Here is a 115,343-nt window from a genome sequence, read left to right as displayed (position 1 = left end):
CGCCGCGCGGCGGCGGTTCTGATCGCCGTGGGCTGCCTGCTGGCGGGCATCGATGCGGGGTCGGCGCTGGAGATCTCGCACCGCGGCCTCAGCCTCGGACCGAACGATCTCTGGCGGGTCGTCACCTATGTCTGCGGGACCACGGCGACGGTCGGCGTTCCCTATCCCTGTTCCGACGTCACGCCGGCGACCGACCGCGAACCGGGCCGGGCGACGCTGGTGGTCGGCTCGGGCCACGTCCTCACGGTACCGTTGCGGCGGATGGTCGGCATCGAGGCGCCGGCGTTTCTGGCGCCGGAGAGCGCGGCCTACTGGCAGGCGGCGTGGCACGCCCGCGATCTGGTCGCGGCCGATGCCGGCCGGCCGCTCGACCGCAGCGAGGTGGCGCTGGCGGTCAATTCGAAGATGGGGCGCAGCCAGAATCAGCTGCACATTCACACCGCTTGCGTGAGGCCCGAGGTGGTCGCGGCGATCGAGGCCGATCGCGACCGCATCGGCGACGACTGGGTCGTGCTGCGCCGACCGATCGAGGGCGTGCTCTTCTCGGCGCGGCGGGTGACGACGCCGGATCTGGCGACGGTCAACGTCGCCGCGCTGCTGCCCGAGTCGATTCGTCGCGCGCCGGCGGCGATGGCGCGCCAGACCCTGGTGGTGGTGGGAGCGAAGTTCGACCACGGCCGGGACGGGTTCTGGGTGCTCAACGTGCAGGCCTCGTCGCGCTTCCAGGCGCACGGCGAGTCGCTGCTCGATTTCGACTGTGGCCGGCGACCGTGAGGCGGGCGGGCGCTCCGCCGGGCTGCGACAGTCCGGCCCGCCGTGTGTGGCATTGAAGTTCTGAACAGAATTAGTTTTGTCCCTATGTTCTTTTACATGGACAATTTTCGCGGATGTGCGCTGATTGACGATCATGACTGATTTGCATCTGATGTAATCGAATCCGGTCCAGTCACGAATCGCAAGAAGGCGCTGACATCTCTGGTGGCGTTGACGAATTCTCGGCTCCGCCGGAGTGAAATTACATGTATTCTTGCGCCCCCTGCCGCGACGTCTCCTCGTCTTCGCGATTCGTTCGGGCCGACCGGCGCTCCCGCGTCGCCGTGTTGCTGAGCAGTTGCGCGACCGTCGCCCTGCGGATCGCCCCGGTGGTGATGACCATGGGCATCCTGCTGCCGAGTGCCGCGCAGGCCCAGGCGACGAACATTCCGCCGAGCAGCACCGTGGTCGATCTCACCTACCTGGGTGTCGGCAACAATTTCATCGTCGACACCGCGACGATCCTCAGCGGCGGCCCCGCAATCACCGGCGATGCGAGCCAAGTCTGGACCGTGACCAACCTCGGCACGATCACCAGCGCCGGCGTCGGGATCAATTTCGACGGCGGCGGCACGATCACCAATGTGACGACGACGGCATCGATCAGCGGCAACGCCTACGGCGTCTACGTCAGGAACGGGGATCTCCACCTCACCAATTCCGGGACGATCAGCAGCCCCTTCGGTACCGGCGTGGCCGTCTGGTATGCCGGCGGCACCGTCACCAATGCCGCGAGCGGGCTGATCACCGGCGTCACCGGGGTGTCGTTCGGCTCGACCGGCGGCGCCGAAGCCACGGTGACCAACGACGGCAACATCGTCGGCACGGGTGCCTTCGGTGTGAACATCGACCACGGTTCGGTCTTCAACCACGTCGGGGGCACGATCACCGGCGTCGGCGGCGTCCAGTTGGGGACCGGCACCGCCTCGCTCTTCAACAGCGGCACGATCGTCGCGACCGGAACCGACGTCAACAACGTCAACGATACGGGCGTCCGCTCGAACACCAATGCCAGCGTGATCACCAACACCCCGAGCGGGACGATCTCCGGCATCGGGTCGGGCGTCTACTTGGCTAACGGCGGCATGCTGACCAACGACGGTTCGATCTCGGCCTCGGACGCGACCGGCACGGCCATTCGGGCATCGCGGGAATTCGCCAACATCGACAACACCGGCAGCATTCTGGGCGGCAGTTCGGCCGGCGTCGGCGTGGAGTTGACCGCCGGCGGCAGGGTGTACAACGGCACGACCGGAGCCTCGATCTATGGGGCGACCGGTGTTCGGATCACCGGTGGCACCGGCACGGTGACCAACTACGGAACGATCGCCGGAACCGGCTTCGGCCCGGACGCCGGGGTGGAGTTGGGCGGCGGTGGCGCGATCTACAACTACGGCAGCGGCAGTTCGATCTCGGGCACTCGGATAGGCATCATCGCCCGCGCGCCCACCGTCCTGATCAACCACGGCACCGTCAGCGCCGCCTACGGCGCGGCCGCCTGGTTCACCGCGGGCGGCGCCGTCGCCACGATCTACAATTACGGGACGATTTCGAGCAGCGCCCAACAGGGCCTCTACATGCAGAGCGGCGGCCGGTTGACCAACAAGGTCGGCGCGACGGTGTCCGGCAAGACGATCGGCGCCTATGTCCTCAACGCCTATGGTGCCGGCGCGACGGTCACCAATTCCGGCACGATCGTCGGCACCGACACGGCCAGCGGCATCGGCGTCCGGGTCAATCTCCTCGGCTACACCAACACTCTGGTCAATTCCGGCACGATCACCGGCGCCGGCGGCACCGCGGTGCTGTTCGACCGCACCAGCGACGACATCGTGCGGGTGATGCCGGGAGGCGTGTTCAACGGCATCGTCGATGCCGGGGCGGGCACCGACAAGCTGCAGTTCGGCGGCTCGGCGACCGCCACGTTCACCGGCATCGGGGGCACGAACTTCGTCGGTTTCGAATCGTTCGAAGTGATGAACGGTGCGAAATGGAGCTTCGACGGGACCAATACCGTCGCTTCGCCGCTGTCGATGACCAACAACGGCACGATGACCGTGGCGAGCGGCACCACCTTCACCAATGCCGGGACTTTCTCCAATCTCGGTGCACTGACGGTTGCGGGGAGCTTCGCCAACAGCGGCAAGATGACCGACAGCGGCAGCCTCGGCATCGACACGAACGGGACCTTCACCAACACCGGCATCTTCGGCCATACGGGCACGGTCACCAATGATGGCCAGCTGACGCTGTCCTCGGGCAGCTTCACCGATTCCGGCCAGCTGACCAATCGTGGCACGATCAGCGGCAGGGTATCCCTGAACGGGACCGGCGCGGTGACCAACGCGGTCGGCGCCCACATCACCGGCAACCTCGCGGCGATCGCCGGCCAGGGTGCGGCGGTGACCAATTCCGGCACGATCCTCGCCGTCTCGGCTTCGGGCGTCGCGGTCGATCTGACGGCCACCGCGGTGGTCACCAACATCGGCGTCGCGTCGCAGATCGGCGGCGGCCGTGACGGCGTGAGCCTCGGCGGCGGCGGTACGCTGACCAACGCCGGGACCATCACCGGGACGCGCGGCGCCGGCGTGGTGTTCGCCGGCATGGCCAGCACCGGGACCATCGACAACACCGGCACGATCACCGGCGCCACGGCCGGGATCCGGGTCGACGACGGCGACGTGACGATCACCAACCACGGCACGATCTCCGGCACCGGCCTCACGGGGGTTGGGGTGCTGTTCACCGGCGGTCAGGGCGTCATCGACAATTTCGGGGTGATCTCCGGCGCCGGCGCCACGGCGGTGAAGTTCGCGGGCGGCACCAACACCCTGATCCTGGAAGCCGGCAGCACGCTGAGCGGCATCGCCGACGGCGGATCCGGCGACAACACGCTGGTCGTTCGCGACAGCGCCGCGCTCACCGGGGTCTCGGTGTTCGGGTTCAAGTCCGTCGCCTTCTCCGATGCCACCCAGGTGGTCGACGCCGCTTCGGCGATCGACAATGCCGCGGTGGTCAGCGGCACGCTGACCAATCAGGGCACGCTCACCGGCAGCCTGTCGGTCGGCTTCGGGGCCCATCTCGTGAACGGCGGCACGGTGTGGATCGGCGCGGATTCGACCAATGCCGGTACCATCGAGACCAGCAGCACCTTCGGAAATTACGCCGTCCTGACCAATACCGGCACGCTGACCAATACCGGCACGGCGGCCAACTCCGGCACGATCGACAACCAGGGCAAACTCACCAACACCGCGTCGCTGACCAACAGCGGGGTGCTGAACAACACCGGGACGATCGACAATTCCGGCACGCTGACCTCGACCGGGACCCTGACCAACACGGGCACGCTCCACAACAGCGGCATGGTGACCGGTGCCGTCGACGGCGTCGAGGGCGCCGGCACGATCGTCAACAGCGGCAGCATCGTCGGGATGAACGGCAGCGGCGTCGTTCTCGGCGGCGGCGGGTCGCTGACCAACACGATCACCGGAACCATCCAGGGCGGCAGCTACGGCCTCAGGGCCGGAAAAGGCAGCACGGTGGTCAACGCCGGCACGATCCTCGACGACGGCGTCGCCGGCGTCACGGTGGCGAGCGACGTGACCCTGACCAACACCGGCACGATCGCCGGCCTCGTCGGCCTGCGCTTCGACGGCACCGGGGCGACCGTCACCAACAGCGGCACCATCCGCGGCACGGGCGGGATCGCCGTCGAATTCGGCGCGGGCCTCAACGACCTCACGCTCACCACCGGCTCGGTCCTCGACGGCTCGGTCGAAGGCGGCACCGGCGCCGGCCGGATCACGCTGGCCGGGACGGGCACGCTCGCGTCCGATCTGGTGCACTTCGGCGTCGGCAGTCTCCTGACGGTCGGCAGCGGCGCGACCTGGACGGCCTCGGGCCATTGGACGATCGCTTCGGTCACCAATGCCGGCACGCTCCAGCCGGGAGCGGCGGGCGGCACGCTGACCATCGCCGGCGCCTTCGCCCAGACCGCAGGCGGCACGCTGCAGGTGGCCGTCGATGCCACCGGCGCGAGTTCGCAGTTGGTGGTGGGCGGCGCGGCGACGCTCGACGGGGCGCTGACGGTGAAGGCCGCGGTCGGCACCTATGCCTTGTCGACCGCCTATACGATCCTGCGCGCGACGACGGTGACCGGTCGATTCGCCTCGACCTCCACCGACCTCGCCTTCCTCACGCCGACGCTCACCTATGGCGCCGACACGGTGTCGTTGACGCTGATCAACACCGGCATCCGCTTCTCCACTCTGGCTCTGACCCCCAATCAGGCCGCCGCCGCCAACGCGGTCGAGGCCGGCGGGGCGAATTCGGCGCTCTATCAGGCGGTGATCCGCCAGACCGCCGCCGGCGCCCGCACCGCCTTCGAGCGGCTGTCGGCCGAGCCCTACGCCGGCGTGACCACCGCCGTGCACAGCGACGGCGCGGCGGTGGCGCAGGCCCTGTTCGGCCGCCTGCGCCAGTCGGCGCACGGCGACTCCGGCACGCTGGCGGCACTCGCCGTCGGTGGACCGGCGGTGCTCGGCTATGCCGACGGCGACGACGGCGCCTGGGCGCGGCCCGGCGCGGCGCTCGGCGGACGGCGCGCGCCCGTCTCGCCGCTGACCGCCTGGAGCGAAGCCTTCGGCGGCTGGGGCCAGATCGGCGGCAACGGCAATGCCGCGACGGTCGGCCACGATCGCTCGGGCATCGTCTCGGGACTCGACGTGCGTACCGACGACGATTGGCGCCTCGGCCTGGCCGGCGGCTACATCAATTCCCGCCTGTCGACGGCGGGACGCGGCAGTTCGGCCACGATCGACGGCTACACCCTCGGCCTCTACGGCGGTCGCACCTTCGGCGCCTTCGATGTGCGGCTGGGTGCCTCCTACGGCTGGAGCGACGTGCACATGACCCGCGCGGTGGTGTTCCCGGGCTTCGCCGATTCGCTGCGGTCGAACCATCGCGCCGAGACCGGACAGGTGTTCGGCGAGATCGGCTACGGCTTCGCCTGGCGCGACCTGGCGCTGGAGCCCTTCGTCGGGCTGGCCTATGCGCATGTCACCGACGGGGCGGTGCGCGAGAGCGGCGGCGCCGCGGCGCTCGACGTGCGGCGCTCGACCTCGGACATCGCGACCTCGACGGTCGGTCTGCGGCTCGGCACCCGCTGGGCGATGAGCGACACCGTGGCCCTGCTGCCGCACCTCTCGGCGGCGTGGCAGTATGCCGGCGGTGATCTGACTCCGACGGTCGCGGCGACCTTCAAGGCCACCGGCATCGGCTTCGGTTCGTCCGGCGTGGCGATCTCCCGCAACGCCGCGTTGTTCGAAGTCGGCAGCGATCTGACCATCGGCAGCCACGGCAAGCTCGGTCTCTCCTATCGCGGCACCGCGTCGGACACCGTGCGAGAGAACGCCGTGGCGGCCAAATTCTCCTGGTCGTTCTGACCAGCTCCCCCCGCCGCCTGCGCGGCGGGGGGAGGAACGATCGGGACCATCGTCGTATGAGCGTTTCGCCCACCCTCTCTTGCGCCTGCGGCAGCGGACTGCGGCCCGAGCGCTGCTGCCAACTCGATTTCCGGACCCTGGGGCCGGCCTCCGCCAGCCGCCACCTGTTGCCGCTGGTCGATCGGGCGATCGCCGACCACGCCCGCGGCGAACGGAGCGAAGCCGAGCGGCTGTGCCTCGAAGTGCTCGAACTGGCGCCGGGGCAGGGCGGGGCGTTGGCCGTGCTCTATCAGATCCGCAAGGCGGAAGGCGCGACGGCGGCGGCCGAGGCACTGGTGCGCCGGCTGGTCGGGCTCGACCCGAACAATCTGTGGGCGACCCAAGAGCTCGCGCTGCTGCTGTTCGGCAAGGGCGACCTCGCCGAGGCCGAGGCCTATGCCCGCAATTCGGTGCGCATCGGGCCGACCGATCCGCAGTCGCACAATCTGATGGGCATGATTCTGACGGACGCCCATCGGCCGCAGATCGGCGAATTCCACTACCGCCGGGCGCTCGAACTGCTCGGCCGGCGCCAGCCGATCCTGCTCGCCAACCTCGCCTGGAACCTCAAGAATCAGGGCAAGATGGCCGAGGCCCGCGCCCTCTACGAGGAATCGGTTTCGCTCGCGCCGGCGGTGCTGCAAACCCTGTCGGGCTGGGCGCGGCTCGAGGAGACCGACCGCGACTTCGCCCACGCCGATGTCCTGCTCGACCGGGCGGAAGAGCTGGCGCCGGGCCATCCGAGCCTGCTGCTGCATCGGGCGATCCTGCGCGGCCGCACCAAGGACTACGCCGCCGCCCTGGAGATCCTCGACCGGATCGAGCGGCAGAGCGAGGCCGGGGGGCTGGGCTCCAACGAACTCCTGGAAAAGGGCCGGCTGCTCGACAAGATGGGTCGGTGGGACGAGGCCTTCGCGGCCTTCGCCGCCGGCAAGCGCAAAATCGTCGAGGAGAGCGGCGTCGTCTACGACGAGCGGCAGGTCGCGCACCTGTTCGATCGGCTGAAGGCCTATTTCACCGCCGAGCGGCTGCAGATCGTGCCGCGCGCGGCGCGGGTCGAGCGCGGACCGCGGCCGCTGTTCATCCTGGGGTTTCCGCGTTCGGGCACGACCATGGTCGAGCAGACCCTGTCGGCGCATCCGAAGGTCTCGGCCGGCGACGAACTGCCGTTCGTCAACGACCTCACCAACCTGATGCCGCGCCTGCTCGAAAGTCCGCTGCCCTATCCGGAGGCGCTCGCCGATCTGTGGATGGGCGACCATCGGGACGGGCTCGACGAGCTGCGCGACCATTATCTCCGCCGCGTCGCGCAACAGGTGCCGATCGAGCCGGGCACGCGGTTCGTCACCGACAAGATGCCGCTCAACGAGACCCATCTCGGATTGATCTCGTTGATCTTCCCGGCCGCGCCGCTGCTGCACGTGCTGCGCCACCCGCTCGACGTGGTGCTGTCGGTCTATTCCAACCATCTCACCCACGGCTACCATTGCGCCAATGCGCTGGAGACCATCGCCCAGCATTACGTCTGGGTGAGCGATCTGGTCGAACACTATCGGCGCGAGATGGATCTGAACTATCTGGCGGTGCGCTACGAGGACATCGTCGACGATCAGGAGGCGCAGGTGCGGCGGATCCTCGACTTCGTCGGTCTGCCCTTCGACAAGCATTGCCTGAAGTTCCACGAGAACAGGCGCTATGCCCGTACCGCCAGCTACGCCCAGGTCACCGAAAAGCTCTACGACGATTCCCGCTATCGCTACCGCCACTATCTCGGCCATCTGGCACCGGTGATCCCGATCCTGGCGCCGGTGATCGCGCGGGCGGGCTACCAGATCGAAGGCTGAGCGGGCGATCGGGCGCGGACGGCGACGCGGCTTCGGCGCGCGCCGACGCGCGGCCCGTCCCATCGGTACGTTTCCGGACGGTGAGTTTGCGCTTTTCCGCGGCGCGAAATAATCCTTCTATCGTCGGCTCATGGATCGACGGAGAGAGGAGTCGGCGCGATGGTCGATGATCGCGCGGGACCTCTTCGTGGCAGGATGGAAGCAGAGATGTCGACGATTGCGATCACCGCGGATTTTGCGGCCCGCCCGGCCGTTTCGGCGCCGCGGCGGACGATCCCTCAACACAAGGCGACGGAGGTGCGGTCATGATCCCGCCGGTCGACATCGCGCGCCTGTCGGCGCGGCTCGCGGCGCTCGGCCGAGTCGGAGCGCTGGACGGCGGCGGCGTGTCGCGGCTGGCCCTGACCGCCGCCGACGGCGCCGGCCGGGCGCTGGTGGTCGAATGGATGCGGGCGGCCGAGCTGGAGGTGGTGGTCGATCCGATCGGCAACATCTTCGCCACCCGGCCGGGGATCGAGCCGGGGCCGTCGGTGATGATCGGTTCGCACATCGACACGGTGGCGACCGGCGGTCTCTACGACGGCAATCTCGGGGTGCTGGCCGGGCTCGAAGTGCTGGCGGCGCTCGACGATGGGGCGATCGCCACGCGGCGGCCGGTGACCGTCGCGGTGTTCACCAACGAAGAGGGCGCGCGCTTCCAGCCCGACATGCTCGGCAGTCTGGTCCACGTCGGCGGGCTCGATCTCGCCGCCGCCCTCGAGGTGCGCAGCATCGACGGCACCCGGCTCGGCGACGATCTCGAGAGAATCGGCTTCGCCGGTACCGCGCCGCTCGGCGGGGTGACCGCCGCGGCCTATCTCGAACTGCACATCGAACAGGGGCCGGTGCTCGAGGCCGAGGGCGTCGAGATCGGCGTGGTCGAAGGCGTCCAGGGCATCTCCTGGACCGAGGTCACCCTCGGCGGGCGCTCGTCGCATGCCGGCTGCACGCCGATGCGGCTTCGCCACGACGCGGGTCTGGCGGCGGCGCGAATCGCCGCCGGGGTCGGCGAGATCGCTCGGGCGATCGGCGGCGACATGGTCGGGACGGTCGGATCGCTGCGGCTGAAGCCGGATCTGGTCAACGTCATCGCCCAGACCGCGGTGATGACCGTCGACCTGCGCCACCCCGACGAGGCGACGCTGGTCGAGGCCGAGGGCCGGCTCGCGGGACTCGTCGCCCGGGTCGCGGCGGAAGAGCGGGTGGACGCGGCGACCCGCAGCCTCGCCCGCTTCGCGCCGGTGGCCTTCGATCCGGCGCTGGTGGCGCGCGTCGAAGCGACCGCGGCGCGCCTCGGCCACAGCCATCGCCGGATGCCGTCGGGGGCCGGCCACGACGCCCAGATGCTCGCTCGGGTCTGCCCGGCGGCGATGATCTTCGTGCCGTCGGTCGACGGGCTCAGCCACAACGTGCGCGAACACACCGACCCGGCCGATCTCGCCCGCGGCCTCGGCGTCCTGGCGACGCTGGCGCTGGAGCTCGCCGGCCCGGTCGACGCTCCGAAACCCGAGGAGATCTGAGGCATGCGGAGGAACATCGCGGTCGCCCTGGCTTCGACGCCGCACGACGAGCCGGTCACTCCCGACGGCGATCTCGACCGCTGCACGGCGATCCGTGCGACCATCTTCCGTTTCGCCGAGCCTCGGCGACCGGAGATGTCTCCGTTCCTCTCGGCCGAGAAGGCGTGAGCGATGTCCGACCTGTTCCCCGTGCCCTTCGCGACGCTGGTCGACCGGATGATCCGCGAACTCGCGGTGAAGAAGGCGGTCTATGATCTCAGGCGCTGGAACTTCTTCCAGGCCGATCCGGCGGTCGATCTGTCGCTCGACATCCACGGTCGGCGGGCGGCGACGCCGTTCGGTCCGGCCGCCGGTCCCCACACCCAGCTCGCTCCGAACATCGTGCTCGCCTGGCTCGCCGGCGCCCGGGTGATCGAGCTGAAGACGGTGCAGGTGATCGACGATCTCGACATCGCCCGGCCGTGCATCGACATGGGCGGCGGCGCGGTCGGTTGGAACATCGAGTGGTCGCAGGAGCTCGGGCTGGTGCAATCGCTCGAGGAATACGTCAAGGCGGCGATGCTGATCGAGATCGCCCGGGCCGAGGGGCTGGCGCCGGGCCTCGACGCGACGGTGTTCGACATGAGCGTCGGCTACGACCTCGCCGGCATCCGCTCGCCCGCGGTCCGGGCCTTCCTCGACGGGATGAAGGATGCGCGGGCGATCGTCGAGAAACTGCGCGCCGAAATTCCGGACGCCCACGCCCGGCTGCGCGACCTCGCCTTCCCGACGGCGCTGGCGTCGTCGGTGACGCTGTCGACCTTCCACGGCTGTCCGCCGCAGGAGATCGAGGCGATCGCCGCGCATCTGATGACCGAGGTCGGGCTCGACGTGGTGGTCAAGCTCAACCCGACCCTGCTCGGCAAGACCGATCTGGAGGCGATCCTCCACGATCGGCTCGGGTTCACCGACGTCGAGGTGCCGCCGGAGACCTTCGAGACCGACGCGACCTGGGCCGAGGTCACCGGCATCGTCGAACGGCTCGGGGCGCTAGCGGAGCGCGCGGGGCGACGATTCGGCGTCAAGTTCACCAATACGCTGCTGGTGCGCAATGTCCGCGACTTCTTCCCGGCCGGCACTCCGGTCGCCTATCTCTCCGGGCGGCCGCTGCACGTGTTGGCGATCGAACTGGTGCGGCGCTTCCGCGATCAGTTCGGCGATCGCTTTCCGGTGTCCTTCTCGGCCGGCATCGATGCTGAGAACTTCGCCGATGCGGTGGCGTTGGGGCTGAAGCCGGTCAGCGTCTGTTCCGATCTTCTGATCGGCAACGGCTATGCCAAGGGCGCCGATTATCTCGCGGCCCTCGTCGCGCGGATGAAGGGGCTCGGCGCCGACGATCTCGAGGTCTTCGCACTGAAGGCCTTCGGGGCGGCGGACGAGGCGCTGGCCGGTCTCGATCTCGCCCCCGAGCGGGCTGCGGCCTGTCGCGCGGCGCTCGCCGGCGGCGATCCGCGGGCGGCGGCCGGCGCGGCCTTCGGCGCCTGGGTTTCGGCGGCGTTGATCCTCAATTCCCGCCGCCATGCCGACCGGGTGCTCGACGATCCGCGCTATCGGCGTGACGCGACGGTGGTGCCGATCGAATCGAGCGGCGCGACGCTCGGGCTCCTCGACTGCGAGATGTGCGGCCATTGCGTCACCGTCTGCCCCAACGCCGCGGTGTTCCGCTTCGACCTTCCCCCCGAGGCCATCCCGCTCGATCGACTGGTGTCGGGGCGCTATGCCGTCCACATCGAACGGGTCGGCGAGCTCGCGGTGGCGCGGCGCCAGCAGATCGGCATCTTCGCCGATCTGTGCAACGCCTGCGGCAACTGCACCGTCGCCTGTCCGGAGATCGGCGCGCCGCATGAGGTCAAGCCGGTGTTCTTCGGCGGCCGCGCCGCCTGGGACGGCCAACCGAATCGCGACGGGCTGCTGATCGAACGGATCCCCGAGGGCCTGCGCATCCTCGGCCGAACGGCCGGCGACGCGGTGACCGTCGAGCGCCGCGACGACGGCTCGCTGCGCTATGCCGGCGAGGGCTTCGATCTGACCTTCCCGTCGATCGACGGGCTGTTGGACGCCTCCGGCTCGACCATCGGTCCGGTCGATCTCGGGCGGATGCGGCAGATGCTGGCGCTCACCGACGCGGTCACCGCGCCCAAGTCCCTGAACTGGGTCTCCGTGGCCCTCTCCTGACGCGCGCCCAAGCGGCCCGTCGAAATTCCTGCGCTCGAGGCGACGACCCATGACGACGATCTCCTTTCAGCTGAACGGCACCGAGCGCCGGGTGGCGGTGGCGCCCGGCCAGTCGCTGCTGGAGGTGTTGCGCGAGACGCTGTCCGTCACTTCGGTCAAGGACGGCTGTTCCGGCCAGAGCCAGTGCGGCGCCTGTCTGGCGCTGGTCGACGGGCGGCCGCGCAAGACCTGCGCGGTCGAGGCGTCCTCGATCGCCGGGCGGCGGATCACCACCCTCGAGGGGGTCGCCGAGGCCGAGCGTCGGCTCTATGCCGCGGCCTTCCAGGCGGCGGCCGGGGTCCAGTGCGGGTTCTGCACGCCGGGCATCGTGCTGCGGATCAAGTCCCTGACCGATCAGGCGGACCGGCCGAGCCGCGACGAGATCGCGGCGGCCCTCGACGGCCATCTCTGCCGCTGTACCGGCTACGTCAAGGTGATCGACGCGGTCGAGGCGATCTTCGAGGCCAAGCACGGCGGGTCGCTGCCGCCGCCGGTCCCGGCGGGCGGGGTCGGCGTGTCGGTCGATCGCTGGCGGGGCGGCGAGATGGCGCTCGGCGCGCGGGCCTTCGTCGCCGACATCGCCGTGCCGGGGCTGCTCCACGGCGTGCTGGTGCTGTCGCCCCATGCCCGGGCCAAGGTCCGGCGGATCGACACCGCGGCGGCGCGGGCGCTGCCGGGGGTGGTGGCGGTGGCGACCGCGGCGGATGTGCCGGGCGATCGCTGGGTCGGCCAGATCTTCCGCGACTGGCCGGTGTTCGTCGCCGAGGGCGAGGAGGTGCGCTACGTTGGCGACGTGGTCGCGGCGGTGGCGGCCGAGACCTCGCGGGCGGCGCGCGCCGCGGCCGAGCTCGTCGCCGTCGACTGGGAGCCGCTGCCGCCGACGCTGAGCCCGGAAGAGGCGCTCGCCCCGGACGCCCGGCCGATCAATCCGCGCCACGCCAATCGCCTGTCGGACACCCGCATCGATCGCGGCGACGTCGCGGCGGCGCTGGCGGCGTCGGCCCATGTGGTCACCGGCACCTGGCACACCCAGCGCATCGAGCACCTGTTCCTGGAGCCGGAGGCGGCGCTCGCCGTGCCGCTGCCCGACGGGCGGCTGCATCTCTACACCCAGGGTCAGGGCATCTTCGAAGACCGCAAGGCGGTGGCCGCGGTGCTCGGGGAGCCCGAGAGCGCCATCCACGTCGAGCTGGTGCCGACCGGCGGCGCCTTCGGCGGCAAGGAGGACATGACCGTCCAGGCCCAGACCGCGCTGCTGGCGCGGATGACCGGGCGGCCGGTGCGGGTGGTGCTGTCGCGCGAGCAGTCGATCCGGCTGCATCCCAAGCGCCATCCGATGACCATGACCTATACCGTCGGCTGCGACGCGGAGGGTCGAATCACCGCCGCGGAGATCGATCTTCTCGGCGATTCCGGGGCCTATGCCTCGGTCGGCGACAAGGTGCTGGAGCGGGCGGCGGGGCATGCCTGCGGGCCCTACCGGGTGCCGACGCTGAAGATCCGCTCGGTCGCCGCCTATACCAACAATCCGCCGTGCGGGGCGATGCGCGGCTTCGGCGTCAACCAGACCAGCTTCGCCATGGAGGGCTGTCTCGACCAACTGGCGGCCAAGGTCGGCATCGACGGCTGGGAAATGCGGGCGCGCAACGTCGTGCGGGTGGGCGACGTGTTCTCGTCGGGGCAGATCCTGGAGAAGTCGGTCGGGCTCGAGCAGACGCTGTTCGCAGTCAAGGACGCCTATTACGCGGCCAAGGCCGCCGGCCGGGCGGTCGGCGTCGCCTGCGCGGTCAAGAACAGCGGCATCGGCAACGGCGCGCTGGAATGGGGCAAGTGCCGGCTTGCGGTCGAATCCGACGGCACGGTGTCGCTGCACGTCGGCTTCACCGAGATGGGCCAGGGCCTGTTGACGGTGATGGCCCAGAGTGCTTCGGAAGTGACCGGCCTGCCGTCGTCGCTGTTCCGGCCCAAGGTCGACAGCCGTTTCGAGGTCGGCGTCGGCCAGACCACCGGCTCGCGGGCGACGCTGCTCGGCGGCCGCGCGACGATCGAAGCGGCGAAGGCGCTGCGGGTCGATCTCGACGCCGGGCGGACGCTCGCCGATCTCGCAGGCCGGGTCTATGTCGGCGACATCCTGATCGACGACACCACCGCGCCGGGGCAATTGAAGAACGGCAAGATCAAGACCCACACCGCCTTCGGCTGGGCGACGCAGGTGGCGATCCTCGACGGCGACGGCCGGGTCGACCGAATCATCGCCGCCCACGACGTCGGTCGGGCGATCAACCCCAAGCTCTGCGAAGGCCAGATCGAAGGCGCCGTGCACATGGGGCTCGGCTACGCGCTGACCGAGCAGTTGCCGTGCCGGGACGGCATGCCGGTGTCCTTCGGCCTGCGCGACATCGGCGTACTCAGGGCCAGCGACATGCCGAAGGTCGAGGTGATCCTGGTCGAGGATCCCGAGCCGGAGGGGCCGTTCGGCGCCAAGGGTATCGGCGAGATCGGCCTGGTGCCGACCGCCGGCGCGGTGGCGGCGGCACTCGAGGCCTTCGATGGGCTGCGGCGCACCCGCCTGCCGATGATCGACAGTCCCGCCGCCCGCGGCCTCGGCGTCGGATTGACGGCGAGCGCGGCCGAGCGGGAGGACTGGCATTGATGGGATCGCTGACCCTCGGGCCGGATCGCAGCGGCCGGGTGGTCGCCATCGTCGACGGCCACATCGCCGCGACGCCGGCGCCGGGGGCGGCGGTGATCGCCTGTGCGGACGGGACGATCGAGGCCGGGGCGGTGTGCGCCCATACCCATCTCTACAGCGGTCTCGCGGCGCTGGGCATGCCGTCGCCCCGACCGGCGCCGACCACCTTCGTCGAGATCCTCGAGCGGGTGTGGTGGCGGCTCGACCGGGCGCTCGACGCCGACAGTCTCGCCGCCGCGGCTCGGCTCTCTGTCGCCGAGGCGCTGCTCGCCGGCACCACGACGCTGATCGACCACCACGAATCGCCGGCCCTGATCGAAGGCTCGCTCGCCGTTCTCGCCGGGGCCTGCGACGATCTCGGCGTCCGCGCGCTGCTGTGCTACGGGGCGACCGAGCGCAATGGCGGCCGCGACGAAGCGCGGCGCGGCCTCGCCGAATGTGCGCGGGTGCCGACGTCGCCGCTGATCCGGCCGCTGGTCGGGCTGCATGCCAGTTTCACCGTTTCGGACGAAACGATCCGCGAGGCCGGCGACCGCGCCCGCGACCTCGGCACCGTCCTCCATGTTCATCTCGCCGAGGCGCAAGCCGACGTCGCCGATGCCGAGGCGCGGGGCTACGCCGGTCCGCTCGCCCGGCTCGTGGCCTGCGATGCGGTGGTGCCCGGCTCGATCTTCGCCCATGGCGTCCATCTGACCGCCGCGGACGTCGACGAGATCGACGCGCGCGGCTGCTGGCTGGTCCAGAACCCGCGCTCCAACGAGGGCAACGGCGTCGGCTATCCGGCGATGCTGGCGCGTTCCGACCGGGTGGCGCTCGGTACCGACGGTTGGCCGGCCGACATGGCGGTCGAAGCGCAGGCGCTCGCCCGGCTCGCCGCGGCCCATGGCGATGCCCATGCGGGCGGGCGGCTGGCGGCCGGGGCGGCGCTGGTCGCCGAACGCTTCGGGGTCGTCGCGACCGGGCTCGCGCCGGGGGCGCTCGGCGACGTGGTGGTGCGCGACGGCGGGGCGATCCGCCAGGTGGTGGTCGGCGGGCGCTGGGTGGTGCGCGACGGACGACTGGTCGGCGCCGACCTCGACGACATCCGCCGCACCGCCGAGCGCGAGAGCCGACGGCTGTGGGCGCGGATGGCGGCGCTGTGACCGGCGTCGGCGATGACGAGACGATGCGGACCGCGTGAAGCGAGGGGCGAGACATGCGTGCAATGGTCTACGAGGCCTTCGGGGTGACCCCCGAGATTCGAATGGTCGCCGATCCGACCCCGACGCCGGACGGCGTGGTGGTCAAGGTCGAAGCGACCGGCCTGTGCCGCAGCGACTGGCACGGCTGGATGGGCCACGATCCCGACATCCGCCTGCCCCATGTGCCGGGTCACGAACTGGCCGGGGTGGTGGTGGCGCTCGGCGCGGCGGTGCGCCACTTCCGGCTCGGCCAGCGGGTCACCGTGCCCTTCGTCGCCGGCTGCGGTCATTGCGCCGAATGCCGCTCGGGCAATCAGCAGGTCTGCGAGGACCAGTTCCAGCCGGGCTTCACCCATTGGGGGTCGTTTGCCGAGTATGTGGCGATCGAGCGGGCCGACCACAATCTGGTGGCCTTGCCCGAGGCGATCGACTTCGCCACCGCTGCGAGCCTCGGCTGCCGCTATGCCACCTCGTTCCGCGCGGTCGTCGACCAGGGGCGGGTGAAGGGCGGCGAATGGGTGGCGGTGCACGGCTGCGGCGGTGTCGGCCTGTCGGCGATCCAGATCGCCGCGGCGCTGGGGGCCAATCCGATCGCCATCGACATCGCCGACGACAAGCTCGCCTTCGCCCGCTCGATCGGTGCCGTGGCGACGATCGACGCCCGCACCACGCCGGACGTCGCCGAGGCGGTGCGCGCGATCACCGGCGGTGGTGCCCATGTCTCGATCGACGCGCTGGGTTCGGCCAAGACCTGTTTCGATTCGATCGCCAACCTGCGCCGCCGCGGCCGCCACGTCCAGGTCGGGCTGATGCTGGCGGGGGAGGCCGAGCCGAAGATCCCGATGGGCCGGGTGATCGCCCATGAGCTCGAGATCACCGGCAGCCACGGCATGCAGGCCTGGCGCTACGAGGCGATGCTGGCGATGATCGCCGCGGGCAAGCTGGCGCCGGAGCGGCTGATCGGCCGGCGGATGAGCCTCGACGAGGCGGTGCCGGCGCTGGTCGGGCTCGATCGCGCCACCGACATCGGCATCGGCGTCATCACGCGGTTCTGACCCTGAGGCCGGCGCTCAGCCGCGCTCGGCGGGCGTCGCGGCGGCGACGAGGCCGCGCAGGGCGTCGTTGATCCGGTCCTGCCAGCCCGGGCCGTCGGCCTGGAAATGATCGAGCACGGCGCGATCGAGGCGCAGCGTCACGGCTTCGCGGACGTTGGGCAGGGACGGCGGCCGCGGCGCCTCGAGCGGCGCTTCGACCGGCTTGGCGGTGGCCGAACGGAACGCCGCTTCGGCGGCGTCGCGCGGCGTGGTGCCGCTGCGCCGGATGGGGGGTCTCGACATCGATGTCTCCTCGGGTCGGGGTCGCGCCGATGTCGCGCGTCCGGTGCGGGGCTTCCCGGGGGGCGACCGCGGCCCTCCGCGGGCGATTCGGCCGGCCCGGGCCGCGGCGCGATCATAGTCGCTCCGGACCCCGGCGTCGCGGGGGCGATGGCCGCGACGGCCGCGGCCCGGACCGGCGATCCGGCGGCGGCGCGGGTGCCGCGATCGAAGGACCGCCGCGGCGCCCGTCCCCCAGGATTTTTACTTAGTTTCCCCGAGGTTCACCTTGACCCGCCGGCGAAAGATCGATCGCCGCGCGGTTCAATGCGGTCGATCGGATCTCGCGTGACGCGCGTTCCTCGCCTTCGATCGCCGTATATTTCTGCGGTACTACGACGGCGCATCAAGGAACGACTGCCGAACGGCCACTGTCATGCCTGCTCAATGCGAGTCCGTCACAGTTGGACCGCCGGATCGAACTTGGGCGAAAACGTGTTCGACATGGTCGTCCGCAATGGATTCTATGAAAATTTTACGGGTTCAAATCAAGGACTTATCGAATCGCTTGCGAAGCGGTTCGAATTGTGCGATATACGACTTTCGTTCAACAGCGCGAGATTCGCCACCATGAACAGTTTCCACTCCCAGGGCCCGAACTGGGTCCAGATGGACGCCGGCGTGTGGGTCAAGCCGGCCCGCTCGGGTCACGTCGAGATCAACTTCGCCTCGGCCGGCGACGGGTCGCCCTGCTACGACGTGATCGCCTACGATTCGCTCGGCCGGCGCTCCGACACGCATACCCCGTCGGAGGTCTTCAACGACTTCCGGATCGCCCGCGAGATCGGCGACCGCATCACCGCCGAACACATCGCGGCGACCCGCCGGGACTTCACGATCAACTGACCGACCCGGACCGTCTGGTTCCGGGCCGATCGGCCGACCCTCCCGCCGGGCGCGGGACCGGTCGATGGGCACCCTGCGGGGCGCCGATGCCGGCGGGGCGCCTTTGCTGATCCCCGCCCGCCCACGCCCGATCCTTCCGACACCTCTCCTCGTCCGATTCGCCGCTCTCCCGACTCCGGGGGCGACCGCGACGCGTTTCGCCGCGTCGTGGTCGCTGCGCGTCGGTGCCCGCCCATCGCGGTGCGCACGGCACAGCGCTGCCTCGAAATCCGAGGGAACTCACAACCTGAAACTGTGTCTCGGGCACCGGAAAACGCATTCCGGGGGCCTGCGACGCCATGTCGCGACTTTCGTCGTGCGCAGGCCTCCGGATGGCGGGGCCTCCGGCCTTTTGTGTAGAGTTCCGGACTGCTGCGGAGATCCGTCGGTCGTTCTGGTCGCGATCACGACACCGACGGCGAAGGTCCGGGTCGGAGACGGCGCGGACGCGGACGGCTGAAATCCGGACGGAAGCCGCAGCGCCTCGCTCGAAGACGAGTTCGGCCCGGTTCTTGCGTCCGACGGGGGGAACGGCCGTCGGGACAACCGACGGCATCGACAAGCGTCAGGGGGGAGGCTCGGGATGAGTGCCGACTTGGAAACGTTCTACGAAGTGATCCGCCGGCAGGGCATCACCCGCCGCAGCTTCACCAAATTCTGCTCCCTGACGGCGGCGAGCCTCGGGCTCGGGGCGGGCGCGGCGACCGAGATGGCGCAGGCGCTGGAGACCAAGCCGCGGGTGCCGGTGATCTGGATGCACGGGCTCGAATGCACCTGCTGCTCGGAGAGCTTCATCCGCTCGGCCCATCCGCTGGTCAAGGACGTCATCCTGTCGATGATCTCGCTCGACTACGACGACACGATCATGGCGGCGGCCGGCCATCAGGCCGAGGCGATCCTCCAGGAGACCCGCGAGAAGTACAAGGGCAAGTACATCCTGGCGGTCGAGGGCAATCCGCCCCTGAACGAAGGCGGCATGTTCTGCATCGACGGCGGACGTCCCTTCGTCGAGAAGCTCAAGGAGATGGCCGAGGACGCCTTCGCGGTGATCGCCTGGGGGGCCTGCGCCTCGTGGGGCTGCGTCCAGGCGGCCAAGCCCAACCCGACCCAGGCGACGCCGATCGACAAGGTGATCAAGAACAAGCCGATCATCAAGGTGCCCGGCTGCCCGCCGATCGCCGAGGTGATGACCGGCGTCGTCACCTATGTGACGACCTTCGGCAAGCTGCCCGAGCTCGATCGCCAGGGCCGGCCGAAGATGTTCTATTCCCAGCGCATCCACGACAAGTGCTACCGCCGGCCGCATTTCGACGCCGGCCAGTTCGTCGAGGAATGGGACGACGAGGGCGCCAAGAAGGGCCACTGCCTCTACAAGATGGGCTGCAAGGGCCCGACCACCTACAACGCCTGTTCGACGGTGCGGTGGAACGGCGGCGTGTCCTTCCCGATCCAGTCGGGCCACGGCTGCATCGGCTGTTCGGAAGAGGGCTTCTGGGACAAGGGCTCGTTCTACGACCGGCTGACCGGCATCAACGTCTTCGGCATCGAAGCCAACGCCGACAAGGTCGGCGCGACGGTGGCCGGCGTGGTGGCGGCCGGTGTGGCGGCGCATGCCGCGGTGACGGCGGTGAAGCGGATCGTCAAGAAGCCGGAAAACGTCGGCTGACCCTCTCCGCTCGCCCTTCCTGACCCTTCCAGTTTCCGAGGACCGCCGCCATGGGCATCCAGACTCCGAACGGTTTCAATCTCGACAATTCCGGCAAGCGCATCGTCGTCGATCCGGTGACCCGCATCGAAGGTCACATGCGCGTCGAAGTGAACGTCGACAAGGACAACGTCATCCGCAACGCGGTGTCGACCGGCACCATGTGGCGCGGCATCGAGGTGATCCTCAAGGGTCGCGATCCGCGCGACGCCTGGGCCTTCACCGAGCGGATCTGCGGCGTGTGCACCGGCACCCATGCGCTGACCTCGGTGCGCGCGGTGGAGAACGCGCTGGACATCAAGATCCCGGAGAACGCCAACACCATCCGCAACATCATGCAGCTGACGCTGCAGGTGCACGACCACGTCGTCCATTTCTACCATCTGCACGCCCTCGACTGGGTCGACGTGGTGTCGGCGCTGTCGGCCGACCCCAAGGCGACGTCGGCCTTGGCGCAGTCGATCTCGTCGTGGCCGCTGTCGAGCCCCGGCTACTTCAAGGACCTGCAGACCCGGCTGAAGAAATTCGTCGAGAGCGGCCAGCTCGGGCCGTTCAAGAACGGCTATTGGGGCCATCCGGCCTACAAGCTGCCGCCGGAAGCCAATCTGATGGCGGTCGCCCATTATCTGGAAGCGCTCGACTTCCAGAAGGACATGGTCAAGATCCACACCATCTACGGCGGCAAGAACCCCCATCCCAACTGGCTGGTCGGCGGCGTGCCCTGCTCGATCAACGTCGACGGGGTCGGCGCGGTCGGCGCGATCAACATGGAGCGGCTGAACCTGGTCTCGTCGATCATCGATCGGATGGTCGAGTTCACCGAGCAGGTCTATCTGCCGGATCTCCAGGCGATCGCCTCGTTCTACAAGGACTGGCTCTACGGCGGCGGGTTGTCGTCGAAGTCGGTGATGTCCTACGGCGACATTCCCGAACACGCCAACGACTACACCGCGGCGTCGCTGAAGATGCCGCGCGGGGTGATCCTCAACGGCAATCTCGCCGAGGTGCTGCCGATCGATCTCGCCGATCCGAATCAGGTCCAGGAGTTCGTCACCCACTCCTGGTACAAGTACCCGGACGAGACCAAGGGCCTGCACCCCTGGGACGGCGTCACCGAGCCGAACTACGTGCTGGGACCCAAGGCCAAGGGCACCAAGACCAACATCGAAGCGCTCGACGAAGAAGCCAAGTACTCCTGGATCAAGTCGCCGCGCTGGAAGGGCAACGCCGTCGAGGTCGGGCCGCTCGCCCGCTACATCATCGGCTATGCCCAGAAGAAGCCCGAGTTCAAGGAGCCGGTCGACAAGCTGCTGACCGATCTCGGGGTGCCGGTCACCGCGCTGTTCTCGACGCTCGGCCGCACCGCGGCCCGCGCCCTGGAGTGCCAGTGGGCGGCGCGGCAGCTCAGATACTTCCAGGACAAGCTGATGGCCTCGATCAAGGCCGGCGACACCGCGACCGCCAACGTCGACAAGTGGAAGCCGGAGACCTGGCCGAAGGAGGTCAAGGGCGTCGGCTTCACCGAGGCGCCGCGCGGCGCGCTCGGCCACTGGATCAAGATCAAGGACGGCAAGATCGACAACTATCAGGCGGTGGTGCCGACCACCTGGAACGGTAGCCCTCGCGATCCCAAGGGCGGGATCGGGGCCTTCGAGGCGTCGCTGCTCGACACGCCGATGGCCGATCCGAACCAGCCGCTGGAGATCATCCGCACCTTGCACTCCTTCGATCCCTGCCTCGCGTGCTCGACCCACGTGATAAGCGAGGACGGCCAGGAGATGGCCAAGGTGACGGTCCGCTGAACGATCCCCGGACGGCGGCCCGGCCGCCGTCCCGTCCCCAGTGACGGCGGATCGCCGCCGTCGATCTCTCCGTGACGGCGGATCCCGCCGTCCTCGCGTGCAACTCGAAGTCAGGGACGATCGTCGCGCGTCGAACACCCGGAAAGCGGGGGCCGCGGCGATCACCGGGAGGGGATCCATGACGCAGATCGCGCAGGTACAGGGCGTGCTCGACGCCTCCGGCGAACGCGCCCGCTCGTTGCAGACCATCTATGTCTACGAAGCCCCGGTGCGCCTGTGGCACTGGGTCAATGCGCTGGCCATCACGGCGCTGTGCGTGACCGGCTATTTCATCGGCTCGCCGCTGCCGTCGCTGCCGGGCGAAGCCTCGCAGCATTTCCTGATGGGCTACATCCGCTTCACCCATTTCGCGGCGGGGCAGACGCTGATCGTGTTCTTCCTGCTGCGGCTCTACTGGGCCTTCGTCGGCAACAAGTTCTCGCGCCAGCTGTCCTATCTGCCGGTGTGGAACAAGACCTGGCTGTGGGGCATCTTCTACGAATTCAAGTGGTACATGTTCCTGGTCAAGGACCCGAAGAAGTACATCGGCCACAACCCGCTGGCGCACGTGGCGATGTTCTCGTTCATGTTGTTCCTGCTGTTCATGATGGCGAGCGGCATGGCGCTCTATTCGGAAGGGCTGGGCATCGACAGCTGGCAGCATCGGCTGTTCGGCTTCATGTTCACGCTGTTCCCGAACAGCCAGGATCTCCACACGTGGCATCACCTCGGCATGTGGGCGATCGTCGTGTTCGTGATCGTCCACGTCTACGCGGCGGTGCGCGAGGACATCCTCAGCCGCCAGAGCATGATCTCGTCGATGGTGTCGGGCGAACGCCTGTTCCGCGACGACCTGCCGGATTGAGGCGATGGCGGATCCGATCCCTTCCACCGACGGCGACGCGGGGGCCGGTCCCGGTCCCCGCGTGCTGATCCTCGGCATCGGCAACATCCTGTGGGCGGACGAGGGCTTCGGGGTGCGGGCGGTGGAGGAATTCCACCGCCGTTATCAGGTCCCCGGCGGCGTCACCGTGCTCGACGGCGGTACTCAGGGCCTCTATCTCGTCAACTTCCTCCAGGAATGCGACCGTCTGCTGGTGTTCGACGCCATCGACTACGGGTTGGAGCCGGGCACGCTGAAGGTGATCCGCGACGACGAGGTGCCGAAGTTCACCGGCGCCAAGAAGATGAGCCTGCACCAGACCGGCTTCCAGGAAGTGCTGTCGGCGGCCGATCTGCTCGGAGCGGCGCCGCAGGCCCAGGTGCTGATCGGCTGTCAGCCGCTCGACCTCGAGGACTGGGGCGGGCCGCTGACCGCTCCGGCGCGGGCGGCGCTCGAACCGGCGCTGGCCGCGGCGCTCGGGGTGCTCGCCGAATGGGGTGTGACGGTCACGCCGCGCGCGGCCGACGAGACGCCGACGGCGCTGCTCGACGCGGCGATCGACTTCGCCGCCTACGAGCGGCGCCCCCTTCCCGGCCTCTGAGGCCGATCGCGAGGAACCGCGCGCATGTGTCTGGGCATCCCGATGGTGGTCGAAGAGGGCGACGACATGAGCGCGTCGTGCCGGCGGCGCGACGAGGTGCGGCGGGTCTCGACGATGCTGATCGGCGCGCAGCCGCCGGGCACGCGGGTGCTGGTGCACATCGACACGGCGGTGCGGGTGCTGGAGGCGGAAGAAGCCGACCGCATCGACGACGCCCTCGACGGGCTGGCGGCGGCGCTGGACGGGCGCGCCTTCGATCACCTGTTCGCCGATCTCGTCGACCGCGAACCGGAGCTGCCGGAGTTCCTGCGCGGGCAGGTCCCCTGACCGACGGCGGGGCCCGTGCGAGGTCCGCAAGTCCGATTGATTTTCATCGGCCGAACGAGAGATGCTGATCCTTCGCCGCCCGGACCCCGGGCGGGGAACGGGTCGGTGCCACGCAACGAGACACCGCGGGCAGGACGCCGGCGGCACGCGAGGGGGAATCGATGACGTCACCATGGATCGAGGCGTTGGGCACGCGCCACGGCTTGCCGACCGTCGATGCGACGACGATCGACGCCTTTCTGACGCCGGCGCAAGGCGAGGCGGCGCATGCGCTGTTGTTCTTCACCGGCGATCCGGCGCAGCGCTCCGAGACCACCGACGTGGCGGTGGTGCTGCCCGAGCTGCTCGCGGCCTTCGCCGGACGGCTGCGGGCGGCGGTGGTGGCGCGCGACGCGGAAGCCGCGCTGGCGCCGCGCTTCCGGGTGGTGATCCATCCGAGCCTGGTGGTGGTGCGCGACGGCCGGCCGATCGCGGTGATGCCGAAGATCCGCGACTGGTCCGACTATCTCGCGACGATCGCCGCGGCGCTCGATCCTGAGGCCCCGGCGCTCGCCGAAGAGGCCCCGCCGCGCGTGGAATTCACCCGGTCGCACAAGGGGAGCGAGGCATGAAGGCGGGATTCTGGGTCGCCCCGGAGGGCGAGGAGGGACCGGTGGCGATGTTGCCGATCGGTGCGGAAGCCCCGGCGATCGGCGGTTCGGGCCTGACCGGCGCCGGCACCATCTCCTATCTCGCCACCGCCAGCGCCGAGGAGGCGATCGCCCGCTGCCCGAAGGTGGCGGCGCTGTTGCCGGTGCTCGCCGATGCGCTCGACGCCCAGGAGGCGGCGGCACCGGGGCGGCTGTTCGACCTCGCCGAGCTCGACGACGAGGAGCGCGAGCTGATGGGCCAGGTGCTGGGCACCGGCGAGGTCTCGGCGACGGTGGCGCTGCCCGACGGCGTGGTCGCCCAGATCCGTGAATCGGTGATGGCCGGCCTGTGGCGGGTGCGCTTCGAGGATCGCGACGGGCGGCCGCTCGCCGACTACGTCGAGGTGGCGGCGATTCCCGCGGCGGTCGAACGGGCGGCGACGATGACCCGCACCCTCGACACCATCCCGCCGCCGCCCGAGGGCGCGATGAACGTGCTGCCGATCCTGACCGAGATCCGCGACCGCGCGGCGCGCCATCGCCCGGGGGACGCCAACCACACCCTGACCTTCACGCTGCTGCCGATGTCGGAGGCCGACATGGCCCATCTCCAGACGACCCTCGGGCCGGGGCCGGTGCAGATCCTGTCGCGCGGCTACGGCACCTGTCGGATCGTCGCCACCGGCGTGCGCGACGTGTGGTCGGTGCAGTATTTCAACGCGATGGACACGATCGTGCTCGACACGCTGGAGATCGGCGGCGTACCGACCACCGCCAAGGCGGCGGTCGAGGACTTCCGGGATTCGGCCGAACGCCTGCGCGAGATCGAGGAGGCCTATTTCCGATGACCGCCTTCGACGGCGACGAGACCGCCCGACAGTGGCCGCGCGACAGCCGCATGGAATGCGGCATCTGCTGGACGGTCTACGATCCGGCGGTCGGCGACGACGTGTGGCAGATTCCGGCGGGCACCGCTTTCGCCGACCTGCCGGAGGACTGGCGCTGCCCGACCTGCGACGCGCCGCGCTCCAAGTTCATGCTGCTGGGCACGGGAGACGGTGGTGGGCGAGGCTGATGCGGCATCGGGACCCGCCGCCGCGGCGGTGAGCGCGACGATCGAGCGGCTCTTTCGCGCGATCGCCGACGGTCCGATGCGCGATCTGCCGATCGCCCATCCGGGGCTCCGCGTCGAGACGGTCGGGTTCCGCATCGACGACGGCCGGGCGGTCGGTATCGTGGTGACGCCGTGGTGCCTCAATCTGGTCTTCGCCGCGGTGCCGGGCGGGCCGCCCTTGCCCCTCGCGCCGGTCGGCGCGACGGTGGTCCATGCGCTCGGCGACGGCGCCTACGAGGCGGTGGTCGGGGACCTCGCCGGTTTCGGCCGGCTGGATGCGGTGTCGCTGTTCTCGCCGATGGACGTGTTCGCCGACGCCGACAGCGCCCGGGCGACCGCCGAGGCGGCGCTCGAAGCAATCTTCGCAGCCGATCCGGTGCCCCAGCCCGAACCGCCGGCGCGGCCTTCGGCGCTCGATCGGCGGGCGTTGCTGTTCGGTCGGCGCGCGGCTCCGGGAGGAGAGGCGCCATGTCCCTGACCTCGCCGCCCTTCGCCGTCGGCGGTCTGACGCTGACGCTCGATCTGCCCTCCGGCGGTGCGGCGCGGCCGCGCCGGGTGGCGATCGAATCGACGCGGCCGGTGGCCTTCTCCGGCACGGTGTTCGTCGGCCGGGCGGCCGGCGAAGTGCCGGCCCTGGCGGCGCGGCTGCATGCCTTGTGCGGACGGGCCCACGGCACGGCGGCGGCGACGGCGATCGAAGCGGCGCGCAGTGGTGCGTCGGCCGTCGAAGACGCGCCGGGCGGGCTCGAGGCCTTGGCCGCGGAACGGCTCGGCGAACATCTGCGCTCGGTGTTCACCAGCCGCGGGCTGGGAGCGGCGCTCGAGACCATCGACGACGAGACGCTGGCCGATCTGCGCGGAGTGCTCGGATCGGCGCGGTCGTTCGACGCCGCCGAACCCGATCCCGAACGCCGCGCCGCGGCGGCGGCGCCGATCGTCGCCGGGCTCGAGCGGCTCGGCCTGTCGATCGAACCGGGCGGGCGGTTCCGTGCCGCGCCGGGGTCGTGGGCGACTTCGGTGTTGGAGCGGATCGGGCCGGCCAACGGCGACGTGTTTCTCGGCGTCGATGCCCTGCGTCCGGCCGACGACGACGCGGTGGTGACGGCGCTGGCCGCCGATCCGGCCGGTTATTCGGCCCATCCGACGCTCGCCGGGCGGCGACCGGAGACCGGGCCGCTCGCTCGGGTGGCGACCCTGCGCGGGGTGCGCGACGGGCGGGCACGGCTGACCGCGCGGCTCGCCGAGATCGCCGAAGCGGCCAATCTCCTGGTGGCGCCGGCGGCCGAGCGGGCCGCGGCGATGGCCGGCTGGGTGACCGGTGGCCGGCTCGAATCGGCGACCGGCTGGGCGGCGGTGGAGAGCCCGCGCGGGCGGCTGCATCATCTCGTCCGCCTCGACGGCGACGGCCGCGTCGCCGCCTATGCGGTCTTGGCGCCGACCGAGTGGAACTTCCACGCCGAGGGACCGCTCGCCGCCACCCTGCTCGCCAACCGCTTCGACGGCGGCGAGGCCGGGTACGCCCGGGTGGTGCGCATCGCCGCGCTGTTCGACCCTTGCGTCGGTTTCGACGTGGCGATCCGAGACGCCGCCGATGCATGAAATGGCGCTGATGGAGAGCGTCCTCGAGATCGTCGAGGACGAGGCGCGTCGGGCCGGGGCAACCCGGGTGACGGTGGTGCGGCTGGCGGTCGGGGTGCTGTCGCACGTCGACCCCGAGGCGTTGCGCTTCTGTTTCGAGGCGGTTACCAACGGGACGACGGCCGCCGGCGCGCGGCTGGAGATCGATCGGGTGGCGGGCGCCGGCTGGTGCCTCGACTGTTCGACGACGGTGGCGCTCGACGAACGCTTCGGCGACTGCCCGCAGTGCGGCGGTCGCCGGGTCCAGATGACGGCGGGCGACGACCTCCGGGTCGCCGAGTTGGAGGTGGTGTGATGTGCACGGTGTGCGGCTGCGGAACGGCGACGGTCGAGGGCGGCGCGGTAGGTCACGGCCACGATCACTCGCACGATCACGGCCATTCCCACGACCATGATCACGGGCACGCCCACGGCCACACTCACGACCATGGCCATGACCACGACCACGACCATGCCAACGCGCCCGTCGCGGCCGCGGCGCACGTCTCCCGCGGCGAAGGGGCGATCGACTACGGCGGCGGGCTCGCCGGGGTCCATGTCCCGGGCCTGTCGCAGGAGCGCATCGTGCGGATCGAGCGCGACATCCTCGGCAAGAACGCCACGCTGGCGCGCGCCAATCGGCGCCGGCTCGCCGCCCGCGGCATCCTGGCGCTCAATCTCGTGTCGTCGCCCGGCTCGGGCAAGACCACGCTGCTGGTGGCGACGATCGAGGCGCTGAAGGCGCGGCTGCCGATCACCGTGGTCGAGGGCGACCAGCAGACCTCCAACGACGCCGAGCGGATCCGCGCGACCGGAGTGAAGGCGCTGCAGGTCAACACCGGCAAGGGCTGCCACCTCGACGCCCACATGGTCGAACACGCGATCGACGCCCTCGATCCGCCGGAGAATTCGCTGCTGTTCATCGAGAACGTCGGCAATCTGGTCTGCCCGGCCGCCTTCGATCTCGGCGAGGCCCACAAGGTGGTGGTCCTGTCGGTCACCGAGGGCGAAGACAAGCCCCTGAAATATCCCGACATGTTCGCTGCCGCCGATCTCATGCTGCTGACCAAGTCGGACCTCCTGCCGCATCTCGACTTCGACGTCGCCGCCTGCCTCGCCGCCGCCCGGCGGGTCAATCCGCGCCTGGAGATCCTGGTCCTGTCGGCGCGCAGCGGCGACGGGCTCGGCGAATTCGTCGCCTGGATCGAGCGTCGCGCGGCGCTCGCCCGTCGGCCCGTCGCCGCGACCGCGGACTGAGGGGCGATGGCCGAAGACCCCGCCCCGGCGGCGCCGTCGCCGGTCGGCCGCCCCGTCGAACGGTTGCGGATCCGGGTGCGCGGCGCGGTCCAGGGGGTCGGCATGCGGCCCTTCGTGCATCGGCTGGCGACCGAGCTCGGGCTCGCCGGCCACGTGCTCAACGACGGCGACGGCGTGGCGATCGAGGTCGAGGGGAGCGATCTCGCGGCCTTTCTCGCCCGCCTGGAGCGGGAGGCGCCGCCGCTCGCCCGGCTGGAGAGCGTCGTCGCGGAAGCCCTGGCGTCGACCGGGGCGAGGGATTTTCGCATCGACGAGAGCGTCGGCGGGCGGGTCACCACCCGGGTGCCGCCGGACGCCGCCACCTGCCCGGCCTGCCTCGGCGATCTGTTCGATCCGACGAGCCGATTCCACCGCTACCCCTTCGTCAACTGCACCCATTGCGGTCCGCGCTTCACCATCACCGCGCGCCTGCCCTACGACCGGCCGCAGACGGCGATGGCGGGCTTTGCGATGTGCCCCGCCTGCGCCCGCGACTATCGCGATCCGACCGACCGGCGCTTCCATGCCGAACCGATCGCCTGTCCGGCCTGCGGGCCGCGGCTGACCCGGCCGGTCGCCGACATCGTCGCGGCGCTGAAGGCCGGCCGCATCGTCGCGGTCAAGGGGCTCGGCGGTTTTCATCTGATGTGCGACGCCGGCGACGAGGCGGTGGTGGCGGAGCTGCGCCGGCGCAAGAACCGCGACGCCAAGCCCTTCGCGGTGATGGTCGCCGATGCCGGTTCGCTCGACCGGGTGGCGCGGCCTAGCGCCGCCGAACGGGCGCTGTTTGCGTCCACCGCGGCGCCGATCGTGGTGATGGCGGCGGTTCCCGGCGCGGTGGCGCCGTCGGTGGCGCCACGGCTCGGGCGGATCGGGGTGATGGCGGCGCATACGCCTTTGCATCACCTGATCTTCCGCGAGGCGGCCGGCGGGCCGTTCGATCGCGCCGCGCCGGACGGGCCCAATCCCTTCGTCGTCGTGGCGACCAGCGCCAATCCCGGCGGCGAACCGCTGGTGGTCGACGATACGGAAGCCGAGCGACGGCTCGCCGGCATCGCCGATCTGATCGTCGGCCACGATCGGCCGATCGTCATCCGCGCCGACGACAGCGTCGCCGGCGTGATCGACGGCGCGCCGGCGTTTCTGCGCCGCTCGCGCGGCTTCGTGCCCGAGCCGATCGATCTCGGCGCCGACGGCCCGCCGGTGCTGGCGACCGGGGCGTATCTCAAGACCACGGTGACGGTGACCCGCGGCCGCGAGGCCTTCGTGTCGCAGCACGTCGGCGATCTCGACACGGTCGAGACCCTGCGCTTCCACCGCGAGACCGCGGCGCATCTCCTGGCCCTGCTCGACGTGCGGCCGGCGGTGGTCGCCTGCGATCTCCACCCCGATTTCGCCTCGTCGCGCTTCGCCGGCGAGTTCGACGTGCCGGTGGTGGCGGTGCAGCACCATGCCGCCCATGTCGCGGCGATCGCCGCCGAACACCGCGTCGCCGGGCCGATCTTCGGTCTGGCGCTCGACGGCATCGGCCACGGCGACGACGGCGGCGCCTGGGGCGGCGAAGCGCTGCGGCTCGACGGCGGGCGCTGGACGCGGCTCGGCCATCTCGCACCGCTGGCGCTGCCGGGCGGCGATCGGGCGGCGCGCGAGCCGTGGCGGATGGCGCTGGCGGCGCTGGCCCATGTCGGCGCCCTCGACCGCTGGCCGGCGCTGCTTTCGGGCGTGCCGGCGGCGGGCGCGGTGGCGAAACGCCTCGAAGCGGGGCGCGAGGCGACCACCACCTCGGCCGGGCGGCTGTTCGACGCCGCGGCGGCGCTGCTCGGGGTGCGGCTGACCCAGGACCACGAGGCGCAGGCGGCGATGGAGCTCGAAGCGCTGGTGACGGCACCGGTGCTGGGCTCGGGGCTCCACACCATCACCGACGGCGTCCTCGACTTCGCGCCGTTGATCGAACGGCTGGCCCGCGGCGATCTCGATGCCGCCGCCGGCGCCGATCTGTTCCACGGGGCGCTGATCGACGGGCTCGCGGATTGGAGCGCGGGTTGGACGCGGCCGGGCGACGCAATCGCGCTGGGCGGCGGCTGCCTGATGAACCGGGTGCTGGCGGAAGGGCTCTGCGGGGCGCTGCGGGACGCCGGGCGGGTGCCGCTGCTGGCGCGGGCCGTGCCGGCCAACGACGGCGGCCTGTCGCTGGGGCAGGCGGCGATGGCGCGGGCGATCGCCATCCGGGTCGAAACGCATGGCCGCGACGGCCCCGGTGCGGTATCTCTGGAAGACCGCGGCAGCGTGCCGCAGATCGATTGAACCGAGGAACGCTTCGCCATGTGTCTCGCCATTCCGGCGCAGGTCCGCGAAATTCTGCCCGACGGGATGGCCCGGGTCGGCCTCGACGGCGTCGTCAAGGAGATCTCCACGGCGCTGGTCGGAGACCTCGCGGTCGGCGACTACGTGATCGTCCATGTCGGCTTCGCGCTGTCCAAGATCGACGCGGTGGAGGCGGAGCGCACCCTGGCGCTGCTCGCCGAAGCGGCGGGGGCGCCGGCGGAGGCGATGGCATGAAGCACGTCGACGAATACCGCGACGGCAAATTGGCGCGCGCCATCGCCGCGACCATCGCCGCCGAGGCGGATCCGACGCGCGACTATGCCTTCATGGAATTCTGCGGCGGCCATACCCACGCGATCTCGCGCTACGGCCTCGAGGACCTGTTGCCGGCCAACGTGCGGATGATCCACGGGCCGGGCTGTCCGGTCTGCGTGCTGCCGATCGGTCGCGTCGACGAGGCGATCGAGCTCGCCAAGAATCCGGACGTGACGCTGGCCACCTATGCCGATCTGATGCGGGTGCCGGGCTCGCGCGGCGCGAGCCTGATCAAGGCCAAGGCGGCGGGCGCCGACATCCGCATGGTCTATTCGACCCTCGACGCGATCCGCATCGCCGAGGAGCGGCCGGACCGTCAGGTGGTGTTCTTCGCCATCGGCTTCGAGACCACCACCCCGCCGAGCGCCATGGCGGTGAAGCTCGCGGAAGCCCGGGGGCTCACCAATTTCTCGATCTTCTGCAACCACGTGCTGACCCCTTCGGCGATCCGGGCGATCCTCGAGGCGCCGAAGACCGGCGGGCTGCCGCCGGTGCGGATCCAGGGGTTCCTCGGCCCCAGCCATGTCTCGGCGATCATCGGCACCAAGCCCTACGACACCTTCGTCGCGGAGTTCGCCCAGCGCATCGTGGTCTCGGGCTTCGAACCGCTCGACGTGATGCAGTCGATCCTGATGCTGCTGCGTCAGGTCAACGAAGGCCGCACCGCTGTGGAGAACCAGTACATCCGCGCGGTCACGCCCGAAGGCAATCGCGCCGCCCAGGCGCTGGTCGACGAGGTGTTCGAATTGCGCGACAGTTTCGAATGGCGCGGCCTCGGGGCGATCCCGCACTCGGCGCTGCGGCTGCGCGAGCGTTACGCGACCTTCGACGCCGAACGGCGTTTCGCCATGACGCCGATCGTCGCCTCCGACAATCCGGCCTGCGAGTGCGGGACGATCCTGATCGGCGCCAAGCAGCCCGCCGACTGCCGGCTGTTCGGCACGGTGTGCACGCCGGAGACGCCGATGGGCAGTTGCATGGTGTCGTCGGAGGGCGCCTGCGCGGCGCATTGGACCTACGGCCGCTTCCGCGATCGGGCGCGGGCGAGCGCCGGGAGGGCCGCGTCGTGAGCGAGACCCGCGAACCGCGGCTGCGTCGGCGCCGCATGGACGTGAAGAGCGGCCGCGTCGATCTCTCGCACGGGGCCGGCGGACGGGCCTCGGCGCAGTTGATCGACGAGATCTTCCGCGACGCCTTTTCCAATGCCTGGCTCGACCAGGGCAACGATCAGGCGGCCTTCGACGTGCCGCTGGTCCCCGGCGGCCGGATGGTGATGGCCACCGACGCCCATGTGATCACGCCGCTGTTCTTCCCCGGTGGCGACATCGGCTCGCTCGCCGTGCACGGCACGATCAACGACGTCGCGGTCGGCGGGGCGGTGCCACTGCATCTGGCGGTCAGCTTCATCGTCGAGGAGGGCTTCCCGCTCGCCGACCTCAAGCGCATCGCCGACAGCATGGGCCGGGCGAGCCGCGAGGCCGGGGTGCCGATCGTCACCGGCGACACCAAGGTGGTCGAGCGCGGTAAGGCCGACGGGGTGTTCATCACCACCACCGGCATCGGCGTGCTGGCGCCGGGGGTGGAGCTCTCGGGCGACCGCGCACGGCCGGGCGACGTGGTGCTGCTGTCCGGGTCGATCGGCGACCACGGCGTGGCGATCATGGCGAGCCGCGAGAATCTCGGCTTCGAAACGGCGATCGTCTCGGATTCGGCGGCGCTGCACCGGCTGACCGCGGCGATGGTGGCGGCCGGCGGAACCGGTCTCAAGCTGATGCGCGATCCGACCCGCGGTGGGCTGGCCGCGACCCTCAACGAGATCGCCACCCAGTCGCGGGTCGGCATCCGCATCGCCGAAGAGGCGCTGCCGATCAAGGCCCAGGTGGTGGCGGCCTGCGAGCTGCTCGGGCTCGATCCGCTCAACGTCGCCAACGAGGGCAAGCTGGTGGCGGTGGTCGAGGCGGGCGCCGCGGAGGCGGTGCTGGCGGCGATGCGTGCCGATCCGCTCGGCCGCGAGGCGGTGGCGATCGGCGAAGTGATCGAGGACGATCGCAGCTTCGTGCAGATGACCACGTCCTTCGGCGGCGGCCGCATCGTCGACTGGCTGACCGGCGAGCAACTGCCGCGGATCTGCTGAACGGGGCGGCGGCGCCCGCCCGCGGGCGACGTGCCGCACCCGGCCTCCTTGACAGTCGTATCACAAGCCTTTCCGATGGCGTCGCGACACCTCGGGGGAGTATCGGCGATGCGGGATGCGATCGTGGTCGGCGGCGGCCACAACGGCCTGGTGACGGCGGCCTATCTGGCGGCGGCGGGGCTGAAGGTGACGGTGCTGGAGCGCCGGTCGGTGGTCGGCGGCGCGGCGGTCACCGAGGAGTTCCACCCCGGCTTCCGCAATTCGGTCGCCGCCTACACGGTGTCGCTGCTCAACCCGAAAGTGATCGCCGATCTCGACCTCGCCGGCCACGGCCTCCGGGTGGTCGAGCGGCGGATGTCGAACTTCCTGCCCTTGCCCGACGGGCGGGCGCTGGAGGTCGGACCGGGGCGGACCCAGGCCTCGCTCGCCCAGTTCTCGACGCGTGACGCCGAGCGGCTCGACGCCTATGGCGCGCGGCTCGATCGCATGGCCGACGTGATCCGCGACGTGGTGCTGGAGACGCCGCCCAACGTGGTGACCGGGCGCGGCGTCCTGGCGCTGCTGCCGCAGCTGATCTCGGCCGGGCGGCTGGGAAATCGCTTCCGCAAGCTCGACCTTGAGGGCCAGCGCGATCTCCTGGAGATCTTCACCCGCTCGGCCGGCGACTATCTCGACCAGTGGTTCGAGAGCGATCCGATCAAGGCGATCTACGGCTTCGACGGGGTGGTCGGCAACTATGCCAGCCCCTATGCCGCGGGATCGGCCTATGTGCTGCTCCACCACTGTTTCGGCGAGGTCAACGGCCGGCGCGGCGTGTGGGGCCATGCGATCGGCGGCATGGGGGCGATCTCGCAGGCGATGGCCCGGTCGGCGGCGGCGCGCGGCGCCGAGATCCGGGTCTCGACCGGCGTCGCCGAGATCCTGGTCGAGAAGGGCCGGGCGGTCGGGGTGGTCACGGACACCGGCGAAGTGATCCGGGCGCGGACGGTGGTGTCCGGGGTCCATCCGAAGCTCCTGTTCGAGCGGATGCTCGATCCGACGACCCTGCCGGCGGATTTCCGCGCGCGGATCGCTTCGTGGCGCTCGGGCTCGGGCACCTTCCGGATGAATCTGGCGCTGAGCGAGCTGCCGAGCTTCACCTGCCGCCCCGGCCGCGAGGTCGGCGACCATCACAGCGCCGGCATCGTCGTGGCGCCGAGCCTCGCCTACATGGAAAAGGCCTATTTCGACGCCCGCCTCCACGGCTGGTCGGCGCAACCGATCGTCGAGATGCTGATCCCCTCGACCCTCGACGACGGCCTCGCGCCGAAGGGCTGCCACGTCGCCAGCCTGTTCTGCCAGCACGTCGCCCCGACCCTGCCCGACGGGCGGTCGTGGGACGCGGTCCGCGACACCGTCGCCGACGTGATGATCGCCACCGTCGACGCCCAGGCGCCGGGGTTCAAGGCCTCGGTGATCGCCCGCCAGATCCTCTCGCCGCTCGATCTCGAACGCGATTTCGGCCTCGTCGGCGGCGACATCTTCCACGGGGCGCTCGGACTCGACCAGATGTTCTCGGCCCGGCCGGCGCTGGGACATGCCGATTATCGGGCGCCGATCGCCGGGCTCTACATGTGCGGCTCGGGGACGCACCCCGGCGGCGGCGTCACCGGGGCCCCGGGACACAACGCGGCGCGGGAAATCCTCCGCGACCTGCGGCGCGGACGCGTGCCCAAGACCTGAGCAGGCGGCGAGACGAGAAAATCCTTCCGACATTTTCTGTGCAGGTCAGGGTTTTTTCCCGGTTCCCAAAGGCGAATTCGGCGTTAACATGACGCCCACGAACCCGGCGCCCGCCGGGCTCGACACAGCCTTTCGCCATAAGAGGCCCACTTCCATGAGATTCTCGTCGAAGACCCGTTACGGCGTCGCCCTGGCCGCATTCACCGCCGTCGCGACCCTGTCCCTCGCCGCCGTCGCCGCCGACAAGATCGGCAACTGCGAGGTGACCGGCAAGAAGGGCGAATTCTCGATCAAGCCGGCGATCGCCGGTCAGCTGACCTACGAGACCAACCTGCCGGCCCCCGGCTGGAACAACGGCGACACCCCGGAAGCGATCAAGGACGGCTACGAATATTGCCTCGCCGCCAACATCGCCTGGCGTCTGGGCCTCGACAAGGTGGTGGTCAAGAACGTCGACTTCGACGCGCTGGTCGCCGGCCAGACCAAGGACTTCGACATCGCCCTGTCGCAGATCTCGATCACCGACAAGCGCAAGGAAGTGGTGCAGTTCTCGGTGCCCTACTTCGATTCCGACGTCGGCGTGCTCGCCAAGAAGGGCAAGAAGGTCGAGGCCGGCGACATGAAGAACCTGCGCATCGGCGTGCAGCAGGGCACCACCGGCGCCGACTTCGTCGCCGACACCCTGAAGCCCAAGACCCCGGCCAAGGTGTTCCCCGACACCCCGGCGATGTTCACCGCGCTGATGGCCAACCAGATCGACGTGGCGATGACCGACACGGCGATCGTCGTGCCGCAGGCCGCGACCTCGGGCGGCAAGCAGGTGGTGGTCGGTCAGTATTCGACCGGTGAGAAGTACGGCGCGCTGTTCCCGAAGGGCGCGGCGAGCGCTGCGACGATCGACAAGATCATCGCCGCCCTGGTCGCCGACGGCACCACCAAGAAGCTCGAGAAGAAGTACCTCGCCGGGGACATGTCGAAGATCCCCGCCTTCAAGCCCTGATCGGCAACGACGTAGCCGATTGCCGGCGGACGGGGCGCCTGCGTCCCGTCCGAAGCGGCGTGTCGACCCTCACGGGGCCGGCGCGGCCGAACCGGTGATCGCTCCGCCCCGGTGCAGTCCGGGTCGTCCGACGCGGCGACCCGCCACGAGCGAGCGTGCGAATCGATGGACGAATCCTCGGAAGCTTCGGCGGTCGACCGAACGCGGGCGCCGCGCCCCACGCGGCAGTGGAAGCCGGCGCCTCCCCGGTCCGTCGTCGGGCTCGCATCGCTGGCCGTCCTGGTGGCGGCGGCCGCGGTCCTGTCGGCGGTGTGGACCGCCGGATCGATCCGCGAGGCGCTCGACAGCCTGTCGGCCGACACCGCCTGGGTCAACGTCGGGCTCTATTCGGTCGCGGCGCTGGCGATGGTGCTGTTCGTCCCGGCGGTGAAGGGTCTGCAGACCGCGATCGAGGCCCGACGCCTGATCCGCATCGATCTCGCCGAGGCGCGGGCGACCACCGCCGACGCTCAGGAGAAGTCGCGGCTGGCGATCGGCTATGCGGTGGCCTTCGCCATCGTGCTGCTGTTCGGGCTGTTCCTGATCGCCAACGAGATCGCCGTCGGCAAGACCTTCTTCGACCTCGGCCTGATCTTCGAGACCGGCGCCCTGGTGGCCTCGGCCTTCTGGGTCAACGTCGAGATCTTCATGATCGCCGAGGTCCTGGTGCTGGTCTGGGGCCTGCTGATCGCCGTGGCGCGGCTGGCGCCGGGGCGGGCCGGTGCGCCGATCCGGCTGATCGCCACGGCCTACGTCGATCTGTTCCGCGGCCTGCCGGCGATCATCGCGATCTATCTGGTCGGTTTCGGCCTGCCGCTGACCGATCTGCCGATCCTGCGCGACATGACGCCGACGATGTTCGCGATCCTGGCGCTGACCCTGACCTACGGCGCCTATGTCTCGGAGGTCTACCGCTCCGGCATCGAGAGCGTGCACTGGAGCCAGACGGCGGCGGCGCGTTCGCTCGGTTTCTCCCATTCCCAGACGCTGCGCTACGTGGTGGTGCCCCAGGCGGTGCGGCGGATCATCCCGCCGCTGCTCAACGACTTCATCAGTCTGCAGAAGGACACGGCGCTGGTCAGCGTGATCGGCACCGTCGACGCCTTCAATCAGGCCAAGATCATCGCCTCGAACCACTTCAATCTGTCGTCGGTGACGACGGTGGCGGTCCTGTTCGTGCTGATCACCATTCCGCAGGCCCGGCTCGTCGACAAGCTGATCGAGCGCGACCAGAAGCGGATGCGGGCCGGCGGCTGAGATCCGCCCCGGCCCCCGACATCTCCGGAGAACACGAGCGATGGCACTGGTCGAAATCCGCGACGTGCGCAAGACCTACGGCGGCGTCGTGCCGGTCCTCAACGGCATCACCCTCGACGTCGAGGAGCATCAGGTGGTGTGCCTGATCGGCCCCTCGGGCTGCGGCAAGTCCACCCTGCTGCGTTGCATCAACGGGCTCGAGGGGATCGACGGCGGCGAGATCCGGCTGCACGGCGACCGGGTGTCGGGGCCGGGCGTCGATCTCGACGCGCTGCGGCGCGACGTCGGCATCGTGTTCCAGAGCTTCAATCTGTTCCCGCACATGAGCGTGGTCGACAACATCACCGCGGCGCCGATCAAGGTGCTCGGGCTCGGCCGCAAGGAAGCGCGCGAGCGGGCGATGGAACTGCTCGCCCGCATCCAGCTCGACAAGAAGGCCGACGAATTCCCCGACCGGCTGTCGGGCGGTCAACAGCAGCGGGTGGCGATCGTGCGCGCCCTGGCGATGGATCCGATCGTGCTGCTGCTCGACGAGATCACCTCGGCGCTCGACCCGGAACTGGTCTCGGAAGTGCTCAACATCGTGCGCGACCTGCGCCAGGAGGGCATGACCATGGTGCTGGCGACCCACGAGATGGGTTTCGCCAAGGAAGTGGCGAGCAAGGTGTGCTTCCTCTACGGCGGCGTCGTCCACGAGGAAGGGCCGCCGGCGGAGATCTTCTCCGATCCCCACGACGAGCGCACCCGGTCGTTCCTGCAGCGGATCATCGAGGCCGGCCGCCTGTGAGGCGGGCCGGGACCGCGGCGCCGTTCCGGACCCGGTTCGGGCTCACGATCTGTTGATCGCCGCGTGTGCGTCGGATCGATGTCACAGTCGCCGGAAACCGCCCGCGCCGTCATCGACTTCTGCCACTTTCCCATGATCTCGCCGCATTCCGCCCCGATCCAGAAGGTCGGTGGGCGATCGCGGTTGCCGAGGTGTCAGGACCGACCGGTCTCGGCGCAGATGGACGGAACGGGCGCGGGCCCGGTGCGTTTCCCCAGCGGAGCCGTACCGGGACGGGCGGACCGGAAAACGAAGGTCGGATCAGGATGATGGAATTCGAGACGTCGAACGGGAACGAGCGGGCGACCACCGGTGGTCGGACCACGCGTCGCGCACTGTTGGTCGGCGCCATGGCGGCGCTCGCCGCCGGCTGCACGCCGGTGATCTACGCCGAACGCTACCGGCTCGAGGCGGGCGGCCCGCATCGCGGTGCCGATTCCTACGCGACGATCTACGGCCCGATCGACGACGAACGCTTCCCGCTCGACGCGCTCGACCTCTCCGAGATCGATCCCGAATATCTGCGCCAGGTGGTCGCCTTCAACGGGCCGGAACGGCCGGGCACGGTGATCGTGGCGCCGTCGGAGCGTCACCTCTATCTGGTGCTCGAAGGCGGCCGCGCCGTGCGCTACGGCGTCGGGGTGGGGCGCGAGGGCTTCGCCTGGTCCGGCCGGGCGACGATCCGGCGCAAGGCCGAATGGCCGACCTGGACGCCGCCGCACGAGATGACCCTGCGCGATCCGGAAGCCGCCAAATGGGCGTCGGGCATGCCCGGCGGGCCGGACAATCCGCTCGGCGCGCGCGCCCTCTATCTCTATCAGGGGGATCGCGACACGCTCTACCGGCTGCACGGCAACAACGATCCGTCGAGCATCGGCAAGGCGGTGTCGTCGGGCTGCATCCGCATGCTCAACCACGACATCATCGATCTCTACCGACGGGTGCCGGTCGGCTCGCCGGTGGTGGTCACCGGCTGAGGCGGCGCCTCGGCGGCGTCGGGATCGGGGCTCTCGACGACGTCGACGGCCACCGACAGGCCTTGCGCCCCGGTGGTGACCAGCACCCCGGACACCGGCGACACGTCGGAATAGTCGCGGCCGACGGCCACCACGATGTGGTCCTCGGCGGCGACGATGCCGTTGGTCGGATCGAAGCCGAGCCAACCGAGCGTCGCGCCGCACCACACCTCGACCCAGGCATGCATGGCGTCGGCGCCTTCCAGGCGCTCGCGGCCGGGCGGCGGCACGGTGCGCAGGTAGCCGCCGACATAGGCCGCCGGCAGGCCGAGGCCGCGCAATCCGGCGATCATCACATGGGCGAAGTCCTGGCAGACGCCGTGGCGGGCGGTGAAGGCGTCGAGCAGCGGCGTGCCGACGTCGGTCTCGCCGGGGGCATAGGTGAAGTCCTCCCAGATCCGCCGGGTCAGATCGAGGGCGCCGGCGAGAATCGTGCGGCCTTCGGGAAAGCTCTCGGCGGTCCAGGCGGTGACCGCCGGGGCCAGCGCGATGCGCCGGCTCGGGAACAGAAACTGCACCGGATCGCTGGGCAGCAGGCCGCGCGAGCGGGCGGTCGCTTCGCGGATCGCCGTCCACACCGGAGTCGGGTCGGGTTCGAGCGACGGCGGCGGCTCGACCACCACGGTGGCGGTGGAGCGGATGGTCAACCGACGGTGTGGCACCCGGAAGGCGGTGCGCAGCACGTGGTTGCCGAAGAAGTCGAGCCCGTCGACGGCGAGTGCGGCGACCGGCTCCAGCACTAGGCGCGCGGTCAGCACGTGCTGGCGCGGGCGCTCGACCGGGGTCAGGCGGACGCGGCAGTCGGCGAAGGGTACGGGGACGCCCCAGTCGTAGACCGTCACGTGGGAAATGTCGTAGCGCACCCGCTCACTCCTCGAGGGCATCCGTGGCCGCGGCGACCGGCGAGGCATGGCCGAAACAGCGGGTGGTGACGGCGTCGGACAACGCCATCAGATCGGCGACGATGGCTTCGATGCGGGTGGTGTCGAAGATCGCCGGGTCACTCGCCGCGAGGATCTCGGTCAGGCGGGCGACGATCCGATCGGCGGCATCGGGGATGCCGCCGTGGCGGCCGGGCAGCGCCGCGAGATGCTCGCGGATGCGCGCGACCTGGAAGGCCACGGCGCGCGGATTGGCCTCGTCGAGCAGCACCAGATCGAGCACCGGGCGGCGGGCCGAGCCGGCGAGATAGCGCATGCGATAGGTCAGGCGGCCGTCGGCGAGGTCGAGCAGCAGATCGAGGGCGTCGACGTCGGTGCCGTCCTCGGCGAAGCGGCGGGCCGAGCGCGACAGGCCGATCGCCCGCTCGATGCGCCGGCCGAGGTCGAGGAAACGCCAGCCCTCGCGGCGGTTCATGTTCTCGTGGGCGAGGCCGACGATCGCCGCGATGGTGCGCAGGGCCTTCTCGATCTCGCCGAACAGGTCGCGGCGGTGGGCGGCGTCGGGGTCGCGCAGGCGATCGCGCAGGTCGATCAGGGCGCGCCAGGCGTCGGGCGACAGACGGTCGCGCACCACCGCGCCGGTGCGATGGGCCTCGGCGACGAGCGAGGCGACCGAGCCGGAGCCGTCGCCCCACAGGGCGCTCTCGGCGACCGGGTCGTCGTCCTCCTCCGCCGCGCCCCAGGTGACCAGCAGGCGGGCGATGCGGCGGGCGAGATCGGGCGAGATCTCGACGACGCCGTCGTCGTTGCCGTCGAGGCCGCGCAGCAGGCGCAGGGTGGTCTCGGCGCGTTCGACGTAGCGGCCGAACCAGAACAGGTTGTCGGCGGCGCGGGCCGGCAGGATGCCGCCGTCGCGGCGGATCTCGGCGGCGTCTGGCTCGGGCAGCAGGCGGACCTCGGGCCGGGTCGCCGGGGCGGTGCCGATCACCCAGACGTCGCCGGAGCGGCCGCCGCGCTGCATCGACAGGAAGCGGGCGTCCTCGCGTTCGGAGAAACGGGCGAGGCCGCCGGGCATCGCCCGCCAGCCGGTCGGGGTGCGGGCGACGAAGATGCGGATCGAGAAGGGGCGCGGGGCGAGGCGGCCCTTGTCGAAGATCGGCGCGGTCGACAGGCGCAGCGGTTCGCGGCCGACGAAATCGACGCCGCGGCGCTCGACCTTGGCGACGTAACGCTCGCGATCGGCCTTGGACAGGCGCGCGCCGAGCACGCCGGCGCTGTCGAGGATGCCGGGCAGCGAGCGGCCGAAGGCCGGGGCCAGGGCGAGATCCTGGAGATTGCGCAGCACCGTCGCCCGCGCCGCGGGTTCGCCGCACCACCAGGTCGCGACGTTGGGCAGGAGCAGTTGTTCGCCGAGCAGGCGGCGGGCGAGGCCGGGCAGATAGCCGGTGAGCGCCGGCGCCTCGACCAGGCCGGAGCCGAGCGCATTGGCGACCACCACCCGACCGGCGCGCACCGCCTCCGTGAGGCCGGGCACGCCGAGGCGCGAACCGGGGTTCAGCTCGAGCGGGTCGGAGAAGTCGGCGTCGACGCGGCGCAGCAGCACGTCGACCGGCTCCAGGCCCTCGACGGTGCGCACCGAGACGCCGGCCGAGGAGGCGACGAGATCGCCGCCTTCGACCAGCTGGAAGCCGAGGCAGCGGGCGAGGAAGGCATGTTCGAAATAGGTCTCGTTCCAGGGGCCCGGGCTGAACAGGGCGACGCGGGCGTCGTCGCGGCTGCTCGCCTCGACGAGGCCGGAGCGCAGCGCCTGGAAGAACGGCCCGAGCCGTTCGACGCCGAGGGAATCGAACAGTTCCGGCAGGACCCGCGACAGGGCGATGCGGTTCTCGATGGCGTAGCCGGCGCCCGACGGCGCCTGGGTACGGTCGGCCAAGACCCACCAGCGGCCGTCGGGGGCGCGGCTGACGTCGGCGGCGTAGAGGTGGAGGTGATGGCCGTCGGCGGGGCGGACCCCGGCGAGCGGACGCAGGAATTCGGGATTGCCGGCGACGATCGCCGCCGGCACGGCGCCGTCGGCGACCAGGGTGGCGTCGCCCATCAGGTCGCCGAGCACCGCCTCGAACAGGCGGGCGCGCTGGACCACGCCTTCGGCGAGCTTTTCCCAGTCGGCCTCGGTCAGGACGATCGGCAGATGGGCGAGCGGCCACGGCCGGTCGACGTCGCCGCCCTCGCCGTAGACCCGGTAGACGACGCCGGATTCGCGCAGATAGCGGTCGGCACCGGCGAAGCGGGTGGCGGTCTCGACCGCGCCGAGGCCGGCGAGGTGGGACAGCACCGGCAGCCAGTGCGGCCGCACCCGACCTTCGGCGTCGATCATCTCGTCGTGGACACCGGGCAGCCCGCGATAGCCGCCGACCAGCGCGGCGACGGCAGGGTCGGTGCCGCGACCCCACGGCATGGCCAGTTCCAACTGCATCGGCGCCACGGACGTCTCCGCTCGGTTCCCCCTCAGAGCCGCGACGGCGGGCGCCTGAGATCGAGGGTCAGGGGATGTTCGTCGGTCCGCTCGGCGGGCGGCACGTGCACGAAGCCGGGAGTATGCCCGTGTTCGACGAAACGCGCGAGCCGGCGCGCCTCCGCCTCGTAGGAATTGACCGGGAAGGTCTCGTAGTTGCGCCCGCCCGGGTGGGCGACGTGATAGACGCAGCCGCCGAGCGAGCGGTTGGTCCAGCGGTCGATCAGATCGAAGGTCAGGGGCGGATTGGTCGGAATGGTCGGGTGGATGCCCGAAGCCGGCTGCCACGCCTTGTAGCGCACCCCGGCCACCGCCTCACCGGAACGCCCGGTCGAGGTCATCGGCAGGGCCCGGCCGTTGCAGGTGACGATGTGGCGCGACGGGTTGAGGCCGGTCGCCAGGATCTGCAGCCGTTCGACCGAGGAATCGACGTAGCGCACCGTGCCGCCGGCCGCGCCCTCCTCGCCGGTGACGTGCCAGGGCTCCAGGGCCTGACGGACCTCGAGGGCGACGCCGCCGTGTTCGACCTTGCCGTAGAACGGGAAGCGGAATTCGTACTGGGCCTGGAACCACAGGGGATCGAATTCGTAGCCGGCGTGACGCAGGTCGGCGAGCACGCCCTGGAAGTCCTCGCGGACGAAGTGCGGCAGCATGAAGCGGTCGTGCAGGGCGGTGCCCCAGCGCACGAAGTCGCCGGTCTGGGGTTCGCGCCACAGCCAGGCGATCAGCGCCCGGATCAGCAGCTGCTGGGCGAGCGACATGCGCGCGTCCGGCGGCATCTCGAAGGAGCGGAACTCGACCAGACCGAGGCGGCCGGTCGGGCCGTCGGGCGAGAACAGCTTGTCGATGCAGATCTCGGTGCGGTGGGTGTTGCCCGAGGTGTCGACCAGGAGATTGCGGAACAGCCGGTCGACGACCCACGGCAAGGGCGCATAGCCCTCGCCGGGGGCCGGCACCTGGGCCATGGCGATCTCGAGCTCGTAGAGGCCGTCGTGGCGGGCCTCGTCGATGCGCGGGGCCTGGGAGGTCGGGCCGATGAACAGGCCGGAGAACAGGTAGCTGAGCGAGGGCCGGCGCTGCCAGTAGAGCACCAGGCTCTTCAGCAGGTCGGGCCGGCGCAGGAACGGGCTGTCGGCGGGGGCGCGGGCGCCGACCACCACGTGGTTGCCGCCGCCGGTACCGGTGTGGCGGCCGTCGACCATGAACTTCTCGGTGCCGAGCCGCGAGGCGCGGGCCTCTTCGTAGAGCTTGGTGGTGATCGCGACGCAGGTCGGCCAATCCTCGGCCGGCTGGACGTTGACCTCGATCACGCCCGGGTCGGGGGTGACCTTGATCACCTCGAGCCGCGGGTCCCACGGCGGCGGATAGCCCTCGATGTGGACCGGCAGGCCGGTCGCTTCGGCCGTCGCCTCGACCGCGGCGATCAGCTCGAGATAGTCGTCGAGCGTCTCGACCGGCGGCATGAAGACGTTGAGGATGCCGTCGCGGGCCTCGACCGACAGGGCGGTGCGGACCTTGTCGGCGCCGATTTCCTCGACGAAGCGCTGGGTGAGGCGCTCGGCCGGGCCGGTGCGGCGGTAGATCTGGGCGAGATCGTCGGGATCGGGCAGATCGGGGCGCTCGGCGAAGGGATCGCGCTCCATGATGTAGGGATAGCTGCTCGGCGGGATGTAGGGCAGGGTCGCCATCGGCAGGCGGTAGCCGACCGGTGAATCGCCGGGAATCAGGAACAGACGCTCGCGGCGCAGGCGCCACTTCTCCGAATACCAGCCGGTGCCGGCGGCGGCGTTCCAGCGCTGGACCGGCAGGACGTGGCCGGTCGGCCGGGTCAGGCCGTGGTCGAACACCCGGGCGATGCGGTGGCGGTCCTCGGCGTTCTCCAGCTTGGAATCAGACGGATCGAGGTTGACCGGCAGCTTGGCCTCCTGGACCAGCCAATGGGCGGGGTCCTCGTAGGCCGGCATCACGTAGTCGGCGCCGATGTCGAGACGCTCGGCGATGCCCTCGGCGATCCGCCGCGAGGCTTCGAAGTCGGCGTCGCGGCGGCCGCCCTCGCGGGCGATCAGCGCCGGATCGCGCCAGATCGGTCGGCCGTCCTTGCGCCAATAGAGGCCGAAGGCCCAGCGCGGCAGGCTTTCGCCGGGGTACCACTTGCCCTGGCCGTAGTGGAGGAAGCCGCCGGGGGCGAAGCGGTCGCGCAGCCGGCGGATCAGGTCGTCGGCGCGTTCGCGCTTGGTCGGCCCGACCGCGGCGGTGTTCCATTCGGCCGACTGGTAGTCGTCGATCGACACGAAGGTCGGCTCGCCGCCCATGGTCAGGCGGACGTCGTGGGTGGCGAGATCCTCGTCGACCCGGCGGCCGAGGGCGTCGAGCGCCTCCCAGGCGTCGTCGGAGAAGGGGGCGGTGACCCGCGGCTTCTCGGCGATGCGGTCGACCCGCATCTGGAAATCGAATTCGACCTCGGCATATTCGACCAGACCGGTGATCGGCGCGGCCGAGCGATAGTGCGGCGTGCCACAGAGCGGCAGATGGCCCTCGCCGGCGAACAGTCCGGAGGTCGGGTCGAGGCCGATCCAGCCGGCGCCGGGCAGATAGACCTCGGCCCAGGCGTGGAGATCGGTGAAGTCGTGGTCGGTGCCCGAGGGGCCGTCGAGGGCCTTCACGTCGGGCCGCAGCTGGATCAGGTAGCCGGAGACGAAGCGCGCGGCGAGGCCGAGGCGGCGGGCGAGCTGGACCAGCAGCCAGGCGGTGTCGCGGCACGAGCCGGAGGCGAGTTCGAGGGTCTCCTCGGGCTCCTGGACCCCGGGCTCCATGCGGATGACGTAGCGGATGTCCTGCGACAGCTTCTGATTCAGCGCGACCAGGAAGTCGACGGTCGGGGTCGCCTCGCGGCGGGCGCCGGCGAGATAGGCCTCGAAACGTTCGCCGGTCGGCTCGGGCGCCAGATAGGGCTTCAGCTCTTCGGCCAGTTCCGGCGGATAGGTGAAGGGGAAGCTCTGGGCATAATCCTCAAGGAAGAAGTCGAAGGGGTTGAACACCGCCAGTTCGGCGAGCAGATCGACCTCGATGCGGAACTCCGTGGTCTTCTCCGGGAAGACGAAGCGCGCCGCCCAGTTGCCGTGCGGGTCCTGCTGCCAGTTGACGAAATGGGGCTCCGGGGTCACCCGCAGCGAGTAGCTGGTGACCTTGGTCCGGCAATGGGGGGCCGGTCTCAGCCGGATGATCTGCGGCCCCAGCTGGACGGGGCGGTCATAGGAATAGGCGGTGAGATGATGCAGGGCGGTCTGAATGGCCAAGGTCGGGCTCGCTGGCAGGAACTGATCGACGACGCGCCAGCCTAAACTGTGTGCAGCCGGATGCAACGACAAAGCCGACCCCCGAACGACTCCGCCCCGCCACCGTCGCGTGGACGGAGCGGGGCGGGCGTCGAATCGGGAGCGGGGGAGGGGCGCGTCAGACCGCGAGGCGGTCCAGGGCGGCGATCACCGCGTCGCCCATCTCCTTGGTCGAGACCGTGTTTTCGCCCACCTTGGCGATGTCGGCGGTGCGCAGGCCGGAGTCGAGGACGGCGGCGATGGCCGTCTCCAGGAGGTCGGCGGCGTCGCCGAGATCGAGGGAATAGCGCAGCGCCATGGCGAAGGAACCGATCATGGCGATCGGGTTGGCGAGGCCCTTGCCGGCGATGTCGGGGGCCGAGCCGTGGACCGGCTCGTACATCGCCTTGCGCTTGCCGGTCACCGGATCGGTCTCGCCGAGCGAGGCCGAGGGCAGCATGCCGAGCGAGCCGGTGAGCATCGCGGCGATGTCGGACAGGACGTCGCCGAACAGGTTGTCGGTGCAGATGACGTCGTACTGCTTGGGCCGGCGGACCAGCTGCATGGCGCAGTTGTCGGCGAGCACGTGCTCGAGCTCGACGTCGGCGAACTCTTCGCGGCCGACGCGGGTGACCACCTGGTTCCACAGCACGCCGGTCTTCATGACGTTGCGCTTCTCGGCCGAGGAGACCTTGTTGCGGCGGGTGCGGGCGAGTTCGAAGGCGACGCGGGCGATCCGCTCGATCTCGTGGGTGGAATAGACCTGGGTGTCGACGGCGCGCTTCTCGCCGTTCTCGAGCGTCACGATCTCCTTGGGCTCGCCGAAATAGACACCGCCGGTCAGTTCGCGGACGATCAGGATGTCGAGGCCTTCGACGATCTCGCGCTTCAGCGACGAGGCGTCGGCGAGCGCCGGATAGCAGATCGCCGGACGCAGATTGGCGAACAGGCCGAGGTCCTTGCGCAGGCGCAGCAGGCCCGCCTCGGGGCGGGCGTCGTAGGGCACGGCGTCCCACTTGGGGCCGCCGACCGCGCCGAAGATCACCGCGTCGGAGGCTTGCGCCAGCGCCATGTCGGCGTCGGAGATCGCCTTGCCGTGGACGTCGTAGGCCGAACCGCCGACCAGCCCGCGCTCGGTCTCGAAGCGGGCGATGCCGCGGGCCTGGAACCAGGCCACGACCTTCTCCACCTCGACCATGATCTCGGTGCCGATGCCGTCGCCGGGGAGAAGGAACAGATTGAAGGAGGCCATGGTCGATGTCCGTTCGTGAGGGGTCCGCGCGCCGCGGCGGGACCCTTTTATCGGGGCCGCGGCGGCGCTTCAACGGGGAGGGGCGTCAGGCGGCGGTCGGGGTGTCGAGGCGGATCCACTCGCCCGAGGGCTCGTCGAGCACGTGGAGTTCGCCGAGCGCGATGTCGAACCAGGCGCCGTGCAGGGTCAGGCGGCCGGAAGCCTCCAGCGTCTCGACACAGGGAAAGGTGCGCAGATTGGCGAGGGAATGGGCGATCGCCAGATGCTCGAGGCGGGTCGGCTGATCCTCGGGCGCGATGGTCGGATCGCAGCGGCAGGCGGCGGCCGGTTCCTCGAGCAGCGAGATCCACTTGCCGATGAAGTCGCCCGGCGACAGCGGGGTCGAATCCTTGGCGAGCGCCGCGGCGATGCCGCCGCAGCGCCCGTGGCCCATCACCACGATGTGGCGCACCCGCAGGCCCATCAGGGCGAACTCGAGGGCGGCGGAGGTGCCGTGATACTCGCCGTCCGGCGCATAGGGCGGCACCAGATTGGCGACGTTGCGGGCGACGAACAGCTCGCCGGGCGGGGCGTCGAAGATCAGCTCCGGCGCGGCGCGGCTGTCGCAGCAGGCGACGATCATCACCTCCGGCGTCTGGCCGGCCTCGGCGAGGTGGCGGTAGCGCTCGGTCTCGGTGAGCCAACGGCCGGCGCGGAAGGCGGCGTAGCCCTTCATCAGACGCTGCGGAAGCATGGGCGATCTCCGGTTGCGGGCCGCCGACGGGCGGAGGTGGATCAGCCGACGAGAGCGGCGAGGGCGGCGAGGTCGACGTTGCCGCCGCAGACGAGGACGCCGACGCGTTCGCCGGGACGAGGGACATAGGCGCCGGCGAGGAGGGCGGCGAGCGCGGTGGCGCCGCCGGGCTCGGCGGCGATCCGCAAGGTGGTCCACAATCGCATCTGCGCTTCGACGATGGCGCTGTCGGGCACCAGCAGGCAGTCGGCGACGTGGTCGGTGGCGATGGCGTGGACGAGATCGCCGACCCGTTTGGCGCCGAGGCTGTCGACGGCGATCGATTCGATCTCGACGTCGACCGGGCGGCCGGCGGCGCGTGCCGCATGGAGGGCGCAGCTGCCCTGCGGCTCGACGGCGATCACCCGGACGCGGCCGGAGAACCACAGCGCGGTGCCGGCGACCAGGCCGCCGCCGCCGGCCGCCACCAGCACGGTGTCGAGGCCGTCGGCGTCCTCTTCCCATTCGCGCGCCACGGTGCCCTGGCCGGCGATGGTGTAGGGGCTGTCGAAGGGATGGATCTTGAGCGCGCCGGAGGCCTCGGCGTGGGCGTCGCAGAGCAGGGCGGCATCGGCATAGCGGTCGCCTTCGACCACCACGTCGGCGCCATAGGCGCGGATGCGCTCGATTTTCACCGGGCTGGCCACGGTCGGCACGAAGATGCGGGCGCGGTGGCCGAGGCAGGCGGCGGCATAGGCGACGGCGGCGCCGTGATTGCCGCCCGAAGCGGCGGTGACGCCGACCGCGGGAACCGAACGGGCGATCAGATTGTTGAAGGCTCCGCGGGCCTTGAACGATCCGGTGTGCTGGAGCAGCTCGAGCTTCAGCGACACCGGCTCGGCGAGACCGAAGGCGGCGCCCTCGACCATCGTCACCGGGGTGCGGCGCACATGGGGGGCGATCCGCGCATGGGCCGCCTCGACGGCGGAGGGGCTCAACAGTTCGGCCATCGCTGCGGTCTCCGACTGGGCCGATCTCGGTGGATCGCCGTGGTTCGCATAGCCGATCGCGACGGCTTCGCCAAGGGAGAAGCCGGAGGCGAGCCGGTCGCGGCGGTGTTCGCCGGGTCGATTCGACGAGAAATGCTGCAGTGCAACATGACCCTATCGCATTGCACAGAAATCCTGTATCTTCCGCCGCTGGTGAGGTGCGAACCCGACGCCACGGCGACCGCCCCGCGGGCGGTACGAGAGGCAGCCACCACGCGTGGCGGACGGAGAGCGCGATGTATGGGCACGGCATGAACGGTTTCGGCGCATCCTTCGCGGCTCTGACGCGCCTCGGCGAGGCCTATGGCGAGATCGCCGCCCTGGCGCCGCGGGTGGTGGCGCTGCGCACCGACGCCGCCATCGGGGCGATGACCCGCCCGTCGGCGATGGCCCCGGACGAGCCGCTCAGGATGATCGTCGAAAAGTTCGATGCCTTGATGGAAGGCGCGATGGCCGCGACGCTGGAGGCGGGTCTGGCGGTCGGCCGCGGTTTCGCCGGCCAGGGCGATCCGATCGCGGTGATGTCGGGCATCGCCACCGCGGCGATGGCGCCGACCCGCCACCGCCTGCGCGTCAACCTCGCGCGGCTCGATCGGCCGAACCTCCCGGCGCTCGCCGCGGAGTGAGCGTGCGCCGCGTCCGACCTATTCCCACTTTGACTCGACGCGCGTCCCTCGCTACCCGTCGCGAGGGCGAACGGCGGTCGTGATCGGGCGGGCCGCCGCCGACGGGGGCGGACGCGGCATGGCGACCAACGAAGAGAAGACCCACACGGTCGAAGGGCTCTATCGGGCGCAGGTGGCGACCGGCGAGCTGTCGATCGATCCCGCCCAGGTCAAGCTGGCGCGCCGCCTCGACCAGCTCGACGAGCAGATCTTCTGCGCCGATCTGGCGGTCAAGGGCTCGGCGCTCGGCTGGCTGTTCGGGCGCAAGGCCGAGAAGCGCGAGGCGATCCGCGGCCTCTACGTGTGGGGCGAGGTCGGCCGCGGCAAGACCATGCTGATGGACCTGTTCTTCGAGGTCTCGCGGGTGGCGCGCAAGCGGCGCGCCCATTTCCACGCCTTCATGGCCGATGCCCAGGACCGCATCCATCGCGCCCGCCAGGCGATCCTCGCCGGCACGCTGAAGGGCGACGACCCGATCCGGCCGGTGGCGGTGGAGATCGCCGCCGAGACGCGGCTGCTGTGCTTCGACGAATTCGCGGTCTACGACATCGCCGACGCGATGGTGCTCGGGCGGCTGTTCGAGAACCTGTTCGATCTCGGCACGGTGGTGGTCGCGACCTCCAACGTGGCGCCCGAACGGCTCTACTGGGACGGGCTCAACCGGGCGCTGTTCCTGCCGTTCATCGGTCTGCTCGGCCGCCACGTCGACGTGGTCGAACTGTCGGCGGCGACCGACTACCGGATGGAGAAGACCGACGGCGACGCGGTGTGGTCGATGCCGCTCGGGCCGGAGACCGATGCGTCGATGGAGGAACGGTGGTTCCGCATCACCGGTCATCGGCCGTCGCAGCGCGAGGCGATCCCCTTTCGCGGTCGCTCAATCGACGTGCCCCAGGCCTGCGGCGGTTTCGCGCGCTTCGACTTCGCGGAACTGTGCGACCGGCCCTTGTCGGCGGCCGACTACGTGCAGATCGCCCGGCGCTTCCACACCGTGATGATCGAGCGGATCCCGGCGCTCGACGGCGACCGGCGCAACGCCGCCAAGCGGCTGATCAACCTCGTCGACGCCTTCTACGATGCCCGCGTCAAGGTGATCGCCTCGGCGGCGGTGGCGCCGGACGGCCTGTGGACCGGATCGACCGGGGCGGAGACCTTCGAGTTCACCCGCACCGTGTCGCGCCTGACCGAGATGCGCTCGACCGAATACGCCGCCGAGCCGCATCTGACCGGCGAGGGCGGGGCGGTCGGCGACGAGGACGAGGACGGCGGTTACATGGGGGCCTGACCCCCCTCTTCCGGAGGGTGCGGCGCGGTGCGCGGGCGATCCTTCCGAACCTGAAATCTCTTGCAGGAATGCCCGGATAGTGCCGCTTTTCCGGGCTCTTTCGCACTGCGTAATAAACCTTCGGCCGACTTGCACCCCCGTTCGGAACAGAGTATCGAACCCGACGACAGGATGTCGCAGCGACCTCCTCTCATTTGAAGGGAAACCTCTGAAATGGCGCGGAAAAAGATCGCCCTGATCGGGGCGGGTCAGATCGGTGGCACGCTCGCTCATCTCGCCGGACTCAAGGAACTCGGCGACATCGTGTTGTTCGACATCGTCGACGGCGTACCCCAGGGCAAGGCGCTCGATCTGGCCGAATCCTCTCCGGTCGAAGGCTTCGATGCCGGCCTCACGGGGGCCTCGAGCTACGAAGCGATCGCCGGTGCCGACGTCGTCATCGTCACCGCGGGCGTGCCGCGCAAGCCGGGCATGAGCCGTGACGATCTCCTCTCGATCAATCTCAAGGTGATGGAAGCGGTCGGTGCGGGCATCAAGCAGTACGCCCCCGACGCGTTCGTCATCTGCATCACCAATCCGCTCGACGCCATGGTGTGGGCCCTGCAGAAGTTCTCCGGCCTGCCGACCAACAAGGTCGTCGGCATGGCCGGCGTGCTCGACTCGGCGCGCTTCCGCTGGTTCCTCGCCGAAGCCACCGGCGTGTCGGTCAAGGACGTCCATGCGATGACGCTGGGCGGCCACGGCGACGACATGGTGCCGCTGGTGCGCTATTCGACGGTCGGCGGCGTGCCGCTGCCGGCGCTGATCGAGATGGGCTGGCTGACCCAGGAGAAGCTCGACGCGATCGTCAAGCGGACCCGCGGCGGCGGCGGCGAGATCGTCGCGCTGCTCAAGACTGGTTCGGCCTATTACGCGCCGGCGACCTCGGCGATCGCCATGGCCGAGAGCTACCTCAAGGACCAGAAGCGGATCCTGCCGGTCGCGGCCTACCTGTCCGGCCAGTACGGCCAGAACGGGCTCTATGTCGGCGTTCCGGCGCTGATCGGCGCCGGTGGCGTCGAGAAGATCGTCGAAGTGAAGTTCGACGCGACCGAGCAGGAGATGTTCGTGAAGTCGGTGGCCTCGGTCACCGGGCTGATCGACGCCTGCAAGCAGATCCAGCCGGCGCTCGCCTGAGCCGCCGGTTCGAACGGACTACCTTCGGCGTCCCTGGGAGGGGGCGTCTCACGGGAGCGGTCGATCGATGCGCGGGAGCCGGTTCATCCGGCTCCGATCCCCGGCGGGGTTTCCTCGTCGGGGAGGGAGGAACGCGCACCGTCTTCGAGCACCCGTCCGGCGATGGCGGCGGATCTCCGCGCGGGATCCTCGCCCATTGCATGCCGGACGAGGCGGCGCCGGTCCCGACGACCTCCGCAACGAAATTTTTCGAGGCCAAGAGTCGAGGCGAGACGGGGCGATGAACATCCACGAATATCAGGCGAAGGCTCTCCTTCGCGACTACGGTCTGCCGGTCTCGCGGGGCATCCCCGCGTTCACCGTCGACGAGGCGGTCAAGGCGGCCAAGGACATGGGCGGCCCGCTCTGGGTGGTCAAGTCGCAGATCCACGCCGGCGGCCGCGGCAAGGGCAAGTTCAAGGAACTGCCCGCCGACGCCAAGGGCGGGGTGCGGCTGGCCAAGTCGGTCGACGAGGTCAAGGCCTTCGCCAAGGAGATGCTCGGCCACACCCTGGTGACGGTGCAGACCGGTCCGGCCGGCAAGCAGGTCAACCGCCTCTACATCGAGGACGGGTCCGACATCGCCCGCGAGCTCTATCTGTCGGCGCTGGTCGACCGCGCCACCGGTTCGGTGGGCTTCGTGGTCTCCACCGAAGGCGGCATGGACATCGAGACGGTGGCCCACGACACGCCGGAGAAGATCCACACCTTCCACGTCGATCCGGCGGCGGGCTATCAGCCCTACGTCGGCCGCAACATCGCCTATGCGCTGGGCCTCGAAGGCAAGCAGATCAAGCAGGCGGTGAAGCTGGTCGGCGATCTCTATCGCGCCTTCGTCGAGAAGGACATGGCGATGCTGGAGATCAACCCGCTGATCGTCTCCAAGGAAGGCGACCTGCGCGTCCTCGACGCCAAGGTCAACTTCGATTCCAACGCGCTGTTCCGCCATCCCGAGATCGTCGCGCTGCGTGACGAGACGGAAGAGGACGCCAAGGAGATCGAGGCCTCGAAGTACGACCTCGCCTATATCGCGCTCGACGGCACCATCGGCTGCATGGTCAACGGCGCCGGCCTGGCGATGGCGACGCTCGACATCATCCAGCTCTACGGCGAGAGCCCGGCCAACTTCCTCGACGTCGGCGGCGGCGCCTCGGAAGAGAAGGTCACCGCGGCCTTCAAGATCATCACCTCCGATCCGCAGGTGAAGGGCATCCTGGTCAACATCTTCGGCGGCATCATGAAGTGCGACATCATCGCCCGCGGCGTGCTCGCGGCGGTGACGGCGGTCGGACTGAAGGTGCCTCTGGTGGTGCGCCTGACCGGCACCAACGAGGAGCTGGGCAAGCAGATCATCCGCGAGTCCGGTCTCAACGTCATCCCGGCGGACAACCTGGACGACGCGGCTCAGAAGATCGTCAAGGCCGTGCGGGGAGCGTGAACGATGTCCATTCTGGTCGACAAGAACACCAAGGTCATCTGCCAGGGCTTCACCGGCGCGCAGGGCACCTTCCATTCCGAACAGGCGATCGAGTACGGCACCCACATGGTCGGCGGCGTGACGCCGGGCAAGGGCGGCGGCTGGCATCTCGATCTGCCGGTGTTCGACACCGTGTGGCAGGCCAAGGCGGCCACCGGCGCCGACGCCTCGGCGATCTACGTGCCGCCGCCCTTCGCGGCGGACGCCATCCTGGAGGCGATCGACGCCGAGATCGCGCTGATCGTGTGCATCACCGAGGGCATTCCGGTGGCGGACATGATCAAGGTCGGCAAGGCGCTGAAGGGCTCCAAGTCGCGGCTGATCGGCCCCAACTGCCCGGGCGTGCTGACCCCCAACGAATGCAAGATCGGCATCATGCCGGGCCACATCTTCAAGCGCGGCTCGGTCGGCATCCTGTCGCGCTCCGGCACGCTGACCTATGAAGCGGTCAAGCAGACCACCGACGTCGGCCTCGGCCAGACCACGGCGGTCGGCATCGGCGGCGACCCGGTCAAGGGCACCGAGTTCATCGACGTGCTCGACATGTTCCTCAACGATCCGGAGACCGAGTCGATCATCATGATCGGCGAGATCGGCGGTTCGGCCGAGGAAGAGGCCGCGGAGTTCCTGACGGGCCATCCGATCAAGAAGCCGATGGCCGGGTTCATCGCCGGCGTCTCGGCGCCTCCGGGACGGCGCATGGGCCATGCCGGGGCGATCGTGTCGGGCGGCAAGGGCGACGCCAAGTCGAAGATGACGGCGATGGCCAAGGCCGGCATCCACGTGTCGCCGTCGCCGGCGCGGCTCGGCGAGACGCTGCTCGAGGCGATCAAGGCCAAGTGATCGAGAAACCGAGGGGGGCCGTTGGCTCCCCTCGGCGTTCGGCCTAGAACGGACGGGTACGGGAAGACACCGTCGGCGCCGATCCCGCGAGGGGCGGCGCGCCTCATCCGGGTCGGATGAACGGTGCTGCCGAGAAGAAACGAGCGGCGGTCGACGAACGATCGCTAATCGGTTCGATTTCGACGGGAACGTCGACCGATGGACAGGAGAGATCGCCCTCACGGATCGATCTCCAGCGAGACGAGGCGGGCCTTGCAAGGTTCCGGGACGCACCATGGATCGTGAAGACCAGAAGACGACTTCCTTCCTCACCGGCATCAACGCCGCCTATATCGAAGATCTCCAGGCCCGCTACGAAGAGAACCCTGCCTCGGTCGATGCGAGCTGGCGGGAGTTCTTCGGCGACCTGCAGGAGGATCGCGCCGGCGTCGCCAAGAGCGCCAAGGGTCCGGCCTGGAAGCGGTCGAACTGGCCGATCGTCGCCGGCGGCGAGATGGTGTCGGTGCTCGACAGCGACTGGAGCTGGCTCGAAAAGCAGATCAAGGACAAGCTGAAGGGCAAGGCGGCGGTCAAGGGCGTCGACCTCACCCAGGAGCAGACCCAGGCTGCGGCCCGCGATTCGGTGCGGGCGATCATGATGATCCGCGCCTATCGCATGCGCGGCCATCTCCATGCCCGGCTCGATCCCCTGGAGATCGCCGCGGAGAAGGACCACGAGGAGCTGCATCCCTCGTCCTATGGCTTCACCGAGGCCGATTGGGACCGCAAGATCTTCATCGACCACGTGCTCGGGCTCGAGTTCGCGACCGTCCGCGAGATGATCGAGATCCTGCGCCGCACCTATTGCTCGACGGTCGGCGTCGAGTTCATGCACATCTCCGATCCGGCCGAGAAGAGCTGGATCCAGGCGCGCATCGAGGGTCCGGACAAGCACATCGCCTTCACCCGCGAAGGCAAGCGGGCGATCCTGAAGAAGCTGATCGAGGCCGAGGGCTTCGAGAAGTTCATCGACGTCAAGTACACCGGCACCAAGCGCTTCGGTCTCGACGGCGGCGAGGCGCTGATCCCGGCGTTGGAGCAGATCCTCAAGCGCGGCGGCCAACTCGGCCTCAAGGAGGTCGTGCTCGGCATGGCCCACCGCGGCCGCCTCAACGTGCTGGCCCAGGTGATGGGCAAGCCGCATCGGGCGATCTTCCACGAGTTCAAGGGCGGCTCCTATGCCCCCGACGAGGTCGAGGGTTCGGGCGACGTCAAGTATCACCTCGGCGCCTCGTCGGACCGCGAGTTCGACAACAACCGCGTCCACCTGTCGCTGACCGCCAATCCGTCGCACCTCGAGATCGTCAATCCGGTGGTGCTCGGCAAGGTCCGCGCCAAGCAGGACCAGTTGGCGCCGCAGCCGCTCAACGGCACGTTCAATCTCGACGAACGGGCCTGCGTACTGCCGCTGCTGCTGCACGGCGACGCGGCCTTCGCCGGCCAGGGCGTGGTCGCGGAGTGTTTCGGCCTGTCGGGTCTGAAGGGTCACCGCACCGCCGGTTCGATCCACTTCATCATCAACAACCAGATCGGCTTCACCACCTATCCGCGCTTCTCGCGCTCCTCGCCCTATCCGTCGGACGTCGCCAAGATGATCGAGGCGCCGATCCTGCACGTCAACGGCGACGATCCGGAAGCGGTGACCTTCGCCGCCAAGGTGGCGATCGAATTCCGGCAGAAGTTCCACAAGCCGGTGGTGATCGACATGATCTGCTACCGCCGCTTCGGCCACAACGAGGGCGACGAGCCGGCGTTCACCCAGCCGATCATGTACAAGAAGATCCGCAATCATCCGACGACGCTGCGGATCTACTCGGACAAGCTGGTCGCCGAGAGCGTGGTGACCCGCGCCGAGGTCGACGAGTGGATGGCCGACTGGCGCAAGCATCTCGACATCGAGTTCGAGGCCGGGCAGGCGTTCAAGCCGAACAAGGCCGACTGGCTCGACGGTCGCTGGTCGGGGCTGAAGGCGGTCGGCATCCACGACGATTCCGATCGTCGCGGTCTGACCGGGGCGCCGGCCGAGGAGCTGCGCGAGATCGGCGCCAAGCTGACCGAAGTGCCGCCGGGCTTCAACGTCCACCGGACCATCCTGCGGTTCCTCGAGAACCGCCGTCAGATGATGGAGACCGGCGAAGGCATCGACTGGGCGACGGCGGAGGCGCTGGCCTTCGGCACCCTGGTCAAGGCCGGCCATCCGGTGCGCCTGTCGGGCCAGGACTGCGAACGCGGCACCTTCAGCCAGCGCCATTCGGTGCTCTACGATCAGGAGACCGAGGCGCGGTTCATTCCCCTCAACAACATCTCCGAGGATCAGGCCCGCTACGAGGTCATCAACTCGATGCTCTCGGAAGAGGCGGTGCTCGGCTTCGAATACGGCTATTCGCTGGCCGAGCCGAACGCGCTGACCCTGTGGGAAGGCCAGTTCGGCGACTTCGCCAACGGCGCCCAGGTGCTGTTCGATCAGTTCATCTCGAGCGGCGAACGCAAGTGGCTGCGCATGTCGGGCCTGGTCTGCCTGCTGCCGCACGGCTACGAGGGGCAGGGGCCGGAACATTCCTCGGCCCGCCTCGAGCGCTTCCTGCAGATGTGCGCCGAAGACAACATGCAGGTCGCCAACTGCACGACGCCGGCCAACTATTTTCACATCCTGCGCCGGCAGCTGCTGCGCGACTTCCGCAAGCCGCTGATCCTGATGACCCCCAAATCGTTGCTCAGGCACAAGCGGGCGGTGTCGAAGTTCGACATGCTCGCCGACGGGTCGTCGTTCCACCGGCTGCTGCTCGATTCGGCGGAGACCGGCAACGAACCGACGTCGACCAAGTTGGTTGCCGACGCCAAGATCCGCCGCGTGGTGCTGTGCTCGGGCAAGGTCTACTTCGACCTGCTCGAGGAACGCGAGAAGCGGGGAATCGACGACGTCTATCTGCTGCGCGTCGAGCAGTTGTTCCCGACGCCGGTCAAGTCGATGGTGCGGGTGTTGGCACGGTTCAAGCAGGCCGACGTGGTCTGGTGCCAGGAAGAGCCGAAGAACATGGGGTCCTGGTCGTTCATCGAGCCGTACCTCGAATGGGTGTGCGGTCAGGTGGGCGGGCCGACGAAGCGTCCGCGCTATGCCGGGCGCCCGGCCTCGGCGGCCACCGCGACCGGTCTGATGTCGCGGCATCTGGCGCAACTCGCCGCCTTCATGAACGACGCCTTCGCGGCGTGACGATCCCCGAGCCCGTCGGGTGGCCGTGAAGGTCGCGCGACCGGGACGACCGAAACGAACAAGACGAAGAGACGACGATCATGGCGATCGAGATCAAGGTTCCGACGCTCGGCGAGTCCGTCACCGAAGCGACCATCGCGAAGTGGTTCAAGAAGCCGGGTGAGGCGGTCAAGGCGGACGAGCCTCTGGTCGAGCTCGAGACCGACAAGGTGACGGTGGAAGTGCCGGCGCCGTCGGCCGGGGTGCTGGAGGCGATCGTCGCCAAGGACGGCGACACCGTCGGGGTCGGGGCGCTGCTCGGCACGATGATCGCCGGTGGCGCCGGCTCGGTCGCGGCCCCCGCCGCCGCCGCGCCGGTCGCGGCCGCCGCTCCCGTCGCCGCCGTGGCGGTGGCGTCGTCGACCACCATGCCGCCGGCGCCCTCGGCGGCGCGGCTGATGGCCGACAGCGGGGTCGGCGTCGACGCCGGCTCCGGCAAGCGCGGTCAGGTGCTGAAGGGCGACGTGCTGTCGGCGATCGCCTCCGGCGCCCGCCCGGCGCCGGTCGCGGTGCCCGCTCCGGCGGCGCCGATCGCCCCGATCACGGTGCGGCCGCCCTCGCTGCCCGACGACGCGGCCCGCGAAGAGCGGGTGCGGATGACCAAGCTGCGCCAGACGATCGCGCGCCGGCTCAAGGAAGCGCAGCAGACCGCGGCGATGCTGACGACGTTCAACGACGTCGACATGACCGCGGTGATGGCGCTCAGGGCTCAATACAAGGACACGTTCGAGAAGAAGCACGGCGTCCGCATCGGCTTCATGGGCTTCTTCGTGAAGGCGGCGGTCGCGGCGCTGAAGGACGTGCCGGCGGTCAACGGCGAGATCGACGGCCAGGACGTCATCTACAAGAACTACTACCACATCGCGGTGGCGGTCGGCTCCGACAAGGGCCTCGTGGTGCCGGTGGTGCGCGATGCCGACAAGCTGTCGATCGCCGGGGTCGAGAAGGCGATCGGCGACTTCGGTCGCCGAGCTCGCGACGGCCAGCTCAAGATGGAGGAGATGCAGGGCGGCACCTTCACCATCTCCAACGGCGGCGTCTACGGCTCGCTGATGTCGACGCCGATCCTCAACGCGCCGCAGTCGGCGATCCTGGGGCTGCATCGCATCGAGGACCGCCCGGTGGTGCGCAACGGCCAGATCGTCATCCGGCCGATGATGTACATGGCGGTCAGCTACGATCACCGGATCATCGACGGCAAGGAGGCGGTGACCTTCCTCGTCCGCATCAAGGAGATGATCGAGGATCCGCAGCGCCTGGTGATGGACATCTGATCGGGGGACTACGGACAATGTCGACCATCTACGATCTCGTCGTCATCGGCACCGGACCGGGCGGCTACGTCTGCGCGATCCGGGCTTCGCAGCTCGGCCTCAAGGTGGCGGTGGTGGAGAAGCGCAAGACCCACGGCGGCACCTGCCTGAACATCGGCTGCATTCCGTCGAAGGCTCTGCTCTACGCCTCCGAACTGTTCGACGAGGCGGGCCACGAGTTCGCCCATCTCGGCATCAAGGTGCCGACGCCGGAGCTCGACCTGCCGGGCATGATGAAACACAAGACCGACGTCGTCGATTCCAACGTCGGCGGCATCAACTTCCTGTTCAAGAAGAACAAGATCGACGTGTTCCACGGGATCGGCTCGATCGTCTCGAAGGGCAACGTCGGGGTTCAGGCCGACGACGGCACCAACCAGGTGATCGAGACCCGCTCGATCGTGGTGGCGACCGGCTCGGACGTGGCGCGGCTGCCGGGCATCGACATCGACGAGAAGGTGGTGGTGTCCTCGACCGGCGCGCTGGAACTCGACAAGGTCCCGGCCAAGCTGATCGTGGTCGGTGCCGGAGTGATCGGCCTCGAGCTCGGCTCGGTATGGCGGCGGCTCGGCGCCGAGGTGACCGTGGTCGAATATCTCGACCGCATCCTGCCGGGCATGGATCTGGAGATCTGCAAGGCCTTCCAGCGCATCCTGACCAAGCAGGGCTTCGCCTTCAAGCTCGGCACCAAGGTGACGGCGGTCGAGACGACCGCGAGCGGCGCCAAGGTATCGCTGGAGCCGGCGGCCGGCGGCGCGGTCGAGACGATCGAGGCCGACGTGGTGCTGGTGGCGATCGGCCGGGTGCCCTACACCGACGGGCTCGGGCTCGAGGGCGTCGGCATCACCCGCGACGGCCGCGGCCGGATCGAGGTCGATGCGCATTTCCAGACCAAGGTCCAGGGCATCTATGCGATCGGCGACGTGATCCGCGGGCCGATGCTCGCCCACAAGGCCGAGGACGAGGGCATCGCGGTGGCCGAGATCCTGGCCGGCCAGCACGGGCATGTGAACTACGACGTGATTCCCGGGGTGGTCTACACCATGCCCGAGGTCGCTTCGGTCGGCCGCAGCGAGGAAGAGCTCAAGGCGGCGGGCGTCGACTATGCGGTCGGCAAGTTCAACTTCGTCGCCAACGGCCGCGCCAAGTCCCAGCGCCACACCGACGGCTTCGTCAAGGTGCTCGCCGACAAGGCCACCGATCGCGTCCTGGGGGTGCACATCCTCGGCGCCGGGGCCGGCGAGATCATCCACGAGGCGGCGGTGCTGATGGAATTCGGCGGCTCGGCCGAAGATCTGGCGCGCACCTGCCACGCCCATCCGACCCTGTCGGAAGCGGTCAAGGAAGCGGCGATGGCGGTCGACAAGCGGGCGATCCACATGTGAGCCGCCTCCGGCCACGGCCGATCGATCGACGGGGCGCCGCAGGGCGCCCCGTCTTCGTTTGGGGGTCTCAGTCCCCGCGCCGGACGAGGGCGTTCCGGTAGGCGGCCTGCAGTTCGGCGAACACCGAGCGCGCCGGGCGTGGCGCGCCGAGATGCAGGTGGCGCAATTCGTCCATGAAGGCGTTCCACAGATCCGGGCCGCCGACCTCCAGCAACTCGGCGCGGACCGAGAGTTCGACGCTTGCGGCGGTGTGCCGCCGCCCCCAGGCGCCCATGTGGGCCAGGAGCGGGACCAACTGGATCGATGCCTCGGTCAGGCTGTAGATCCCCTTCTGGCGGTGGCTCGGGTCATCGCGGCGGGTCAGCAGCCCCGCGCGGACCAGACGCTTGAGGCGGTCGGCGAGAATGTTCGAGGCGATCTTCTCCTCGCTCCCGGACAGCAGCGCCCCATAGCTGCGGCGATTGCCGAACATCAGGTCGCGAATGACGATCAGGCTCCAGGGATCCCCGAGCCGTTCGAGCGTGAGGTTGATGGGGCAGCCCGATCGCTCCGTCTGAACCACTGCCGAACCTCGCCGCATCTACTTGCATCATGCAAGTGGTCTGGATATGGTGGGACCGCATGCAGGACGCAAGTGGTAACGGATGGAGGCAACGATGTCGCTGGTGCTCTACGGCCATCCCTTCTCGTCCTATACCCAGAAGGCCCTGATCGCCCTCGACGAGACCGCCACACCGTTCGAGTTCCGCAGCCTCGATCCGCAGTTTCCGGACAACATCGCGGACTGGCTGAGCCGTTGGCCGCTGCGCAAGTTTCCGCTGCTGCTCGACGGCGACCGTCAGGTGGTGGAGACCAGCATCATCGTCGAATACCTGCAGATCGCCCATCCCGGTCGCCATCCGCTGCTGCCCGACGACCCGATGGCGGCGCTGACCGTGCGCTTCCTCGACCGCTTCTTCGACCTCCATGTGATGGACCCGGTGCAGCTCGCCGTCGGGGCGAAATTGGGCACGCTACCGATGAACCCCGAGGCGGGCCACACGCTCGCGGCCGCGCGCCTCGACTGCGCCTATGGCTGGCTCGAAACCCACTTGACCGGGAAGACCTGGGCGGCGGGCGAGACCTTCACGCTGGCGGACTGTGCCGCGGCGCCGTCGCTGTTCTACGCCGACTGGACCCACCCGATCGCCGAGAGCCATCCGACCTTGCGCGCCTATCGCGCGCGGCTGCTGGCGCGCCCGTCGGTCGCCCGCGCCGTCGACGGCGGCCGGCCGTTCCGCCACTACTTTCCCCTCGGCGCTCCCGATCGGGACTGACGTCCGCGGCGCCTCAAGCCCGCGGATGGGTCTTCTGCCAGACTTCGAGCAGGCGGACCGAATCGACCTCGGTATAGATCTGGGTGGTCGACAGGCTGGCGTGGCCGAGCAGCTCCTGGATGGTGCGGAGATCGCCGCCGGCGCCGAGCAGGTGGGTGGCGAAGGCGTGGCGCAGGGCGTGCGGCGTGGCGCTGTCGGGCAGGCCCAGGGCGCCGCGCAGGCGCTCCATCGCCAGCTGGATCAGGCGCGGCGACAGCGGCCCGCCCTTGGCGCCGCGGAACAGCGGCTGATCGGCGTCGAGCGCATAGGGGCAGCGGGCGATGTAGTCCTCGATCGCCCGCCCGACGATCGGCAGGACCGGCACGATCCGGGTCTTGCCGCCCTTGCCGGTGACCCGCAGGGCGCGGGCGCCGGCGATCGGTGCGTCGCGGCGCAGGATCGACAGGGCCTCGGCGATGCGCAGGCCGCAGCCGTAGAGCAGCGCGAAGACCGCGGCGTCGCGGGCGGCGATCCAGGCTTCCGCGGCGAGGCTCTCGGCGGGATCGACGAGGCGGCGGGCGGCCGCGGCGGCGACCGGATGGGGCAGGCTGCGGCCGGCCTTCGGCGCGTGGACCGCCCGATAGGGGGCGGCATTGAGCCCGTCGCGGCGCTCCAGGAAACGGGCGAGCGAACGCACCCCGGCGAGATTGCGGCCGAGGGTGCGGGCGCCGACGCCTTCGGTGCGGCGGCGGGCGAGGAAGGCGCGCAGGTCCGCCGGCCGCACTTCCGAGAGGCGGGCAATCGTCGGCGGTTCGCCGAAATGGCCCGTGAGGAAGCGCAGGAACTGGTCGACGTCGCGGTCGTAGGCTTCGAGCGTCTCGGGCGAGACGCGGCGCTCGAGGCCGAGGTGACGGCGCCAGCGCTCGAGCGCCTCGGCGAGATCGGGCGCGGCGATGATCAGCAGCTCGGCGCCGGCCATGAATCGTCCTCCGTCGCCGCGCGGTCGCGGGTCTTCGACGATGGCCCGTCAGGGTGAACGCACCGTTAATGCGCACCTTCGCGACACCCGACCGATGCCTGCGCCGGCGAGCCGAATCGGGCGGGCTCGCCTGCGTCGTCCGCTCCGCCTATCCTGACCCCGGCGATCGCTCCCGGCGAGTCGCTTGTCTCCGTTCCGTGAGTCCGCGCGTGCCCGCACCGACCTCCGATCTCTTCGCGAAGACCGCCCCCGCGGGCCCGCGCGTCGTGCCGGTGCTGGTGCCGGTGGCGCTCGACGTCGCCTATTCCTACCGGGTGCCGCTCGACGGCGACGCGCCGGTCGGGTCGATCGTCGAGGTGCCGCTCGGACCGCGGCGGGTGCTCGGGGTGGTGTGGGACGAGGAGCCGGGCGGGCGGGGGCTTTCGACCGGTGACAACCGGCTGCGCGAGATCGTGCGGGTGTTCGACGTGCCGCCGTTGGCGCCGGCGATGCGGCGCTTCGTCGACTGGGTCGGCCGCTACTATCTGGTGCCGCGCGGCATGGTGCTGCGGATGGTGCTCAGGGCGCCGGAGGCGCTGGAGCCGGAGGCGCCGGTCCGCGGCGTGCGCCGGGCCGGGCCGCCGCCGGAGCGGCTGACGGCGGCGCGGGCGCGGGTGCTCGAGGTCTTGGCCGGCGACTTCGCGTGGTCGCGCGGCGGGCTGGTGGCGGCGGCGGCGGTGTCGGCGAGCGTCGTCGACGGGCTGATCGCCCAGGGCACGCTGGAGGAGGTGTGGCTGCCGTCGGGTCTGCCGCCGGGGCGGCCGGATCCGAGCTACGGGGCGCGCGACCTCAATCCCGATCAGGCGGCGGCGGCGGCGGCGCTGCGCGCGGCGGTGGCCGAGGGCGGGTTCCGGGTCGACCTCCTCGACGGGGTGACCGGGTCGGGCAAGACCGAAGTTTATTTCGAGGCGGTGGCGGCGACGGTGGCGGCGGGGCGGCAGGCGCTGGTGCTGTTGCCGGAGATCGCCCTGACCGCCGAGTTCCTCGATCGATTCGTGGCGCGCTTCGGGGTCAAGCCGGCGGAATGGCATTCCGACGTGGCGCCGAAGACCCGGGCGCGGGTGTGGCGTGGGGTGGCGACCGGCGACGTGGCGGTGGTGGTGGGGGCGCGCTCGTCGCTGTTCCTGCCCTTCGCCGACCTCGGGTTGGTGGTCGTCGACGAGGAACACGACGGCGCCTACAAGCAGGAGGACGGCGCGGTCTATCACGCCCGCGACATGGGGGTGGTGCGCGGCCGGCTCGGCGACTTCCCGGTGATTCTGGCCTCGGCGACGCCGTCGCTGGAGAGCTGGGTCAACGCCGAGCAGGGGCGCTACCGGCGGCTGAGCCTGCCGTCGCGGGCCGGGGCCGGGCGGCCGCCGGCGATCGTCGCGCTCGACCTGCGGCGGCCGGCGCCGGAGCGCGGGCGCTTCCTGTCGCCGATCCTCGCCGCGGCAGTGCGCGACACGGTGGCGGCGGGGCGCCAAGCCTTGTTGTTCCTCAATCGCCGCGGCTATGCGCCGCTGACCCTGTGCCGGAGCTGCGGCCATCGCTTCGAATGCCCCAACTGCTCGACCTGGCTGGTCGAACACCGGTTCCGCGGGGTGCTGACCTGCCATCACTGCGGCCACACGGTGCGCCGGCCCGACTCCTGTCCCGAATGCGGCGAGCTCGATGCGCTGGTCGCCTGCGGCCCGGGCATCGAGCGAATCGCCGAGGAGGCGGCCGAGTTGTTCCCCGACGCCCGGCGGCTGGTGCTGTCCTCGGACCTGCCGGGCGGCACGGCGCGGATGAAGCTCGAGCTCGCCGCCTTCGCCAAGGGCGAGGCTGACATCGTGATCGGCACGCAAATTCTCGCCAAGGGCCACAATTTTCCGCTGCTGGCGCTGGTCGGAGTGGTCGACGCCGACCTCGGCCTCGCCCAGGGCGATCCGCGCGCCGCCGAGAAGACCTTTCAGTTGATCCAGCAGGTCACCGGGCGCGCCGGCCGGTCGGAGGCGGGGGCGCGGGCCTTCGTGCAGACCCGGGCGCCCGAGCATCCGGTGCTCAGGGCGATCATCGCCGGTGACCGCGACGGATTCTACGACAGCGAGATCGCCGAGCGGCGCCGGGCGGGCTTGCCGCCGTTCGGTCGGCTGGCCGGTCTGATCGTCTCGGCCGACGCCCGCGAGCCGGCCTTCGCCCAGGCACGGGCACTGGCTCTCGCTGCACCGCAACAGGACGAGGTCACGGTGCTCGGTCCGGCGGAGGCGCCGATCGCCGTGGTGCGCGGGCGCCATCGCTTCCGGCTGCTGGTCCAGGTGGCGCGCCACGTCGACCTCCAGGCCTTCCTCCGGCGATGGATGGCGGCGGCACCGGCGGCCACCGGGGGGGTGCGGGTGCAGATCGACGTCGATCCGCAGAGCTTCTTGTAAAGGCTCACGGATCCGCCCCCGATCGAGCTGCGCCGTGTTAGACTTTCGGAAATCTCGCCGGAGGTGCAGTTGCGTCGGTCCGTTCGCCTATGCTAGGACACGTCGACTTCGGGGGAAAAACTCGGCGCGAGCGCTTCAAGCCGAGAAAATTCAATGATTTGAAGGGTGTCCGGAGCGGTTGCCGCATCGTATGCCCGACTTGGCGTGGGGGTTCCTGACCGGTGGCAGAGACGACTTCGATCGTATCCGGCGTGGCTCGGCGCTATGCGAGCGCGCTGTTCGAAGTGGCCCGCGAGGGTGACGCCGTCGACCAGGTCGGCCGCGACCTCGATGCCTTCGGAGCGGCCATCGCCGAGAGCGCGGATCTCGCCCGACTGGTGCGCAGCCCGGTGTTCTCGGCCGACGAGCAGACGCGGGCGGTCGAAGCCGTCCTGGCGGCGCTCGGCGTCGGCGGCTTCGCAGCCAACTTCATTTCTCTTGCAGCGCGCAATCGTCGCCTGTTCGTTCTCCCCGACATGATCCGGGCCTATGCCCAGTTCGCTGCGGCGCACCGTGGCGAAGTGGCGGCCGAGGTCACGTCGGCTCGACCCCTCGCCGAGGACCAGGTCTCCTCGCTCGAAACGGCGCTCCAGGGCGTCGCGGCGGGTGGACGGATCCGGATCGTCCCGAAGGTGGATCCCTCGATCATCGGCGGCCTCATCGTCAAGGTGGGCAGCCGGATGATCGATACTTCACTGAAGACGAAACTCACTTCTCTCAAGGTCGCACTGAAAGAGGTCCGCTGATGGATATTCGGGCGGCGGAAATTTCCGCAATCCTCAAGGAGCAGATCAAGAACTTCGGCCAGGAAGCCGAAGTTTCCGAGGTCGGCCAGGTTCTCTCCGTCGGTGACGGCATCGCGCGCGTTCATGGCCTCGACAAGGTCCAGTCCGGCGAGATGGTCGAGTTTGCCAATGGCACGCGCGGCATGGCGCTGAATCTCGAGGTCGACAACGTCGGCATCGTGATCTTCGGCTCCGACCGCGACATCGCCGAAGGCGACGTCGTCAAGCGGACCGGATCGATCGTCGACGTCCCCGTCGGCAAGGGTCTGCTCGGTCGCGTCGTCGACGCGCTCGGCAATCCGATCGACGGCAAGGGTCCGATCGACACGTCCGAGCGTCGCCGCGTCGACGTCAAGGCGCCGGGCATCATCCCGCGCAAGTCGGTGCACGAGCCGATGTCGACCGGCCTCAAGGCGGTCGACGCGCTGATCCCGATCGGCCGTGGCCAGCGCGAGCTGATCATCGGCGATCGCCAGACCGGCAAGACGGCGATCGCGCTCGACACGATCCTGAACCAGAAGTCGGTCAACGCGACCGGCGACGAGGGTCAGAAGCTCTACTGCGTCTATGTCGCGATCGGCCAGAAGCGCTCGACCGTGGCCCAGTTCGTCAAGGTGCTCGAAGAGCAGGGCGCCCTGGAGTACTCGATCATCGTGGCGGCCACCGCCTCCGATCCGGCGCCGATGCAGTTCATCGCGCCCTTCGCCGGCTGCGCCATGGGCGAGTTCTTCCGCGACAACGGCATGCACGCGGTCATCATCTACGACGACTTGTCCAAGCAGGCCGTCGCCTATCGCCAGATGTCGCTGCTGCTGCGCCGCCCGCCGGGCCGCGAAGCCTATCCGGGCGACGTGTTCTATCTGCATTCCCGCCTGCTCGAGCGCGCGGCGAAGCTGAACAAGGACAACGGTCTCGGCTCGCTGACCGCGCTGCCGGTGATCGAGACCCAGGCCAACGACGTCTCCGCCTATATTCCGACCAACGTGATCTCGATCACCGACGGTCAGATCTTCCTGGAGACCGATCTGTTCTACCAGGGCATCCGCCCGGCGGTGAACGTCGGCCTGTCGGTGTCTCGCGTCGGCTCCTCCGCCCAGATCAAGGCGATGAAGCAGGTCGCCGGCAAGATCAAGGGCGAGCTCGCGCAGTATCGCGAGATGGCGGCCTTCGCTCAGTTCGGCTCCGACCTCGATGCGGTCACCCAGCGTCTGCTCAACCGCGGCGCGCGTCTGACCGAACTCCTGAAGCAGCCGCAGTTCTCGCCGCTGAAGACGGAAGAGCAGGTCTGCGTGATCTATGCCGGCATCAACGGCTATCTCGACGGCATCCCGGTCGGCAAGGTCGGTGCCTACGAGGCGGGTCTGTTGCGCCTGCTGCGCTCCGAACACGGCGAGCTGCTCGCCGGCATCCGCGACAAGCGGGAGCTGACCAGCGAACTCGGCGCCAAGCTGAAGAGCCTGGTCGAGAGCTACACCAAGTCCTTCGCCTGACGGACGAGGATCGTGCGACCCGCGTGGGACAACCGCGCGGGTCGTGGACGGTGGGACGGGGCCTCTCGGGTCCCGCGCGCGAGAACAGGACGGCCCGATGCCGAGCTTGAAGGATCTGCGAAATCGCATCGCCTCGGTGAAGGCGACGCAGAAGATCACGAAGGCCATGCAGATGGTCGCCGCGGCCAAGCTGCGGCGCGCCCAGCAGGCGGCCGAAGCGGCGCGTCCCTTCGCGGAGCGGATGGCCTCGGTGCTCGCCAATCTGGCCGGCGCCTACGAGGGTCGCGCCGACGCGCCGGTGCTGCTCGCCGGCAACGGCCGTTCGGACGTCCATCTGCTGGTGGTCTGCACCGCCGAACGCGGGCTGTGCGGCGCCTTCAATTCGTCGATCGCCCGTCTCGCCCGCGACACCGCCCATCGGCTGATCGCCGAGGGCAAAGAGGTCAAGATCCTCTGCGTCGGGCGCAAGGGCGCCGACCAGTTGCGCCGGCTGTTCGCCGACAAGATCGTCGAGGTGATCGAGTTCAAGGCGGTGCGTCAGCTGACCTTCGACCATGCCGACGGGGTCGGTCGCAAGATCCGGGCGATGTTCGAGGCCGGCGAGTTCGACGTCGCGACGCTGTTCTTCTCGCGCTTCAAGTCGGTGATCCAGCAGGTCCCGACCGCGCATCAGCTGATCCCGGCACAGGTGCCCACGGGGGCGGTTTCGACGGTCGGCGGCGCGATCTACGAGTGCGAGCCGGGCGAGGAAGAGATCCTCGCGGACCTGCTGCCGCGCAATCTGTCGACGCAGGTGTTCCGGGCGCTGCTCGAGAATGCCGCCTCCGAACAGGGCGCGCGCATGTCGGCGATGGACAGCGCGACGCGCAATGCGGGTGAAATGATCAAGAAGCTGACGACGACCTACAACCGGTCGCGCCAGGCGATGATCACCAAAGAACTCATCGAAATCATCTCGGGCGCCGACGCGGTCTGAGTCTTTATTCAGAGGAACATCACGATGGCTGACAAGAAGATCGGTCGCATTCGGCAGGTGATGGGTGCCGTCGTCGACGTTCAGTTCGACGACCATCTTCCGGCGATCCTGAACGCGCTCGAAACCTGGAACAACGGCTCGCGGCTGGTTCTCGAAGTCGCCCAGCATCTCGGCGAGACCACGGTCCGCACGGTGGCGATGGACTCCTCCGAGGGCCTCGCCCGCGGTCAGGAAGTGGTCGACACCGGCCTGCCGATCGCCGTGCCGGTCGGTCCGGGCACCCTCGGCCGCATCATGAACGTCATCGGCGAGCCGGTCGACGAACTCGGCCCGATCGTCCACACCGAGCGCCGCCCGATCCACGCCGACGCTCCGACCTTCGCCGAGCAGTCGACGGAAGCCGAGATCCTGGTCACCGGCATCAAGGTCGTCGACCTGCTCGCACCCTATTCCAAGGGCGGCAAGATCGGCCTGTTCGGCGGCGCCGGCGTCGGCAAGACCGTGCTGATCATGGAACTGATCAACAACGTCGCCAAGGCGCACGGCGGGTATTCGGTGTTCGCCGGCGTCGGCGAACGCACCCGCGAGGGCAACGATCTCTACTACGAGATGATCGAGTCCAAGGTGAACGTCGACCCGAAGGAGCACGGCGGTTCGGCCGCGGGCTCGAAGTGCGCGCTGGTCTACGGCCAGATGAACGAGCCCCCGGGCGCGCGCGCCCGCGTCGCGCTGGCCGGTCTGACCGTCGCCGAATCGTTCCGTGACGAAGGCCAGGACGTGTTGTTCTTCGTCGACAACATCTTCCGCTTCACCCAGGCCGGCTCGGAAGTGTCGGCGCTGCTCGGCCGCATCCCCAGCGCCGTGGGCTATCAGCCGACGCTGGCGACCGAGATGGGCGCCCTGCAGGAGCGCATCACCACCACCAACAAGGGCTCGATCACCTCGGTGCAGGCGATCTACGTCCCCGCCGACGACCTGACCGACCCGGCGCCGGCCGCCTCCTTCGCCCATCTCGACGCGACCACGGTTCTGTCGCGCTCGATCGCCGAGAAGGGCATCTATCCGGCGGTCGATCCGCTCGACTCGACCAGCCGCATCCTGTCGCCCCTGGTGATCGGTGAAGAGCACTACGGCGTCGCCCGCCAGGTGCAGCAGATCCTCCAGCGCTACAAGGCGCTGCAGGACATCATCGCCATTCTCGGCATGGACGAACTGTCGGAAGAGGACAAGATCGCGGTCGCCCGCGCCCGCAAGATCGAGCGCTTCCTCAGCCAGCCGTTCCACGTCGCCGAAGTGTTCACCGGGTCGCCGGGCAAGCTGGTCGACCTCAAGGACACCATCCGCGGCTTCAAGGGCCTGTGCGAAGGCGTCTACGATCACCTGCCGGAGGCCGCCTTCTACATGGTCGGCACCATCGAAGAGGCGGTCGAGAAGGCCAAGAAGCTGGCCGCCGAAGCGGCCTGATCGGGCCCGCGCACGGACCGGGGGACCCTCCCCCGGCCGAGCTCCCTCCCGTCAGGGAACGTTGAGAAGAGGCACCCATGGCCGAAGGCTTCAAGTTCGAGCTGGTCTCCCCGGCGCGTCTGGTCCTCTCCGAGGAAGCGACGCAGGTCGTCGTGCCCGGCTCCGAGGGCGACTTCACCATGCTCAAGGGCCATTCGCCGTTCATGACGACGGTGCGGCCGGGCGTGGTCGAGGTCACCGTGAGCGGCGGCCGCATCGCCCGGATCTTCGTGCGCGGCGGCTTCGCCGACGCTTCGCCGGCCGGGCTGACGATCCTCGCCGAACAGGCGATTCCGGTCGAAGAGCTCAAGGCCGACGTGATCGCCCGCGAGATCCAGGACGCCGAAGAGGACGTCGCCGACGCGTCGACCGACGAGGTCAAGCGCGTCGCCCAGGAGAAGCTCGATCAGCTCAGGGCGGTGTTCGCCGCCACGACGCCGGCCGGTCACTGATCGCACCGGTACGACGGTTTCCGCGAAGGCCCCGATCGTCGATCGGGGCCTTCGTCGTATCGGGTTCAACCCGAAGTGGCGTCGAACGGCGCCCGCCTCTAGAGTTTCCGGTGCGGGGAGGGCGGTGCCGGGGGCGGGCTCCGGCCGTCGCCCCGCGCGCACGGAAGCCGCCATGCGTCGCCTCGCACCGATCCCGATCCTCGTCGTCTGTCTCTCCGGGATGTTCGGCTTCGCCGAAGGCGTCTCGGCGGCGCCGCCGGTCGCGGCGAGCCCGCCGACCCCGACCGTCGCGGCGGATCGGGCGATGGTGCCGATGCGGGTCCTGGTGGTCCGCGAGGATCGCCCGGGTTGCGGCACCACCTGCGCCGAATGGATCTCGGCGGAGGGCGACTTCGTCGACCGGACGCCGTTGGACTTTCAGAGGATCTTCTGGGCCCTCGGCGCCCGAACGCTGCCGGTGCTGATGCATTCGCGCGGCGGCTCGATGGAGGCGGCTCTCGAGGTCGGTCGGCTGCTGCGGCAGCACCACGCCGCGGTGGCGGTGGCCCGGACCATCCTGCCGACCTGCCTCGACCCCGATTCGGCCTGCCGGGAATGGCGCGGCACCTCTCTGGTGGGCCGGCCGGCGGAGACCGGCCTGTGCCTTTCGGCCTGCGTGGCGGCGCTCGCCGGCGGCGAGGTTCGACTGGCGGGACCGGAGACGGTGGTCGGGGTGCATCTGGTTCGGGCGCCGCAACGGGTCTTGCGCGAAACGCGCATGCGCTATCGTCGCGACGAGGACGGCAATCGCATCGAGCTCGGACCCGAACCGACCGGGGAGAGCCTGACGATCCCGCCGTATACGATCGCGCCCGGCGATCCCTACTACGAGACGATCGCGCGCTTCTATCGCGAGATGGGGCTGATCGACGGCCTCGTGCCGCTGATGGAGAGCGCGCCACCGTCGGGGATCCGGCTCGTGACTCCTCGCGAAAGGGCGGCGTTGCGCCTCACGACGGGGCCGCAGACGGTCGGCTCGCTTCTTCCCGGGATCACGCCGGCGCGTCTGGTCGGTCCGATCGAGGTCGCCGATCCGGCCGTGCCGCGGATCTATCGGCCGATCGTGCCGGTGATGCAGTGGGCGGTGGCGGAACTGCGCCTGTCGGACGGCGGCTCCGTCGCCTTGCGCTTCGACGGAATCATCGGCGCGCGGACGGTCAATTGGATCGTCGCGGTCGATCGCGTGCGCCTGCCCGCGCGGGCCGTGGGCGTGGGGTTTCGCATGGTGACCGCCGAACGGGTGCACCGGGCCTTCGCGTTGCCGCGGCCACGGCCCGCGCCCGGGGAAGCGCCCGCTCCGGCGGTGCCGCCGGCGGGATCGATGGCCACGGCGGACTTCTGCGCGCTCGCTCGCGCGCCGATGGTGGTCCTTCAACTGCTCCACCGGGCGCAGCGGCACCGGATCCAGATCGTTCGCACCGCCGACCGCACCCGCCTGCCCGAACTCGAGCCGATGCGGGCGCTGCTGTGCCGATCGGTGTCGAACGTCGCGGCGGTGGCGCCGGCGTTCCGCTGATCGCCGGCGCTTCGGGCGCGGGAGACGGCCAATCGGCCCGGCGACTCACAGCTCCTCGGGGCGCACGCCCCAGTGGAGGTGGGCGGGATCTCGGTATAGGCTGACCGCGCCGGGGCTGTCTCGGGCGGTGCCCCTCGCGCATGGAGCCACGACCATGTCTCTTGCGTTCCGAATCGTGGCGAGCCTGCTGCTCTCGATCCTGGCGGCGGCCCCGGTTGCCGCCGAACCCCTGTCACCCCGGCCGGCGCCGCCCCCTGCGGCGCCCCCGAAGGCGCCGATGCGGGTGCAGGTGGTGCGCGAGGATCATCCCGACTGCGGCACGACCTGCGCCGAATGGATCTCGGCGGAAGGCGATTTCGTCGAAGAGACGCCGAAGGCCTTCCGCGAGCTGTTCAAGACGATCGGCGACCGCCGTCTGCCGATCCTGATGCATTCACGGGGCGGTTCGACCGAGGCGGCACGGGAGGTCGGGCGGCTGTTGCGCCGGCGCCATGCGGCGCTGACGGTCAATCGCACGCTGTTCTCGGACTGTGCGACCTCGGATGCGGCCTGCCGGAGCGGCAGCGCGACGCCGCGCAAGGGTCTGCCGCTGTTGCTCGGCGACTGCCTGTCGGCCTGCGTCTTCGCGCTGGCCGGGGCGGAGACCCGCCTCGCCGGCCTGTGGAGCCGAGTCGGGGTGCATCAGGTCCATGCCGAAGGACGGGTGCTGAAGAAATACCGGGTGTTCTACAAGCTCGAGGGCGGCCGCAAGGTCGAGACCGGGCGCGAGCTGATTTCCGAGGAACATCAGGCGATCCCGCCGATGACGATCGAGCCGGGGGCGCAGCTCTACCACGACTTCGCCGCCTATTTCCGCGAGATGGGGGTCGGCGACGGGGTGGTGCCGTTGATGGAGAGCACGCCGCCGAGCGGCATCCGCATCCTGACCCGCAGCGAACTCGAGACGACGCATCTGGTCACCGGATGGGGCGACTGGCGGGCGGTGATGCCGAGCATGGCCGGTCCGGGGGGCACCGCCGAGGCCGGGCGGATCACCACGGTCGTCGTCCGTCCGGTCTCGCCGCCGGCCTCCGGCCTCGTCAGGCCGGTCGAGCCCGCCGCGGTCGACGGCGCGCCGGTCGCGCGCGGCGTCACCGCCTGGGCGACGACGGTCTGGTTGCGCGACGGCGCCGGCGCGAACACCGATCTCGTCACCTTCGAATTCCGTCCGGCCGCCGAGGCCGGGAGCCTCGACTGGCGCGTCGCGGTGCCGGGGGCGACCCTTCCCGACGCCGTCGTCGATCCCTCTCTCCGCCTGGACCTCGCCGGAGGGACGTCCTCGACGGCGGTCGCGCCGGCGGCCGACGAMCCCGCCCCCGCCGCAACCGATGGCTCTCGCCGACCGGTGATTCTGGTCGGCCGCCTTCCGTTCGCCGATTTCTGCCGGCTCGGCCGCGACCCGCCCGCCGCCTATCGGCTCGCCTACGCGCGCGCGGATCGCACCCGGGTGGTGCGGTCGGGGACGATCGCCCCCTTGCGGGGGCTGCCTCGAATGGGAGCAACGGTCTGCCCGCGGTGACCCGCGCGGATTCAGGCCTCGGTGCCCCAGTCGCGGAAGGCCTCGACGACCTTCTCGTAGACCGGGCGCTTGAAGGGGACGACCAGGGCCGGCAGGTTCTCCAGCGGCTCCCAGCGCCATTCGGCGAATTCGCGCTCACCGGCCGGCGGTTCGGCGATGTTGATCTCGCTCTCCTCGCCCTCGAAGCGGAAGGCGAACCATTTCTGGGTCTGGCCGCGCCACTTGTACTTCCAGCGGTCGCCGACCACGTCGCGCGGGATGTCGTAGGACAGCCACTCGGGCGCTTCGCCGAGCACGGTCGCGGAACGGACGTTGGTCTCTTCCCAGAGCTCGCGGCGCGCCGCTTCGTAAGGGTCCTCGCCGGGATCGATGCCGCCCTGGGGCATCTGCCACTGGTGGCCCTCGGAGACGTGTTCGACCAGATCCTGGTCGGCGCGGCGGCCGATCCACACCAATCCCGAGCGATTGAACAGGCAGATGCCGACGCAGGGACGGTAGGGCAGGCTCTCGAATTCGACCGGAGTCATGGGTACACCTCGACGGGATCGGGCGGGGATCGGCGGGACCTGCCTCCCCATAACCGATCGCGATCCCGCCGTCACGACCCCGCCGTGTCGCGCGACTCGGTGGTGCGACTTGAAATCTTCGTCATTAGTCGCCACTCTGGTTGCGTCGGGTCGTAGGATCCGACCGGAGTCGCGAGTGTCGGGCATCGATCGAGTGTAGTGCGGTCCGTCGCGCCCGTGACGCCGTCCCTCGAGAGGAGGTCACTCATCTGACCATCACCGCGATCCCGCAGGACGTGGCCGTCCACGCTCCGACCTCTACCGTCCGCAATGCCGCCATGTCGGCCTATCCGGACGAAACAACGCTCGCCAAGGCCGTCGCCGCGAGCCTCGACAATTCCAAAGCCGAAGACATCGTCGTCATCGACGTCCGCGACCGATCCTCGCTCGCCGACATCATGATCGTCGCCTCCGGTCGGTCGCACCGCCACGTCGGCGCCATCGCCGAGCGGCTGTTCGACGATCTGCGCGACGTCGGCGTCCATGACCCGCGGGTCGAGGGCCTGCCCCACTGCGACTGGGTGCTGGTCGATCTCGGCGACGTGCTGGTTCATCTGTTCCGCCCCGACGTGCGCGGCTTCTACAATCTCGAGAAGATGTGGTCGGGTGAGGCGCCGGCTCCGGTCGCGCCGCGGCCGGCGGTGGTGCGACCGGTCGCCGAGGCGTGAGGCCGCGCGGACGCGACGGGTGACCAGGTGCGGGTGACGATCGGAGCGGTCGGCCGGATGAAGTCCGGGCCGGAACGCGAACTCCTGGAACGCTACCTCGACCGCGCCGGCAAGCTCGGGCGGACGCTCGGGATCGGGCGCGTCGAAGTGCGCGAGTTCGGCGAATCGCGGGCGGCACGCGCCGAAGACCGCAAGGCCGAGGAGGCCGCGGCGATTCTCGCGGCGGTCGGCGAGACGGGGACGGTGATCGCCCTCGACGAAGGCGGGACCGCGCTCGATTCGCCGGGTTTCGCGGCGTGGATCGGGGCGCGGCTGGGCGGCGGCTCGGATCTGTGGCTGCTGATCGGCGGCGCCGACGGCCACGGCGAGGCGGTGCGGCGTCGCGCCGATCTGGTGCTGGCCTTCGGCGCTTTGACCTGGCCGCACCAGATGGTACGCATTCTCGCCGCCGAACAGATCTATCGGGCGACGACGATCCTCGCCGGACACCCCTATCACCGGACCTGACCGCCGTTCGCCGACGGCGGCACCGTCGGCGGCGGCACGGCGCCACCAGGACGAACGCCGCGCATGACGCCCCGCGACCCCTCCGACCGGCCGATCCGAACCGTCCCGCCCGGGCGACGCCGGTGGTCGACGATGGCGGCGGCGGCGTGGGTGCTGGCGCTCGTCTGTGTTCCGGCGGGGGCGCAAGAGGCGCGGCCGGCGCCGCCGGCGGCGGTCGAGGCGCCGAGCGACGCCGCGGCGCGCCGGGCGACGACGCGGGCCGAGCTCGAGGCGATCCAGCACGACGTCGAACTGGGGCGCGAGCGGCAGGCCGAGATCCGCCGCGAGATCGACGCGCTGGAGCGCGACCGCACCCGAGTGGCCGAGCGGCTGGTGGAGAGCGCGACCCGCACACGGGCGCTGGAGGCGGCGTTGACCGCCGGCGAGGCGCGCATCGACGGGCTCGACGGGCGGGCGGCGGTGATCCGTGCGTCGCTGTCGGCCCGGCGCGGGGTGCTCGCCGACGTGTTGGCGGCGTTGCAACGAATCGGCCGCAAGCCGCCGCCGGCGATCCTGGTGCGGCCGGAGGACGCCCGCGGCGCGGTGCGCAGCGCCATCCTGGTCGGGGCGCTGCTGCCGGGGCTCAGGGCCGAAGCGGAGACGCTGCTCGCCGATCTCGAGGCGCTGGAGGCGCTGAAGGCGACGGCGGCCGGCGAGCGCGATCGCTACCGCGCCGAGGCCGGCGACCTCGCCTCGGAGCGGACGCGACTCGAATTGCTGATCGAGGAACGGCGTCGATCGAAGAGCGATCAGGAGCGTCGGCTCGCGGATGAGAGCCGGCGTACCGCCGAATCGGCCCAGAAGGCCGCCGGTCTCGAAGAGTTGATCGGACGTCTGGATCGCGAGGCGGTGGTGCGTCCGCCGCCGCCCGAGGCTGAAAAGAAGCTCGCGGCGCTCGGTGACGCCGGTCGGCTGCAACCGGCCTTCGCTTTCGCCGAAGCCCGCGGAAAGCTGCCACAGCCCGTCGGAGGGCCGGTGGTGCGCCATTGGGGCGAGGACGATGGTTTCGGGGCCCCGAGCCGCGGCGTGACCTTCGCGGCGCGCACCGACGCCCGGGTGAGCAGCCCCTGCGACGGTTGGGTGATCTTCCTCGGACCGTTTCGCTCCTACGGTAAACTCTTGATCATCAATGGCGGCGGCGGATATCATGTCGTGCTCGCCGGTCTCGCCCGGATCGACGTCGAGGCGGGGCAGTTCGTGTTGGCCGGGGAGCCGGTCGGCACGATGGGAGGAGGCGGTCCCGCGGCGACGACCACCGCAGCAGGCCCGGAACGTTCGGCGCTCTACGTCGAGTTCCGCAAGGACAACACCTCGATCGATCCCTCGCCGTGGTGGGCAAGTACTCGTGACGAGAAGGTTCGCGGATGATGCGCAAAGTTTCGCTGTTGGTGATGGGAATGCTGATGGGGGCGGGTGTCGTCGTCGGCATCGGTCAGGGTAGGCAGTTCATCGCCGGCAACGCGGTCGCGGCCGCCGCCGACACCTACCGACAGCTCAACCTGCTCGGCGACGTGTTCGATCGGATTCGATCGGAATATGTCGAGCAGCCCGACGACGCCAAGCTCGTGGAATCGGCGATCAACGGCATGTTGACCTCGCTCGACCCCCACTCGAGCTACATGACGCCGAAGAGCTTCAAGGACATGCAGCAGCAGAACCGCGGCGAGTTCGGCGGTCTCGGCATCGAAGTGACCATGGAAGACAGCCTGGTCAAGGTGGTGACGCCGATCGACGACACGCCGGCGGCCCGCGCCGGCATCCGCGCCGGCGACATCATCACCCATCTCGACGGCGAACCGGTGCTCGGGCTCAGCCTCAATCAGGCGGTCGACAAGATGCGCGGTGCGGTCAACGCGCCGATCACCCTGACGGTCAAGCGCGACGGCGCCGAGAAGCCGCTGGAGATGAAGATCGTCCGCGACATCATCCGCATCAAGTCGGTGCGCTTCCGCGAGGAGGGCGGCGACGTCGGCTATCTGCGGATCACCCAGTTCACCGAGCAGACCACCGACGGTCTGCGCGAGGCGCTGGACAAGATCACCAAGGACATCCCGAGCGACAAGCTCAAGGGCTACGTGCTCGACCTGCGCAACAATCCCGGCGGCCTGCTCGATCAGGCGATCTCGGTCTCCGACGCCTTCCTGGAGCGCGGCGAGATCGTCTCGACCCGCGGCCGCAACGCCGACGAGACCCAGCGCTTCAACGCCCGCTCCGGCGACCTCAGCAAGGGCAAGCCGGTGATCGTGCTGATCAACGGCGGCTCGGCCTCGGCCTCGGAGATCGTCGCCGGCGCCCTGCAGGACCACAAGCGGGCGACCTTGATCGGCACCCGCTCGTTCGGCAAGGGCTCGGTCCAGACGATCATCCCGCTCGGCCAGAACGGTGCGATCCGCCTGACCACGGCGCGCTACTACACGCCGTCGGGCCGGTCGATCCAGGCCAAGGGCATCGCCCCGGACATCGAGATCATCCAGGACACCCCGGAAGACCTCAAGGGCAAGGACGACACCAAGGGCGAAGCCAGCCTGAAGGGTCATCTGAAGAACCCGACCGACGGGACGCCGACCGAGGAGAAGACCGGTTCGCAGGCCTACGTGCCGCCCGACGTCAAGGACGACAAGGCGCTGAACTTCGCCTTCGACCTGCTGCGTGGCGTCAAGTCGTCGGCCGCCTTCCCGCCCGACCCCAAGACGGCGGTGGCCAACTGAGGCCGCAAGCCCTGCCGCGGGCGTGATCGTCCGCGGCGGCCGCTCAGGCTGATCGCGACGGACGGGACCCGCGGACGGCGGCAGGAACGGACTCATGGCCGACGATCTCTCCGCCCCCCTCGGACTCCGCTCGGTACGCCGCCGCTGGTGGAAACGGCTGCCCTTCGGGGTGGTCGGCGGCTTGCTGATGGCGCTGGTGGCGACGATCGTCGGCATCTGGGTGGCGGTGATCCGCGATCCGACCGGCGGCCAGCCGATGGCGGTGGCTTCCATCGACCGGGTCAAGACCGGCATCGCCCGCGCCGACGTCGCCGTATCGGTCGCCGATTCGGCCCGACCCGCGGCGCCGGCCGAAACCCCGCCGATGGTCGCCGGGGAACCAGGCGCGGCGGGCGCGGCGGGCGCGGCGCGGCCGGCCGGCGAGGCCGCCGAGGCCGGCGGCGACTCGGGCGTGGCCCGACGGGTGCCCGAAGCGGTCGAGGGCCAGCCGCTGTCGACGGCGCCGGTGGCGCGGGTCACGGAAAAGGGCAAATACGGGCTGATGCCGCGCATCGCCTCGGACGGCAGCCGACCGCTCGACGTCTATGCCCGGCCGGCGGCCCGGCGGCCGCAGACGACCGCCAAGGTGGCGCTGATCGTCGGCGGGCTCGGGCTCAGCCAGACCGGCACCCAGGAGGCGCTGCGGGTGCTGGCGCCGGAGGTGACGCTGGCCTTCGCGCCCTACGGGTCGAGCCTCGATCGCTGGATGGCGCGGGCGCGCGGCGACGGCCACGAGCTCCTGCTGCAGATCCCGATGGAGCCCTTCGACTATCCCGACAACGATCCCGGTCCGCACACCCTGCTGACCTCGGCGGCGGCCGACGTCAATCTCGACCGGCTGGCCTGGCTCCTGACGCGGACCACCAACTACGTCGGCGTGGTCAACCACATGGGCGCCAAGTTCACCGCCAACGAGGCGGTGCTCGGCGGAATCCTGCGCGAATTGGCGGGGCGGGGCCTGATGTTCGTCGACGACGGCTCGTCGAGCCGCTCGACCGGCGATCAGGCGGCGCGGTCGGTGAAGATGCCCTTCGCGCGCGGCGACGTCGGCATCGACGTAGTGGCCAGCGACGACGCGATCGAGGCGCGGCTCGCCCAGCTCGAACAGGTGGCCCGCGCCAAGGGCAGCGCGATCGGCGTGGCCAATGCTCTGCCGATCACCCTGCGCCATCTCCAGACCTGGACCAAGGAGCTCGAGGCCCGCGGTCTGGTGCTGGTGCCGATCAGCGCCACGGCGCGCACCGGCCCCAGCTGAGACGTCCCGCGCCGCCCCGGGGGCGACGCGAGGTCATGGGCCGATTTCACTTCAGCGAGGCGGCCGGGATCAGGTCGCTCGGCCCGAGGCGGTCGGACGCGGTCCAGGCCTGATGCCAATAGGGATAGAGCAGCGGCGGCCGGCTGACGGCGTCGAGGCGGGCGAGTTCGTCGGCGTCGAGTTTCACTTCGGCGGCGGCGAGGTTGTCGAGGAGTTGCGCCTCGGTGCGGGCGCCGATCACCACCGTCGAAACCGCCGGGCGCGACATCACCCAGGCGAGCGCGATGCGGGCGGCGGAGACGCCGCGGGCGTCGCCGATCGCCACCAGTTCGTCGACGATGGTCCACAACCGCTCGTGATCGCGGATCGGCGGTTCCGGCCAGCCGGCCAGCAGCCGGGTGCCTTCGGGGCTGACGTCGCGGCGATGCTTGCCGGACAACAGGCCGCCGGCCAGCGGGCTCCACACCAGGATGCCGAGGCCCTGGTCGAGAGAGATCGGCAGCAGTTCGTATTCGGCCTCGCGGGCCTCCAGCGTGTAGTGGATCTGCTGGCTGACGAAGCGCTGGCGATGGTCGCGTTCGGCGACGCCGAGGGCCTTCATGATGTGCCAGCCGGCGAAGTTGGAACAGCCGACGTAGCGGACCTTGCCCTGGCGGACGAGGCTGTCGAGGGCTTCCATGATCTCCTCGACCGGGGTCAGGCCGTCCCACTGGTGGACCTGATAGAGGTCGATGGCGTCGGTGCGCAGGCGCTTCAGGCTGGCTTCGCAGGCGCGGATCAGGTGATGGCGCGACAGGCCGCGATCGTTGGGGCCGTCGCCCATGGCGTAGCGGGCCTTGGTGGCGATCAGCACGCCCTTGGCATAGCGATGTTCGAGAACCTCGCCGACGATCTCCTCGGACAGGCCGGCGGAATAGACGTCGGCAGTGTCGATCAGATTGACCCCGGCATCGACGGCGGTGTCGATCAGGCGGCGGGCGCCGGCGAGGTCGACCGAGCCGACCTGGGCGAACTTGCCACCGCCGCCGATGGTCATGGTTCCGAGCGTCAGGGCCGAGACCTTGAGGCCCGAGCGGCCGAGCAGGCGATACTCCATGGATTCTCATCCTTCGTTGAGCCGAGACGTCTCGCCGGCGGTCGGCCGGTTGCCGAGCCGCGGCGGGTGGTCTCTCCGACCAAAGGTCTAACCGCTCACGTCTCAGCTTTCAAATTGAATTGTACGGTGTTATTGAGCATCCAATCCGAACAATCATCGGCGGACGCCCCTTTGGATCTCAAACAGCTCGAACAGTTCGTGGTGGTCGCCGAGGAGCGCCACTTCACCCGCGCGGCGCGCCGGCTCAACATGGTGCAGTCGGGCCTGTCGGCGGCGATCCGCGGCCTCGAGGAAGAGCTCGGCGGGCCGCTGTTCCTGCGTTCGACCCGGCGGGTCGACCTCACGCCGGCCGGCGAAGTGTTGCTCGGCGAGGCGCGGCGGGTGCTGGAGACGGTGCGCAACGCCCGTCAGGCGGTGACCGACGTGCACGGGCTGTCCCGCGGCCGGCTGCGCATCGCGGCGATCCAGAACCCGGCGCCCTTCGTCGACCTCGCCCGATCGCTCGGCCGTTTCCGCGCCGCCCACGAAGGCATCGAGATCGACCTCGCCTTCGACGGCTCGACGCCGCTGTTCGAGGAGGTCCGCGACGGCCGTTTCGACGTCGCCTTCACCCAGCCGCGCGAGCCGCTGCCGCCGGGGGTGACGATGCGGATGATCGCCTGCGAAGGCTTGGTGGTGGCCTGTGCGCCGGATCACCGTCTGGCCGGGGCCGAAGACATCGCGCTCGCCGAGCTCGCCCAGGAGATCTTCGTCGAACTGAAACCCGACTGGGGCCTGCGGCGGCTGGTCGATCGGGCCTTCGCGGCGGCGGGGCTGACGCGGCGGATCGGCTTCGAGGTCAACGATCCGGCTATCGTGCTCGATCTGGCGGCGCAGGGGCTGGGGATCGCCCTGGTGCCCGAATCGATCGCCGCGGTGCGCCAGGGCGACGGCGGTCAGCCGCCGATCGCGGTGGCGGCGATCCGGCCCGATCAGGAACCGTGCTGGGAACTGGCGGTGGCCTTCCGCGGCACCGACGGCGAAGCCGAGAACCGCGTCGCCGCCGCCTTCCTCGCCCATCTGGTGGTCGCCGCGCCGCCCGCGGGGTGAGCGCGGTCGGGTTTGCGGAAAACGGTCTGGACGCCCCCTGTATCGTAACGCCTTGCAACCGCCGGTCTGACAATTTACGGTCTGCATGTTTGAGGGCCGAGCGTTGGAATTTGCTCGCTGGCCGGCCATTTCGATCGAGGTGTTCGACGATGTCCCAATCGTTGCCGAAGTCTCCCGTTCGCTTCCTTCCACCGCCCCCCCAATCCATGGATCACTACCTCGACACAGTGACGGCGGGGTTAGTGAAGGGGGATGTCGGCAAGATTTTCTTCGACCGACTCGATCGGGCGATCAATCTGATTCGGCAGAGACCGACCGTGGAGGAACGCTACGCCCTCTGGGGCTGTCTTCACGCTCGATATCTCGCCTATGGTAAGAGCAAGGGGTGGCTCGGCGGGGCCTCCATCGAGGAGGAATCCAAGGGCCTCGCCCATTACGTCCTAAAGGAGATGCTGGGTGTTCCGGAGGATCCGAAAGACGCGGTTCGAGAAAAATTCGTCGATGTGCTGAAAGATGGGTTCAAGGACCATCTAGGTGCGAAAGGTAAGAAGCATTTTGAGTTTTTGGACTTTCTCCATAGTTTGTCAGAAGCTAAGAATTCAGATGAAGCCCTTGGAATCATCCTCGGCAAGGGCGCGCCCGCGGTCGTGACGGCCTGGGTTGCCAAGAATCGCGAATGGCTGGTGGCGCGGCTCTCCCACTTCAAAGGCGTGCCTGCTCCAATCAGGGCGCGTATCAAGAAAGTCCTCACACTTGCGTTGAAAACCACAGAGAGGGTGACCTCCGCCTTGAAGTGGCTGGATGTACCCTTCACCTTCGTGACGCTGATCTTGGATTCGGAGGAGATCGCCGATTCCGAGACGGAGGCGAGGCTCGGATTTTCGTTCCAGCTTCAGACTATTGCCGGCGCCGATGTTCTCGGCGATGTCAGGGCCGTTGCTTCACCGAAGGACTTTCTGGTGATCACGCCGCCGGGGCCGATGATCAAGGCCCGACTGCACTGAATTCTCACCCGGCGAGCCCGCGGCGGCGCAGGTCGGTCGAGGACAGGGCGTTGCGCGGGGCGTGCAGGAAGGTCCAGGCCGGCGCCGGGCGATCGGCGAGGCGCGCCGCGTCGATCTCCGGCAGTCGATGGCGGGCATAGGCCAGGGCGGCCGGCGCCGACAGGGGGGTCATCGAGGCGCCGGGGCGGTCGATCACGGCGATCGGCACGGTGCCGGCGATGCGCCGCCAGTGCTGCCAGCGATGGAAGCTCGCGAGATTGTCGGCGCCCATCACCCAGACGAAGCGGACCTGCGGGTGCATCGCCGCCAGCCGCTCGACCGTCCGCCAAGTATAGGGCGAACCGAAGTGCGCCTCGAAGGCGGTGACGGTGATGCGCGGGTGATCCATCAGGCGGCGGGCGGCGTCGATCCGGGTGGCGAGCGACGGCAGGTCGTCGCGCGGCTTCAGGGGATTGCCGGGCGTCACCATCACCCACAGAGCGTCGAGGCCGAGGCGGGCCAGGGCCGTCTCGGCGACGTGGAAATGGCCGCGATGGGGCGGGTTGAACGAGCCGCCGAGCAGGCCGATGCGCAGGCCGGGAGCCGTCGGCGGGATCCGCAGATCGGCCGCGGCGACCGGCGGCTCGCCGTCCCGATCGGGGCGGTCGGGCGCCGTCACGGACGCGTCTGACCGGTGCCGCGCACCTGGTACTTGAACGACACCAGCTGATCGACCCCGACCGGGCCGCGGGCGTGCATCTTGCCAGTGGCGATGCCGATCTCGCCGCCCATGCCGAATTCGCCGCCGTCGGCGAACTGGGTCGAGGCGTTCCACAACAGGATCGCCGAATCGATCTCATTGAGGAAACGCTCGGCCGCCGCCGGATCCTCGGTGACGATCGCTTCGGTGTGGTGCGAGCCGTGGGTCTCGATGTGGCGGATGGCGCCGCCGACGCCGTCGACCAGGGCGACCGAGATGATCGCGTCGAGATATTCGGTCGACCAGTCGGCGGCGGTCGCCGGAACCGCGTCGGGGACGAGCTTGCGCACCTCGGCGGACGCGCGGATCTCGCAGCCGGCGGCCTTCAGGGCGTCGACGATCGGCACGAGATGGGTGGCGGCGCAGGCGCGGTCGACGAGCAGCGTCTCGGCGGCGCCGCAGATGCCGGTGCGGCGCATCTTGGCGTTGACGACGATCCGCACCGCCATGGCGAGATCGGCGGCGGCGTCGACATAGACGTGGCAGATGCCCTCGAGGTGGGAGAACACCGGCACCCGGGCGTCCTGTTGGACGCGGGCGACCAGCGACTTGCCGCCGCGCGGCACGATCACGTCGATGTTGCCGGAGAGGCCGGCGAGCATCGCCCCGACCGCGGCGCGGTCGCGGGTCGGCACCAGCTGGATCGCGTCTTCGGGCAGGCCGGCGGTCGCGAGGCCACGGCGCAGCGCCGCGACGATCGCCCCCGACGAGCGGAAGCCGTCGGAGCCGCCGCGCAGCAGGGCGGCGTTGCCGCTCTTCAGGCACAGGGCGCCGGCATCTGCCGTGACGTTGGGCCGGCTCTCGTAGACGATGCCGATCACGCCGATCGGGGTGGCGACGCGCTCGATCTTCAGGCCGTTCGGCCGATCCCAGGCGGCGAGCACCCGGCCGACCGGGTCGGGGAGAGCGGCGACGGCGGTCAACCCTTCCGCCATCGCGGCGATGCGCGGTCCGGTGAGGGTCAGCCGGTCGATGAAGCTGGCGATCAGGCCCTTGGCGCGGGCGTCGGCGAGATCGGCGGCGTTGGCGGCGAGGATCGCCGGTGCGGCGGCGCGGATCTCGTCGGCCATGGCGGCGAGGGCGGCATTCTTGGCGGCGGTCGGGGCCAGCGCCAGGGCGCGGGCGGCGACGCGGGCGCGCCGGCCGAGGTCGTCCATGACGGTCTCGACCGAGACGTCGCGCAGGGTGTCGGTGTCGGCGACCATCACTCTCCCCTCATCACCAGATGATCGCGATGGATCATCTCCTTGCGTCCGGTATAGCCCAGGATGTCTTCGATTTCCTGGGTCCTGTGGCCGAGAATGGCGGCGGCGTCGGTCGCGTCGAAGGCGATGAGGCCGCGGCCGAGTTCTTCGCCGTCCGGGCCGACGATCAACACCGTGTCGCCGCGGTGGAAGCCGCCGTCGACGGTGGTGCAGCCGGCGGGCAGCAGGCTCTTGCCGGAGCGCAGCGCCCGGGCGGCGCCGGCATCGACGTGGATCACGCCGCGGTCGTCGAGCGATCCGGCGATCCACTTCTTGCGGGCGGCGACCGGGTCGGCGGCGGGCAGGAACCAGGTGGCGTTGGCGCCGGCGGAGATCGCCGCGAGCGGGTGCAGGCGCTTGCCCAGGGTGATGACCATCGCGGTGCCGCCGTCGGTGGCGATCTTGCCGGCGTCGATCTTGGTCTTCATGCCGCCGCGCGACAGTTCCGACCCGGCGCCGCCGGCCATCGCCTCGATCTCGGGGGTGATCTTCTCGACCAGCGGGATCAGGGTGGCGCTCGGATCGTGAGCCGGCGGGGCGGTGTAGAGGCCGTCGATGTCGGACAGCAGCACCAGACAGTCGGCGCCGATCATGGTGGCGACGCGGGCGGCCAGCCGATCGTTGTCGCCGTAGCGGATCTCGGTGGTGGCGACGGTGTCGTTCTCGTTGATGATCGGGATCGCCCGGCGCTCGAGCAGGGTGGTCAGGGTCGCCCGGGCATTGAGATAGCGGCGCCGGTCCTCGGTGTCGTCGAGGGTCAGCAGGACCTGGGCGGCGGTGAATCCGTGGGTGCCGAGGATCTCGGAATAGGCGCGCGCCAGGGCGATCTGGCCGACCGCGGCGGCGGCCTGACTCTGTTCGAGCGCCAGACGGCGGCGCGGCAGGCCGAGGCGACCGCGGCCGAGCGCGATGGCGCCGGAAGAAACCAGCAGGATCTCGCAGCCGGCGGCGGCGAGGCCGGCGACGTCGGTGGCGAGGCTCTCCAGCCAGGCGGCATGGACATCGCCGGTCGCCTTGTCGACGAGCAGGGCGGAACCGATCTTGACGACGATGCGGCGGTAGTCTTCGAGGCGGCGCTTCATGGCTGGAACCGGTTGGGCGGAGCGGAGCCGGCGATCACGCGGGACGTGGCGATTTCCGACGGGTCCGACCGCACTTAGAGCATGTTCCGATCAGGCTGAACCAGTCTGATCGACCAGAACTTGCTCCAACTGAGATCGGGAGTGGTTTTCGATCCGATCGATCGGATCGGAAACCGCTCTAGGCGCGTTCGGGGCCGGGATCAAGCGTCGCGCGGGCAGGCGGGGCCTGCATCGGACGGGGAGCGGCGACGGGGAGGCGTGCGGGCCTCACGGTCGCCACGACTCCGCCGGGTCCTGCGGGAAGGCCTCGGCGTCGGCGACGTCGGCGCGGTCGATGGCGGCGCGCAGGGCCCGCAGGGCCTTCTCGATGTTTTCGCCGGTCGGCGCCGAGATCTGCAGCGGCACGCGGCGGGCGGCCTTCTTCAGGGCCGCCGCCTTCTCCTCGCGCTCTTCCGGGGCGAGCGCGTCGACCTTGGTCAGGGCGACGATCTCCAGCTTTTCGGCGAGCCCGCCGCCATAGGCCTTCAACTCCTTGCGCACCACCTTGTAGGCCTTGGCGACGTCGGCTTCGGTGCCGTCGACGAGGTGCAGCAGGACGCGGCAGCGCTCGACGTGGCCGAGGAAGCGATCGCCGAGGCCGAGGCCTTCGTGGGCGCCTTCGATCAGGCCGGGGATGTCGGCGAGCACGAACTCGCGGGCATCGACCCGGACCACGCCGAGGCCGGGGTGGAGGGTGGTGAAGGGATAATCGGCGATCTTCGGCTTGGCGGCGGTGACGGACGCCAGGAAGGTCGACTTGCCGGCGTTGGGCAGGCCGATCAGGCCGGCATCGGCGATCAGCTTGAGGCGCAGCCACAGCCACTTCTCCTCGCCCTCCTCGCCGGGGTTGGCGCGGCGCGGGGCGCGGTTGGTGGCGGACTTGAAGTGGTCGTTGCCGAAGCCGCCGTTGCCGCCGCGGGCGAGCAGGACGCGCTGGCCGAGCTCGGTCAGATCGGCGAGCACCGTCTCGCCGTCCTCCTCGAGGATCTCGGTGCCCTTGGGCACCTTGAGGATCACGTCGTCGGCCTTGCCGCCGGCGCGGTTGCGGCCCATGCCGTGGCCGCCGGTCTTGGCCTTGAAGTGCTGCTGATAGCGATAATCGATCAGGGTGTTGAGGCCGTCGACGCATTCCGCCCAGACGTCGCCGCCGCGGCCGCCGTCGCCGCCGTCGGGACCGCCGAACTCGATGAACTTCTCGCGTCGGAACGACACGCAGCCGGCGCCGCCGTCGCCGGAACGGATGTAGACCTTGGCCTGATCGAGAAACTTCATGGTCGTCACCTCGTCGCGATCCCGTCCCGTGGACGGGTCGCCTGCGCAGCGGCGACCGGGGGCCGCCGCAGTCTCGGGTGGCGGCCGTCGGCCGCCGCAGTCCGGCGACGGCCCGTGGGTCGCCGCAGTCGGTTCGCCTCGGCGTCTCAAGCGACGGCGGAGCGGCTCCAGTTCTTCAGCGAGGTCCAGATCGAGCGCTCCAGCCGGAAACGGTCGATCGGCACCAGGCCGCGGTGGTAGAGCGACGGTCCCATGCCCTGGCCGGCATATTGGAACCCGCACTTCTCGAGCACCCGCCGCGACGCGCCGTTGGTGACGCGGGCGGTGGCGGCGACCGCCTCCGCGCCGAGCGTCTCGAAGGCGAAGTCGACCAGCCCCTGCGCCGCCTCGGTGGCCAGGCCGTCGCCCCAGTGGGGCCGGCCGAGCCAGTAGCCGAGGACGAAACGTTCGCCGTCGCGGGGCATCAGGCCGATGGTGCCGAGGAAGGCGCCGTCGTCGCCGCGCCGGTAGATGCCGAGGTTGAGGCGGTGGGGCCCGATCTCGGTGTTGTCGATGAACACCAGCGCGTCGTCGAGGGTGTAGGGGTGGGGCAGCGTCGAGAGATGCTCGGCGATGCCGGCGTCGTCGGCGAGCGCCGCGAGGCTCTCGGCGTCGGCGCGGGTCGGCCGACGCAACACCAGCCGGCGGGTTTCCAGAACGAGATCGGAGAGATCCCGATCGAGCGGTGTTCCAGGTCTGGGACTCATCGCGAGGTCCTCCGTTTCACTGCCGAACGTGCCGGCAGAAGGGGGCGGAAAAACGAAAAGGGGGAGGATGGTGTCCCATCTCCCCTCTCGCTTCGCCCCCCGGGGGCTCTCGAGATCGACGGTCCTTCAGATCCGCCGGGTCGATGGGACACCGGCGGATCGTAGGATCATTCGCCGGGTTACTCCGCTGCCGCAGCCGTCGGGGCCGTATTCGGCATGACGGAAATATAGATGCGGCCGTTGGCTTTGGCTCGGAACTGTACGCGGCCGGTGGTCACGGCGAAGATCGTATGGTCGGTGCCCATGCCGACGCCGGTGCCGGGATGCCACTTGGTGCCGCGCTGACGGGCGATGATGTTGCCCGGAATCACGGCCTGATCGCCGAACTTCTTGATGCCGAGACGCTTGGACTCGGAATCGCGGCCGTTGCGGGACGAGCCGCCTGCCTTTTTGTGAGCCATTTCGGTGCTCCTTCGGTTTCTCTCGCGTCCGACCCGGTCGCAGCATCGCGGACATCGGGGGAAGCGTCGTCAATGGGATCGACCGGCGAACCGGTCGCGGTCGGATCAGGCGTTGATCGCGGTGATCTTCACCACGGACTGATCCTGGCGATGACCTTCCTTCTTGCGCCAGCTCTTGCGGCGGCGCTTCTTGAAGATGATCACCTTCTTGGCGCGGCTCTGCTCGACCAGGGTGGCCGAGACGGAGGCGCCGGAAATCACCGGAGCTCCGACCACGGTGGTCTCGCCACCGATCAGGAGAACTTCATCGAAGGTGATCACGTCGCCGGCTTCGCCCTGGAGCCGTTCGATGGTGATCACGTCGTCGGTGGCGACTTTGTACTGCTTGCCGCCCGTCTTGATGACCGCGAACATGTCTTTACTTGCCTCGTTCTTCTCACACGCGCCCTTCGGCGCCGTGCGGTGGCCCACGAGGTCCGGCGAACCGGTCTCGACGGGTTCCGACGCGAGACGCGGGGTCGCTCCGCGAGGAGCCTCCCGCCCCGTCCGGAAGCTACTTCCGGAACGGTCGCATCGTCGCACGGGCTTGGAAACGGCCATGCCCGGCCCGATTCCCGGTCCGTCTCGGTCAGACCGCGACGGGGGAACAGGTCCGGTGGCCGATGAGCCTCGGGCAGCGCTCGAGACCGGAAAACTCCCGGCCCTTCGCGAATGGCGGCGACTATACGGACGGACGTCGCAATGTCAACGAAGGCGCCGCCGATTCGCGCGCCTTTCGCCCGGTTCGACGACGGCGCCGACGCGTCAGCTCTTGACCGCGGTGATCGCGTCGAGCTGCTTCTTCATCTCGTCCATCTGCTGTTTGAGCAGATCGAGCTCGCTCGGTGCCGGGTCGGCCGCGGCGGGCGCCGCGGCGGCGCCGGTCTCCGGGATGATCGCCGCGAAGGGCGAGAACATCCGCATGGTGCGTTCGAACAGCTCGGAGTTGCGCCGGACCTGCTCCTCCATGGCTTCCAGGGCGTTGCCGGGGAAGGCGGAGGCCATCTGCTCGCGGAACTTGCCCTGCTCGCGGGTCAGGCTGTCGATGGAGAATTCCAGGTAACTCGGCACCAGCTTCTGCATGCTGTCGCCGTAGAAACCGATCAATTGCCGGAGGAAGGCGATCGGCAGAAGATTCTGCCCGCCCTTACCTTCCTGTTCGAAGATGATCTGGGTGAGAACCGAGCGGGTGATGTCGTCACCGCTCTTGGCGTCGTAGACGACGAAGATTTCTTCGCGCTTGACCATCTCCGCCAAGTCTTCGAGGGTCACGTAGGACGACGTCCCCGTGTTGTACAGCCGCCGATTTGCGTATTTCTTGATGATCGTGGGCTCTGTGGTCTTTGCCATCTCGTTCTGCCGATCCTGCGCCGCACATACGGGAGACCACCCGGCCAGACGGGCCGGCGGAGCCCCGGGAGCAGTGAGATTAAGTAGTTTTCGGCGGCGAGGCCAGAATTTTCACACGCGCTGCGAAAGCCGCTCCGACGAGGCCCGCGTGCGGCGCAAAACGGTGCCGGGATCCGACGGATTGTGGAGACGGCGACGGCCCGCGACACATTGACTTCGCCCTTCCCCGGCGTCTCTACTCGCCGCCGGAAAGGTCTCGCGGGCGTGCCGAACGGCGAGCCCCGAGCCTCGGTTCCCGTCCTGCGGGTGGCCGGCCGAACCCCCCCGTCGAAGGGTGGAGCACAGATCTCGGAGGACACATCCATGACCAACATCGTGATCGCCGGAGCCGCGCGGACGGCCATCGGTTCCTTCAACGGCGCGCTGGCGTCGCTGCCCGCCCACGAACTCGGCGCGACGGTGATCCGGGCGGTGCTGAAGCGGGCGCGGGTCGAGGCGGCGGAAGTCGACGAAGTGATCCTCGGCCAGATCCTGTCGGCCGGCCAGGGCCAGGGCCCGGCCCGTCAGGCGGCGATGGCCGCCGGCATCCCGCAGGAAGCCTCGGCCTTCAGCCTCAACCAGTTGTGCGGCTCGGGTCTGCGCGCCGTGGCGCTCGGCCTGCAGCAGATCGTCGGCGGCGACGCCAAGATCATCGTCGCCGGCGGCCAGGAGAGCATGAGCCAGGCCCAGCACGCCGCCTACCTGCGCACCGGCACCAAGATGGGCAGCCTCGAGCTCACCGACACCATGCTCAAGGACGCGCTGACCGACGCCTTCCACGGCTACCACATGGGCGTCACCGCCGAGAACGTGGCGCGCCAGTGGCAGCTGACCCGCGAGGAGCAGGACGCCTTCGCGGTGTGGTCGCAGAACAAGGCGGAAGCCGCCCAGAAGTCGGGGCGCTTCGCCGACGAGATCGTGCCGGTGACGATCAAGGACCGCAAGGGCGACCGGATCGTCGACCAGGACGAGTACATCCGCATGGGCGCGACGCTGGAGGCGATGGCCAAGCTGCGTCCGGCCTTCGACAAGGCCGGCACGGTGACCGCCGGCAACGCCTCCGGCATCAACGACGGCGCCGCGGCGGTGGTGCTGATGAGCGAGACCGAAGCGGCGTCGCGGGGCGTGGCGCCGTTGGCGCGGATCGTGTCCTGGGCGACGGCCGGCGTCGATCCGGCGATCATGGGCACCGGGCCGATCCCGGCGTCGCGCAAGGCGCTGGCGCGGGCCGGCTGGACGATCGACGACGTCGACCTGATCGAGGCCAACGAGGCCTTCGCGGCGCAGGCGTTGGCGGTGGGCAAGGATCTGGCGTTCGACCGGGCCAAGCTCAACGTCAACGGCGGGGCGATCGCGCTCGGCCATCCGGTCGGCGCTTCGGGCGCGCGGATTCTGGTGACGCTGCTGCACGAGATGCAGAAGCGCGACGTCAAGCGCGGCCTCGCGACGCTGTGCATCGGCGGCGGCATGGGCATCGCGCTCACCGTCGAACGCTGAGACACACCACATCGACCCCGCCGGGCGACCGGCGGGGCTCCGCGAGGGGATGCGCGGAGACGGTCGGCGCGGCGGCGACGCCGGGCCGAGAGACACGAGGACAGACCCGCGACGGCCGGGGCGGCCGTTCGAGCGGGCCCAGGGAGGGGTGAACGATGAGTAGAGTGGCATTGGTGACGGGCGGGACGCGCGGGATCGGCGCGGCGGTGTCCAAGGCGCTGCACGCGGCCGGCTACCGGGTGGCGGCGACCTACGGCGGCAACATCGAAGCGGCCAAGAAGTTCAACGAAGAGACCGGCATCGCGGTGTTCCAGTGGGACGTCGGCGACTACGACGCCTGCGTCGAAGGCGCGGCCAAGGTCGAGGCGGAGATCGGACCGGTCGAGATCCTGGTGGCCAATGCCGGCATCACCCGCGACGGCCTGTTTCACAAGATGACCAAGGACCAGTGGTCGCAGGTGATTCGGATCAACCTCGACGGGTTGTTCAACATCACCCGGCCGGTGATCGAAGGCATGCGGGCCCGCAACTTCGGCCGGATCATCGTGATCTCGTCGATCAACGGCCACAAGGGTCAGTTCGGTCAGGTCAACTATTCGGCGGCCAAGGCCGGCGACATCGGCTTCATCAAGGCGCTGGCCCAGGAGAGCGCCACCAAGGGCATCACCTGCAACGCCATTAGCCCCGGCTACATCGCCACCGAGATGGTCCAGGCGATCCCCGAGGACGTGCTCAAGGCCAAGATCCTGCCGCACATCCCGGTCGGCCGCCTCGGCCAGCCCGAGGAGATCGCCCGTGCCGTGCTGTTCCTCGCCTCCGACGAGGGCGGCTTCATCACCGGCTCGACGCTGAGCATCAACGGCGGTCAGTATCTGACCTGAGACGCTCGCCACGACGAACGCGCGCGAAGGGGCCGCCGCGGCCCCTTCGTCGTTTCGGGGCCCGTCCCGACCGGAGGAGACCCATGCCCGAGATCCTGCCCCACGCCGCCCGCGGTCCCCTCGGGCGTCCGCCGATCGTGTTCCTGCACGGCTTCGCCGGCGACCGCGAGGGTTGGCTCGGCCAGCAGATCGCCCTCGAGACCCGCTTTCGCACCATCGCCTTCGATCTGCCCGGTCACGGGCGGGCGCTCGACTGGCCGGTCGTCGGGCATGCCGGGGTGGCGGCGGAGGCGGTCGCCGGCTCGCTCGCGGCGATGGGCATCGCGCGCTTCCATCTGGTCGGCCATTCGATGGGCGGGGCGGCAGCGACCCTTCTGGCGCTGCGGGCGGTGGCCGACGAGCGGGTGGCGAGCCTGACGCTGCTGGCGCCGGGCGGCTTCGGGCGCGAGATCGACGCCGATCTGATCCGGCGCTTCGCCGCGGCGACCGGCGAAAGCGAACTGACGGCGGTGCTCGACCGCTTCTTCGGCGACGGTCCGCGCCCCTCGGCGGCGGCGATTCGGCACATGGTCGCGGCGCGCGGCGATCCGCGGGTGCCGGCGTCGCTCGCCCGGATCGCCGACCTCATCCTCGACGGCGACGCCCAGAAACCCCTCGATCGCGGGCGGCTGGCCGCCTGCCGCCATCCGGTCCGGCTGATCTGGGGCGAGCTCGACCAGGTCCAGCCGGTCGCCCATACGCTCGGCGTGCCCGGGGTGGTCGCGGTCCATCGCTTCGCCGGGGTCGGCCACATGCCGCATCTGGAGATCGCCCGCGACGTCACCCGGCTGATCGCCGAGAGTGCCGCCGGCGCCTGATCCCCCGCCGACGCAGTCTTGCCACAATGACGCAACGTAAACTTTCACGCATTCGCCGCCGCACCGAAATTCCTCAGCGTCAAGAGACGATTGGCGAAAATTACCTTCGCAAAGGGACGTAAGCAAATGGGACAGGATTGTGTCGACTCGGCGCTTTTGCTAGCGTCTCGCATGAAGATCAAGGGCGGGAGCGGAAAACGCCCGAGTCTTCGAGGGGGATAGCCCATGTTGCTCTGGATCGGTCTCGGCGCGGTCGCCGGGTGGTTGTGCGCGCGTCATCTCGCGGTCGGTGGCCTCGGGCTGTGCCTGATGTCGACGACGGTTCTGCCGTTGGCGACGTTTCTCGTCACGAATCGGTTCGATCTGACGATTCTGGTGGCTCACCTGCTGTTCTCGGCGGCGGTGCAGGTCGCCTATTTCCTCACCAACCTGTCGCGCGAGTCGCGGGTGGATGTGGCCGCGCCGCGGCTGTCGGTGCCCGGCGGCACGCTCGGCGCCGCCTGAGCGGCGTCCGAGCGATTTCCGATCGTCACGGGGCGGGATTGGGATAGCGCAGGTGGATCGCGTCGAGGCGGGCGGCGATCTCCGGCGTGATCGTGAAGTCGATCGCCGCGACGTCGACCTTCAACTGGTCGAGCGTCGTCGCCCCGAGGATGGTCGCGGTGACGAAGGGCCGTGAGGCGACGAAGGCGATGGCCAGCGTCGCCGGATCGATGCCGAGCTCGGCGGCCAGCGCGACATAGGCTTCGACCGCTTCGGCGGTATTGACCTTCTCGTAGCGCTGCAGCCGATCGAACAGCGCCTTGCGCGAGCCCGGCGGCCGGGCGCCGCCGCGGTATTTGCCGGTCAGGGTGCCCTGAGCGAGCGGCGAATAGGCCAGCAGCCCGACCGATTCCCGCGACGACAGTTCGGCGAGATTGATCTCGAAGGTGCGGTTGATCAGCGAATAGGCGTTCTGGATCGACACGACGCGCGGGGCTTCGGCGATTTCGGCGGCGCGCAGCCAGCGCATGGTGCCCCAGCTGGTCTCGTTGGAGAGACCGATGTGGCGGATGCGGCCGGCCTTCACGTGGGCGGCGAGCGCGTCCAGCGTCTCCTCGATCGGCACTTCGTCGGGATCGGGCGTGGGATTCGACCAGATCACCGGGTTGGAGCCGAAGTGCGACACCGCGCGCTCGGGCCAATGGACCTGATAGAGGTCGATCCAGTCGGTGCGCAGGCGCTTCAGGCTCTTGGCCACCGCTTCGTCGACCTGAGCCCGGATCAGCCGCGTCGGGCTGCGATCGTCGCGCAGCCAGGTCGAGGCCGAGCGGCCGTTGACCTTGGTCGCCAGCACCACCCGCGAGCGGTTGCCGCGCGCCGCAAACCAGCTGCCGATGATCTCCTCGGTGCGGCCTTGGGTCTCCGGGCGCGGTGGGATCGGGTACATCTCGGCGGTATCGACGAAGTCGATGCCGTGGTCGAGGGCGTAGTCGAGTTGGGCGTGGCCGTCCGCCTCGCTGTTCTGCTCGCCGAAGGTCATGGTGCCGAGGCACAGGGCGGAGACGGTGAGATCGGTCGTGCCGAGACGATTGCGTCGCATGGGGCCTCGTGGAGCGGGAGAACGGGAGTTCGGATCAGGGGCGGGCGGCGCGGGCCCGGGCGAGCAGGTCGCGCACCGCCGGCAGGATGCGTTCGACGATGACCTCGACGCCGCGGGCGCTGGGGTGGAGGCCGTCGGGGAGGGTGTAGTCGGGGTTCATCGCCACACCTTCGAGAAAGAAAGGATAATGAGACGCGCCGTGGGCGGCGGCGACCTCGGCGAAGATCGGATCGAAGGCCGCGACATAGGCCGCACCGAGATTGCGCGGCGCCAGCATGCCGGCGACCAGCACCTGTTGGCCGCGGCCGCGCAGCCGCGCGACGATGGCGTCGAGATTGCGCCGCGCCTCGGCCGGCGGCAGGCCGCGCAGGCAGTCGTTGGCGCCGAGTTCGACGATCACCGCGTCGGCATCGGCCGGCACCGACCATTCGAGCCGGGCGAGACCCATGTCGGTGGTGTCGCCGGAGACCCCGGCGTCGATCACATCGACGTGAAGACCGTCCTTGCGCAGTGCCGCCTCCAGGCGCGGCGCGAAACCGCGGCCGGGCGGCAGGGCATAGCCGGCGGTCAGGCTGTCGCCGAAGGCGACGAGGCGCAGCGGCCGATCTTCGGCGCCGACCGGGCCGGCGAAGGCCGCGGCCCCGGCCAGGGACGCGGCGGCGAGGACGACACGACGGGTCGGCGAGCGAAGGTCGGACATGGTCGGGCTCCGGGATCCGGCGGGGCGGCGGGGGAGGGGGCGCGGGCGGCATCTCGGTGCGCCTCTGGAACCGCCCGTCGTCCATCCCATATCAGGGTTGCCGCGCGCCGGCGCAAGACCCGGCGTCGCAGCCCGCGCCGCCGTTTCCCTCCCTCCCCGCCCGCCGTCTCCGGTGGCCGCCCCCCTCGCGAGGATCTCGCCCCTTGTCCGCGATCGCCATCCGCCTCGACGACGTCCATCTGCGACTCGGGCGAGGGCAGGCCGCCGTCGACGTGCTGCGCGGCCTGTCCCTGACCATCGCCGAGGGCGAGCGGGTCGGCATCGTCGGAGCCTCGGGCTCGGGCAAGTCGACGGCGCTGATGGTCACCACCGGGCTCGAGCGCGCCGACCGCGGCCGCATCGAAGTGGCCGGCGTCGATCTCGGCGGGCTCGGCGAGGACGCGCTCGCCCTGTTCCGCGGTCGCACCCTCGGCATCGTGTTCCAGAGTTTCCATCTCGTCTCCGACATGACGGCGATCGAGAACGTCGCCACGCCCCTGGAGCTGGCGGGGGTGCGCGACGCCTTCCCGCGGGCCGCGGCGGAACTGGCGGCGGTCGGGCTCGCGGCGCGGCTCGATCACTATCCGGTGCAGCTGTCGGGCGGCGAGCAACAGCGGGTGGCGATCGCCCGGGCGCTGGTGGCAAGGCCGGCGATCGTCGTCGCCGACGAGCCGACCGGCAACCTCGACGAACTGACCGGCGCCGACATCGCCGATCTGTTGTTCGCGCGGGTGGCGGCGGTCGGCGCGACGCTGATGCTGGTTACCCACGATCCCGATCTGGCGGCGCGCTGCGACCGGGTGATCCACGTCAAGGCCGGCCGCGTGGTCGGCGAGGGCGGCGCATGAGCGCCTCGATGGGACGGGCGCGGGCGGCCACTGCGCTGCGCTTCGCGGCGCGCGAGCTTCGCGGCAATCTGCGCCGGGGCCTGCGCGGCTTCGGCATCTTCGTCGCCTGTCTGGCGCTCGGGGTGGCGGCGATCGCCGGCGTCTCGGCGCTGGGCCGTTCCTTCGACGAGACGCTGAGCCGCCAGGGCGACGTGATCCTCGGCGGCGATCTGGCGCTGGCGATCAACCACACCGCGGCGACCCCGGAGGAGCGCGCCTATCTCGAGGCCCAGGGACGGGTCTCGGAAGTGGCGACACTTAGGGCGATGGCGAGGAGCGGCGACGGCGCGACCACCGCGCTGGTCGAGGTCAAGGCGGTCGATGCGGCCTATCCGCTGGTCGGGCGGCTGACGGTGGTCGGCGGCGACGACGGACGGACGCGCCTCGGTGTCGAGGCCGGTGCCGACGGGCCGCTCCATCGGGTGCTGGTCGAGGAGGCGGCGCTCGATCGCCTGAAGGTGGCGGTCGGCGACGTCGTGACGGTCGGCACGGCGCGGCTGAAGATCGCCGGGGTGATCGCCGAAGAGCCCGACCGGCTGTCGGCCGGCCTCGGTTTCGGGCCGCGGCTGATGATGACCCGCGACGCCCTCGACGCCACCGGCCTGCTGGCGCCGGGCAGTCTGGTGCGCTGGCAGTCGCGGCTGCTGTTTTCCGACCGGCGCGACGTCGATGGAGCGATCGCCCGGGTCTCGGCCGGGGCGCGCAGCGGCTTTCCCCAGGCCGGCTGGGAGATCCGCTCGCGGCGCGACGCAGCGCCGGGCACCAAGGCGACGATCGAACGCTTCGTGCAGTTCCTGACCCTGGTCGGGCTGACCACCCTGGTGATCGGCGGCGTCGGCGTGGCCAATGCGGTCGCCGCGCATCTGGAACGGCGGCGCTCGACCATCGCCATCTGGAAGGCGCTCGGCGCCACCGGCGGCTTCGTGGCGATGGTCCATGGTCTCGAGATCGGAGCGATCGCCCTGGTCGGCATCGGCCTCGGCCTGGGGATCGGGGCGCTGGTGCCCTTCGTGCTGGCCGGCCCCTTCGGGGACGCCCTCGGCCTCGCCCTGCAGCCGGTGCTGGCGCCGGCGGAACTGGCGGCGGCCGGGCTCGAGGGTCTGCTGACCGCGGCGATGTTCGTGGCGGCGCCGCTCGCCGCGGCGGTGGCGACGCGGCCGGCGGTGCTGTTGCGCGACGGCGAACCGGCGAGCGATGCGCGCGCCCGGATCTGGCGCTGGTCGCTCGCGCTGGTGCCCGGGGCGGCGCTGGTGGCGCTGGTGCTGCTGTCGTCGCCGGACCGGCGGATCACCGTGCCCTATCTGGTGGTGACCGCGGTGGCGCTGGTCGGGCTACGGCTGGCCGGCGAGGGGTTGGTCCTGCTGGCGCGGCGGCTGCCGCGTCCGCCGATCTTCGAGCTCCGCTCGGCGATGGCGGCGATCGGCCGGCCGGGGGCGCCGACCGCCTCGATCGTGCTGTCGCTGGGGCTCGGGGCGACCCTGGTCGCGGCGCTGGTGCAGATCGAGAGCGGCTTGACCACGGCGATCGCCCGCACCCTGCCGGGTCAGGCGCCGAGCTTCTTCTTCCTCGACGTGCCGGCCCGCGATGCCGACGCCTTCCGCGGCTTCCTCGACGGGGCGGCGACCGGCGCGCGGATCGAGGACGTGCCGATGCTGCGCGGCCGCATAGTGCGGCTGAAGGGCGTGCCGGCCGAAGAGGCCAAGGTCGCCGAGAGCTCGCGCTTCGTATTGGCCGGGGATCGCGGCATCACCTTCGCGGCCCGCCCGCCGGAGGGCACGACGATCACCGCCGGCAACTGGTGGTCGGAGACCCATGCCGGGCCGCCGCAGGTGTCCTTCGACGACGAGACGGCGCGCGGCCTCGGGCTCGGGCTCGGCGATGCGATCACCGTCAACGTGCTCGGGCGCGACATCGAGGCACGGGTCGCCAACCTGCGCCACATCGAATGGGATCGGCTGTCGATCAACTTCTTCATGGTGTTCTCGCCGGACACCTTCCGCGGCGCGCCGGTGACCCGGCTGGTCACCGTCGCCTGGCCGGGCGGCGGCAGCGCCGAGCAGGAGCGGACGCTGTTCCGCGCCGTGGTCGAGCGCTTCCCGACGATCACCGCGATCCGCGTCAAGGACGCGCTGGCTCAGGTCGATGCCCTGGTGCGGCGCTCGGCCCAGGGCATCTCGGTGGTCGCCGGCTTCGCGCTGGTCGCCGCGGTGCTGGTGCTCGGGGGCGCGCTGGCGGCGCGCAGCGAGGCGCGGATCCGCGATGCGGCGATCCTGACGGCGATCGGCGCGACGCGAAGGCGCCTGATGAGCGCGCTGGCGATCGAATTCGCTCTCGTGGCGGTGGTCGGCGGGGTGTTCGCCGGCGTGGTCGGGACGCTGGCGGCGCGCTGGGTGGTCGCCGGGGTGATGAAACTGCCCTTCGTGGCGGCACCCGGTCTGGTCGCGGCGACGCTGGCGGCGATGGCGGTGCTGACCATCGGCCTCGGGCTGCTGTCGACGCGGACGGCGCTGCGCGCCCGGCCGGCCGAGGTGCTGCGCGCCGCGTGAGGCGGGAAACCATTACGCAGATTTAATCCGCCCGGAGGGCCGTCCGGGCGGGAAGCGGCTTGCGGGGCGCCGGCCCTCGACCCATATTCGATCCGACGGCTCTCATGGCACGGTGACACGCGCGAGAGCACCAAACGAAAAGGACTCACACCGATGTCGAACTTCGGCAACGATTACGCCCGGTTCGGTTCGACCCTGGCGCGCGGCGACGCGCAGGCGATCGACCGCGGCCTGCGCACCTACATGCTCTCGATCTACAACTACATGGCCATCGGCGTGGCGATCACCGGCCTCGCCGCGATGCTGGTCTACGCGATGTCGGTCACCACGCCCGGTGCCGCCGATGCGGTCGCCAACGTGTCGCGCTCGCTCGCTCTGACTTCGGTCGGCTACACGCTGTTCGTCAGCCCGCTGAAGTGGGTGGTGATGCTGGCGCCGCTCGGCCTCGTATTCCTGCTCGGCTTCCGGGTCGACCGCATGCAGCCCTCGACGGCGCGCGGCGTGTTCTTCCTCTATGCCGGTCTGGTCGGCGTGTCGCTGGCGACGATCTTCCTGGTCTATACCCACGGCTCGATCGCCCAGGTGTTCTTCATCTCGGCGGCGGCCTTCGGTGGCCTGTCGCTCTACGGCTACACCACCCAGCGCTCGCTGTCGGGGATGGGCTCGTTCCTGATGATGGGCCTGATCGGCATCGTCATCGCCAGCCTGGTCAACATGTTCCTGGCCTCGGGCGCGCTGCAGTTCGCCATCTCGGTGATCGGCGTGCTGGTGTTCGCCGGCCTCACCGCCTACGACACCCAGAAGCTCAAGGACCAGTACATCTACGGTCTGTCGGGCGCCGACGAGGCGACGATCGGTCGCTCGGCGGTGATGGGCGCGCTCACCCTCTACCTCGACTTCATCAACCTCTTCATGATGTTGCTGCAGTTGTTCGGCCAGCGCAACAACGACTGATCGCGGTGGGGCGGCGGGTTCCCGCCGCCTTTCCTCGTGGTCGAGACGGTGAAACAATGCGAAGGCGCGGGAGAGTCTCCCGCGCCTTTCGTTCGTGCCCCTCCCGAGATCCGCACCGATGTTCCGTGGTTCGCTTTCCGCCGCGCTCGCGCCGGTGTCCTTCGTGATGATCTGGTCGACCGGCTGGGTGGCCGGCCGTTACGCGGTGATCGACGCCGATCCGCTGACCTTCCTGGTGGTGCGCTTCGCCGCGGCGCTGATGATCCTGACCGCGCTCGCTCTGGCGATCCGCGCGCCGTGGCCGAGCAGCCGGGCGGCGGTCGGCCATGCCATGGCCTCGGGCGTGCTGCTGCACGGCGTCTATCTCGGCGGCGTGTGGTGGGCGATCGGCCACGGCGTGCCGGCCGGCCTGTCGGCGGTGATCGCCGCCTCGCAGCCGCTGATGACCGCGGCGCTGGCGCCGTGGCTCGCCGGCGAGCGGATCGGGCCAAAGCGGATGACCGGTTTCGCGATCGGCTTCCTCGGCATCGCCCTGGTGGTGGCGCCGAAGCTCGCCGCCGCCGGTGGAGCGGCGGACGGGATTGCCCTGCCGATCGCCGTCAACGTCGCGGCGATGCTGGCGGTGACGCTCGGCACCTTCTATCAGAAGCGTTTCGTCGCCTCCGGCCACTTGGTCTCGGTGGCGGCCCTGCAATATGTCGGCGCGGCGGCGGTGCTGCTGCCGGTCGCCGCGGCGATCGAGCCGATGCGCTTCCATCTCACCCCGACCAGCGGTCTGACCCTGGCGTGGTCGGTGATCGGTCTGTCGATCGGGGCGATCGGCCTGCTCCTCCATCTGATCCGGCGCGGCGAGGTGTCGCGCGCCGCCTCGCTGATCTATCTGGTGCCGCCGGCGGCGGTGCTCCAGGCGTGGCTGCTGTTCGGCGAGACCCTGTCGCCGGTGCAGATCGTCGGCATGGCCGTGGCGGCGGTCGGCGTGGCGCTGGCCAATCGCGGCTGAGGCGCTCCACGCCCGCGAATCCCGGTCGATCCCCGTCTTTCGGCGCATTGCGCGGGGCGGCGGCATCCCTATTCTTTCGCACTGCAACACAACACGTCGTCCGGGGGCGGACCAGCGCCGACCGGGCAAGGGAGAGACCATGAGCATCGCCGCGACGGCCGATCGAATCGATTCGAACCTCATCACCCTCGGTCGCGAGGCGGTCGCGGCCCTGGACGGCCTGTTCGCGGTGGCCAAGGGCGCGGTGCGCGCCCGGGTCGTGGTCGACGGCCGGATCTCCGCGGCGCGGGTCGACGAGGAACAGCGCGCCACCCACGGCCTCGCTTGGCTGGCGACCTATGTCGAAGCCCTGCGCGAGATGGTCGACTACGGCGAGCGGCTGACCGCGGCCGGCACCTTCGGCGAGGTCGAGCATGACATCGTGGCGATCGCCTTCGGCGAATATCTCGCCCAGGTGTTCGGCGGCATTCCGATGAACCAGGGCGAGATCGTCCGGCTCGCCGATCTCGGCGTGCCGGCGGAGGCCGCGGCGCGGGCGCGGGTGCCGGCGGTCGAGCAGCTGATCACGCAAGGCAGCACGCCGGCGACCCGGGCGCGACTGGTGGCGGCGATGGCGCGGCTCGAAGGCGCGGCGTCGACCTACGGCGAGGCCGGGCTCGACGAGACCCTCGACCAGTTCCGCCACGAGATGCGCAAGCTGGCCCTCGACGCGGTGGTGCCGCACGCCCACGAATGGCACCTGAAGAACGAATACATCCCGATGGCGGTGGTCGAGCAGATGGCCGAGATGGGGGTGTTCGGCCTGACCATTCCGGAGGAATACGGCGGCCTGGGTCTCGGCAAGGAATCGATGTGCGTGGTCTCCGAGGAGCTGTCGCGCGCCTATATCGGCGTCGGCTCGCTCGGCACCCGCTCGGAGATCGCCGCGGAGCTGATCCTCGGCGGCGGCACCGAGGCGCAGAAGGCCGAATGGCTGCCGCGCATCGCCTCGGGCGAAGTGCTGCCGACCGCGGTGTTCACCGAGCCCAACACCGGCTCGGACCTCGCCTCGCTCAAGACCCGGGCGGTCAAACAGGGCGACGCCTGGGTGGTCACCGGCAACAAGACCTGGATCACCCATCCGGTCCGCGCCGATCTGATGACCCTCCTGGTGCGCACCGATCCCGATCAGCCGGGCTACAAGGGCCTGTCGATGCTGCTGGCGCCCAAGCCGCGCGGCAGCGACGCCGAGCCCTTCCCGGCGGCCGGCATGTCCGGCGGCGAGATCGAAGTGCTCGGCTATCGCGGCATGAAGGAATACGAGATCGCCTTCGACGGCTTCACCGTGCCGGCCGACAATCTGCTCGGTGGCGTCGAAGGCCAAGGTTTCAAGCAGTTGATGCAGACCTTCGAGAGCGCCCGCATCCAGACCGCGGCGCGCGCCATCGGCGTCGCCCAGTCGGCGCTCGACCTCGGCCTGCGCTATGCCCAGGAGCGGATCCAGTTCGGCAAGCCGCTGATCGCCTTCCCGCGCGTCTCCGACAAGTTGGCGCTGATGGCGGTGGAGGTGATGGTCGCCCGTCAGCTCACCTATTTCGCGGCGCGCCAGAAGGATCAGGGCAAGCGCTGCGATCTCGAGGCCGGGATGGCCAAGCTGCTCGGAGCGCGGGTGGCCTGGACCGCCGCGGACAACGCTCTGCAGATCCACGGCGGCAACGGCTTCGCTCTCGAATACCCGATCTCGCGGGTTCTGTGTGACGCGCGCATCCTCAACATCTTCGAAGGTGCGGCCGAGATCCAGGCGCAAGTGATCGCCCGACGCCTGCTCGACGAGCCGAGCTGACGCGCTGACCCCCTCAAAAATCAGGGGTTGGAATCACGTCGGAAACGATCATGATCGTCGGCGAGTGGAAGTTCAGGGGATCTTCCACTCTTGACTGAGATTCTCGCCGGCCGGATTCACTCCGGCCGGCCTTTTTTTGCCCGGACGAGGGGCGCGCGGGCGACGGCGTTTACGAAGATTAACGTCCGCGTGGGACAAGCGTTTACCTTTCCATAGGTTTCCGATTGCTTTCCGGCGGTGTTTCTGCGAAGACAAAGTCACACACAAGGTCATCGCAGCTCTTTGGGAACCGGTCGGCGGAAACGCCGGCCGGTTTTCGATTCCGGCGCCTGCGCAGGCGCGTCGCGACCGGCGGTCCTCTCGCCAAGACACCGCCTCCCGGCCTATGGTCGGGGTCGACCGGAGGCGGAGCGGAGGACGGTGATGGAACGGGTTCTCGACGTCGCGCTGGTGATGGTGGTGATCGCCACCGCCGGGGTTCTGTTCACCGGGGTGTTCGGGATGATGCGCGTCGGCTCGTCCGAGCGGTCGCAACGGCTGATGCGGTGGCGGGTGGCGCTGCAGGCGCTGGCCCTGGTGTTGGTCGCCGGACTGATGTGGGTTCGGCATTGAGGCGGGCGCCCGGGAGGGTGCATCGCAATGGGAACGACGGATGGTGGTGCTCAATCGGATCTATACGCGCAAGGGCGACGACGGCACGACGGCGCTGGTCACCGGCGAACGGCGGCTGAAGTCCGATCCGCGGATCGAGGCCTATGGCACGATCGACGAGACCAACGCGGTGGTCGGGCTGGCCCGCCTGCACACCGGCGTCGATCACCTCGAGCTCGACGTGATGCTGGCGCGGATCCAGAACGATCTGTTCGATCTCGGGGCCGATCTGGCCACGCCGCCGGGAGCGACCCTCAAGTGGGAGCCGCTCCGGATCGTTCCCGCCCAGGTGACACGGCTGGAAGCGGAGATCGACCGGCTGAACGGCGATCTCGAACCGCTCGCCTCCTTCGTGCTGCCGGGCGGCAGCGCCGCGGCGGCCCATCTCCATCACGCCCGCACGGTGTCGCGGCGGGCCGAACGGCTGATGGTGGCGCTGGCCGCCGGGGGCGACGACAGGGTCGGGCCGGCGGCGATCGCCTATGTCAACCGCTTGTCCGACTTCTTCTTCGTGGCGGCGCGGTGGGTGAACGACCACGGCCGGTCCGACGTGCTGTGGGTGCCGGGCGAGAACCGCTGAGACCGCGGGCGCGGGAGCGGCGGGCGGTCGTCGGCACCGCACGTCAATACCCTGCCGATATCGTTCAGATGGCGAATTGACAGGGCTCGGGGACGTCAATAGCGTCCGCCGCGCCCTCGATGGCGAGCGCGACCGCGACGCGATCCGGTCCCGTTCGTGCGTCGGCACCACAGTTTCGATGCCGGCGGCGTCCGGCGTGTCGGGAGGCCCCAGCTCATGAAGATCCTCGTACCCGTGAAGCGGGTGGTCGACTACAACGTGAAGATCCGCGTCAAGCCGGACGGTTCCGGGGTCGATCTCGCCAACGTCAAGATGTCGATGAATCCCTTCGACGAGATCGCCGTCGAAGAGGCGATCCGGCTGAAGGAAAAGGGCGTGGCCACGGAGATCGTGGTGGTGTCGATCGGTCCGGCCCAGGCCGCCGAGACGCTGCGCACGGCGCTGGCGATGGGCGCCGACCGCGGCCTGCTGGTCAAGGTCGAAGGTGCGGTCGAGCCGCTGGCGGTGGCCAAGATCCTGAAGGGCGTGGTCGAGGCGGAGAAGCCCGGCCTGGTGATCCTCGGCAAGCAGGCGATCGACGACGACTGCGCCCAGACCGGCCAGATGCTGGCGGCGCTGACCGGCTATGCCCAGGGCACCTTCGCCTCCAAGATCGCGGTCGAGGGCGAGACCCTGGCGGTGACCCGCGAAGTCGACGGCGGCCTGCAGAGCGTCGTGCTGACCCTGCCGGCGATCGTCACCACCGACCTGCGCCTCAACGAGCCGCGCTACGCGTCGCTGCCCAACATCATGAAGGCCAAGAAGAAGCCGATCGCCGAATCGGTCGCCGCCGACTGGGGGGTCGATCCGGCGCCGCGGCTGGAGGTGCTGACCACCCGCGAACCGCCGGTCCGCAAGGCCGGGGTCAAGGTCGCCTCGGTCGCCGATCTGGTGTCGAAGCTGAAGAACGAAGCCGGCGTGATCTGAGGGGAGCCGCGACATGACCATTCTGCTCATCGCCGAACACGACGGCACGGTTCTCAAGGACGCCACCGCCAAGGCGCTCTCCGCGGCGCTGCGCATCGGCGGCGACGTCGAAGTGCTGGTCGCCGGCCACGGGGTGGCGGCGATCGCCGCCCAGGCGGCGCACCTCGCCGGGGTCTCCAAGGTGCTGGTCGCCGACGCGGCCCATCTCGCCCACGGCCTCGCCGAACCGCTGGCGGCGCTGATCGTGTCGCTGGCCGCGGGTCGCTCGGCGATCGTCGCGCCGGCCACCGCTTCGGCCAAGAACGTGCTGCCGCGGGTCGCGGCACTGCTCGACGTGATGCAGATCTCCGAGATCTCGGCGGTGGTCGGGCCGGACACGTTCGAACGGCCGATCTATGCCGGCAACGCCGTGCAGGTGGTCCGCTCGAAGGATCCGATCAAGGTGGTGACGGTGCGCACTGCGGCCTTCCCGGCGGCGCCCCAGGGCGGCGCGGCGGCGATCGAAAACGTCGCGGCAACCGCCGATCCGGCGCTGTCGCGCTTCGTCGGCGAGGAACTGTCGGTCTCCGACCGGCCGGAGCTGACCTCGGCCAAGGCGATCATCTCGGGCGGCCGCGCCTTGCAGAGCCGCGAGAACTTCACCACCTACATCGAACCGGTCGCCGACAAGCTCGGGGCGGCGATCGGCGCCTCCCGCGCCGCGGTCGATGCCGGCTACGCCCCCAACGACTGGCAGGTCGGCCAGACCGGCAAGGTGGTGGCGCCCGAACTCTATCTGGCGGTCGGCATTTCCGGGGCGATCCAGCATCTCGCCGGGATGAAGGACTCCAAGGTGATCGTGGCGATCAACAAGGACGAGGAGGCGCCGATCTTCCAGGTCGCCGACTACGGTCTGGTCGCCGACCTGTTCGTCGCCCTGCCGGAACTCGCCGCGAAGCTCGGTGAGGCCGGAAAGTGACGGTGCCGACCTTTCTGCGACGTCATCCCTAGGGATGACGTCGGACGGCTTGCCGTCCGGGCGCGGCGTTCTAAGATCGGCCACCGCTCGTCGGCGACGGGTGGGGCGGGACCCTCGGGAGGCGGCATCCGTCTTTCTCCTGATACGGCTTCCGTTGTTGCAAGAACTTGCGGGGCTGACTATCAGGATGCGGGACATGCCCGTCCCGACCGCCGCGATCGAGGCGGGATTTCCCGAACGCGTCCACGAGAGACCGAGGCCACCATGGGGTTCGATATCAAACGTGTCGGTGTGATCGGCGCCGGCCAGATGGGCAACGGCATCGCCCACGTCTGTGCCCTCGCGGGCTACGACGTCTCTCTGAACGACATGTCGACCGAGCGGATCCAGTTGGGACTGGCGACGATCAACGGCAACATGACGCGTCAGGTGAACAAGGCGCTGATCGCCGACGCCGACCGGGTGGCGGCGCTCGCCCGCATCACGCCGGCGGTCAATCTCGACGCGCTCGCCGAATGCGACATCGTGATCGAAGCGGCGACCGAGAACGAACAGGTCAAGCGCAAGATCTTCCAGCAGCTGTGCCCGGTTCTGAAGCCGGAGACCCTGCTCGCCACCAATACCTCGTCGATCTCGATCACCCGTCTGGCGGCTTCGACCGATCGGCCGGAGAAGTTCGTCGGCGTGCACTTCATGAACCCGGTGCCGCTGATGCAGTTGGTCGAGCTGGTGCGCGGCATCGCCACCGACGACCACACCTTCGACCTGTGCAAGAAGTTCGTGCTGCGGCTCGGCAAGATCTCGACGGTGGCCGAGGATTTCCCGGCCTTCATCGTCAACCGCATTCTGCTGCCGATGATCAACGAGGCGATCTACACCCTCTACGAGGGGGTCGGATCGGTCGACGCGATCGACACGGCGATGCGGCTCGGCGCCAATCACCCGATGGGGCCGCTGCAGCTCGCCGACTTCATCGGCCTCGACACCTGCCTGTCGATCATGCAGGTGCTCTACGAGGGCCTCGCCGATTCCAAGTACCGGCCCTGTCCGCTGCTGGTGAAATACGTCGAGGCCGGGTGGCTCGGCCGCAAGACCCAGCGCGGCTTCTACGATTATCGCGGCGAGAAGCCGATTCCGACGCGCTGAGTGCGTCGATCGTCCGATGTCCGACGCGCCCGACCCCTCGGGCGCGTCGTTCGTTTCCGTCGGGTCGTTCGCGCGCCGGCGTCGCCCGGTGGATGCGTCCGCCGACATGCGGAGTTGGATGATGACGTCTCGATCCCTGGCGACCTCGATCGGCCTCACGGCGATCGTCATGTGGGCGTCGCTCGGAACCCTCGTCGCCGTCTCCGGTCGCATTCCGGCCTTCGAGATGAACATGCTGACCTTCGGCATCTCCGGCGTCGCGGCGACGGTGTGGCTCGCGGCGACCGGTCGACTCGGGGTCCTGCGGCAGCCGCTGCGGGTGTGGGCGCTGGGGGTCGGCGGTCTGTTCGGCTATCACGCGCTGTTCTTCACCGCGCTGCGGCTGGCGCCGCCGGTCGAGGCCAATCTCGTCAACTATTTGTGGCCGCTGCTGATCGTCCTGCTGTCGGGGCTCCTGCCGGGCGAGCGCCTGCGGCCGCATCATCTGATCGGTGCGGCGCTCGGGCTGTTCGGGGCGGGTCTGGTGGTGACGCGGGGCCGGGGCATCGCCATCGACCCGGCCGATCTCCCCGGCTATGCCGCGGCGCTGGCCTCGGCCCTGACCTGGGCCGGCTATTCGGTGCTGTCGCGACGGATGGGGGCGGTGCCGACGGCGACGGTGGCGGGCTTCTGCCTGGCCACGGCGGTGCTGTCGGGGGTCTGCCACCTGATCTTCGAGACGACGGTCTGGCCCCGGGGCGGCGTCGCCTGGGGCGCGGTGGTCGGGCTCGGCGTGTTTCCGGTCGGCCTCGCCTTCTTCGTCTGGGATCACGGGGTCAAGCGCGGCGACATCCAGGTGCTCGGCGCGGCGAGCTATGTGACGCCGCTCCTGTCGACGCTGCTGCTGATTCTCGCCGGGTGGGGCGAGATGTCCGTTTCGATCGGTTTCGCCGCGGTGGCGATCACCGCCGGGGCGCTGATCGCCTCGTGGGACGTGATCCGGCCGGCGTCGCGCAAATCCCGCTCAGGCGACGCCTGAGCCGCGCGGCCGTGGCCGCCAGTCGGGCGGCGCCAGTTCGAAGCCGGCGAAGTCGAAGCCCGGCGCCACCGTGCAGCCGACCAGGGTCCAGCGGCCGAGCGAGGTCGCGGTCTGCCAGGCGTGGGCCGGGACGATCGCCTGGGGCCGCTGATCGTGGATCAGGTCGGGGCCGAGATGGGCGCTCCAGGCGTCGTGGCCGTTCTCCGAGACGGTCAGCGCCAGCGGGCCGCCGCCGTACCAGTGCCAGATCTCGACCGCGTCGATGCGGTGCCAGTGGGAGACCTCGCCGGCCTCCAGCAGGAAGTGGATCGCCGTGGAGCGGGCGCGGCCGTCGGGGCCGGGCCGATCGCGGAAGGTCTCGCGGTAGCGCCCGCCCTCCGGATGTGGCGCGAGATCGAGGAGGCGCGCGACCTCGGCGGCGGTGAGATCGGCGAGCGTCTCCATCGGGCGGGTCCTTCCGCTCAGAAGTGGTTCTTGCGTTCGCGCAGCTCGGCGAAGACCTCGACGTCGGGGCGATCGGCCATGCCGACGGCGGCCTTCACGGTGGCGAGATCGGCGCGCAGGAAGGGGTTGGTGGCGCATTCCTGGGCCAGCGTGGTCGGCAGGGTCGGCAGACCCTCGTCGCGCAGGGTCGAGGCGTCGAGCAGGCGCTGGCGCAGGACGAGGTTGTCGGGCTCGACGGCGACCGCGAAGCGGCCGTTGGCGACGGTGTATTCGTGGCCGCACCACACCCGGGTGGCCGGCGGCAGGGCGCGCAGGCGCCGGAGCGAGCCCCACATCTCCTCGGCACTGCCCTCGAACATCCGGCCGCAGCCGAGCGAGAACAGGGTGTCGCCGACGAACAGCGCCTCGGCTTCGGGGATGTGATAGGCGACGTGGCCGCGGGTGTGGCCGGGGGTGTCGATCATCGTCACCGCGACGGCGCCCAGCGCCAGCGCCTCTCCAGGAGCGATCGCCAGATCGATCGCCGGGATGCGATGGGCGTCGGCGGCATTGGCGACCACCCGGGCGCCGTACCGCTTCTTCAGCGGCCGGATCGCCTCGACATGGTCGTGGTGATGATGGGTGACGAAGATGTCGGTGAGGCGCCAACCGGTCTCCTCGAGGGCATCGACGATCGCCTCGTCCTCGGGCGCGTCGATCGCGGCGGTGGCGCCGGAGACGTCGTCGTGGACGAGCACCGCGTAATTGTCCTCGCGGGCGGGCACTTGGCGGACGTGGATCATCGACTTTCCTCCGACCGGATCGCACCGGGTCGAAAACCTCTCCGATTCATCGTGGGAGCAGGTTCTCGTCGATCGGGCTGGTTTGCCGATCGGAACATGCTCTAACATCCCCGACGGGTGATGGCGACCCGCGTTCCGTTCCGGAACCGGGACCCGCCGCGACGGATGGTGCGATGTTCCTCGACGTGGTCGATCTCCGGAATTTCTACGGCGGACCGCTCGGCGGTCTGGTCCGCAAGATGCTGCGCGCCAAGCTCGCCGAGATGTGGCCCAAGGTCGGCGGCGACCGGGTGCTGGGGATCGGTTACGCGACGCCGTTGCTGCGCCCGTTCATCGGCCGCGCCGAGCGGGTGATCGGCTTCATGCCGGCCCGCCAGGGGGTGGTCAACTGGCCGTGGGAGGGGCCGTCGGCGACCGCGCTGATCGACGAGACGGCGCTGCCCTTGCCCGACAGTTCGGTCGATCGGGTGCTGCTGGTCCACACGCTCGAGATGGCCGACGATCCGAGCGAGGTGCTGCGCGAGATCTGGCGGGTGATGGCGCCGGGCGGACGGCTGATCTGCGTGGTGCCCAATCGCATCGGCCTGTGGGCGCGGCTGGAGACCACGCCCTTCGGCTACGGCCTGCCGTTCAGCCAGGGCCAGCTCGATTCGCTCCTGAAGACCACCCTGTTCTCGCCGATCGACTGGCGCGGCGCGCTCTACATGCTGCCGTCGTCGCGGCCCTTCGCGATCCGGATGGCCGGCGCGCTGGAACGGTTCGGGGCGCGGACCTGGCCGACGCTGGCCGGGGTGCTGGTGGTCGAAGCGACCAAGCAACTCTATCAGGGCCTGCCGGCGCGCTCCGGCAACCGCCTGCGGGCCGCGCCGATCTTCCGCCCGGCGCTGATCCGGGTCGCCGAGGACGAGGCCCCGGAGCTCGGGCACGGCCGGCCGACCTGACGACGTCTCAGCCTTTGCGCTTCAGCACGAACACCGCCTGTTCGCCGAACAGATTCCAGAACCACCACGGCGCGTTGAACGACAGCTTGCGGCCCCAGGCGTCGAGCGCGATGGCCTTCTCGATGTCGGCGTCGATCTCCTTGGCGAGTTCGACGAAGTCGCGGATGGTGCAGAAGTGGATGTTGGGGGTGTCGTACCAGGAATAGGGCAGATCCTCGGTGACCGGCATGCGGCCGAACAGCAGGAACTGCCAGCGGATCCGCCAATGGCCGAAGTTGGGCAGCGACACCACGGCGCGGCGGCCGATGCGCAGGAGCTGCTCGAGCACGCGGCGCGGGTGGGTGGTCGCCTGGATGGTCTGGGACAGCACGACATAGTCGAAGGCGCCGTCGGGATAGGTGGCGAGGTCGGTGTCGGCGTCGCCCTGGATCACCGACAGGCCGCGGGCCACGCCGGCGTTGACGCCCTTCTGCGACAGTTCGATGCCGCGGCCGTCGATGCCCTTCACCGCCGCCAGATATTCGAGCAGCGAGCCGTCGCCGCAGCCGACGTCGAGCAGGCGCACCCCGGCCGGGACCAGTTCGGCGACCACCGCGAGGTCGACGCGGGCCTCGGGCACGGTCGGAATCTTGGAAATGCCGGAGGCGTCGAGCATGGCGGGGTCCTTTCGGCCGACGGGGGGCGGTGCCCGCCCGCCGGGCGCAGCGAGGTCACAGGCCGCGGGCGCGGGCGGCGGAAGCGATGAAGCCGGCGAGGATCTGGTGCATCTCCGGTTCGTCGAGCAGGAAGGAATCGTGGCCGCGGTCGGCGACGATCTCGGCGAAGGACACCCGTGCGCCGGCGGCGTTCAGGGCATGGACGATGGTCCGGCTGTCGGCGGTCGGGAACAGCCAGTCGGAGGTGAAGGACATCACGCAGAAGCGGGTCGCCGTGCCCTGGAAGGCATGGGCGAGGACGCCGCCGTGCTCGGCGGCGAGGTCGAAATAGTCCATCGCCCGCGTCACGTAGAGATAGGAATTGGCGTCGAAGCGCTCGACGAAGGACGAGCCCTGGTGGCGCAGATAGCTCTCGATCTGGAAGTCGCTGTCGAAGCCGAAACCCAGCGTCTCGCGGTCCTGGAGCTTGCGGCCGAACTTCTGGTGCAGCGACGATTCCGACATGTAGGTGATGTGGGCGGCCATGCGGGCGACGGCGAGGCCCTTCTTGGGCGAGGTGCCGGCGGAGAGGTAATGGCCGTCGCGCCAGTCGGGATCGGCCATCACCGCCTGACGGCCGACCTCGTCGAAGGCGATGTTCTGCGAGGAATGGCGGGCGCCGGTGGCGATCGGCAGGGCCGCGAACACCCGCTTCGCCTGGGCCGAGGCCCATTGCAGCACCTGCATGCCGCCCATCGAGCCGCCGGCGACCAGGAACAGGTCGGGGATGCCGAGATGGTCGATCAGAGCCGCCTGCGAGCGGACCATGTCGGCGACGGTGACGACCGGAAAATCGAGGCCCCAGGCGCGGCCGGTGGCCGGGTTGGTCGAGGCCGGGCCGGTGGTGCCCATGCAGCCGCCGAGCACGTTGGCGCAGACCACGAAGAAGCGATCGGTGTCGATCGGCTTGCCCGGTCCGACCACCAGCTCCCACCAGCCCGGTTTGCCGGTGACCGGATGGGTCGAGGCGACATACTGGTCGCCGGTCAGGGCGTGGCAGATCAGCACCGCGTTGGAGCGGTCGGCGTTCAGGGTGCCGTAGGTCTGATAGGCGATCTGCCACGGCGCGAGAGTCACGCCGCAGTCGAGCATCAGCGGCGCCTCGGGCCCGAATCGGGCGACCAGGCTCGACGGCTGGTCGGCCTGACGGTGGCGGCTGGTCTCGGCCTCGCGGACCGGATCCTCGGTGGGCTGCATGGCGCGTTCGTGCCTCGAATGGGCGATCAGCCATGCTGACCGAGGGTGCGGCTGTCAATGTTTTCTTTGATTTCGCCGATCGAGCGGCTATGAAGGCTGCGATCTCCAGGGAAGGTTCGGGTCGGCAAGCCATGACCGAGACGATCGATCCGGGCCGGCGTCTCGCCGGGCTCAGGCGCGAAATCGACACGATCGACGAGGAACTGCACCGCCTCCTGGTGGCGCGCAGCGCGATCATCGACGAGTTGATCAAGGTCAAGGGCACCGTCGCCTCCGGCGCGGCCTTCCGGCCGGCGCGCGAGGCCGACATGATGCGCCGGCTGGTGACCCGCCACCGCGGCATCCTGCCGATCGCCACCGTCGAACACATCTGGCGCGAGATCGTCTCGACCTTCACCTTCCTGCAGGCCCATTACGAGGTCTACATGGACGGCGGTCGCGATCCCGTGGCGATGCGCGACCTCGCCCGCTTCTATTTCGGCTTCACCGTGCCGGCCCATCTGGTCGCCGGACCCGAAGAGGTGATCGATGCGGTCGCCCGTTCGGTGTCGGATCTCGGCATCGTGCGCAGTGCCCAGCCGAGCTGGGTCGGCCCGTGGTGGCATCGGCTCGGCGGCGAGGGCCGGCCGCTGGTGATCGCCCGCCTGCCCTACATCCTGTTCCCCGGCCGGGTCGCCGATCTCGCGGCGCTGGTCGTCTCCAATCCGATCTCCGAGGGGGTTCCGCCGGAAGTGCTGATCCATGCGGTGGTCGGGGTCGGCGATCGCGATCCCAGCGACGCCCTGGCGGCGGTCGGGTTCGAACTGCTGGCGCGGCACGATGACGAGCCGCGCACCGAATTCCTGGTGGCGGCGCCGGCGGCGGCGGGGGTCGAGGCGATCCGCGCGGCCTTCGCGGCGGGGGGCGTCGAAGTGCGCGAGCCGCGACAGGTCGGCGGCTATCCGGCGCCGATTCGACATCCCGGGCCGGGCGCCGCCGGGTCGACCGAGGTCGACGGCGGGGTTCCGGCGATCCGCTGAACCGCCTTTTCCTCCCGCTTTTCGAAGAGATTCGCCATGACTTCCGAAGACACGCGCCCGCAGCGCCCGGTCCCGCGCTCCGGTATCCTCGACATCGCCGCCTATGTCCCGGGCAAGTCCAAGGCCACGGGGGGGGCGAAGCTCTACAAGCTGTCGTCCAACGAGACGCCGCTCGGCGCCAGCCCCAAGGCGATCGCCGCCCATCAGGCCGCCGGCGCCGCTCTCGAGCTCTATCCCGACGGCGCCGCGACGGCGCTGCGCGAGGCGATCGGTCGGGCCTATGGGCTCTCGGCCGAGCGCATCGTCTGCGGCAACGGCTCCGACGACCTGCTGCACCTGATTTCCCAGGCCTATGTCGGCCCCGGCGACGAGGCGGTCTACAGCGAGCACGGTTTCGTGGTCTATCCGATCTCGGTGCGGGCGGCCGGGGGGCGGCCGATCGCCGCGCCGGAGCGAAATCTCACCGCGGACGTCGACGCGCTGCTGGCGGCGGTGACGCCGCGCACCCGAATCGTGTTCCTGGCCAATCCCAACAATCCGACCGGCACCTATCTGCCCTTCGACGAGGTGCGGCGGCTGCATGCCGGCCTGCCCAAGTCGGTGCTCTTGGTACTCGACGCGGCCTATGCCGAATATGTCCGGCGCAACGACTACGAGAGCGGCATCGAACTGGTGGCGACCAGCGACAACGTGGTGATGACCCGCACCTTCTCGAAGATCCACGGCCTCGCCGGGTTGCGGCTCGGCTGGCTCTACGGCCCCGACCACGTCGTCGACGCGCTCAACCGCATCCGCGGTCCGTTCAACGTCAACGCCGCGGCGCTGGCCGCCGGCATCGCGGCGATCGAAGATCGCGACCACCAGCAGGCGGCGGCCGATCACAACGATCTGTGGCTGCCCAAGGTCACGGCGGCGCTCGAGGCGCTGGGGCTGACGGTGACGCCGTCGGTCGGCAACTTCGTGCTGATCGGCTTCCCGGATCTGGCGGGCAAGCGCGCGGCGGAGGCCGACGCCCATCTCCTCGCTGCGGGCATCGTGCTGCGGCGGATGGAGTCCTACGGCCTGCCGCACACGCTGCGCATGACCATCGGCTCGGCCGAGGCCAACGAGGCGACGATCGCCGCGCTGACGGCGTTCATGAAGGGATGACGGGATGACCGCGACCGAAGCCACGCCGGAGCGGCCGGGCTTTCACCGGCTGACGCTGATCGGCATCGGGCTGATCGGCTCGTCGATCGCCCGCGGCGCCCGGGCCCGCGGCCTCGCCGACGAGATCGTGATCTCGACGCGGCGGCCGGAGACGCTGGAGCGGGCGCGCGAGCTCGGGCTCGGCGACGTCTATACCCTCGATCCGCTGGAAGCGGTCGCCGGCGCCGATTGCGTGATCGTCTCGGTGCCGGTCGGCTCGTCCGGGGCGGTGGCCGAGATGATCGGGCCGGGGCTCGCCGCCGGAGCGATCGTCTCCGACGTCGGTTCGGTCAAGGCCGACGTGGTCGCCCAGATGGCACCCCATCTGCCGGACCACGTCCATTTCGTGCCGGCCCATCCGGTCGCCGGCACCGAGCATTCGGGTCCCGACGCCGGGTTCGCCGAACTGTTCGACAACAAGTGGTGCATCCTCACGCCGCCGCCCGGCACCGACCCCGAGGCGGTGGCGCGGCTCTCGGCCTTCTGGCGGGCGCTGGGCTCGAAGGTCGAGACGATGACGCCTGAGCACCACGACATGGTGCTGGCGATCACCTCGCACATCCCGCATCTGATCGCCTACAACATCGTCGGCACGGCGGCGGATCTCGAGACGGTGACCGAATCGGAGGTCATCAAGTTCTCGGCCGGCGGTTTCCGCGACTTCACCCGCATCGCCGCCTCGGATCCGACGATGTGGCGCGACGTGTTCCTGCACAACCGCCCGGCGGTTCTGGAGATGCTCGGCCGGTTCATCGAGGATCTGTTCGTGCTGCAGCGGGCGGTGCGTTTCGGCGACGGCGAGACGCTGTTCCGCCAGTTCACCGAGACCCGGGCGATCCGCCGCGGCATTCTCGACATCGGCCAGGACACCGCCGCGCCCGACTTCGGGCGCACGCCGAAGAAGGGCTGAGCGGGGCCGGGTCAGCGGGTCTCGGTGTATTTCTTGCGGACTTCCTGGGCGGCCCAGGCGGCGCGCGACTGCTCGTCGGGCTTGAGGCCGCGGGTGGCGCAGAACAGCAGGAATTCGGTCGGATCGAAGCCGATCCGCACCACCTTGTCGCCGCGGGCGGAGATCTCGCGCTCGATCTGGCGGGCGCTCTTCAGCCACTGGTCGAAGGTTTCGAACAACACCTCCGGATCGGTCATCAGGCCGCGGTCGCGGGCGTAGGTGGCGCGGTGGAACCAGCAGAAACCGAAGATGCGGAGCGTGGGCGCGGTCGGGGCGGTCGGTGTCGTCGGGGAGTCGGTCATGGCGGATCTCGGGGTCGGGCCGACGGGCGGGCATGCCGTCGGCGCTCGGTTCAGGGGTCAGATGGTCTGGTTGTAGGCGCCGACTTCCGGGTTCTCGCGCAGCACGGCGTCCATGGCGTGGAACATCGCGCGATAGCGGGCCTCCGACACCGGGCTCTCGATCACCACCACCAGCTCCGGCTTGTTCGACGAGGCGCGGATCAGGCCCCAGGTGCCGTCGGCGGTGGTCACCCGGATGCCGTTGACGGTGTTGACCTCGACGATCGCATGGCCGTCGAGCGGTTCGCCCGATTCCTTCATGGCCAGCAGCCGGGCGATCACCTTGTCGACCACGCCGTATTTGACCTCGTCGCCGCAGTGGGGCGACATGGTCGGCGAGGACCAGGTCTTGGGCAGGGCCTGGCGGAGGTCGGACATCTTCTTTCCGGGATTGCGGGCGAGCATGTCGATCACCGCGATCGCCGAGACGAAACCGTCGTCGTAGCCGCGGCCGATCGGCGCGTTGAAGAAATAGTGGCCCGACTTCTCGAAGCCGGCGAGCGCCCCGAGCTCGTGGACCCGGCGCTTGATGTAGCTGTGGCCGGTCTTCCAATAATCGGTGGTGACCCCGAGGCTCTGCAGCACCGGATCGGAGTGGTAGAGCCCGGTCGACTTGACGTCGACGACGAAGGTCGGCTTGTCGTGGACGCGGGCGAGGTCGCGGGCGAGCATGACGCCGACCTTGTCGGCGAAGATCTCCTCGCCGAGGTCGTCGATGACGCCGCAGCG

General features: G+C 69.9%; 100 protein-coding genes and 1 pseudogene (1 of these 101 running past the window's edge). 74 read left to right on the top strand and 27 right to left on the bottom strand.

Annotation, left to right across the window (positions count from 1 at the left end; translation table 11 throughout):
• The 9 genes from EYW49_RS05075 to EYW49_RS05040 all read left to right on the top strand — a co-directional run.
• A protein-coding gene (locus EYW49_RS05075; RefSeq protein WP_131306864.1) for a CDP-diacylglycerol diphosphatase crosses the window boundary here: on the top strand, positions 1-774 show its 3' portion. 33 nt of this gene lie to the left of the window's left edge; 774 of the gene's 807 nt are visible here — the last part of the coding sequence; the start codon falls outside the window, past its left edge; the stop codon is at positions 772-774.
• 323 nt (positions 775-1,097) lie between these two features.
• Complete coding sequence (locus tag EYW49_RS05070) at positions 1,098-6,260, top strand: autotransporter domain-containing protein (RefSeq protein ID WP_131306862.1); 5,163 nt, start codon at positions 1,098-1,100, stop codon at positions 6,258-6,260.
• Positions 6,261-6,316: 56 nt separating this feature from the next.
• On the top strand, positions 6,317-8,143 hold the full coding sequence (locus EYW49_RS05065) for a sulfotransferase (RefSeq protein WP_206365385.1): 1,827 nt from the start codon (positions 6,317-6,319) through the stop codon (positions 8,141-8,143).
• Between the two features lie 305 nt (positions 8,144-8,448).
• The gene (locus tag EYW49_RS05060; protein ID WP_131306860.1) at positions 8,449-9,702 is read left to right on the top strand and encodes a Zn-dependent hydrolase; all 1,254 of its coding nucleotides are present in this window, start codon (positions 8,449-8,451) and stop codon (positions 9,700-9,702) included.
• A 3-nt stretch (positions 9,703-9,705) separates the two neighbouring features.
• Positions 9,706-9,870, top strand: coding sequence for a hypothetical protein (locus EYW49_RS22930; protein WP_165498132.1), 165 nt, complete (start codon positions 9,706-9,708; stop codon positions 9,868-9,870).
• A gap of 3 nt (positions 9,871-9,873) precedes the next feature.
• Positions 9,874-11,916, top strand: coding sequence for a 4Fe-4S dicluster domain-containing protein (locus tag EYW49_RS05055; RefSeq protein ID WP_131306858.1), 2,043 nt, complete (start codon positions 9,874-9,876; stop codon positions 11,914-11,916).
• Positions 11,917-11,965: 49 nt separating this feature from the next.
• Positions 11,966-14,608: a selenium-dependent xanthine dehydrogenase gene (gene xdh, locus EYW49_RS05050; RefSeq protein ID WP_131306856.1), complete on the top strand. Its 2,643-nt coding sequence runs from the start codon at positions 11,966-11,968 to the stop codon at positions 14,606-14,608.
• Entirely contained in the window at positions 14,608-15,789 is a 1,182-nt protein-coding gene (locus EYW49_RS05045) for an amidohydrolase family protein (RefSeq protein ID WP_206365384.1), read from the top strand. The genes xdh and EYW49_RS05045 overlap by 1 nt, the downstream gene beginning before the upstream one ends.
• 53 nt (positions 15,790-15,842) lie before the next feature.
• Positions 15,843-16,883, top strand: a complete 1,041-nt coding sequence (locus EYW49_RS05040) for a zinc-dependent alcohol dehydrogenase family protein (protein WP_131306852.1) — start codon at positions 15,843-15,845, stop codon at positions 16,881-16,883.
• 15 nt (positions 16,884-16,898) lie between these two features.
• Here the strand turns inward: EYW49_RS05040 and EYW49_RS05035 are convergent, their stop codons facing one another.
• Positions 16,899-17,165 (bottom strand): BrnA antitoxin family protein, encoded by a 267-nt coding sequence (locus tag EYW49_RS05035; protein ID WP_131306850.1) that lies wholly within the window; start codon positions 17,163-17,165, stop codon positions 16,899-16,901.
• A gap of 606 nt (positions 17,166-17,771) precedes the next feature.
• On the opposite strand from EYW49_RS05035, the gene EYW49_RS05030 reads away from it, so the two are divergent.
• From EYW49_RS05030 to EYW49_RS04925, 22 genes are all read left to right on the top strand, one after another.
• Positions 17,772-18,047 (top strand): hypothetical protein, encoded by a 276-nt coding sequence (locus EYW49_RS05030; protein WP_131306848.1) that lies wholly within the window; start codon positions 17,772-17,774, stop codon positions 18,045-18,047.
• A gap of 622 nt (positions 18,048-18,669) precedes the next feature.
• Complete coding sequence (locus EYW49_RS05025) at positions 18,670-19,752, top strand: hydrogenase small subunit (RefSeq protein ID WP_131306846.1); 1,083 nt, start codon at positions 18,670-18,672, stop codon at positions 19,750-19,752.
• Between the two features lie 50 nt (positions 19,753-19,802).
• Positions 19,803-21,593 carry a nickel-dependent hydrogenase large subunit gene (locus EYW49_RS05020; protein ID WP_131306844.1) on the top strand — a complete coding sequence of 597 codons (1,791 nt, stop codon included), beginning with the start codon at positions 19,803-19,805 and terminating at the stop codon, positions 21,591-21,593.
• Positions 21,594-21,771: 178 nt separating this feature from the next.
• On the top strand, positions 21,772-22,497 hold the full coding sequence (cybH, locus tag EYW49_RS05015; RefSeq protein ID WP_131306842.1) for a Ni/Fe-hydrogenase, b-type cytochrome subunit: 726 nt from the start codon (positions 21,772-21,774) through the stop codon (positions 22,495-22,497).
• Between the two features lie 4 nt (positions 22,498-22,501).
• Complete coding sequence (locus EYW49_RS05010; protein WP_131306840.1) at positions 22,502-23,116, top strand: HyaD/HybD family hydrogenase maturation endopeptidase; 615 nt, start codon at positions 22,502-22,504, stop codon at positions 23,114-23,116.
• 24 nt (positions 23,117-23,140) lie between these two features.
• Positions 23,141-23,443: a HypC/HybG/HupF family hydrogenase formation chaperone gene (locus EYW49_RS05005; RefSeq protein WP_131306838.1), complete on the top strand. Its 303-nt coding sequence runs from the start codon at positions 23,141-23,143 to the stop codon at positions 23,441-23,443.
• Between the two features lie 161 nt (positions 23,444-23,604).
• On the top strand, positions 23,605-24,054 hold the full coding sequence (locus EYW49_RS05000) for a thioredoxin domain-containing protein (protein ID WP_131306836.1): 450 nt from the start codon (positions 23,605-23,607) through the stop codon (positions 24,052-24,054).
• On the top strand, positions 24,051-24,920 hold the full coding sequence (locus tag EYW49_RS04995; RefSeq protein ID WP_131306834.1) for a hydrogenase expression/formation protein: 870 nt from the start codon (positions 24,051-24,053) through the stop codon (positions 24,918-24,920). The genes EYW49_RS05000 and EYW49_RS04995 overlap by 4 nt, the downstream gene beginning before the upstream one ends.
• Positions 24,917-25,147, top strand: a complete 231-nt coding sequence (locus tag EYW49_RS04990) for a rubredoxin (protein WP_131306832.1) — start codon at positions 24,917-24,919, stop codon at positions 25,145-25,147. Before EYW49_RS04995 ends, EYW49_RS04990 begins: the two co-directional genes overlap by 4 nt.
• Positions 25,134-25,664 carry a [NiFe]-hydrogenase assembly chaperone HybE gene (hybE, locus tag EYW49_RS04985; protein ID WP_228259496.1) on the top strand — a complete coding sequence of 177 codons (531 nt, stop codon included), beginning with the start codon at positions 25,134-25,136 and terminating at the stop codon, positions 25,662-25,664. The genes EYW49_RS04990 and hybE overlap by 14 nt, the downstream gene beginning before the upstream one ends.
• Complete coding sequence (locus EYW49_RS04980) at positions 25,655-26,785, top strand: nickel-dependent hydrogenase large subunit (protein WP_131306830.1); 1,131 nt, start codon at positions 25,655-25,657, stop codon at positions 26,783-26,785. The genes hybE and EYW49_RS04980 overlap by 10 nt, the downstream gene beginning before the upstream one ends.
• Positions 26,778-27,119 (top strand): hydrogenase maturation nickel metallochaperone HypA, encoded by a 342-nt coding sequence (gene hypA / locus EYW49_RS04975; protein ID WP_131306828.1) that lies wholly within the window; start codon positions 26,778-26,780, stop codon positions 27,117-27,119. Before EYW49_RS04980 ends, hypA begins: the two co-directional genes overlap by 8 nt.
• Positions 27,119-28,060, top strand: a complete 942-nt coding sequence (hypB, locus tag EYW49_RS04970) for a hydrogenase nickel incorporation protein HypB (RefSeq protein ID WP_131306826.1) — start codon at positions 27,119-27,121, stop codon at positions 28,058-28,060. The genes hypA and hypB overlap by 1 nt, the downstream gene beginning before the upstream one ends.
• 6 nt (positions 28,061-28,066) lie before the next feature.
• On the top strand, positions 28,067-30,403 hold the full coding sequence (gene hypF, locus EYW49_RS04965; protein WP_131306824.1) for a carbamoyltransferase HypF: 2,337 nt from the start codon (positions 28,067-28,069) through the stop codon (positions 30,401-30,403).
• A gap of 18 nt (positions 30,404-30,421) precedes the next feature.
• On the top strand, positions 30,422-30,658 hold the full coding sequence (locus tag EYW49_RS04960; RefSeq protein WP_131306822.1) for a HypC/HybG/HupF family hydrogenase formation chaperone: 237 nt from the start codon (positions 30,422-30,424) through the stop codon (positions 30,656-30,658).
• Entirely contained in the window at positions 30,655-31,809 is a 1,155-nt protein-coding gene (hypD, locus tag EYW49_RS04955; protein WP_131306820.1) for a hydrogenase formation protein HypD, read from the top strand. The genes EYW49_RS04960 and hypD overlap by 4 nt, the downstream gene beginning before the upstream one ends.
• Positions 31,810-31,844: 35 nt before the next feature.
• On the top strand, positions 31,845-32,873 hold the full coding sequence (hypE, locus tag EYW49_RS04950) for a hydrogenase expression/formation protein HypE (protein ID WP_131307006.1): 1,029 nt from the start codon (positions 31,845-31,847) through the stop codon (positions 32,871-32,873).
• Positions 32,874-32,981: 108 nt separating this feature from the next.
• Entirely contained in the window at positions 32,982-34,595 is a 1,614-nt protein-coding gene (locus EYW49_RS04945; RefSeq protein WP_131306818.1) for a phytoene desaturase family protein, read from the top strand.
• Between the two features lie 154 nt (positions 34,596-34,749).
• The gene (locus tag EYW49_RS04940; RefSeq protein WP_131306816.1) at positions 34,750-35,595 is read left to right on the top strand and encodes an ABC transporter substrate-binding protein; all 846 of its coding nucleotides are present in this window, start codon (positions 34,750-34,752) and stop codon (positions 35,593-35,595) included.
• 165 nt (positions 35,596-35,760) lie between these two features.
• Positions 35,761-36,891: an amino acid ABC transporter permease gene (locus EYW49_RS04935; RefSeq protein ID WP_131306814.1), complete on the top strand. Its 1,131-nt coding sequence runs from the start codon at positions 35,761-35,763 to the stop codon at positions 36,889-36,891.
• A gap of 40 nt (positions 36,892-36,931) precedes the next feature.
• Positions 36,932-37,678, top strand: a complete 747-nt coding sequence (locus EYW49_RS04930; protein ID WP_131306812.1) for an amino acid ABC transporter ATP-binding protein — start codon at positions 36,932-36,934, stop codon at positions 37,676-37,678.
• A 308-nt stretch (positions 37,679-37,986) separates the two neighbouring features.
• Positions 37,987-38,694: a L,D-transpeptidase gene (locus EYW49_RS04925; RefSeq protein WP_131306810.1), complete on the top strand. Its 708-nt coding sequence runs from the start codon at positions 37,987-37,989 to the stop codon at positions 38,692-38,694.
• Here EYW49_RS04925 and EYW49_RS04920 read toward each other — a convergent pair.
• From EYW49_RS04920 to EYW49_RS04895, 6 genes are all read right to left on the bottom strand, one after another.
• On the bottom strand, positions 38,649-39,596 hold the full coding sequence (locus EYW49_RS04920; protein WP_131306808.1) for a transglutaminase family protein: 948 nt from the start codon (positions 39,594-39,596) through the stop codon (positions 38,649-38,651). The two genes, EYW49_RS04925 and EYW49_RS04920, sit on opposite strands and share 46 nt — an antisense overlap.
• A 4-nt stretch (positions 39,597-39,600) precedes the next feature.
• Entirely contained in the window at positions 39,601-42,090 is a 2,490-nt protein-coding gene (locus tag EYW49_RS04915; protein WP_228259504.1) for a circularly permuted type 2 ATP-grasp protein, read from the bottom strand.
• A gap of 32 nt (positions 42,091-42,122) precedes the next feature.
• Positions 42,123-45,425: a transglutaminase family protein gene (locus tag EYW49_RS04910; protein WP_131306806.1), complete on the bottom strand. Its 3,303-nt coding sequence runs from the start codon at positions 45,423-45,425 to the stop codon at positions 42,123-42,125.
• 157 nt (positions 45,426-45,582) lie between these two features.
• Positions 45,583-46,695 (bottom strand): 3-isopropylmalate dehydrogenase, encoded by a 1,113-nt coding sequence (gene leuB / locus EYW49_RS04905; RefSeq protein ID WP_131306804.1) that lies wholly within the window; start codon positions 46,693-46,695, stop codon positions 45,583-45,585.
• An 85-nt stretch (positions 46,696-46,780) separates the two neighbouring features.
• Positions 46,781-47,428: a carbonic anhydrase gene (locus tag EYW49_RS04900; protein WP_131306802.1), complete on the bottom strand. Its 648-nt coding sequence runs from the start codon at positions 47,426-47,428 to the stop codon at positions 46,781-46,783.
• A 41-nt stretch (positions 47,429-47,469) separates the two neighbouring features.
• Positions 47,470-48,417, bottom strand: coding sequence for a threonine/serine dehydratase (locus EYW49_RS04895; protein ID WP_131306799.1), 948 nt, complete (start codon positions 48,415-48,417; stop codon positions 47,470-47,472).
• Positions 48,418-48,692: 275 nt separating this feature from the next.
• On the opposite strand from EYW49_RS04895, the gene EYW49_RS04890 reads away from it, so the two are divergent.
• The 8 genes from EYW49_RS04890 (at position 48,693) to lpdA (ending at position 59,928) form a co-directional block, all read left to right on the top strand.
• Entirely contained in the window at positions 48,693-49,082 is a 390-nt protein-coding gene (locus EYW49_RS04890) for a hypothetical protein (protein ID WP_131306797.1), read from the top strand.
• Between the two features lie 118 nt (positions 49,083-49,200).
• Positions 49,201-50,406 (top strand): cell division protein ZapE, encoded by a 1,206-nt coding sequence (gene zapE, locus EYW49_RS04885; RefSeq protein ID WP_131306795.1) that lies wholly within the window; start codon positions 49,201-49,203, stop codon positions 50,404-50,406.
• Between the two features lie 213 nt (positions 50,407-50,619).
• Positions 50,620-51,582 (top strand): malate dehydrogenase, encoded by a 963-nt coding sequence (gene mdh / locus EYW49_RS04880; RefSeq protein WP_131306793.1) that lies wholly within the window; start codon positions 50,620-50,622, stop codon positions 51,580-51,582.
• Positions 51,583-51,862: 280 nt separating this feature from the next.
• Positions 51,863-53,059, top strand: a complete 1,197-nt coding sequence (sucC, locus tag EYW49_RS04875) for an ADP-forming succinate--CoA ligase subunit beta (protein WP_131306791.1) — start codon at positions 51,863-51,865, stop codon at positions 53,057-53,059.
• Positions 53,060-53,062: 3 nt separating this feature from the next.
• Positions 53,063-53,941, top strand: a complete 879-nt coding sequence (sucD, locus tag EYW49_RS04870) for a succinate--CoA ligase subunit alpha (RefSeq protein ID WP_131306789.1) — start codon at positions 53,063-53,065, stop codon at positions 53,939-53,941.
• A 274-nt stretch (positions 53,942-54,215) separates the two neighbouring features.
• Positions 54,216-57,191, top strand: a complete 2,976-nt coding sequence (locus tag EYW49_RS04865) for a 2-oxoglutarate dehydrogenase E1 component (RefSeq protein ID WP_131306788.1) — start codon at positions 54,216-54,218, stop codon at positions 57,189-57,191.
• 80 nt (positions 57,192-57,271) lie between these two features.
• Positions 57,272-58,504 carry a 2-oxoglutarate dehydrogenase complex dihydrolipoyllysine-residue succinyltransferase gene (gene odhB, locus EYW49_RS04860; RefSeq protein WP_131306787.1) on the top strand — a complete coding sequence of 411 codons (1,233 nt, stop codon included), beginning with the start codon at positions 57,272-57,274 and terminating at the stop codon, positions 58,502-58,504.
• A gap of 17 nt (positions 58,505-58,521) precedes the next feature.
• Positions 58,522-59,928, top strand: a complete 1,407-nt coding sequence (lpdA, locus tag EYW49_RS04855; RefSeq protein ID WP_131306785.1) for a dihydrolipoyl dehydrogenase — start codon at positions 58,522-58,524, stop codon at positions 59,926-59,928.
• Positions 59,929-59,995: 67 nt separating this feature from the next.
• Here the strand turns inward: lpdA and EYW49_RS04850 are convergent, their stop codons facing one another.
• Positions 59,996-60,490, bottom strand: coding sequence for a winged helix-turn-helix transcriptional regulator (locus EYW49_RS04850; RefSeq protein WP_228259495.1), 495 nt, complete (start codon positions 60,488-60,490; stop codon positions 59,996-59,998).
• Positions 60,491-60,584: 94 nt separating this feature from the next.
• On the opposite strand from EYW49_RS04850, the gene EYW49_RS04845 reads away from it, so the two are divergent.
• The gene (locus EYW49_RS04845; protein WP_131306781.1) at positions 60,585-61,244 is read left to right on the top strand and encodes a glutathione S-transferase family protein; all 660 of its coding nucleotides are present in this window, start codon (positions 60,585-60,587) and stop codon (positions 61,242-61,244) included.
• 13 nt (positions 61,245-61,257) lie between these two features.
• Here EYW49_RS04845 and EYW49_RS04840 read toward each other — a convergent pair whose 3' ends face one another.
• Positions 61,258-62,202 (bottom strand): tyrosine recombinase XerC, encoded by a 945-nt coding sequence (locus EYW49_RS04840; protein WP_131306779.1) that lies wholly within the window; start codon positions 62,200-62,202, stop codon positions 61,258-61,260.
• Positions 62,203-62,411: 209 nt separating this feature from the next.
• On the opposite strand from EYW49_RS04840, the gene EYW49_RS04835 reads away from it, so the two are divergent.
• From EYW49_RS04835 to EYW49_RS04800, 8 genes are all read left to right on the top strand, one after another.
• Positions 62,412-64,634, top strand: coding sequence for a primosomal protein N' (locus tag EYW49_RS04835; RefSeq protein WP_228259494.1), 2,223 nt, complete (start codon positions 62,412-62,414; stop codon positions 64,632-64,634).
• A gap of 221 nt (positions 64,635-64,855) precedes the next feature.
• Complete coding sequence (locus EYW49_RS04830) at positions 64,856-65,419, top strand: F0F1 ATP synthase subunit delta (protein ID WP_131306775.1); 564 nt, start codon at positions 64,856-64,858, stop codon at positions 65,417-65,419.
• Positions 65,419-66,948 (top strand): F0F1 ATP synthase subunit alpha, encoded by a 1,530-nt coding sequence (gene atpA / locus EYW49_RS04825; protein WP_131306773.1) that lies wholly within the window; start codon positions 65,419-65,421, stop codon positions 66,946-66,948. The genes EYW49_RS04830 and atpA overlap by 1 nt, the downstream gene beginning before the upstream one ends.
• A 97-nt stretch (positions 66,949-67,045) precedes the next feature.
• Positions 67,046-67,924, top strand: a complete 879-nt coding sequence (locus EYW49_RS04820; protein ID WP_131306771.1) for a F0F1 ATP synthase subunit gamma — start codon at positions 67,046-67,048, stop codon at positions 67,922-67,924.
• Positions 67,925-67,948: 24 nt separating this feature from the next.
• Entirely contained in the window at positions 67,949-69,388 is a 1,440-nt protein-coding gene (gene atpD, locus EYW49_RS04815; protein WP_131306769.1) for a F0F1 ATP synthase subunit beta, read from the top strand.
• 77 nt (positions 69,389-69,465) lie between these two features.
• Complete coding sequence (locus EYW49_RS04810) at positions 69,466-69,879, top strand: F0F1 ATP synthase subunit epsilon (RefSeq protein ID WP_131306767.1); 414 nt, start codon at positions 69,466-69,468, stop codon at positions 69,877-69,879.
• Between the two features lie 172 nt (positions 69,880-70,051).
• On the top strand, positions 70,052-71,434 hold the full coding sequence (locus EYW49_RS04805) for a hypothetical protein (RefSeq protein WP_131306765.1): 1,383 nt from the start codon (positions 70,052-70,054) through the stop codon (positions 71,432-71,434).
• A gap of 154 nt (positions 71,435-71,588) precedes the next feature.
• Entirely contained in the window at positions 71,589-72,992 is a 1,404-nt protein-coding gene (locus EYW49_RS04800) for a COG3904 family protein (protein WP_131306763.1), read from the top strand.
• Positions 72,993-73,003: 11 nt separating this feature from the next.
• On the opposite strand, the gene EYW49_RS04795 is transcribed toward EYW49_RS04800, so the two are convergent.
• Complete coding sequence (locus EYW49_RS04795; protein WP_131306761.1) at positions 73,004-73,519, bottom strand: RNA pyrophosphohydrolase; 516 nt, start codon at positions 73,517-73,519, stop codon at positions 73,004-73,006.
• A 317-nt stretch (positions 73,520-73,836) separates the two neighbouring features.
• Between EYW49_RS04795 and rsfS the strand changes: the two genes are divergently transcribed.
• The 5 genes from rsfS to EYW49_RS04770 all read left to right on the top strand — a co-directional run bounded on the left by rsfS (position 73,837) and on the right by EYW49_RS04770 (position 78,774).
• Complete coding sequence (gene rsfS / locus EYW49_RS04790) at positions 73,837-74,226, top strand: ribosome silencing factor (protein WP_131306759.1); 390 nt, start codon at positions 73,837-73,839, stop codon at positions 74,224-74,226.
• 27 nt (positions 74,227-74,253) lie between these two features.
• The gene (gene rlmH / locus EYW49_RS04785) at positions 74,254-74,733 is read left to right on the top strand and encodes a 23S rRNA (pseudouridine(1915)-N(3))-methyltransferase RlmH (RefSeq protein WP_131306757.1); all 480 of its coding nucleotides are present in this window, start codon (positions 74,254-74,256) and stop codon (positions 74,731-74,733) included.
• A 132-nt stretch (positions 74,734-74,865) separates the two neighbouring features.
• The gene (locus tag EYW49_RS04780; protein ID WP_131306754.1) at positions 74,866-76,140 is read left to right on the top strand and encodes a murein hydrolase activator EnvC family protein; all 1,275 of its coding nucleotides are present in this window, start codon (positions 74,866-74,868) and stop codon (positions 76,138-76,140) included.
• Entirely contained in the window at positions 76,137-77,480 is a 1,344-nt protein-coding gene (locus tag EYW49_RS04775) for a S41 family peptidase (RefSeq protein ID WP_206365383.1), read from the top strand. The genes EYW49_RS04780 and EYW49_RS04775 overlap by 4 nt, the downstream gene beginning before the upstream one ends.
• A 94-nt stretch (positions 77,481-77,574) precedes the next feature.
• Entirely contained in the window at positions 77,575-78,774 is a 1,200-nt protein-coding gene (locus tag EYW49_RS04770) for a divergent polysaccharide deacetylase family protein (protein ID WP_131306752.1), read from the top strand.
• A gap of 46 nt (positions 78,775-78,820) precedes the next feature.
• Here the strand turns inward: EYW49_RS04770 and EYW49_RS04765 are convergent, their stop codons facing one another.
• Complete coding sequence (locus tag EYW49_RS04765; RefSeq protein ID WP_131306750.1) at positions 78,821-79,870, bottom strand: aldo/keto reductase; 1,050 nt, start codon at positions 79,868-79,870, stop codon at positions 78,821-78,823.
• Between the two features lie 171 nt (positions 79,871-80,041).
• Between EYW49_RS04765 and EYW49_RS04760 the strand changes: the two genes are divergently transcribed.
• Both EYW49_RS04760 and EYW49_RS04755 read left to right on the top strand, forming a co-directional pair.
• Positions 80,042-80,959, top strand: coding sequence for a LysR family transcriptional regulator (locus tag EYW49_RS04760; RefSeq protein WP_131306748.1), 918 nt, complete (start codon positions 80,042-80,044; stop codon positions 80,957-80,959).
• A 149-nt stretch (positions 80,960-81,108) separates the two neighbouring features.
• Positions 81,109-81,963, top strand: a complete 855-nt coding sequence (locus EYW49_RS04755) for a hypothetical protein (protein ID WP_131306746.1) — start codon at positions 81,109-81,111, stop codon at positions 81,961-81,963.
• A gap of 4 nt (positions 81,964-81,967) precedes the next feature.
• Here the strand turns inward: EYW49_RS04755 and EYW49_RS04750 are convergent, their stop codons facing one another.
• The 8 genes from EYW49_RS04750 to phaR form a co-directional block, all read right to left on the bottom strand.
• Positions 81,968-82,621, bottom strand: a complete 654-nt coding sequence (locus EYW49_RS04750; RefSeq protein ID WP_228259493.1) for a nicotinate-nucleotide adenylyltransferase — start codon at positions 82,619-82,621, stop codon at positions 81,968-81,970.
• Entirely contained in the window at positions 82,618-83,859 is a 1,242-nt protein-coding gene (locus EYW49_RS04745; protein ID WP_407695461.1) for a glutamate-5-semialdehyde dehydrogenase, read from the bottom strand. The genes EYW49_RS04750 and EYW49_RS04745 overlap by 4 nt, the downstream gene beginning before the upstream one ends.
• Positions 83,860-83,906: 47 nt before the next feature.
• Positions 83,907-85,028, bottom strand: a complete 1,122-nt coding sequence (proB, locus tag EYW49_RS04740) for a glutamate 5-kinase (protein WP_131306742.1) — start codon at positions 85,026-85,028, stop codon at positions 83,907-83,909.
• A gap of 267 nt (positions 85,029-85,295) precedes the next feature.
• The gene (obgE, locus tag EYW49_RS04735) at positions 85,296-86,339 is read right to left on the bottom strand and encodes a GTPase ObgE (RefSeq protein ID WP_131306740.1); all 1,044 of its coding nucleotides are present in this window, start codon (positions 86,337-86,339) and stop codon (positions 85,296-85,298) included.
• A 146-nt stretch (positions 86,340-86,485) separates the two neighbouring features.
• A complete protein-coding gene (locus EYW49_RS04730; protein ID WP_131306738.1) occupies positions 86,486-87,085 on the bottom strand; it encodes a GNAT family N-acetyltransferase in 600 nt (199 codons plus the stop codon).
• Positions 87,086-87,264: 179 nt separating this feature from the next.
• Complete coding sequence (gene rpmA / locus EYW49_RS04725; protein WP_131306736.1) at positions 87,265-87,546, bottom strand: 50S ribosomal protein L27; 282 nt, start codon at positions 87,544-87,546, stop codon at positions 87,265-87,267.
• A 105-nt stretch (positions 87,547-87,651) separates the two neighbouring features.
• Complete coding sequence (gene rplU / locus EYW49_RS04720; RefSeq protein ID WP_131306734.1) at positions 87,652-87,960, bottom strand: 50S ribosomal protein L21; 309 nt, start codon at positions 87,958-87,960, stop codon at positions 87,652-87,654.
• Positions 87,961-88,350: 390 nt separating this feature from the next.
• Positions 88,351-88,935, bottom strand: coding sequence for a polyhydroxyalkanoate synthesis repressor PhaR (gene phaR, locus EYW49_RS04715; RefSeq protein WP_131306732.1), 585 nt, complete (start codon positions 88,933-88,935; stop codon positions 88,351-88,353).
• Between the two features lie 363 nt (positions 88,936-89,298).
• On the opposite strand from phaR, the gene EYW49_RS04710 reads away from it, so the two are divergent.
• The 4 genes from EYW49_RS04710 to EYW49_RS04695 all read left to right on the top strand — a co-directional run bounded on the left by EYW49_RS04710 (position 89,299) and on the right by EYW49_RS04695 (position 92,713).
• Positions 89,299-90,471, top strand: coding sequence for an acetyl-CoA C-acetyltransferase (locus tag EYW49_RS04710; RefSeq protein ID WP_131306730.1), 1,173 nt, complete (start codon positions 89,299-89,301; stop codon positions 90,469-90,471).
• Positions 90,472-90,626: 155 nt separating this feature from the next.
• Entirely contained in the window at positions 90,627-91,352 is a 726-nt protein-coding gene (gene phbB / locus EYW49_RS04705; protein ID WP_131306728.1) for an acetoacetyl-CoA reductase, read from the top strand.
• Positions 91,353-91,435: 83 nt separating this feature from the next.
• Positions 91,436-92,209 (top strand): alpha/beta fold hydrolase, encoded by a 774-nt coding sequence (locus EYW49_RS04700; protein ID WP_131306726.1) that lies wholly within the window; start codon positions 91,436-91,438, stop codon positions 92,207-92,209.
• Between the two features lie 225 nt (positions 92,210-92,434).
• A complete protein-coding gene (locus tag EYW49_RS04695) occupies positions 92,435-92,713 on the top strand; it encodes a hypothetical protein (protein WP_131306724.1) in 279 nt (92 codons plus the stop codon).
• 25 nt (positions 92,714-92,738) lie between these two features.
• Here EYW49_RS04695 and EYW49_RS04690 read toward each other — a convergent pair whose 3' ends face one another.
• Both EYW49_RS04690 and EYW49_RS04685 read right to left on the bottom strand, forming a co-directional pair.
• Positions 92,739-93,791 (bottom strand): NADP(H)-dependent aldo-keto reductase, encoded by a 1,053-nt coding sequence (locus tag EYW49_RS04690; protein ID WP_131306722.1) that lies wholly within the window; start codon positions 93,789-93,791, stop codon positions 92,739-92,741.
• Positions 93,792-93,825: 34 nt separating this feature from the next.
• Positions 93,826-94,491, bottom strand: a complete 666-nt coding sequence (locus EYW49_RS04685; protein ID WP_131306720.1) for an arylesterase — start codon at positions 94,489-94,491, stop codon at positions 93,826-93,828.
• 203 nt (positions 94,492-94,694) lie between these two features.
• On the opposite strand from EYW49_RS04685, the gene EYW49_RS04680 reads away from it, so the two are divergent.
• From EYW49_RS04680 to yddG, 11 genes are all read left to right on the top strand, one after another.
• Positions 94,695-95,378: an ABC transporter ATP-binding protein gene (locus EYW49_RS04680; protein WP_131306718.1), complete on the top strand. Its 684-nt coding sequence runs from the start codon at positions 94,695-94,697 to the stop codon at positions 95,376-95,378.
• Positions 95,375-97,963, top strand: coding sequence for an ABC transporter permease (locus tag EYW49_RS04675; RefSeq protein ID WP_131306716.1), 2,589 nt, complete (start codon positions 95,375-95,377; stop codon positions 97,961-97,963). Before EYW49_RS04680 ends, EYW49_RS04675 begins: the two co-directional genes overlap by 4 nt.
• Before the next feature lie 153 nt (positions 97,964-98,116).
• Entirely contained in the window at positions 98,117-98,917 is an 801-nt protein-coding gene (locus tag EYW49_RS04670) for a Bax inhibitor-1/YccA family protein (protein WP_131306714.1), read from the top strand.
• 118 nt (positions 98,918-99,035) lie between these two features.
• Complete coding sequence (locus tag EYW49_RS04665; protein WP_131306712.1) at positions 99,036-99,917, top strand: DMT family transporter; 882 nt, start codon at positions 99,036-99,038, stop codon at positions 99,915-99,917.
• Positions 99,918-100,056: 139 nt separating this feature from the next.
• Positions 100,057-101,739, top strand: a complete 1,683-nt coding sequence (locus tag EYW49_RS04660) for an acyl-CoA dehydrogenase family protein (RefSeq protein WP_131306710.1) — start codon at positions 100,057-100,059, stop codon at positions 101,737-101,739.
• A gap of 423 nt (positions 101,740-102,162) precedes the next feature.
• The gene (locus EYW49_RS04655) at positions 102,163-102,351 is read left to right on the top strand and encodes a twin transmembrane helix small protein (protein WP_131306708.1); all 189 of its coding nucleotides are present in this window, start codon (positions 102,163-102,165) and stop codon (positions 102,349-102,351) included.
• Positions 102,352-102,391: 40 nt separating this feature from the next.
• Positions 102,392-102,970 (top strand): cob(I)yrinic acid a,c-diamide adenosyltransferase, encoded by a 579-nt coding sequence (locus tag EYW49_RS04650; protein ID WP_131306706.1) that lies wholly within the window; start codon positions 102,392-102,394, stop codon positions 102,968-102,970.
• 216 nt (positions 102,971-103,186) lie between these two features.
• On the top strand, positions 103,187-103,936 hold the full coding sequence (locus EYW49_RS04645) for an electron transfer flavoprotein subunit beta/FixA family protein (protein ID WP_131306704.1): 750 nt from the start codon (positions 103,187-103,189) through the stop codon (positions 103,934-103,936).
• Between the two features lie 13 nt (positions 103,937-103,949).
• Positions 103,950-104,894, top strand: coding sequence for an electron transfer flavoprotein subunit alpha/FixB family protein (locus tag EYW49_RS04640; protein ID WP_131306702.1), 945 nt, complete (start codon positions 103,950-103,952; stop codon positions 104,892-104,894).
• 264 nt (positions 104,895-105,158) lie between these two features.
• Positions 105,159-106,040 (top strand): 3-hydroxybutyryl-CoA dehydrogenase, encoded by an 882-nt coding sequence (locus tag EYW49_RS04635; protein WP_131306700.1) that lies wholly within the window; start codon positions 105,159-105,161, stop codon positions 106,038-106,040.
• 121 nt (positions 106,041-106,161) lie between these two features.
• Positions 106,162-107,058, top strand: coding sequence for an aromatic amino acid exporter YddG (yddG, locus tag EYW49_RS04630; protein WP_131306698.1), 897 nt, complete (start codon positions 106,162-106,164; stop codon positions 107,056-107,058).
• On the opposite strand, the gene EYW49_RS04625 is transcribed toward yddG, so the two are convergent.
• Together EYW49_RS04625 and gloB are read right to left on the bottom strand one after the other, a co-directional pair.
• Positions 107,044-107,502, bottom strand: a complete 459-nt coding sequence (locus EYW49_RS04625) for a cupin domain-containing protein (RefSeq protein WP_131306696.1) — start codon at positions 107,500-107,502, stop codon at positions 107,044-107,046. The genes yddG and EYW49_RS04625 overlap by 15 nt on opposite strands.
• A gap of 17 nt (positions 107,503-107,519) precedes the next feature.
• Positions 107,520-108,284, bottom strand: coding sequence for a hydroxyacylglutathione hydrolase (gene gloB, locus EYW49_RS04620; RefSeq protein WP_131306694.1), 765 nt, complete (start codon positions 108,282-108,284; stop codon positions 107,520-107,522).
• A 173-nt stretch (positions 108,285-108,457) separates the two neighbouring features.
• Here gloB and EYW49_RS04615 point away from each other — a divergent pair, with 173 nt between their 5' ends.
• Positions 108,458-109,225 carry a class I SAM-dependent methyltransferase gene (locus tag EYW49_RS04615; RefSeq protein WP_131306692.1) on the top strand — a complete coding sequence of 256 codons (768 nt, stop codon included), beginning with the start codon at positions 108,458-108,460 and terminating at the stop codon, positions 109,223-109,225.
• 7 nt (positions 109,226-109,232) lie between these two features.
• On the opposite strand, the gene metW is transcribed toward EYW49_RS04615, so the two are convergent.
• Entirely contained in the window at positions 109,233-109,880 is a 648-nt protein-coding gene (metW, locus tag EYW49_RS04610) for a methionine biosynthesis protein MetW (protein ID WP_131306690.1), read from the bottom strand.
• Positions 109,881-109,935: 55 nt separating this feature from the next.
• Positions 109,936-111,117: a homoserine O-acetyltransferase MetX gene (gene metX / locus EYW49_RS04605; RefSeq protein WP_131306688.1), complete on the bottom strand. Its 1,182-nt coding sequence runs from the start codon at positions 111,115-111,117 to the stop codon at positions 109,936-109,938.
• A gap of 131 nt (positions 111,118-111,248) precedes the next feature.
• Here metX and EYW49_RS04600 point away from each other — a divergent pair, with 131 nt between their 5' ends.
• From EYW49_RS04600 to EYW49_RS04590, 3 genes are read left to right on the top strand one after another with little or no spacing between them, the layout of a single operon-like run.
• Entirely contained in the window at positions 111,249-112,136 is an 888-nt protein-coding gene (locus EYW49_RS04600) for a chorismate mutase (protein WP_131306686.1), read from the top strand.
• Between the two features lie 36 nt (positions 112,137-112,172).
• Positions 112,173-113,285, top strand: a complete 1,113-nt coding sequence (gene hisC / locus EYW49_RS04595; RefSeq protein WP_131306684.1) for a histidinol-phosphate transaminase — start codon at positions 112,173-112,175, stop codon at positions 113,283-113,285.
• 4 nt (positions 113,286-113,289) lie between these two features.
• Positions 113,290-114,234 carry a prephenate/arogenate dehydrogenase family protein gene (locus tag EYW49_RS04590; RefSeq protein ID WP_131306682.1) on the top strand — a complete coding sequence of 315 codons (945 nt, stop codon included), beginning with the start codon at positions 113,290-113,292 and terminating at the stop codon, positions 114,232-114,234.
• A gap of 11 nt (positions 114,235-114,245) precedes the next feature.
• On the opposite strand, the gene EYW49_RS04585 is transcribed toward EYW49_RS04590, so the two are convergent.
• Together EYW49_RS04585 and EYW49_RS04580 are read right to left on the bottom strand one after the other, a co-directional pair.
• A complete protein-coding gene (locus tag EYW49_RS04585; RefSeq protein WP_131306680.1) occupies positions 114,246-114,575 on the bottom strand; it encodes a hypothetical protein in 330 nt (109 codons plus the stop codon).
• 57 nt (positions 114,576-114,632) lie between these two features.
• A pseudogene (locus EYW49_RS04580) lies at positions 114,633-115,343 on the bottom strand (phosphomannomutase/phosphoglucomutase); the annotation flags it as partial.

Source organism: Siculibacillus lacustris (genome assembly GCF_004328075.1).
GTDB lineage: Bacteria > Pseudomonadota > Alphaproteobacteria > Rhizobiales > Ancalomicrobiaceae > Siculibacillus > Siculibacillus lacustris.
The sequence above is the reverse complement of the archived record's forward strand: the minus strand, read 5'-3'. Positions and strand labels throughout refer to the sequence as shown.

Bases quoted from the DNA above. Each gene is read 5' to 3' on its own strand.
- EYW49_RS05065 (WP_206365385.1), top strand. From the start codon at position 6,317: ATGAGCGTTTCGCCCACCCTCTCTTGCGCCTGCGGCAGCGGACTGCGG.
- EYW49_RS05060 (WP_131306860.1), top strand. From the start codon at position 8,449: ATGATCCCGCCGGTCGACATCGCGCGCCTGTCGGCGCGGCTCGCGGCG.
- EYW49_RS22930 (WP_165498132.1), top strand. From the start codon at position 9,706: ATGCGGAGGAACATCGCGGTCGCCCTGGCTTCGACGCCGCACGACGAG.
- EYW49_RS05055 (WP_131306858.1), top strand. From the start codon at position 9,874: ATGTCCGACCTGTTCCCCGTGCCCTTCGCGACGCTGGTCGACCGGATG.
- xdh (WP_131306856.1), top strand. From the start codon at position 11,966: ATGACGACGATCTCCTTTCAGCTGAACGGCACCGAGCGCCGGGTGGCG.
- EYW49_RS05045 (WP_206365384.1), top strand. From the start codon at position 14,608: ATGGGATCGCTGACCCTCGGGCCGGATCGCAGCGGCCGGGTGGTCGCC.
- EYW49_RS05040 (WP_131306852.1), top strand. From the start codon at position 15,843: ATGCGTGCAATGGTCTACGAGGCCTTCGGGGTGACCCCCGAGATTCGA.
- EYW49_RS05035 (WP_131306850.1), bottom strand. From the start codon at position 17,165: ATGTCGAGACCCCCCATCCGGCGCAGCGGCACCACGCCGCGCGACGCC.
- EYW49_RS05030 (WP_131306848.1), top strand. From the start codon at position 17,772: ATGAACAGTTTCCACTCCCAGGGCCCGAACTGGGTCCAGATGGACGCC.
- EYW49_RS05025 (WP_131306846.1), top strand. From the start codon at position 18,670: ATGAGTGCCGACTTGGAAACGTTCTACGAAGTGATCCGCCGGCAGGGC.
- EYW49_RS05020 (WP_131306844.1), top strand. From the start codon at position 19,803: ATGGGCATCCAGACTCCGAACGGTTTCAATCTCGACAATTCCGGCAAG.
- cybH (WP_131306842.1), top strand. From the start codon at position 21,772: ATGACGCAGATCGCGCAGGTACAGGGCGTGCTCGACGCCTCCGGCGAA.
- EYW49_RS05010 (WP_131306840.1), top strand. From the start codon at position 22,502: ATGGCGGATCCGATCCCTTCCACCGACGGCGACGCGGGGGCCGGTCCC.
- EYW49_RS05005 (WP_131306838.1), top strand. From the start codon at position 23,141: ATGTGTCTGGGCATCCCGATGGTGGTCGAAGAGGGCGACGACATGAGC.
- EYW49_RS05000 (WP_131306836.1), top strand. From the start codon at position 23,605: ATGACGTCACCATGGATCGAGGCGTTGGGCACGCGCCACGGCTTGCCG.
- EYW49_RS04995 (WP_131306834.1), top strand. From the start codon at position 24,051: ATGAAGGCGGGATTCTGGGTCGCCCCGGAGGGCGAGGAGGGACCGGTG.
- EYW49_RS04990 (WP_131306832.1), top strand. From the start codon at position 24,917: ATGACCGCCTTCGACGGCGACGAGACCGCCCGACAGTGGCCGCGCGAC.
- EYW49_RS04980 (WP_131306830.1), top strand. From the start codon at position 25,655: ATGTCCCTGACCTCGCCGCCCTTCGCCGTCGGCGGTCTGACGCTGACG.
- hypA (WP_131306828.1), top strand. From the start codon at position 26,778: ATGCATGAAATGGCGCTGATGGAGAGCGTCCTCGAGATCGTCGAGGAC.
- hypB (WP_131306826.1), top strand. From the start codon at position 27,119: ATGTGCACGGTGTGCGGCTGCGGAACGGCGACGGTCGAGGGCGGCGCG.
- hypF (WP_131306824.1), top strand. From the start codon at position 28,067: ATGGCCGAAGACCCCGCCCCGGCGGCGCCGTCGCCGGTCGGCCGCCCC.
- EYW49_RS04960 (WP_131306822.1), top strand. From the start codon at position 30,422: ATGTGTCTCGCCATTCCGGCGCAGGTCCGCGAAATTCTGCCCGACGGG.
- hypD (WP_131306820.1), top strand. From the start codon at position 30,655: ATGAAGCACGTCGACGAATACCGCGACGGCAAATTGGCGCGCGCCATC.
- hypE (WP_131307006.1), top strand. From the start codon at position 31,845: ATGGACGTGAAGAGCGGCCGCGTCGATCTCTCGCACGGGGCCGGCGGA.
- EYW49_RS04945 (WP_131306818.1), top strand. From the start codon at position 32,982: ATGCGGGATGCGATCGTGGTCGGCGGCGGCCACAACGGCCTGGTGACG.
- EYW49_RS04940 (WP_131306816.1), top strand. From the start codon at position 34,750: ATGAGATTCTCGTCGAAGACCCGTTACGGCGTCGCCCTGGCCGCATTC.
- EYW49_RS04935 (WP_131306814.1), top strand. From the start codon at position 35,761: ATGGACGAATCCTCGGAAGCTTCGGCGGTCGACCGAACGCGGGCGCCG.
- EYW49_RS04930 (WP_131306812.1), top strand. From the start codon at position 36,932: ATGGCACTGGTCGAAATCCGCGACGTGCGCAAGACCTACGGCGGCGTC.
- EYW49_RS04925 (WP_131306810.1), top strand. From the start codon at position 37,987: ATGGAATTCGAGACGTCGAACGGGAACGAGCGGGCGACCACCGGTGGT.
- EYW49_RS04915 (WP_228259504.1), bottom strand. From the start codon at position 42,090: ATGCAGTTGGAACTGGCCATGCCGTGGGGTCGCGGCACCGACCCTGCC.
- leuB (WP_131306804.1), bottom strand. From the start codon at position 46,695: ATGGCCTCCTTCAATCTGTTCCTTCTCCCCGGCGACGGCATCGGCACC.
- EYW49_RS04900 (WP_131306802.1), bottom strand. From the start codon at position 47,428: ATGCTTCCGCAGCGTCTGATGAAGGGCTACGCCGCCTTCCGCGCCGGC.
- EYW49_RS04895 (WP_131306799.1), bottom strand. From the start codon at position 48,417: ATGGCCGAACTGTTGAGCCCCTCCGCCGTCGAGGCGGCCCATGCGCGG.
- EYW49_RS04890 (WP_131306797.1), top strand. From the start codon at position 48,693: ATGTATGGGCACGGCATGAACGGTTTCGGCGCATCCTTCGCGGCTCTG.
- zapE (WP_131306795.1), top strand. From the start codon at position 49,201: ATGGCGACCAACGAAGAGAAGACCCACACGGTCGAAGGGCTCTATCGG.
- mdh (WP_131306793.1), top strand. From the start codon at position 50,620: ATGGCGCGGAAAAAGATCGCCCTGATCGGGGCGGGTCAGATCGGTGGC.
- sucC (WP_131306791.1), top strand. From the start codon at position 51,863: ATGAACATCCACGAATATCAGGCGAAGGCTCTCCTTCGCGACTACGGT.
- sucD (WP_131306789.1), top strand. From the start codon at position 53,063: ATGTCCATTCTGGTCGACAAGAACACCAAGGTCATCTGCCAGGGCTTC.
- EYW49_RS04865 (WP_131306788.1), top strand. From the start codon at position 54,216: ATGGATCGTGAAGACCAGAAGACGACTTCCTTCCTCACCGGCATCAAC.
- odhB (WP_131306787.1), top strand. From the start codon at position 57,272: ATGGCGATCGAGATCAAGGTTCCGACGCTCGGCGAGTCCGTCACCGAA.
- lpdA (WP_131306785.1), top strand. From the start codon at position 58,522: ATGTCGACCATCTACGATCTCGTCGTCATCGGCACCGGACCGGGCGGC.
- EYW49_RS04845 (WP_131306781.1), top strand. From the start codon at position 60,585: ATGTCGCTGGTGCTCTACGGCCATCCCTTCTCGTCCTATACCCAGAAG.
- EYW49_RS04840 (WP_131306779.1), bottom strand. From the start codon at position 62,202: ATGGCCGGCGCCGAGCTGCTGATCATCGCCGCGCCCGATCTCGCCGAG.
- atpA (WP_131306773.1), top strand. From the start codon at position 65,419: ATGGATATTCGGGCGGCGGAAATTTCCGCAATCCTCAAGGAGCAGATC.
- EYW49_RS04820 (WP_131306771.1), top strand. From the start codon at position 67,046: ATGCCGAGCTTGAAGGATCTGCGAAATCGCATCGCCTCGGTGAAGGCG.
- atpD (WP_131306769.1), top strand. From the start codon at position 67,949: ATGGCTGACAAGAAGATCGGTCGCATTCGGCAGGTGATGGGTGCCGTC.
- EYW49_RS04810 (WP_131306767.1), top strand. From the start codon at position 69,466: ATGGCCGAAGGCTTCAAGTTCGAGCTGGTCTCCCCGGCGCGTCTGGTC.
- EYW49_RS04805 (WP_131306765.1), top strand. From the start codon at position 70,052: ATGCGTCGCCTCGCACCGATCCCGATCCTCGTCGTCTGTCTCTCCGGG.
- EYW49_RS04795 (WP_131306761.1), bottom strand. From the start codon at position 73,519: ATGACTCCGGTCGAATTCGAGAGCCTGCCCTACCGTCCCTGCGTCGGC.
- rsfS (WP_131306759.1), top strand. From the start codon at position 73,837: ATGTCGGCCTATCCGGACGAAACAACGCTCGCCAAGGCCGTCGCCGCG.
- EYW49_RS04780 (WP_131306754.1), top strand. From the start codon at position 74,866: ATGGCGGCGGCGGCGTGGGTGCTGGCGCTCGTCTGTGTTCCGGCGGGG.
- EYW49_RS04775 (WP_206365383.1), top strand. From the start codon at position 76,137: ATGATGCGCAAAGTTTCGCTGTTGGTGATGGGAATGCTGATGGGGGCG.
- EYW49_RS04770 (WP_131306752.1), top strand. From the start codon at position 77,575: ATGGCCGACGATCTCTCCGCCCCCCTCGGACTCCGCTCGGTACGCCGC.
- EYW49_RS04765 (WP_131306750.1), bottom strand. From the start codon at position 79,870: ATGGAGTATCGCCTGCTCGGCCGCTCGGGCCTCAAGGTCTCGGCCCTG.
- EYW49_RS04755 (WP_131306746.1), top strand. From the start codon at position 81,109: ATGTCCCAATCGTTGCCGAAGTCTCCCGTTCGCTTCCTTCCACCGCCC.
- EYW49_RS04745 (WP_407695461.1), bottom strand. From the start codon at position 83,859: ATGGACGACCTCGGCCGGCGCGCCCGCGTCGCCGCCCGCGCCCTGGCG.
- proB (WP_131306742.1), bottom strand. From the start codon at position 85,028: ATGAAGCGCCGCCTCGAAGACTACCGCCGCATCGTCGTCAAGATCGGT.
- obgE (WP_131306740.1), bottom strand. From the start codon at position 86,339: ATGAAGTTTCTCGATCAGGCCAAGGTCTACATCCGTTCCGGCGACGGC.
- EYW49_RS04730 (WP_131306738.1), bottom strand. From the start codon at position 87,085: ATGAGTCCCAGACCTGGAACACCGCTCGATCGGGATCTCTCCGATCTC.
- rpmA (WP_131306736.1), bottom strand. From the start codon at position 87,546: ATGGCTCACAAAAAGGCAGGCGGCTCGTCCCGCAACGGCCGCGATTCC.
- rplU (WP_131306734.1), bottom strand. From the start codon at position 87,960: ATGTTCGCGGTCATCAAGACGGGCGGCAAGCAGTACAAAGTCGCCACC.
- phaR (WP_131306732.1), bottom strand. From the start codon at position 88,935: ATGGCAAAGACCACAGAGCCCACGATCATCAAGAAATACGCAAATCGG.
- EYW49_RS04710 (WP_131306730.1), top strand. From the start codon at position 89,299: ATGACCAACATCGTGATCGCCGGAGCCGCGCGGACGGCCATCGGTTCC.
- phbB (WP_131306728.1), top strand. From the start codon at position 90,627: ATGAGTAGAGTGGCATTGGTGACGGGCGGGACGCGCGGGATCGGCGCG.
- EYW49_RS04700 (WP_131306726.1), top strand. From the start codon at position 91,436: ATGCCCGAGATCCTGCCCCACGCCGCCCGCGGTCCCCTCGGGCGTCCG.
- EYW49_RS04695 (WP_131306724.1), top strand. From the start codon at position 92,435: ATGTTGCTCTGGATCGGTCTCGGCGCGGTCGCCGGGTGGTTGTGCGCG.
- EYW49_RS04690 (WP_131306722.1), bottom strand. From the start codon at position 93,791: ATGCGACGCAATCGTCTCGGCACGACCGATCTCACCGTCTCCGCCCTG.
- EYW49_RS04685 (WP_131306720.1), bottom strand. From the start codon at position 94,491: ATGTCCGACCTTCGCTCGCCGACCCGTCGTGTCGTCCTCGCCGCCGCG.
- EYW49_RS04675 (WP_131306716.1), top strand. From the start codon at position 95,375: ATGAGCGCCTCGATGGGACGGGCGCGGGCGGCCACTGCGCTGCGCTTC.
- EYW49_RS04670 (WP_131306714.1), top strand. From the start codon at position 98,117: ATGTCGAACTTCGGCAACGATTACGCCCGGTTCGGTTCGACCCTGGCG.
- EYW49_RS04665 (WP_131306712.1), top strand. From the start codon at position 99,036: ATGTTCCGTGGTTCGCTTTCCGCCGCGCTCGCGCCGGTGTCCTTCGTG.
- EYW49_RS04660 (WP_131306710.1), top strand. From the start codon at position 100,057: ATGAGCATCGCCGCGACGGCCGATCGAATCGATTCGAACCTCATCACC.
- EYW49_RS04655 (WP_131306708.1), top strand. From the start codon at position 102,163: ATGGAACGGGTTCTCGACGTCGCGCTGGTGATGGTGGTGATCGCCACC.
- EYW49_RS04650 (WP_131306706.1), top strand. From the start codon at position 102,392: ATGGTGGTGCTCAATCGGATCTATACGCGCAAGGGCGACGACGGCACG.
- EYW49_RS04645 (WP_131306704.1), top strand. From the start codon at position 103,187: ATGAAGATCCTCGTACCCGTGAAGCGGGTGGTCGACTACAACGTGAAG.
- EYW49_RS04640 (WP_131306702.1), top strand. From the start codon at position 103,950: ATGACCATTCTGCTCATCGCCGAACACGACGGCACGGTTCTCAAGGAC.
- EYW49_RS04635 (WP_131306700.1), top strand. From the start codon at position 105,159: ATGGGGTTCGATATCAAACGTGTCGGTGTGATCGGCGCCGGCCAGATG.
- yddG (WP_131306698.1), top strand. From the start codon at position 106,162: ATGACGTCTCGATCCCTGGCGACCTCGATCGGCCTCACGGCGATCGTC.
- EYW49_RS04625 (WP_131306696.1), bottom strand. From the start codon at position 107,502: ATGGAGACGCTCGCCGATCTCACCGCCGCCGAGGTCGCGCGCCTCCTC.
- gloB (WP_131306694.1), bottom strand. From the start codon at position 108,284: ATGATCCACGTCCGCCAAGTGCCCGCCCGCGAGGACAATTACGCGGTG.
- EYW49_RS04615 (WP_131306692.1), top strand. From the start codon at position 108,458: ATGTTCCTCGACGTGGTCGATCTCCGGAATTTCTACGGCGGACCGCTC.
- metW (WP_131306690.1), bottom strand. From the start codon at position 109,880: ATGCTCGACGCCTCCGGCATTTCCAAGATTCCGACCGTGCCCGAGGCC.
- metX (WP_131306688.1), bottom strand. From the start codon at position 111,117: ATGCAGCCCACCGAGGATCCGGTCCGCGAGGCCGAGACCAGCCGCCAC.
- EYW49_RS04600 (WP_131306686.1), top strand. From the start codon at position 111,249: ATGACCGAGACGATCGATCCGGGCCGGCGTCTCGCCGGGCTCAGGCGC.
- hisC (WP_131306684.1), top strand. From the start codon at position 112,173: ATGACTTCCGAAGACACGCGCCCGCAGCGCCCGGTCCCGCGCTCCGGT.
- EYW49_RS04590 (WP_131306682.1), top strand. From the start codon at position 113,290: ATGACCGCGACCGAAGCCACGCCGGAGCGGCCGGGCTTTCACCGGCTG.
- EYW49_RS04585 (WP_131306680.1), bottom strand. From the start codon at position 114,575: ATGACCGACTCCCCGACGACACCGACCGCCCCGACCGCGCCCACGCTC.